General features: G+C 59.8%; 111 protein-coding genes and 4 pseudogenes (1 of these 115 cut by a window edge). 80 read left to right on the top strand and 35 right to left on the bottom strand.

Annotated features, from left to right (window positions below; translation table 11 throughout):
* Positions 1-133 precede the first annotated feature (133 nt).
* Complete coding sequence (locus tag ASD60_RS05910; protein ID WP_056853093.1) at positions 134-1474, top strand: DEAD/DEAH box helicase; 1341 nt, start codon at positions 134-136, stop codon at positions 1472-1474.
* Positions 1475-1639: 165 nt separating this feature from the next.
* Here the strand turns inward: ASD60_RS05910 and ASD60_RS05905 are convergent, their stop codons facing one another.
* Positions 1640-1915 (bottom strand): hypothetical protein, encoded by a 276-nt coding sequence (locus ASD60_RS05905; RefSeq protein WP_056853092.1) that lies wholly within the window; start codon positions 1913-1915, stop codon positions 1640-1642.
* A gap of 69 nt (positions 1916-1984) precedes the next feature.
* Positions 1985-2716: a DUF899 domain-containing protein gene (locus ASD60_RS05900; protein WP_056853091.1), complete on the bottom strand. Its 732-nt coding sequence runs from the start codon at positions 2714-2716 to the stop codon at positions 1985-1987.
* 172 nt (positions 2717-2888) lie between these two features.
* Here ASD60_RS05900 and ASD60_RS05895 point away from each other — a divergent pair, with 172 nt between their 5' ends.
* Entirely contained in the window at positions 2889-3278 is a 390-nt protein-coding gene (locus ASD60_RS05895; protein ID WP_056853090.1) for a hypothetical protein, read from the top strand.
* Between the two features lie 121 nt (positions 3279-3399).
* On the opposite strand, the gene ASD60_RS05890 is transcribed toward ASD60_RS05895, so the two are convergent.
* From ASD60_RS05890 to ASD60_RS05880, 3 genes are all read right to left on the bottom strand, one after another.
* On the bottom strand, positions 3400-4269 hold the full coding sequence (locus tag ASD60_RS05890) for a DUF6279 family lipoprotein (protein WP_056853089.1): 870 nt from the start codon (positions 4267-4269) through the stop codon (positions 3400-3402).
* Between the two features lie 77 nt (positions 4270-4346).
* Positions 4347-5069, bottom strand: a complete 723-nt coding sequence (locus ASD60_RS05885; RefSeq protein WP_056853088.1) for a TorF family putative porin — start codon at positions 5067-5069, stop codon at positions 4347-4349.
* A 207-nt stretch (positions 5070-5276) separates the two neighbouring features.
* The gene (locus tag ASD60_RS05880; protein ID WP_017337097.1) at positions 5277-5465 is read right to left on the bottom strand and encodes a hypothetical protein; all 189 of its coding nucleotides are present in this window, start codon (positions 5463-5465) and stop codon (positions 5277-5279) included.
* 348 nt (positions 5466-5813) lie between these two features.
* Here ASD60_RS05880 and ASD60_RS05875 point away from each other — a divergent pair, with 348 nt between their 5' ends.
* The 4 genes from ASD60_RS05875 (at position 5814) to ASD60_RS29620 (ending at position 8986) form a co-directional block, all read left to right on the top strand.
* Entirely contained in the window at positions 5814-6650 is an 837-nt protein-coding gene (locus tag ASD60_RS05875; RefSeq protein WP_056853087.1) for a CvfB family protein, read from the top strand.
* A 150-nt stretch (positions 6651-6800) separates the two neighbouring features.
* Entirely contained in the window at positions 6801-7733 is a 933-nt protein-coding gene (locus ASD60_RS05870) for a DMT family transporter (RefSeq protein ID WP_056853086.1), read from the top strand.
* A 91-nt stretch (positions 7734-7824) separates the two neighbouring features.
* Positions 7825-8718, top strand: a complete 894-nt coding sequence (gene ptrR / locus ASD60_RS05865; RefSeq protein ID WP_056853085.1) for a putrescine utilization regulator PtrR — start codon at positions 7825-7827, stop codon at positions 8716-8718.
* 139 nt (positions 8719-8857) lie between these two features.
* The gene (locus ASD60_RS29620) at positions 8858-8986 is read left to right on the top strand and encodes a PA1414 family protein (protein WP_007914492.1); all 129 of its coding nucleotides are present in this window, start codon (positions 8858-8860) and stop codon (positions 8984-8986) included.
* Positions 8987-9124: 138 nt separating this feature from the next.
* Here the strand turns inward: ASD60_RS29620 and ASD60_RS05860 are convergent, their stop codons facing one another.
* The 5 genes from ASD60_RS05860 to speB form a co-directional block, all read right to left on the bottom strand.
* The gene (locus tag ASD60_RS05860; protein WP_056853084.1) at positions 9125-9376 is read right to left on the bottom strand and encodes a phosphopantetheine-containing protein; all 252 of its coding nucleotides are present in this window, start codon (positions 9374-9376) and stop codon (positions 9125-9127) included.
* Positions 9377-9570: 194 nt separating this feature from the next.
* Positions 9571-10950, bottom strand: a complete 1380-nt coding sequence (locus ASD60_RS05855) for a sodium:solute symporter (protein WP_056853083.1) — start codon at positions 10948-10950, stop codon at positions 9571-9573.
* A gap of 187 nt (positions 10951-11137) precedes the next feature.
* Positions 11138-12649, bottom strand: coding sequence for a purine-cytosine permease family protein (locus ASD60_RS05850; protein WP_236708412.1), 1512 nt, complete (start codon positions 12647-12649; stop codon positions 11138-11140).
* A gap of 51 nt (positions 12650-12700) precedes the next feature.
* Positions 12701-13123 carry a YybH family protein gene (locus ASD60_RS05845; RefSeq protein WP_056853081.1) on the bottom strand — a complete coding sequence of 141 codons (423 nt, stop codon included), beginning with the start codon at positions 13121-13123 and terminating at the stop codon, positions 12701-12703.
* Between the two features lie 9 nt (positions 13124-13132).
* The gene (gene speB / locus ASD60_RS05840) at positions 13133-14083 is read right to left on the bottom strand and encodes an agmatinase (protein ID WP_056853080.1); all 951 of its coding nucleotides are present in this window, start codon (positions 14081-14083) and stop codon (positions 13133-13135) included.
* Positions 14084-14416: 333 nt separating this feature from the next.
* On the opposite strand from speB, the gene ASD60_RS05835 reads away from it, so the two are divergent.
* Both ASD60_RS05835 and ASD60_RS05830 read left to right on the top strand, forming a co-directional pair.
* Positions 14417-15310 (top strand): LysR family transcriptional regulator, encoded by an 894-nt coding sequence (locus tag ASD60_RS05835; protein WP_056853079.1) that lies wholly within the window; start codon positions 14417-14419, stop codon positions 15308-15310.
* Positions 15311-15315: 5 nt separating this feature from the next.
* The gene (locus ASD60_RS05830) at positions 15316-15909 is read left to right on the top strand and encodes a tRNA-uridine aminocarboxypropyltransferase (RefSeq protein WP_056853078.1); all 594 of its coding nucleotides are present in this window, start codon (positions 15316-15318) and stop codon (positions 15907-15909) included.
* Between the two features lie 141 nt (positions 15910-16050).
* On the opposite strand, the gene ASD60_RS05825 is transcribed toward ASD60_RS05830, so the two are convergent.
* From ASD60_RS05825 to ASD60_RS05815, 3 genes are all read right to left on the bottom strand, one after another.
* A complete protein-coding gene (locus ASD60_RS05825) occupies positions 16051-17415 on the bottom strand; it encodes an HlyD family type I secretion periplasmic adaptor subunit (protein WP_056853077.1) in 1365 nt (454 codons plus the stop codon).
* 181 nt (positions 17416-17596) lie between these two features.
* Entirely contained in the window at positions 17597-19756 is a 2160-nt protein-coding gene (locus ASD60_RS05820; protein WP_056853076.1) for a type I secretion system permease/ATPase, read from the bottom strand.
* 133 nt (positions 19757-19889) lie between these two features.
* Positions 19890-21248, bottom strand: a complete 1359-nt coding sequence (locus ASD60_RS05815; protein WP_056853075.1) for a TolC family outer membrane protein — start codon at positions 21246-21248, stop codon at positions 19890-19892.
* 590 nt (positions 21249-21838) lie between these two features.
* Between ASD60_RS05815 and ASD60_RS29325 the strand changes: the two are divergent.
* From ASD60_RS29325 to ASD60_RS05810, 6 genes and pseudogenes are all read left to right on the top strand, one after another.
* A pseudogene (locus ASD60_RS29325) lies at positions 21839-23183 on the top strand (retention module-containing protein); the annotation flags it as partial.
* A gap of 1 nt (position 23184) precedes the next feature.
* A pseudogene (locus tag ASD60_RS29790) lies at positions 23185-23403 on the top strand (VCBS domain-containing protein); the annotation flags it as partial.
* A 4-nt stretch (positions 23404-23407) separates the two neighbouring features.
* Positions 23408-24154, top strand: coding sequence for a VCBS domain-containing protein (locus tag ASD60_RS29785; protein ID WP_442965980.1), 747 nt, complete (start codon positions 23408-23410; stop codon positions 24152-24154).
* A 9-nt stretch (positions 24155-24163) separates the two neighbouring features.
* Positions 24164-25153 carry an Ig-like domain-containing protein gene (locus ASD60_RS29780; protein ID WP_442965979.1) on the top strand — a complete coding sequence of 330 codons (990 nt, stop codon included), beginning with the start codon at positions 24164-24166 and terminating at the stop codon, positions 25151-25153.
* A pseudogene (locus ASD60_RS29775) lies at positions 25065-25886 on the top strand (VCBS domain-containing protein); the annotation flags it as partial. The gene ASD60_RS29780 and the pseudogene ASD60_RS29775, both read left to right, overlap by 89 nt.
* A gap of 1 nt (position 25887) precedes the next feature.
* Positions 25888-29439: type I secretion C-terminal target domain-containing protein (locus ASD60_RS05810; RefSeq protein ID WP_236708408.1), on the top strand; the 3552-nt coding region annotated here is incomplete at its 5' end.
* Between the two features lie 185 nt (positions 29440-29624).
* Here ASD60_RS05810 and lapD read toward each other — a convergent pair.
* The 4 genes from lapD to ASD60_RS05790 form a co-directional block, all read right to left on the bottom strand.
* Positions 29625-31565, bottom strand: coding sequence for a cyclic di-GMP receptor LapD (lapD, locus tag ASD60_RS05805; RefSeq protein WP_056853074.1), 1941 nt, complete (start codon positions 31563-31565; stop codon positions 29625-29627).
* 22 nt (positions 31566-31587) lie between these two features.
* Entirely contained in the window at positions 31588-32295 is a 708-nt protein-coding gene (gene lapG, locus ASD60_RS05800) for a cysteine protease LapG (protein WP_056853073.1), read from the bottom strand.
* 628 nt (positions 32296-32923) lie between these two features.
* Positions 32924-33319, bottom strand: coding sequence for a YbaN family protein (locus tag ASD60_RS05795; protein WP_056853072.1), 396 nt, complete (start codon positions 33317-33319; stop codon positions 32924-32926).
* 10 nt (positions 33320-33329) lie between these two features.
* Positions 33330-33917, bottom strand: coding sequence for a UPF0149 family protein (locus tag ASD60_RS05790; protein ID WP_056853071.1), 588 nt, complete (start codon positions 33915-33917; stop codon positions 33330-33332).
* A 267-nt stretch (positions 33918-34184) separates the two neighbouring features.
* Here ASD60_RS05790 and recQ point away from each other — a divergent pair, with 267 nt between their 5' ends.
* The 4 genes from recQ to ASD60_RS05770 all read left to right on the top strand — a co-directional run bounded on the left by recQ (position 34185) and on the right by ASD60_RS05770 (position 39017).
* Positions 34185-36311: a DNA helicase RecQ gene (gene recQ / locus ASD60_RS05785; protein ID WP_056853070.1), complete on the top strand. Its 2127-nt coding sequence runs from the start codon at positions 34185-34187 to the stop codon at positions 36309-36311.
* A 118-nt stretch (positions 36312-36429) separates the two neighbouring features.
* A complete protein-coding gene (locus ASD60_RS05780; protein ID WP_056853069.1) occupies positions 36430-36864 on the top strand; it encodes a MarR family transcriptional regulator in 435 nt (144 codons plus the stop codon).
* A 127-nt stretch (positions 36865-36991) separates the two neighbouring features.
* Positions 36992-38665 (top strand): FimV/HubP family polar landmark protein, encoded by a 1674-nt coding sequence (locus ASD60_RS05775; RefSeq protein ID WP_056853068.1) that lies wholly within the window; start codon positions 36992-36994, stop codon positions 38663-38665.
* A gap of 64 nt (positions 38666-38729) precedes the next feature.
* Positions 38730-39017, top strand: a complete 288-nt coding sequence (locus ASD60_RS05770) for a SelT/SelW/SelH family protein (RefSeq protein WP_056853067.1) — start codon at positions 38730-38732, stop codon at positions 39015-39017.
* On the opposite strand, the gene ASD60_RS05765 is transcribed toward ASD60_RS05770, so the two are convergent.
* Together ASD60_RS05765 and ASD60_RS05760 are read right to left on the bottom strand one after the other, a co-directional pair.
* Positions 39011-39904 carry a DMT family transporter gene (locus ASD60_RS05765; RefSeq protein ID WP_056853066.1) on the bottom strand — a complete coding sequence of 298 codons (894 nt, stop codon included), beginning with the start codon at positions 39902-39904 and terminating at the stop codon, positions 39011-39013. The genes ASD60_RS05770 and ASD60_RS05765 overlap by 7 nt on opposite strands.
* A gap of 75 nt (positions 39905-39979) precedes the next feature.
* On the bottom strand, positions 39980-40738 hold the full coding sequence (locus tag ASD60_RS05760; RefSeq protein ID WP_056853065.1) for a helix-turn-helix transcriptional regulator: 759 nt from the start codon (positions 40736-40738) through the stop codon (positions 39980-39982).
* A 135-nt stretch (positions 40739-40873) separates the two neighbouring features.
* Here ASD60_RS05760 and ASD60_RS05755 point away from each other — a divergent pair, with 135 nt between their 5' ends.
* Positions 40874-41689 carry a UDP-2,3-diacylglucosamine diphosphatase gene (locus tag ASD60_RS05755; RefSeq protein WP_056853064.1) on the top strand — a complete coding sequence of 272 codons (816 nt, stop codon included), beginning with the start codon at positions 40874-40876 and terminating at the stop codon, positions 41687-41689.
* 120 nt (positions 41690-41809) lie between these two features.
* Here the strand turns inward: ASD60_RS05755 and ASD60_RS05750 are convergent, their stop codons facing one another.
* Both ASD60_RS05750 and ASD60_RS05745 read right to left on the bottom strand, forming a co-directional pair.
* A complete protein-coding gene (locus tag ASD60_RS05750) occupies positions 41810-42400 on the bottom strand; it encodes an HD domain-containing protein (protein ID WP_056853063.1) in 591 nt (196 codons plus the stop codon).
* Positions 42401-42418: 18 nt separating this feature from the next.
* Positions 42419-42730 carry a DUF962 domain-containing protein gene (locus tag ASD60_RS05745; RefSeq protein WP_056853062.1) on the bottom strand — a complete coding sequence of 104 codons (312 nt, stop codon included), beginning with the start codon at positions 42728-42730 and terminating at the stop codon, positions 42419-42421.
* A 160-nt stretch (positions 42731-42890) separates the two neighbouring features.
* Here ASD60_RS05745 and ASD60_RS05740 point away from each other — a divergent pair, with 160 nt between their 5' ends.
* A complete protein-coding gene (locus tag ASD60_RS05740) occupies positions 42891-43952 on the top strand; it encodes an AraC family transcriptional regulator (RefSeq protein WP_082557536.1) in 1062 nt (353 codons plus the stop codon).
* On the opposite strand, the gene ASD60_RS05735 is transcribed toward ASD60_RS05740, so the two are convergent.
* Positions 43909-45363, bottom strand: coding sequence for a TrkH family potassium uptake protein (locus ASD60_RS05735; protein WP_056853060.1), 1455 nt, complete (start codon positions 45361-45363; stop codon positions 43909-43911). The two genes, ASD60_RS05740 and ASD60_RS05735, sit on opposite strands and share 44 nt — an antisense overlap.
* A gap of 121 nt (positions 45364-45484) precedes the next feature.
* Between ASD60_RS05735 and ASD60_RS05730 the strand changes: the two genes are divergently transcribed.
* On the top strand, positions 45485-46048 hold the full coding sequence (locus ASD60_RS05730) for an NAD(P)H nitroreductase (protein ID WP_056853059.1): 564 nt from the start codon (positions 45485-45487) through the stop codon (positions 46046-46048).
* Between the two features lie 774 nt (positions 46049-46822).
* Here the strand turns inward: ASD60_RS05730 and ASD60_RS05725 are convergent.
* The 6 genes from ASD60_RS05725 to ASD60_RS05700 all read right to left on the bottom strand — a co-directional run bounded on the left by ASD60_RS05725 (position 46823) and on the right by ASD60_RS05700 (position 51121).
* Complete coding sequence (locus ASD60_RS05725) at positions 46823-48160, bottom strand: sensor histidine kinase (RefSeq protein ID WP_056853058.1); 1338 nt, start codon at positions 48158-48160, stop codon at positions 46823-46825.
* Between the two features lie 175 nt (positions 48161-48335).
* Positions 48336-48785, bottom strand: a complete 450-nt coding sequence (locus tag ASD60_RS05720; RefSeq protein WP_056853057.1) for an LTXXQ domain protein — start codon at positions 48783-48785, stop codon at positions 48336-48338.
* 229 nt (positions 48786-49014) lie between these two features.
* Positions 49015-49692, bottom strand: a complete 678-nt coding sequence (locus ASD60_RS05715) for a response regulator transcription factor (protein ID WP_056853056.1) — start codon at positions 49690-49692, stop codon at positions 49015-49017.
* A gap of 7 nt (positions 49693-49699) precedes the next feature.
* The gene (locus ASD60_RS05710; protein ID WP_056853055.1) at positions 49700-50113 is read right to left on the bottom strand and encodes a hypothetical protein; all 414 of its coding nucleotides are present in this window, start codon (positions 50111-50113) and stop codon (positions 49700-49702) included.
* Positions 50114-50223: 110 nt separating this feature from the next.
* Complete coding sequence (locus ASD60_RS05705; RefSeq protein ID WP_056853054.1) at positions 50224-50523, bottom strand: YciI family protein; 300 nt, start codon at positions 50521-50523, stop codon at positions 50224-50226.
* Between the two features lies 1 nt (position 50524).
* Positions 50525-51121: a septation protein A gene (locus tag ASD60_RS05700; RefSeq protein WP_056853053.1), complete on the bottom strand. Its 597-nt coding sequence runs from the start codon at positions 51119-51121 to the stop codon at positions 50525-50527.
* A gap of 87 nt (positions 51122-51208) precedes the next feature.
* Here ASD60_RS05700 and ASD60_RS05695 point away from each other — a divergent pair, with 87 nt between their 5' ends.
* The 8 genes from ASD60_RS05695 to arfB all read left to right on the top strand — a co-directional run bounded on the left by ASD60_RS05695 (position 51209) and on the right by arfB (position 58912).
* Entirely contained in the window at positions 51209-52072 is an 864-nt protein-coding gene (locus ASD60_RS05695; protein WP_056853052.1) for a PHP domain-containing protein, read from the top strand.
* A gap of 13 nt (positions 52073-52085) precedes the next feature.
* Complete coding sequence (locus ASD60_RS05690) at positions 52086-52715, top strand: L-threonylcarbamoyladenylate synthase (RefSeq protein ID WP_130903464.1); 630 nt, start codon at positions 52086-52088, stop codon at positions 52713-52715.
* Positions 52716-52835: 120 nt separating this feature from the next.
* On the top strand, positions 52836-53534 hold the full coding sequence (locus tag ASD60_RS05685) for a segregation and condensation protein A (protein WP_177336555.1): 699 nt from the start codon (positions 52836-52838) through the stop codon (positions 53532-53534).
* A gap of 11 nt (positions 53535-53545) precedes the next feature.
* A complete protein-coding gene (gene scpB, locus ASD60_RS05680) occupies positions 53546-54517 on the top strand; it encodes an SMC-Scp complex subunit ScpB (protein ID WP_056853049.1) in 972 nt (323 codons plus the stop codon).
* A 262-nt stretch (positions 54518-54779) separates the two neighbouring features.
* Positions 54780-56000, top strand: coding sequence for a 23S rRNA pseudouridine(2605) synthase RluB (gene rluB / locus ASD60_RS05675; RefSeq protein WP_056853048.1), 1221 nt, complete (start codon positions 54780-54782; stop codon positions 55998-56000).
* Positions 56001-56032: 32 nt separating this feature from the next.
* Entirely contained in the window at positions 56033-56308 is a 276-nt protein-coding gene (locus tag ASD60_RS28750) for a hypothetical protein (protein WP_156386251.1), read from the top strand.
* A 563-nt stretch (positions 56309-56871) separates the two neighbouring features.
* Positions 56872-58284 carry an amino acid permease gene (locus ASD60_RS05670; RefSeq protein WP_056853047.1) on the top strand — a complete coding sequence of 471 codons (1413 nt, stop codon included), beginning with the start codon at positions 56872-56874 and terminating at the stop codon, positions 58282-58284.
* A gap of 214 nt (positions 58285-58498) precedes the next feature.
* Positions 58499-58912, top strand: a complete 414-nt coding sequence (arfB, locus tag ASD60_RS05665; RefSeq protein ID WP_056853046.1) for an alternative ribosome rescue aminoacyl-tRNA hydrolase ArfB — start codon at positions 58499-58501, stop codon at positions 58910-58912.
* Here arfB and ASD60_RS05660 read toward each other — a convergent pair.
* The 6 genes from ASD60_RS05660 to phhA form a co-directional block, all read right to left on the bottom strand.
* A complete protein-coding gene (locus ASD60_RS05660; RefSeq protein ID WP_056853045.1) occupies positions 58909-60108 on the bottom strand; it encodes an MFS transporter in 1200 nt (399 codons plus the stop codon). The two genes, arfB and ASD60_RS05660, sit on opposite strands and share 4 nt — an antisense overlap.
* Positions 60109-60207: 99 nt before the next feature.
* Positions 60208-60393: a hypothetical protein gene (locus tag ASD60_RS05655; RefSeq protein ID WP_056853044.1), complete on the bottom strand. Its 186-nt coding sequence runs from the start codon at positions 60391-60393 to the stop codon at positions 60208-60210.
* Positions 60394-60465: 72 nt separating this feature from the next.
* Positions 60466-60597 carry a hypothetical protein gene (locus ASD60_RS29615; protein WP_269083288.1) on the bottom strand — a complete coding sequence of 44 codons (132 nt, stop codon included), beginning with the start codon at positions 60595-60597 and terminating at the stop codon, positions 60466-60468.
* Positions 60598-60872: 275 nt separating this feature from the next.
* Positions 60873-62066 carry an amino acid aminotransferase gene (locus tag ASD60_RS05650; protein ID WP_056853043.1) on the bottom strand — a complete coding sequence of 398 codons (1194 nt, stop codon included), beginning with the start codon at positions 62064-62066 and terminating at the stop codon, positions 60873-60875.
* The gene (locus ASD60_RS05645; protein ID WP_056853042.1) at positions 62066-62422 is read right to left on the bottom strand and encodes a 4a-hydroxytetrahydrobiopterin dehydratase; all 357 of its coding nucleotides are present in this window, start codon (positions 62420-62422) and stop codon (positions 62066-62068) included. The genes ASD60_RS05650 and ASD60_RS05645 overlap by 1 nt, the downstream gene beginning before the upstream one ends.
* 104 nt (positions 62423-62526) lie before the next feature.
* The gene (gene phhA / locus ASD60_RS05640) at positions 62527-63318 is read right to left on the bottom strand and encodes a phenylalanine 4-monooxygenase (protein ID WP_056853041.1); all 792 of its coding nucleotides are present in this window, start codon (positions 63316-63318) and stop codon (positions 62527-62529) included.
* 279 nt (positions 63319-63597) lie between these two features.
* Here phhA and ASD60_RS05635 point away from each other — a divergent pair, with 279 nt between their 5' ends.
* The 49 genes from ASD60_RS05635 to ASD60_RS05395 all read left to right on the top strand — a co-directional run bounded on the left by ASD60_RS05635 (position 63598) and on the right by ASD60_RS05395 (position 114176).
* Positions 63598-65160, top strand: a complete 1563-nt coding sequence (locus ASD60_RS05635; RefSeq protein ID WP_056853040.1) for a sigma-54-dependent transcriptional regulator — start codon at positions 63598-63600, stop codon at positions 65158-65160.
* Positions 65161-65592: 432 nt separating this feature from the next.
* Positions 65593-66333 (top strand): flagellar basal body rod protein FlgF, encoded by a 741-nt coding sequence (locus tag ASD60_RS05630; protein WP_056853039.1) that lies wholly within the window; start codon positions 65593-65595, stop codon positions 66331-66333.
* Between the two features lie 45 nt (positions 66334-66378).
* The gene (gene flgG, locus ASD60_RS05625) at positions 66379-67164 is read left to right on the top strand and encodes a flagellar basal-body rod protein FlgG (RefSeq protein ID WP_008055493.1); all 786 of its coding nucleotides are present in this window, start codon (positions 66379-66381) and stop codon (positions 67162-67164) included.
* Positions 67165-67217: 53 nt separating this feature from the next.
* On the top strand, positions 67218-67913 hold the full coding sequence (gene flgH, locus ASD60_RS05620; protein ID WP_056853038.1) for a flagellar basal body L-ring protein FlgH: 696 nt from the start codon (positions 67218-67220) through the stop codon (positions 67911-67913).
* A gap of 42 nt (positions 67914-67955) precedes the next feature.
* Positions 67956-69029: a flagellar basal body P-ring protein FlgI gene (locus ASD60_RS05615; protein WP_162250571.1), complete on the top strand. Its 1074-nt coding sequence runs from the start codon at positions 67956-67958 to the stop codon at positions 69027-69029.
* 12 nt (positions 69030-69041) lie between these two features.
* Positions 69042-70325 carry a flagellar assembly peptidoglycan hydrolase FlgJ gene (flgJ, locus tag ASD60_RS05610; RefSeq protein WP_056853036.1) on the top strand — a complete coding sequence of 428 codons (1284 nt, stop codon included), beginning with the start codon at positions 69042-69044 and terminating at the stop codon, positions 70323-70325.
* A gap of 24 nt (positions 70326-70349) precedes the next feature.
* Positions 70350-72362, top strand: a complete 2013-nt coding sequence (gene flgK / locus ASD60_RS05605) for a flagellar hook-associated protein FlgK (protein ID WP_056853035.1) — start codon at positions 70350-70352, stop codon at positions 72360-72362.
* Between the two features lie 13 nt (positions 72363-72375).
* Positions 72376-73968, top strand: coding sequence for a flagellar hook-associated protein 3 (locus tag ASD60_RS05600; RefSeq protein WP_056853034.1), 1593 nt, complete (start codon positions 72376-72378; stop codon positions 73966-73968).
* Positions 73969-74266: 298 nt separating this feature from the next.
* Entirely contained in the window at positions 74267-75196 is a 930-nt protein-coding gene (locus ASD60_RS05595) for a ketoacyl-ACP synthase III (protein ID WP_056853033.1), read from the top strand.
* Positions 75197-75444: 248 nt separating this feature from the next.
* Complete coding sequence (locus ASD60_RS05590) at positions 75445-76884, top strand: flagellin N-terminal helical domain-containing protein (RefSeq protein WP_056853032.1); 1440 nt, start codon at positions 75445-75447, stop codon at positions 76882-76884.
* Positions 76885-76958: 74 nt separating this feature from the next.
* Entirely contained in the window at positions 76959-77309 is a 351-nt protein-coding gene (locus tag ASD60_RS05585) for a flagellar protein FlaG (RefSeq protein ID WP_056853031.1), read from the top strand.
* Between the two features lie 82 nt (positions 77310-77391).
* Positions 77392-78777, top strand: coding sequence for a flagellar filament capping protein FliD (gene fliD / locus ASD60_RS05580; RefSeq protein WP_056853030.1), 1386 nt, complete (start codon positions 77392-77394; stop codon positions 78775-78777).
* Positions 78778-78933: 156 nt separating this feature from the next.
* Positions 78934-79323 carry a flagellar export chaperone FliS gene (gene fliS, locus ASD60_RS05575; RefSeq protein ID WP_056853029.1) on the top strand — a complete coding sequence of 130 codons (390 nt, stop codon included), beginning with the start codon at positions 78934-78936 and terminating at the stop codon, positions 79321-79323.
* Between the two features lie 24 nt (positions 79324-79347).
* A complete protein-coding gene (gene fliT, locus ASD60_RS05570) occupies positions 79348-79644 on the top strand; it encodes a flagellar protein FliT (RefSeq protein ID WP_056853028.1) in 297 nt (98 codons plus the stop codon).
* A 171-nt stretch (positions 79645-79815) separates the two neighbouring features.
* A complete protein-coding gene (locus ASD60_RS05565; RefSeq protein ID WP_056853027.1) occupies positions 79816-81291 on the top strand; it encodes a sigma-54 dependent transcriptional regulator in 1476 nt (491 codons plus the stop codon).
* Positions 81292-81419: 128 nt separating this feature from the next.
* Complete coding sequence (locus tag ASD60_RS05560) at positions 81420-82625, top strand: sensor histidine kinase (protein ID WP_162250570.1); 1206 nt, start codon at positions 81420-81422, stop codon at positions 82623-82625.
* A 5-nt stretch (positions 82626-82630) separates the two neighbouring features.
* On the top strand, positions 82631-84022 hold the full coding sequence (locus tag ASD60_RS05555) for a sigma-54-dependent transcriptional regulator (RefSeq protein WP_056853025.1): 1392 nt from the start codon (positions 82631-82633) through the stop codon (positions 84020-84022).
* A 107-nt stretch (positions 84023-84129) separates the two neighbouring features.
* Complete coding sequence (gene fliE / locus ASD60_RS05550) at positions 84130-84459, top strand: flagellar hook-basal body complex protein FliE (protein ID WP_056853024.1); 330 nt, start codon at positions 84130-84132, stop codon at positions 84457-84459.
* Between the two features lie 15 nt (positions 84460-84474).
* Entirely contained in the window at positions 84475-86262 is a 1788-nt protein-coding gene (fliF, locus tag ASD60_RS05545; RefSeq protein ID WP_056853023.1) for a flagellar basal-body MS-ring/collar protein FliF, read from the top strand.
* Complete coding sequence (gene fliG, locus ASD60_RS05540) at positions 86255-87274, top strand: flagellar motor switch protein FliG (protein ID WP_056853022.1); 1020 nt, start codon at positions 86255-86257, stop codon at positions 87272-87274. The genes fliF and fliG overlap by 8 nt, the downstream gene beginning before the upstream one ends.
* Positions 87275-87278: 4 nt before the next feature.
* Positions 87279-88076 carry a flagellar assembly protein FliH gene (fliH, locus tag ASD60_RS05535; protein ID WP_056853021.1) on the top strand — a complete coding sequence of 266 codons (798 nt, stop codon included), beginning with the start codon at positions 87279-87281 and terminating at the stop codon, positions 88074-88076.
* Positions 88066-89424, top strand: coding sequence for a flagellar protein export ATPase FliI (gene fliI / locus ASD60_RS05530; RefSeq protein WP_056853020.1), 1359 nt, complete (start codon positions 88066-88068; stop codon positions 89422-89424). Before fliH ends, fliI begins: the two co-directional genes overlap by 11 nt.
* A 6-nt stretch (positions 89425-89430) precedes the next feature.
* The gene (gene fliJ, locus ASD60_RS05525) at positions 89431-89880 is read left to right on the top strand and encodes a flagellar export protein FliJ (protein ID WP_056853019.1); all 450 of its coding nucleotides are present in this window, start codon (positions 89431-89433) and stop codon (positions 89878-89880) included.
* A 206-nt stretch (positions 89881-90086) separates the two neighbouring features.
* A complete protein-coding gene (locus ASD60_RS05520; RefSeq protein WP_056853018.1) occupies positions 90087-90386 on the top strand; it encodes an STAS domain-containing protein in 300 nt (99 codons plus the stop codon).
* A 5-nt stretch (positions 90387-90391) separates the two neighbouring features.
* On the top strand, positions 90392-92098 hold the full coding sequence (locus ASD60_RS05515) for an ATP-binding SpoIIE family protein phosphatase (protein ID WP_130908479.1): 1707 nt from the start codon (positions 90392-90394) through the stop codon (positions 92096-92098).
* 30 nt (positions 92099-92128) lie between these two features.
* Positions 92129-92479: an Hpt domain-containing protein gene (locus ASD60_RS05510; RefSeq protein WP_056853017.1), complete on the top strand. Its 351-nt coding sequence runs from the start codon at positions 92129-92131 to the stop codon at positions 92477-92479.
* 101 nt (positions 92480-92580) lie between these two features.
* Positions 92581-93948, top strand: a complete 1368-nt coding sequence (locus ASD60_RS05505; RefSeq protein WP_056853016.1) for a flagellar hook-length control protein FliK — start codon at positions 92581-92583, stop codon at positions 93946-93948.
* Positions 93949-94182: 234 nt separating this feature from the next.
* Positions 94183-94683 carry a flagellar basal body-associated protein FliL gene (gene fliL / locus ASD60_RS05500; RefSeq protein ID WP_056853015.1) on the top strand — a complete coding sequence of 167 codons (501 nt, stop codon included), beginning with the start codon at positions 94183-94185 and terminating at the stop codon, positions 94681-94683.
* Between the two features lie 9 nt (positions 94684-94692).
* On the top strand, positions 94693-95661 hold the full coding sequence (gene fliM / locus ASD60_RS05495; RefSeq protein ID WP_056853014.1) for a flagellar motor switch protein FliM: 969 nt from the start codon (positions 94693-94695) through the stop codon (positions 95659-95661).
* Between the two features lie 67 nt (positions 95662-95728).
* On the top strand, positions 95729-96187 hold the full coding sequence (gene fliN / locus ASD60_RS05490) for a flagellar motor switch protein FliN (RefSeq protein ID WP_056853168.1): 459 nt from the start codon (positions 95729-95731) through the stop codon (positions 96185-96187).
* Positions 96188-96634 carry a flagellar biosynthetic protein FliO gene (fliO, locus tag ASD60_RS05485; protein ID WP_056853013.1) on the top strand — a complete coding sequence of 149 codons (447 nt, stop codon included), beginning with the start codon at positions 96188-96190 and terminating at the stop codon, positions 96632-96634.
* Entirely contained in the window at positions 96634-97392 is a 759-nt protein-coding gene (gene fliP, locus ASD60_RS05480) for a flagellar type III secretion system pore protein FliP (protein WP_056853012.1), read from the top strand. The genes fliO and fliP overlap by 1 nt, the downstream gene beginning before the upstream one ends.
* Positions 97389-97658, top strand: a complete 270-nt coding sequence (fliQ, locus tag ASD60_RS05475; RefSeq protein WP_020796969.1) for a flagellar biosynthesis protein FliQ — start codon at positions 97389-97391, stop codon at positions 97656-97658. The genes fliP and fliQ overlap by 4 nt, the downstream gene beginning before the upstream one ends.
* Before the next feature lie 3 nt (positions 97659-97661).
* Positions 97662-98447, top strand: coding sequence for a flagellar biosynthetic protein FliR (fliR, locus tag ASD60_RS05470; RefSeq protein ID WP_056853011.1), 786 nt, complete (start codon positions 97662-97664; stop codon positions 98445-98447).
* Positions 98448-98450: 3 nt separating this feature from the next.
* Positions 98451-99590 carry a flagellar biosynthesis protein FlhB gene (flhB, locus tag ASD60_RS05465; protein WP_056853010.1) on the top strand — a complete coding sequence of 380 codons (1140 nt, stop codon included), beginning with the start codon at positions 98451-98453 and terminating at the stop codon, positions 99588-99590.
* 230 nt (positions 99591-99820) lie between these two features.
* A complete protein-coding gene (flhA, locus tag ASD60_RS05460; protein WP_056853009.1) occupies positions 99821-101950 on the top strand; it encodes a flagellar biosynthesis protein FlhA in 2130 nt (709 codons plus the stop codon).
* Positions 101951-101961: 11 nt separating this feature from the next.
* On the top strand, positions 101962-103287 hold the full coding sequence (gene flhF, locus ASD60_RS05455) for a flagellar biosynthesis protein FlhF (RefSeq protein WP_056853008.1): 1326 nt from the start codon (positions 101962-101964) through the stop codon (positions 103285-103287).
* Between the two features lie 116 nt (positions 103288-103403).
* Positions 103404-104234, top strand: a complete 831-nt coding sequence (gene fleN, locus ASD60_RS05450) for a flagellar synthesis regulator FleN (RefSeq protein ID WP_008001746.1) — start codon at positions 103404-103406, stop codon at positions 104232-104234.
* Entirely contained in the window at positions 104231-104971 is a 741-nt protein-coding gene (gene fliA / locus ASD60_RS05445) for an RNA polymerase sigma factor FliA (RefSeq protein ID WP_007894214.1), read from the top strand. The genes fleN and fliA overlap by 4 nt, the downstream gene beginning before the upstream one ends.
* 166 nt (positions 104972-105137) lie before the next feature.
* Positions 105138-105509: a chemotaxis response regulator CheY gene (locus ASD60_RS05440; protein ID WP_003183998.1), complete on the top strand. Its 372-nt coding sequence runs from the start codon at positions 105138-105140 to the stop codon at positions 105507-105509.
* Between the two features lie 19 nt (positions 105510-105528).
* Positions 105529-106317: a protein phosphatase CheZ gene (locus ASD60_RS05435; RefSeq protein ID WP_056853007.1), complete on the top strand. Its 789-nt coding sequence runs from the start codon at positions 105529-105531 to the stop codon at positions 106315-106317.
* 55 nt (positions 106318-106372) lie between these two features.
* Entirely contained in the window at positions 106373-108646 is a 2274-nt protein-coding gene (locus tag ASD60_RS05430; RefSeq protein ID WP_056853006.1) for a chemotaxis protein CheA, read from the top strand.
* A 49-nt stretch (positions 108647-108695) separates the two neighbouring features.
* The gene (locus ASD60_RS05425) at positions 108696-109823 is read left to right on the top strand and encodes a protein-glutamate methylesterase/protein-glutamine glutaminase (protein ID WP_056853005.1); all 1128 of its coding nucleotides are present in this window, start codon (positions 108696-108698) and stop codon (positions 109821-109823) included.
* Entirely contained in the window at positions 109823-110563 is a 741-nt protein-coding gene (locus ASD60_RS05420) for a flagellar motor protein (RefSeq protein ID WP_056853004.1), read from the top strand. The genes ASD60_RS05425 and ASD60_RS05420 overlap by 1 nt, the downstream gene beginning before the upstream one ends.
* A 12-nt stretch (positions 110564-110575) precedes the next feature.
* Positions 110576-111466, top strand: a complete 891-nt coding sequence (gene motD / locus ASD60_RS05415; RefSeq protein ID WP_056853003.1) for a flagellar motor protein MotD — start codon at positions 110576-110578, stop codon at positions 111464-111466.
* Between the two features lie 43 nt (positions 111467-111509).
* Positions 111510-112298 (top strand): ParA family protein, encoded by a 789-nt coding sequence (locus tag ASD60_RS05410; protein ID WP_056853002.1) that lies wholly within the window; start codon positions 111510-111512, stop codon positions 112296-112298.
* Between the two features lies 1 nt (position 112299).
* On the top strand, positions 112300-113256 hold the full coding sequence (locus tag ASD60_RS05405; RefSeq protein WP_056853001.1) for a CheW domain-containing protein: 957 nt from the start codon (positions 112300-112302) through the stop codon (positions 113254-113256).
* A gap of 41 nt (positions 113257-113297) precedes the next feature.
* Positions 113298-113783 carry a chemotaxis protein CheW gene (locus ASD60_RS05400; protein ID WP_007980742.1) on the top strand — a complete coding sequence of 162 codons (486 nt, stop codon included), beginning with the start codon at positions 113298-113300 and terminating at the stop codon, positions 113781-113783.
* Positions 113784-114176, top strand: a complete 393-nt coding sequence (locus ASD60_RS05395; RefSeq protein WP_056853000.1) for a DUF2802 domain-containing protein — start codon at positions 113784-113786, stop codon at positions 114174-114176.
* Between the two features lie 133 nt (positions 114177-114309).
* Here the strand turns inward: ASD60_RS05395 and ASD60_RS05390 are convergent.
* Positions 114310-114522 (bottom strand): annotated as a pseudogene (locus ASD60_RS05390) (EscU/YscU/HrcU family type III secretion system export apparatus switch protein); the annotation flags it as partial.
* A 111-nt stretch (positions 114523-114633) separates the two neighbouring features.
* Between ASD60_RS05390 and ASD60_RS28020 the strand changes: the two are divergent.
* Positions 114634-114909: a PAAR domain-containing protein gene (locus ASD60_RS28020; RefSeq protein WP_330219570.1), complete on the top strand. Its 276-nt coding sequence runs from the start codon at positions 114634-114636 to the stop codon at positions 114907-114909.
* Between the two features lie 9 nt (positions 114910-114918).
* Positions 114919-115343, top strand: the 5' end (the start) of a protein-coding gene (locus ASD60_RS05385) for a hypothetical protein (protein WP_056852999.1). Its footprint extends 655 nt past the window's final position; 425 of the gene's 1080 nt are visible here — the first part of the coding sequence; it begins with the start codon at positions 114919-114921; the stop codon falls past the right edge of the window.

Raw genomic sequence — 115343 nt, 5'->3', positions numbered from 1 at the left:
TATTACCTTCGGAGACAAATCAGGCAACAAAAAAGCCACTGTTTACTGTCGTTTGCATAAAGAAACTCGGCCTCGGCGCTCGAAACCGTTACCCTATGCAGCTGATTTTTTGTATTTCTTCGAGGTAGCACCCGTGTTTTCCCAATTCGCCCTGCACGAACGCCTGCTCAAAGCCGTGGCCGAGCTGAAATTTGTCGAGCCAACGCCTGTGCAAGCAGCGGCCATTCCGCTGGCGCTCCAAGGGCGTGACCTGCGGGTGACAGCGCAAACCGGTAGCGGCAAGACCGCTGCGTTCGTTTTGCCGATCCTCAACCGCCTGATCGGGCCGGCCAAGATCCGCGTCAGCATCAAGACCCTGATCCTGCTGCCAACCCGTGAACTGGCCCAGCAGACCCTGAAAGAAGTTGAACGCTTCTCGCAGTTCACTTTCATCAAATCCGGCCTGATCACCGGCGGTGAAGACTTCAAGGTCCAGGCCGCCATGTTGCGCAAGGTGCCGGACATACTGATCGGTACGCCCGGGCGGATGATCGAGCAATTGAACGCCGGTAACCTCGACTTGAAAGAAGTTGAAGTGCTGGTGCTCGACGAAGCCGATCGCATGCTCGATATGGGCTTCGCCGATGACGTGCAGCGTCTGGTCGATGAGTGCACCAACCGTCAGCAGACCATGCTGTTCTCCGCTACCACGGGTGGCTCCGGTCTGCGCGAGATGATCGCCAAGGTCCTGAACAATCCTGAGCACCTGCAGCTCAACGCGGTCAGCCAGCTGAACGAAACCACCCGTCAGCAAATCATCACCGCTGACCACAACCAGCACAAAGAACAGATCGTCAACTGGTTGCTCGCCAACGAGACCTACCAGAAGGCCATCGTGTTCACCAATACCCGGGCGATGGCCGACCGTATCTATGGTCGTCTGGTGGCTCAGGAATACAAAGCGTTCGTGCTGCACGGCGAGAAAGACCAGAAAGATCGCAAACTGGCGATCGACCGGCTGAAGCAGGGTGGGGTGAAAATCCTCGTGGCGACCGACGTCGCCGCTCGCGGTCTCGACGTGGACGGCCTGGATCTGGTGATCAACTTCGATATGCCGCGCAGCGGCGACGAATATGTACACCGCATCGGTCGTACCGGCCGCGCTGGCAACGATGGCCTGGCCATCTCGCTGATCTGCCACGGCGACTGGAACCTGATGTCGAGCATCGAGCGCTACCTCAAGCAGAGCTTCGAGCGCCGCACCATCAAGGAAGTCAAAGGCACCTACGGCGGACCGAAAAAGGTCAAGGCTTCGGGCAAGGCCGTCGGCGTGAAGAAGAAAAAGACCGACGCCAAGGGCGACAAGAAGAAAACCGCCGCCAAGACCCCGACCAAACGCAAGAGCGTCAATCGCCCGAAAAGCGATTCGCTGGTGAGCAAGGACGGTATGGCCCCGCTGAAACGTCGCAAGCCGGAAGCACCGGCGGCTGAATAAAGCGCCGTAGCGTTCTGGAAATACCCGGACAAAGTCCTGATTCTCTTCACCTAAGGACGAACATTGTACTTGTGGCGAGGGAGTTAGCTCCCTCGCCACAGGTTGCTGACGTTCTCTTACGTGAACAGCATCAAGGGCAAAGCCCGGGTTTTTTTATGTCTGTTTTCAGCTGTCGGCCTTCTTCTCTGCCGTTCCCAGCTCTTTCAAACGCTGATCGATCAACTGGCACTTGTCCGGCAGGTCTTTCGCAGCCGTTCCCAGGTCCATTTTTTGCAGCTCATCGTTGATTTCCTTGGCCTTGGCCGGGTTCTGTTCGGTGAGCCTGGTGACTTCCTTGGCCAGTTGTTCGCGTTTGGCTGTGGCCTCTTCGGGCGTACAGGCCCAGGCAGGCAGTGCGCAAGCGAGGGTGGCGGCGAGGGTGAGCTTGAGCAGGTTTTTCATGTGTCAGGCCTCAGTTCCGGTTAAGGCGGGTTAACCGGTTGAGGCCTCAAGCATGGAAAAAGTTCAGATTCACCCATGGCAGCAAGTTGCCGGCGCATTATCGTCATATTTATCGTGATGCTTCACCCACTCCATGATCTCCTCTTCATTTCGCCCCTTGGGCGTCAAATCCAGGTAGTTGTAGGCACCCACCAGCATGTCCAGGCCTCGGGCATAGGTTGAGTAGGTGTGAAAAATTTCGCCATCCTCGTTGCGATAAAACACGCTGAGGCCCGGAAGTTCTTCCTCGGAGCCGTCAGTTTTTTCGTAGTTGTAGGTGGCCTTGCCGGCGGCGACATCTTCAGCTCTGGCCGAGACGCCAAAGTCGTAGTTGAAGTCGCAGCCCTCTGACGAGACCCAGTCAAACTTCCACCCCATGCGTCGCTTGAATGCCTGGAATTCGGCGAAAGGTGCGTGGGAAACCGCCACCACTGCAACGTCATGGTGGGCCAGGTGCTGATTGGCGCCATCGATGTGGTCGGAAAGAAACGAACAACCGGGGCAACCTTCGTCCCAGCCCTCGGCGAACATGAAATGGTAAATGATCAACTGACTGCGGCCGCCAAACAGGTCGGCGAGCTTCAATTCGCCGTTCGGACCTTGAAAGTGGTAGTCCTTGTCGATTTTCACCCAAGGCAAGGCGCGGCGTTCGGCGCTGAGTTTATCCCGTTCCTTGGTGAAGGCTTTTTCGTGGGCCAGGTGTTGCTTGCGGGCGGCGAGCCATTCTTCCCGCGACACGACGGGATGGTTCTGAACGTTCATTGTTTTTTCTCCTGCGTGGGGCTGGGAGTGACTTACACAGCCTAGTCGTTTGGCATGCCTGGAATTCGACATGCCGCCGGTCGGTCGGGCTGAAAAATCCAGGGTGAACGGCCGCCCGGCCTGCCGGTCACACACTATGAAGCCCCCACTCACGGGCACCGGAGGTTGCAGGATGACGACTTATAACTGGGATTTGATCGAGCGCTTGCTGCACGAGGTGCAGCGCGGCGAAGCCAGCTTTACCCCACGGCCCTATGCCGAGCAATACGCAGCAGAAAAGGCGTCGGAGGGTGAACAGACAGAGAACCTTGACCATCTGAAAGCGGTGGCGGGCGAATATGAAAAGCTCCTGCTGGAGCGGGGCTACATCGAACCTCGGCCTGAGGAACAGGGCGGCACCGGTGCCAACTACATTCTGACGCCCCGGGGCTCGAGTTTATTGAGCCTGATCGACAGCAGCATTCCGGGCAATGAGCATCCTCGGCAAGTGCTCGATGAACAGGAAGATGCGCTGGATGAGCTGACGTTCGATGAGGTGGCGTCCAAGGCGCAGATTGCCTGATCTTCTGCGATAGCGTGTTGGAGTACGCTTGCTCGCGATAGCGGTGGAGAAGTCGATATTCGCGTCGACCGACCCACCGCTATCGCGAGCAGGCTCGCTCCTACAGTAAATAAGTGCTTTGTCAGTTTTGTTTTGCAGCTTTCAGGCACTTCAGATCACTGAAGTCTTTCTTCACGCCTTCAATCTTTGTCAGCAGCCGTTGACGTTGTTCCGGCGTGCTTTCTGCCATCAGGTCGACAAACAGCGAACGCGCTTGCGCTTCGGTTTTGGCAAAGGCCTGCCGATAAGCCGGTGTCCACAGGCGTTCTCGGTCGACCAGAAGCGTCTCGATTCGCTGTGGGAATTCTGGGCTCTGACGTTGGGCTACCGCTGCGCTGAATTGCTTTTGCCAGTGAGCACGGTTGGCAATCCACTCCGTATTCTGGTCGCCCAAGGCATTCGACCACGCCGCTACTCGTTGCCGCTGGGCCTGACTGAGTGGTCCGAGCCAGTCATTCAGGCGCTTTTCCATGCGTTCGCCGCGATCCTTGATCTGCTGATCAAGGGAGGGGTTTAGGTATTTCTCCTGACGTTTGCGCTGGTCTTTGGCGAACGCCTCGTTCATCTCTGCCACCTGTTTGTCATCCAGCCCCCGCAGCAACTGGACCGCTGACGGAGTGATTTCCCGCGCGGTTTCGGCGATCGCCTGCTTGGCTTCGGTGGCGCGGTCCTGCAGTGCGGCATCGGTGACCTGATTGCTGGCGACCATGTTTTGCAAGCGGTCCAGCCAGTCAAGGTAGCCGGGCATTTGCGTGGAGCAGTGCCAACTCAAATGTTCCTTGAGGCGCTCGTTAAACCAGCCTTTCTGCTCGCCGTTCATGTCCAGGTAATCGCTGAGCGTCCAGGGAATGATCACATCGAGGTTGCGATAGGCCAGGCCCATGCGACTGCACGCGCCCAGGGTCAGGCTGCAGATGAGTGCACAGGCGATGTATTTTAACCAGCGAGACATGGGCGAATCCTTGCGAAGGCCTGGCTTCGGAATCTGATTCTCATGTGAACGCAAGAGGAGGCCGGCAGTTCAGCCGATCAATAGAAGCTGCGTTCGGCCTTGAGTGTGACAAGTCCGTCACACTGGTTGTTGTGCCCGGAATAGGCTGAACAAGTGCTGCCGCTGAGGCTGGAATCACTGTAGATCAGGTCAAGGTCGATTCCCATGAAGGGGCGGGACAACTTCACCGACCAATCAGTGAAACTGCCTACGTAACCACCGTCCACAGCCACCGGAGTATTCAACTGGTGGGTGGTGTATTTCATACTGATCCCGATGCCGAAGGGCTCATTGCCGCTGAGATTGGCGAACAGGGTGCTGTTCTGTTTGTCCGGGTCGTTGCTCAACGCAACGCCGAAACGGCTGCCCAGCAAGGTCAAGCCTGCGAACAGTTCCTGACTGTCGAGGGTTTCCACTTCGGGATAGCTGTAATGAATGATGCCCACTTCGTAACCGAGCGTTTGGTCGAAGGGCTGTTTAAAGCCTGCGTAGGAATCGATTTCGAGATTTTTCCCGGGACTGATTCCCATGCTGGGTGACCATTGGCCGAAGTAGAAACCGCTGTCATGGGTCAGGTCCAGGCCACCATGGAATGAACCGACGGCGGAAGGTTTGACCAGACCCTGGGCCATGCTGCGAGCTGGGTTGGTACCGAGTTTCAGGTCGAAATCGCCCAGCTCGCGCTGAAAAACCTGACCTTGGGCAACGGAGCACGCCAGTAGACCGCCGAGTAGTAAGCAAAGGCAGGAGAGTTTTTGCATGCGTCACTCCATGAACAGCGAGTGCAGGCGGTTTGGCCTGCTGAAACGCTTGATCTAGACGCGTGCAAGGATACCGGCGAATGACAGGCATCGAGGGCCGTTCGTCGATTTTTACGAGATTGGTGATGTTGGGGGGAGGCTATTGCAGAGTTCCAGTCCAGACGCTTCGAAGCTCAAAGCGCCCAGGGACCAGGTAAGGCGTGGTTTTTACTTTTTGCCCAGCGTGATCTGCTTGGACGGGCCGAACGTCTGGCCGCTTACGCCTTTGGCAATTTGCTGGATTTCACCGCCGGATTTGAGGAATGCAGCGATCTGGTTATTGATCGATTCGCTGGTTTCGACGGCTGGAGCTGGCTTTGCTTTGCTGTTGGATGCTTTTACGCGCATGGCGGCCATTAACCTGTAGAAAATTAACTTGGCCAGGCATCGTACAGGAAATGCCTGCAATTTGCTTGGCAAATATCCCCTGAAGCATTCGATGTACAGGAAAAATAAACGGCGGTTAATTGTTGGAGTTTTTTCCTAAGTCGCTGTTTTAAATAAAAACAGCTCTCGAAAAAGGCGTTTTATGCGCTGCTTGGGGCGCCATGAAAGTGGACAGATCGATCAGACGAGCGGCCAGTGGTCGTGGCCGAACCCAGAAAAATTGCGGCCTTCAGAGGTTTTTCTCCCACCACCGGACCGCCCACCGAACGCGGCCCGCAAAACCGGGTAGAATGCCGCCACGTAATGAGGGTATTGGACATGGCTTTAGTCGGGCGTTACAACAGTTTGCAAGTGGTTAAACACACTAACTTCGGTTTATATCTGGACGGTGGTGCGGACGGCGAAATTCTTTTGCCGAATCGTTATATTCCAAAAGATGTTCCAAGCGAAGATGAAGACTGGCTAAACGTATTTGTATATTTGGACAGCGATGACAAACTCATCGCAACAACTGAAAAGCCGAAAGTTCAAGTCGGTGAATTCGCCAGTTTGAAAGTTGTTGAAGTCAACAGCATTGGGGTGTTCCTGGATTGGGGCTTGCCCAAGGATCTGTTGCTGCCGTACTCGGAAGAAAAGCGTCAGATGTCAGCGGGTGAATACGCCGTGGTGCACGTCTATCTCGACAAACACACTCGCCGCATCACCGCGACGGCGCGTCTGGACCGCTACCTGGACAAAACTCCGGCCAACTACACGCCCGGCCAGGAAGTTGATCTGCTGGTTGCCGAAGCCACGGACATGGGCTTCAAGGCAATCATCAACAACAAGCACTGGGGCCTGATCCACAAGAACGAAATCTTCAAGTTCATGCGCGCCGGCAAAGAAGAGAAGGGCTTCATCAAGGAAGTTCGTGCCGATGGCAAGATCAGTCTGAGCCTGCAACCGGTTGGCCAGGAAGCGGCGAGCAGCCTGAACTCGAAGATCCTCGCCAAGTTGCGTGAGAACAACGGCACTTTGCCAGTCAGCGACAAAAGCGACCCAACCGTTATCAGCAGCATGTTCGGTGTCAGTAAAGGCAACTTCAAGAAGGCCATTGGTGCGTTGTACAAGAACGGCCAGATCGTCATTCATGCCGATCGTATTGAACTGAGCTGATTGCTGCTTGTAGTCAACACTTCAGGGTGTTGCCTGCGAGGTCACCCTACAGCCTGAAATCCGCCCCGGCACCGCTTGGCCAACAAGCAGGCCGGGGCTTTGCTTTAACTGTCGAGCCACCGCCATGTTTTGTGATGTCGAGGTTTCAAGGTGAGCGCCACCCGGCGCAGCGCCGATGGATTTGCCCTGCAGGTGATGCTGGGGTTGTGCCTGGTCTGGGGTGTTCAGCAGGTGATGATCAAGTGGGCGGCACCCGACATCGCGCCGGTCATGCAGGCGGTAGGGCGGTCGGGCATGTCTGCATTGCTCGTAGGATTGTTGATCTGCTGGAAGGGCGGTTGGGACCAGGTCGGCTCCACGTGGCGCGGCGGGCTGTTGGCCGGTGCCTTGTTTGGCCTGGAGTTTTTCTTCATTTCGGAAGGCCTGCAACTGACCACTGCAGCGCACATGTCGGTGTTTCTTTATACCGCGCCGATCTTCACGGCGTTGGGCGTGCATTGGTTATTGCCCAGTGAGCGTTTACGGCCGGTGCAATGGCTGGGGATTATTCTGGCATTCATCGGGATCGGCATCGCGTTTGCCGGTGGGGTTTCGTGGGATAACCTCGATCGCCGCATGCTGCTCGGTGACGCGCTGGGCGTACTGGCGGGTGCGGCCTGGGGCGCGACGACAGTAGTGGTGAGGGCTTCGCGGCTGTCTGAGGCGCCCGTGACACTGACGTTGTTCTATCAATTGGTAGTCGGGTTTGTCGGCCTGCTGTTGATCGCGCTGCTCAGCGGTCAAATCACCCATGTCAGCCTGACCACCGTGGCGGTCACCAGCGTGCTGTTCCAAGGTGTGGTGGTGTCGTTCTTCAGCTATCTGATCTGGTTCTGGCTGCTGCGCCGTTATCTGGCGGCAAACCTGGCGGTGTTTTCGTTCATGACGCCGCTGTTCGGTGTCACGTTCGGCGTGTTGCTCTTGGGCGAAGAGCTGAGCCTGAACTTCGTGATTGGCGCGGTCCTGGTGTTGTTGGGCATCACCTTCGTCAGCGCTGAGCAGTGGGTTCGCCGCCGATTGCGCAGGGCGCTGGGTCAAAGCTGAGCGAGAAGACAGGCAACCGTCAGGCCGGGATTGATTGACTTTCTTCATGGATGAACAATAGTGGCTGACTTGTTCATTTTTGGAGAAAGGTGTGGAATTCAGTCAGTTGCGGATCTTCCAGGCGGTGGCGGAGGAAGCCTCCATCACCCGTGCCGCCGAACGCCTGCACCGGGTGCCATCCAACCTGTCGACACGGCTCAAGCAACTCGAAGAACAACTCGGCGTTGAATTGTTCGTACGCGAGCGTCAGCGGCTGCAGTTGTCGCCTGCGGGAAAAGTCCTGCTGGACTACACCGCCAGGTTGTTCGCCTTGCACGACGAAGCCCATGCAGCGGTGCAGGGCGGTCAACCGGCCGGCGACTTCGTTCTCGGCACCATGTACAGCACTGCTGCGATTCATCTGCCGGCGTTGCTGGCCCGCTATCACCGGCGCTACCCGGCGGTGAACCTGCAAGTGCAGTCCGGACCCAGCGGTGAGCTGCTGGAAGGTTTGCTCACCGGCCGCCTCGATGCGGCACTTGTGGATGGGCCGCCAGAGTTGGCAGTGATCGACGGCGTGCTGTTGTGTGAGGAACGACTGGTGCTGATCAGCGAAGCCGACCACCCGCCGGTGCGTAGCGCGCGTGACGTGGAAGGGCGTTCGGTATTCACCTTTCGCCAAGGGTGCTCTTATCGGATGCGCCTGGAGTCCTGGTTCTCTCACGATCACGCGGCCATGGGCCGGGCGATGGAAATCGAGTCCTACCCGGGGATGCTCGCGTGCGTGATTGCCGGCTCCGGCGTGGCATTGATGTCGGAGTCGATGCTGGCCAGCCTGCCGGGGCGTGAAAGCGTAGCGGTGCACCCGCTCCCCGAGCCTTTTGCCAGCGCAACCACGTGGCTGATGTGGCGCAAGGGCATGGTGGGGGCCAACCTGAATGCGTGGATCGAGGAACAGCAAGCGGTCTATCCGTCGGCGCAAAGCCAGGCCCGGGCGATTGCATGATTTAATGGCGCTCGATTGTGATCCATTCAGTAACAGATCATTGCCACTTTGGGCGAGCATTGCTCAGGACTTCGGACTATTATCAGTGCGAAGGGGCTACAGAATTTTGGCCGCTCGGCACTACCCTGAAGGGGGCATCATGAAAGAGAAAATCCAAAATTGGCTGCACGACCTGGGTGTCGCACTCGGTCTGATCGAACCGCCTCTGCAACCTGTGCCCATCCGTACGGACGACGAACAGCGTCGACGCCAGCAGCGCCGCCGGTAGTCCTGCAGGAGCGAGCACGCTCGAAGTGGACGTTGACAATGCTGTCGGCTGCCTGAAAGTACGTGGCGCTTGGAGTTTTTTGCGAGCAGTTTCGCTGCTACAGGTGCGCGTACAAGGCATAGGGCGGTGATCAGGCTGTCAATGCCGCCCGATCTCAATTAAAAACCGACTCAGGTCATTTGCCGTTCTGGCGGTCTTGAGCATCGTGTCTTCTTCGGCGGTAAAAGCCGTCAAACCGAATTCATCTTCCAGATGGAAGATCAAATCTTCGATATCCGCTTTATCCAATCCCAACTGCGACAGACTGGCGTTGTCGTCGAAATCATCCCGGCCTTCCAGCAAGCGGCTGATGAATTGATGCACGGCGGCACGCACGGCTGCTTTGTTCATGGGGACACGCCAAATCGATTGTCGTCCCTGCTGGATGGGTTCCTGGTATTGAGTACAGCAGGCTTGCGCCATGCTGGCGTTACCACTCGTCAATCACGTGGCTCTTCATACGACATTTTCTCCAGGTGAAAAAAAACGGGTGAGGCAACCGACGCCACACCCGTCGAAGAAAACATCAATTCGTTGTGTTCAGCTTAGGCGGCGCTGGCCAGTGTCACCGGACGACGGGACAGCAGGCTGACCACGACGAAGCTCACCAGGCCAACAGCCAGGCTGTAGTAGATCGGGGTGTTGGCATCCAGACCGTCCTTGACCATGAACACCAGCGCAGTGACGAAGCCCAGGCCCATGCTGGCGATGGCGCCGGCGGTGGTAGCGCGTTTCCAGAAAATCGCACCGATCAATGGGATCAGCATGCCGCCTACCAACAAGTTGTAGGCCAGGGTCAGGGCGCTGATCACGTCGTTCACCACCAGGGCGATCCCGAGTACCACGATACCGGTGAGCATGGTGACCAGGCGGTTCAGGCCCAGGCTCGATTGCTTACCGCCACGCAGTTTCGGCAGCAGGTCTTCGGTCAGGGTGGTGGCAGCGGCGAGCAGGCCGGCGCTGGCGGTGGACATCATGGCCGCGAGTGCTGCAGCGATTACCAGACCGCGGATACCGTCCGGCAGGGACAGTTTCACGATGGCGGCGAAGGCGTTGTTGACGTTGTCCAGATCCGGAATCAGTACGTGTGCAGCCATTCCGATCAAGGCGCAGGCCAGGCCGTAGAGGATGCAGTAGATACCGGCAGCGGTGCCGGCAACCTGAGCGACTTTGGCGGTCTTGACGGTGAACACCCGCTGCCAGATGTCCTGACCGATCAGGATGCCGAAGAAGTAGATCATGAAGTAGGTGATGATGGTGTCCCAACCAATGGTGGTGAAGCTGAAGCTCGCCGCCGGCAGTTTCAACACCAACTCATCCCAACCACCGACGCGGTACAGGCAGATCGGCAACAGGATGAACATCAGGCCAACGGTCTTGATCACGAACTGGACGATGTCGGTCAGGGTCAGCGACCACATGCCGCCGATGGCCGAGTAGACCACTACCACACCACCACCGAGCACTACCGAAATCCAGAACGGCAACCCGAACAGCACTTGCAGCACGGTGCCGATCGCCAGGATCGAGGTCACGCCGATCATCAGTGCATAGGCCAGCATGATCACCGCGCTCGCCGAGCGGGCCATCGGGTTGTAGCGTTTTTCCAGCACCTGGGTAACGGTGTAGATCTTCAGTTTCAGCAACGGCTTGGCGAGGAACAGGTTCAACGCCACGATCCCGCAACCCAGGGCTGCGCACAGCCAGAAACCGGAGATGCCATGCACGTAGCCCAGACGCACGGTGCCCACGGTGGACGCGCCGCCCAGGACGGTGGCCGCCATGGTGCCCATGTACAGGCTAGGGCCGAGATTGCGACCGGCAACCAAAAAATCTTCGTTGGTCTTGGCCTTGCGCATGCCGTAGTAGCCGAGTATCAGCATCGCGGCGGCGTAGATGAGTACGACGAATAAATCCAAAGCCATGATGGCGTGTCTCCGATTGTCTTTTTTATGTGAGGCTGAAAATCAATTCCTGGGAATGTATTGCTGTAGGAGCGTGGCTTGCCCGCGAATGGGGTGCCGCGGTGAGTCAGCCTGACCGCGTCATCGTTCTTCGCGGGCAAGCCTCGCTCCTACAGGTCATGCGTTGTCCACAGGTTCGTGCGTTTTTTCAGGCGACTTGCCGCATCGCCGGTTTAACGAGCGGGTCCGTGCTCTTGCTGCGTGAATCGTTCGGGCCGAACACCGCGTGCGCTTCCGGGAACATCTTGAGCAACATCAGGTACACCACCGAGGCCAGGCCCAGTGTCACCGGCAGGCTGATGTCGATGCCATCGGCCAGGTTGCCCAGCGGACCGACAAACTGCCCCGGCAGGTTGACGAAGCACAGGCCGACGGCCGCGCTCGGGATCCAGGCGCCCATGCCACGCCAGTTCCAGCCGTGGGTGAACCAGTAGCGGCCACCTTTCTCGCCACGGGTGAACACTTGCAGGTCATCCGGGCAGTAGAAACCGCGACGCGTCACCAGGCCGATGATCATGATCACCATCCATGGCGTGGTGCAGGTGATGATCAGTACGGCGAAAGTCGACACGCTCTGCACCAGGTTCGCCGCGAAGCGACCGATGAAGATGAAGGCAATCGACATCACACCGATCAGCAGCGTGGCCTTGACCCGCGACAACACCCGTGGGAACACGCTGGACATGTCCAGCCCGGTGCCATAAAGCGACGTGGTGCCGGTGGACATGCCGCCGATCACCGCAATCAAACACACCGGCAGGAAGAACCAGGTGGGCGAAACCGCCAACAGCCCGCCGACATAATTGTTGGCCGCAATGTAGTCCGGTGCCTTGATCGCCACGATCGTCGCGGTGGCGAGGCCGAACAGAAACGGAATCAGCGTCGCCAGTTGCGCGGCGATCACCGCGAGCATGATCCGGCCTTTCGGCGTTTCACGCGGGATGTAGCGCGACCAGTCGCCGAGGAACGCACCGAAGGAAATCGGATTGCTCATGGCAACCAGTGCTGCGCCGATGAACGCTGCCCAGAAACCAGCCTGACCCATGGCCACGGTACCTGCGTACTGACTGTCGAACGCCGGGGCGAACGCGAAGATGCCCAGCAGGAACAACAGGCTCGCCGCCCACACCGCGATGCGGTTGACCCACAACATGAAACGGAAACCGTAGATGCACACCGTCAGCACCAGCAGCGCGAACAGACCGTAGGCCAGGCCCAGGGTCAAGTCGGTTTCCGGCAGGTCGACCAGGCGTTTCGCGCCGCCCACCAATGCGTCCCCCGAACTCCAGACAGAGAGCGAGAAGAACGCGATAGCGGTCAACAGGGACAGGAAGGAGCCGACGATCCGCCCGTGCACGCCGAAGTGTGCACCGGAAGACACCGCGTTGTTGGTGCCGTTGATCGGACCGAACAGGCCCATCGGCGCCAGGATCAGCGCACCGAGCACGACGCCCAGCACAATCGCCCAGACGCCCGCCTGGAAAGACAGGCCGAACAGAACCGGGAAACTGCCGAGCACGGCGGTGGCAAAGGTGTTGGCGCCGCCGAAGATCAAGCGAAACAGGTCGCTGGGCCGGGCGGTGCGCTCATTGTCCGGAATCTGTTCGACCCCGTTTGTTTCGATGCTAAGGCTTTTTTCTTTGTTGTTGTTATTCATGATCTGCTCCGATCATAAAGGCGCGCTCATCGTGTGTGAGCGTCACCTGTTTGGCTAAGGGGGTGGCAGCCCTTCCGGCATTGCGGACAAATGTTCGTGACAGGCCAGCCATAGGCCTTGTTGTTCTTGGCCAGACGCTTGTTTCTTGAAAACAATCGTCTCGCGCTCCTGGCTGAAGTGTTGCTCCCCTTGCATGCGCAGCTCGGTGGCAACGTCATGAATGAAAATCGCCACGTCACCCTGTAGGCTGACGAAGGCGTTGCTCGACGTGCACGACAGCACCTCGAAGCCATCCTCGGCACGCCAGCTGTCCCACAACGCCTGGTAGGCATCGCGCGACAGCAGCGGCTGGCCGAGGGTGTAGAAAACAAAGCTGGCATCGGCGCTGAACGCACCGAAGTAGGCTTCTCGATCGTTACGGGCGAAGGCGGCGACCAGATCGGCCGCCGCGTTCAAAACCTGATCACGTTCGTTCATGACCGATCCTCAGCGATGGACCACGCCAGGCAGTACGCAGAGCATTTCGTACAGCAGGTTGGCGGCCAGCAGCGAGGTGTTGCCGGTGGTGTCGTAAGCGGGCGAGACTTCTACCAGATCGCAACCGATCAGGTCGAGGCCTTGGCAGCCGCGAACGATCTCGATCGCCTGAATGGTCGTCAGACCGCCGATTTCCGGGGTACCGGTGCCGGGTGCCCAAGCCGGGTCGATGCCGTCGATGTCGAAGCTCAGGTACACCGGACCACCGCCGACTTTCTCGCGGACTTCGGCCATCAATGGCGCCAGGGATTTGTGCCAGCACTCTTCGGCCTGGACCACACGGAAGCCCTGGTTACGGCTCCAGTTGAAGTCGTCAGCGGTGTAGCCCTGGGCGCGCAGACCGATTTGTACAACGCGGTCCGGGTCAATCAGGCCTTCTTCGACGGCGCGGCGGAAGGTGGTGCCGTGGGCGATTTTCTCGCCGAACATGTGATCGTTGACATCGGCGTGGGCGTCGATGTGCACCAGGCCGACTTTGCCGTGCTTTTTATGGATGGCACGCAGGATCGGCAGGGTGATGGTGTGGTCGCCGCCGAGGGTCAGCGGGATCACGTCGTGTTCAAGGATGTTGTCGTAGGACTCTTCGATGATCCGCACGGCATCCAGCAGGTTGAAGGTGTTGATCGCCACGTCGCCGATATCGGCAACCGACAGCGAATCGAACGGTGCAGCACCGGTGGCCATGTTGTACGGGCGGATCATCACCGATTCGGCGCGGATGTCACGTGGTCCGAAGCGGGTACCGGGGCGCAGCGAAGTACCGATGTCCAGCGGCACGCCAACGAAGGCCGCGTCCAGGCCGGCAGCAGTCGGTACATGGGGGAGTCGGAGCATGGTGGCGATGCCGCCGAAGCGCGGCATTTCGTTGCCGCCCAGTGGTTGGTGAAGAATCTTGTCCACGGGTAGGGCCTCATCGTCGTTGTTTTATTTATTGGGTTGCGCCGTTCACGGAAGGTACGGGCACCGTTGTGGGCCGATTCTGCGAAATGTAGTGGTCGGGAAGAATCGCTACGGGCAAATACTTAGTTCAGATTTTTCTAAACTAATGGCGGGGAGGGAGATAGACTTGAGGCGGTCTACAGAACCCCGTGGCGAGGGAGCTTGCTCCCGCTGGGGGGCGAAGCACCCCCAAACCATTCACCCAAGTCCGGCAGACAAACCACATGAGCAGGTTTACGACTGCTGCGCAGCCGAGCGGGAGCAAGCTCCCTCGCCACAAGAGCAGGAGTGCCCATGGCCAACGCTTTACCCGACCTGAAACTTTTGCGCATCTTCGTCAGCGTCGTGCGTCATCAGGGGTTCGCCAACGCCCAGCAGGAGCTCAATCTATCGACATCGGCTATCAGCACTTACATGAGCCAGCTCGAATCGGCGCTGGGCCTGGTGCTTTGCCATCGCGGCCGTGGCGGGTTCAGCCTGACCAGCAAGGGTGAGTTGTTCCATCAGGAAACCCTGCGCCTGCTGGGCGAGCTGGAAGGTTTCGAGCAATACGCCGCCGCGCTCAAGGGCGAATTGCGAGGTACGCTCAACCTGGGGGTGATCGACTCCACGGTCAGCGACAAGGCCTTGCCGTTCGCTGAAGCCATTGGCGCCTACAGTCAGGAACACCCGGCGGTGCACTTGCACCTTTCGGTCATGAGCCCTTATGAGTTGCAGCTCGGCGTGCAGGACAACCGTCTTGACCTGGCCATCGGCGCATTCTCCACGCGCATGAGCGGTCTGGTGTACATGCCGTTGTACCGCGAACAGCACTGGCTGTATTGCAGTTCGCGGCATCCGCTGTTCAACGAGCGGCGCATTCCCGAGCAGGTCATTACCCAGCAGCGCATGGTCGGTCGTGGCTACTGGAGCCAGGCGGAACTGGCCCGCCACGGTTTCAAGCACAGCGCCGCGACGGTGGAAAGTATGGAGGCGCAGCTGATTCTGGTGTTGTCCGGCGCCTACATCGGTTACCTGCCGGAGCACTACGCCCAGGCCTGGGCCGACAAGGGTGATTTGCGTGTGCTGCTGCCGGCGACCTTCGGTTATCAGGCTCCGTTCTCGATGATCATGCGCCGGGGACGCAGCCGCGAGCCGTTGATCCAGACCTTCCGCGATCTGCTCAAAGCACAACTCAATCAGGCCTGAAGAGCATGTCCAGAATTCAATGTCCGCGTTGTCTGCGCCCGCAAAGTCATTGCTTGTGTCCGCTGATCCCGAGTCTCGACAGCCGCACCCGGGTGCTGTTGTTACAGCATCCGAGTGAAGTGAATCATGCGTTGAACACCGCACGTCTGGCGGCACTCGGGTTGCAGAATGCCGAGTTGATCGTCGGTGAGGTGTTTGCGGATTTACCGGCGCTGTTGCATCAGCCAGGGTATCGGGCGCGGTTGTTGTTTCCCGGTGAGGATGCACAGCCGCTGCAGACGTATGCCGCGTCTGACGAGCCGTTGCTGCTGGTGGTCCCGGATGGTACCTGGCGTAAGGCGCGCAAAATGCTGCATCTCAATCCGTTGCTGGCCGCGTTGCCCAGAGTGACGCTGGCCGAGGGTGGCGTGTCGCGCTATCGACTGCGCAAGGCGCCGGGGCCGGGAGCGTTGTCGACGGTGGAAGCGATTGTGCAGGCGCTGGAAACCCTGGAGGCACCGGCCTCGTTTGCGCCTTTGCTGAAACCGTTCGAGGCGTTGATCGAGGGGCAGATTGCGGCGATGGGGGAGGAGGTTTACCAGCGCAATCATGGCGGATGACCCGTTGTGGCGAGGGAGCTAGCTCCCGCTGGAGTGCGAAGCGCGCCCCAAACCAGCGAATTCGATAGCCCGGACACACCACTTGGGGCTGCTTCGCAGCCCAGCGGGAGCAAGCTCCCTCGCCACAAGAAGGATTCAGGACTATCTTTCCCGCATCGCCTCGGTGCGGGCCTTGAGCACCGGCTTAAGCAGATAATCCAGCACTGTCTTTTCCCCGGTAATGATGTCCACAGTCGCCACCATCCCCGGAATGATCAGCAACGGCTTGGCGTCCCCGCCCAGATGGTTTTTATCGGTACGCACCTGGATCAGATAGAAGCTGTTGCCCTTGTCATCGGTGATGGTGTCGGCGCCGATCAACTCCAGTTTCGCGCTCAGGCCACCGTAGATCGTGTAGTCGTAAGCGGTGAACTTGACCATGGCTTTCTGGCCAGGATGCAGGAACGCAACGTCTTGAGGCCGGACCTTGGCTTCGATCAACAGGTTGTCTTCCAGTGGCACGATTTCCACCATGTCGCTGCCTGGCTGGACCACGCCGCCGATGGTGTTGACCTTCAAAACCTTGATGATGCCTTTGACCGGCGAGGTCACTGTGGTGCGGGTCACGCGGTCGTCGATGGCGATGCTCGATGCGGTGATTTTCGACAGGTCGGTGCGTTTCTCGTTGAGCTCCTTGGCCGCATCCGAACGGAAGGATTGTTCCGACTCGTCGATCTTGCTGCGGATCTCGGCGATCGCGGACTCAGCACGAGGTATCGCCAGCGTCGTGGCGTTCAGCGAGCCACGGATTTCCACGGCGCTGCGCTTGAGCCGCAGAATCTCCACCGGCGATACGGCACCGGTTTTCACCAGTGGCTCGGACATGTTCATCTCTTGATTGACCAGCGCCAGGCTTGAACTGTATTGCCCGGCTTTCGAGCGGAACTCTGCCAGCTCCTGGGTTTTTTGCCGAAGTTGTTCGGTCAGGGTGCGTTGCTCGCTGGCCAGTCGGCGTTGTCGTTGTTCGTACAACGAGCGTTCGTCCTCGGCCACTTGCGGCGCCTTGGCAATCACTTCCTCCGACAGCTTGAAAGGCCGGCCTTCCGCTTCCGCCGACAGCCGCTCGACTTGCGCGGTCAGGGCATAGCGATCGGCCTCGCTTTCGCCCTTGTTCGACAGGTAGCGCGTGTCGTCGAGGCGCAACAAGGTATCGCCCTTGCTGACCATTTGCCCTTCACGCACGAAGATTTCACTGACGATGCCGCCCTCGAGGTTCTGGATGACCTGGACTTTGCTTGACGGAATCGCCTTGCCTTCGCCCATGGTTACTTCCTGCAACACGGCGAACTTGGCCCAGACCAGCGCACTGATCAGCAACGCGGCGGCCAGCCACACGGTCACCCGCGACCAGCGCGGCGAGTCCTGCAACGAAGCGCCGGCGGTTTCCGGCATGAACTCGACTTCGGCGCTTTTGCCGAAGCTGTTGAAGTAGCCTCGGGGCGCTGAATCTGGCGTTTGAGCAGACATGGGCGATACCCGTCAGTTAAGAGAAATAGTGCCGAACACAACCCTGTGGCGAGGGAGCTTGCTCCCGTCCGGCGGCGAAGCCGTCGCAAAAACGGATGGCGCGATCCAGGTGACACAACGAGGGGGCTGCTTCGCAACCCAGCGGGAGCAAGCTCCCTCGCCACAGGTTGTGTATTCGCATCTAGACAGCCGCCGAGCCGACGCGGCCCTTGCGCAATGCATCGATGACCGCTTCTTTCGGTCCGTCGGCAACGATTCGCCCGTTGTCGAGCACCACCAGCCGATCCACCAGGCTGAGCATCGAGGTGCGGTGGGTGACCAGCAGCACGGTTTTGCCCTGCACCCAGCCGTGGAGTTTTTGCCGCAGTACATCCTCGCTGCTGTTGTCCATGGCGCTGGTCGGCTCATCGAGCAACATGATCGGCGGGTCGAGCAGAAGCGCCCGGGCCAGCAACACAGCCTGGCGTTGACCACCGGAGAGCAATTGCCCGCGCTCGCCGACGGGCCGGTCGAAGCCTTGCGGGTGTTGCCGGGCCAGGTCGGTGACGCCGGTGAGCTCGGCGACTTCAAGCATGCGAGCGTCGCTGATGTAGCGTGCGCCGAGTGTCAGGTTGTCGCGCAGGCTGCCGGCCAGCAACGGCAAGTCATGGGCGACATAGCCGATCTGATGGCGCAGGTCGGCGACGTCCAGTTGCCGCAAGTCCAGGCCATCGAGCAGGAGCTGGCCTTCTTCCGGCTCGTAGAATCCCATCACCAGGCGCCCCAGCGTGCTTTTGCCCGAGCCACTGCGGCCAATGATGCCGATGCGTTCACCGGGTTTGACGCTGAAGCTGATGTTGGCCAGCGCCGGGGCGGCCTGGCCGTTGTAGTGGAAGGTCACACCGACCACATCCAGTGCACCTCGCAGTTGCGTGCGTTCAAGCGGCCGCTGCCGGGCATCGCGCTCCTGGGGCAGCGACATCAGGGCGTCGGTACTCTTCATGGTCAACTGTGCTTGCTGGTAGCGGGTGATCAGCCCGGCGATCTGTCCCAGCGGCGCCAGCACGCGACTGCCGAGCATGTACGTCGCCACCAGTGCGCCAACGCTGAGGTTACCGGCGATGATGCTGTAAACCCCGGCAACGATGGTCGCCATGCCGGAAAACTGCTGGATGAACAACGTGCCGTTGGTGGCCAGCGCCGAGAGGTTGCGCGCATGACTGTCCAGGCGAGTGAGGGCGCCGTGGGTGCTTTCCCATTTGTGCTGGCGCTCGCTTTCGGCGCTGCAGGCCTTGAGGGTTTCCAGGCCGCCGAGGGTTTCGATCAGCAGCGCCTGGCGTTCGGCGCCGAGGCTCAAGCTTTTTTGCACGGTGTCGCGCAGGCGAGCCTGAATGATCATGGCGAAGATGATCGTGATCGGAAACGCCAACACCGGAATCACCACCAGCCAGCCGCCGAGCAGGCCGATCACCACCAGCATCAGCAACGCAAAGGGCAGGTCGATCAGGCTGGTCAGGGTCACCGCCGTGAGAAATTCCCGCAAACCCTGGAAGTCATGAATGCTTTGGGCGAATCCGCCAATGGTCGCAGGCCGCGCTTTCATCGCCATGCCGGTGATGCGTTCGAACAGGGTCGCCGAAAGAATCACATCGGTCTTCTTGCCGGCGGTGTCCAGCAAGTGCGCGCGTACCACCCGCAGCACCAGCTCGAAACCGGTGCCGATCAGCAGGCCGATGGACAGGACCCACAAGGTCGAGGTGGCCTGGTTCGGCACTACGCGATCGTAGGTCTGCATCACGAACAGCGGCACCATCAAACCCAACAGGTTGATCAGGAAGCTGGCGAGGATTGCATCGCTGTACAGCCATTTCGACAGTTTAAGCGTGTCTCTGAACCACGCCTGTACGCGGGGAACGAGGGGCGAGCGCAGGTCTTCGAGTTCATGCCGTGGCCGTGCGAACAGGGCCTGGCCGCTGTAGTGTTCGGCCAGCTCTTGCGGGCTGATCCACTGTTCGCCACCGTCGGCTTCACTGGGCAGGATCAGCACCCGACCGTCTTCGCCGTAACGGCGCAGGACAGCGGTGCGTCCATGGCTGAGCAGGAGCATCACGGGAAGGTTGAGTGGAGAAATGTCTTTGAGCTCGCGACGTAGCAGGCGTGCCTGCAATCCGGCCCGGGCCGCTGCGCGAGGCAGCAGGTCCAGGCTCAGGCGTTGGTGTGCCATTGGCAGCCCGGCACTCAGGCTGGCGCGACTGACCGTCGCGCCATGGAGTTTGCAGAGGATCAGCAGACCGTCCAGAAGCGGGTCATCGAAGCTCAGGCGCGGATCAACGCCTGTGTTGCCAGGTTCCATGCTGGTCAATGTGATCGCTCCGGTTGCGCTACATCAATGGGTAACGGTTTCTGCACGTCCCCCTGCAAGCGTTACCGCAGGCTGCGATCTTGAACAGTTCAAATCAAAAGATCGCAGCCTGAGGCAGCTCCTGCAGGGGTGTTTATTTGAGATCAGGCAAACGGGCTTCGCTTTTCACTTCGGTCTGGGCGATGGCATCGGCTGGCAGCACGACCCGCTGTTTGCTCAACAACTGGCCCATGTTCGCCAGTATCCGGTACATCGAATATTCCTCGGTGTAGCGCACTTCGGTGTAGCGGCGGTTGGCGTTGTAGAGCTCGTTTTCACTGTCCAGCAGATCGAGCAGGGTGCGCTGGCCGAGGCCGAACTGGTCCTGGTAGGCCATGCGCACGCGTTTGCTGGTATCGGCATACTCACGGGCGGTCGGGGTTTGCTTCTTGGCGTTGACCATGGCGTTCCAGGCCAGATGAATGTTCTCGTTGAGCTGGCGCAGGGCGTTGTTGCGGATGTCCATCGCCTGATTGATCTTGTGCGCGTCCGATTGCAGGCGCGCCTTGTCGCTGCCGCCGCGGAACAGGTTGTAGTTCATCACCACGCCCACCCGCCATTCGTTGTCATGGCCTTCTTCACCGGCGATGTTGTTGTTGGCGCCCACCGCCGCTTCAGCGTCGAAGCGCGGGTAGAACGGCGACTTGGCGACTTCGTACTGGCTCTCGGCCGATTGCACGTCGGCCTGGGCTGATTTCAGGTACGGGTTGTTTTCTACCATGCTCTGCTGGGCTTCCGTCAGGGATGCAGGCACTTCGCCGCGAATCGAGGGCGGTGCTTCCAGTTCATCGGGCAGGCGCCCAACGACGGCGGCGAAGTTCGATTCGGCGTCGGCCAGGTCGACTTCGGCGGTGTCGAGGTTGTTCTCCGCCAATGCCCGACGGGCACTGGACTGGTCGGCGTCGGCGTTGCTGCCGACTCCGCGCTCGGTGCGCAGGCCGATCTGATCGTTGACGCGCAAGTGTGCCTGCAGGTTGTTCTTGGCCAGCGTCACCAGCTCACGGCGCTTGAGTACTTCGAGGTAGACCTCGGTGGTGCGCAAAGCCAGATCCTGGGCGGTGCCCTGGGCGTAATAGGCGCGGGAGTTGACTACGCCTTTGGTGCGTTCGACTTCGTTGGCAGTGTTGAACCCGTCGAAAAGCATTTGCCGCAACCGCAGTTCCGACTGGGTGTAATTGAGGATTTCCGTGTGGTGTTTGCCGAGCGCCCGGGTGTTGGTGTTATCGCTGTACCCGCGCCCGTATGCGGCATTCAAGTCCACCGACGGATAAAAGCCCCCCTTCGCGACTTTCACGTCTTCGTCAGCCGACAGACGGCTATCCACTCGTGACGCCAATTCCGGGTGAGTGGCAATGGTGCTCTGGATGGCTTCGGTCAGCGACATGGCGTGAGCTTGAGAAGTGCAGGCCATGGCCAATAGAACTGCGCTGCAGAGGGGGGTTAAAAGGCGCATGGTGCTTCTCCCTGAAGTCCTGATGGTGCTTAATCAGTCGCCAATTATTTGACGAAATTTATAGGTAAACCGTTTCACGGGTTTTACAGAAGAGCTAAGAACATTCTGGAGAGAACCTAAGAAGTTTTTCTCATAAGCCCTATGCCGAAAAAAACTTATGCGCTCCGCAAAATCCAGCACATTGTTCATTACCAAAGCCCTTGATTTATGAGCTTTAGGGCGCTCATCGGGGCAAGTGAAAAGTTCCGATCCACTTATCGACATAGGGCGGAGAAGTGCTGGAGGGGAGGGAGGCGTAGCGGAATTGTGTGACGGTTTTTTGTCACTCGGTTGATTCAGCTCCGTTACGCATTGCTCGCAGGGCAGCGTATTTGCGATGTATTCCCGATGCCTTTGATTGCAAAGGGGTTTGTTGCGCAACCAAACGTGACCGTGAGCAACGCCGGCGAGATCGTCGCCAGGGCAGCGGCTTACTCAGGTAAACCCGCTGGCCGGTAGACGATCCGCCAGGCACTCGGTAAACCGTCCATCAAGCATTGCTCCGCGCAATAAAAAAGTGCCGACAGCGGTTGGCAGCGGAGGAAATGCACATGGCTACGCTCATCGGTATCGTCAGTAAGGTCGTCGGGCAGGTGTTCGCGGTGACAAGCGACGGCACGCGTCGCGTCCTGATCGAGGGCGACCGCTTGTTCGCCGGTGATCAACTGTCGACCGGAGCCGAGGGCGCGGTAGCGGTGCATTTGCAAAATGGCCAGGAACTGACCCTTGGACGGGGAAGCAGCCTGCAACTGACGCCGCAGTTATTGACTAATCACATCCCCCGCGTCGACACCGCCGAAGCAGTGACGCCGAGCCAGGCGCAACTGAGCGATGTCGAACAACTGCAAAAAGCCATTGCCGCGGGTGACGACCCGACGCAAACCGCGGAAGCCACCGCGGCGGGACCATCGACTGGCGCGCCGGGTGGTGAGGCGGGAGGCGGGCACAGTTTCGTGATGCTGGAGGAGGTCGGTGGGAGAGTCGATCCGATCATCGGTTTTCCCACTGCCGGATTCAATGGCATTCCCGAGTTTCCGGAAGGTCGCCGCGAAGGCGATACGGATACCGACGATGGCAGTCTGACGCCGGTTGCCCCAGGGATTCCTCCGGTTGTCATCCCGCTGGTACCACCGGTGGCGGACAACCCGGTCAGCCTCGACGGTCTGTCGGTAGAAGGCGGTGAGCTGACCGTCAAGGAAGCCAACCTTTCCAACGGCTCGGCCAGCAGCCCAAGTGCCCTGACGCAGAACGGTACGTTCACCATCAACGCCCCCGACGGCTTGAGCAGCCTGAGCATCGGCGGGATCAACGTGATCAGTGGCGGTGTAGCCAGCGGTTTCCCGCAGTCGATCACCACAGCGTTGGGTAGTACCCTGACCATCACCGGATACAACCCGGCCACTGGCGTTGTGAGCTACAGCTACACCCTCAATGGCAGCGAAACCCACACGAGCGGCGACGGCACCACCCTCAGCGAACACTTCACTGTGGTCGCCGGTGACAGCAATGGCGACACCGCTACCGGGTCGCTGGACGTCAACATCACCGACGATGTGCCCAAAGCCATCGACGACGATAACGGCGTGGCGTCGGAAACCCAGCTGACCCTCAACGGCAATGTGCTGACCAACGATATACAAGGCGCGGATCGCGTGCCGGTCGGTGAAAACAGTGGCCCGATCACCCCCGGTACGTTCGTCGGGACCTACGGCACCCTGGTGCTGAATGCCAATGGCACTTACACCTACACCCTGAACACCAGCGATGCGGATTTCAAAGCGCTGCATGGCGGTGGCAACGGTACCGAAACGTTCACCTACGTCCTCACCGATGCCGACGGCGACAGCAGCACCGCCAACCTGGTGCTGAACATCTTCAGCAGGGCGACCAACAGCANTACACCTACACCCTGAACACCAGCGATGCGGATTTCAAAGCGCTGCATGGCGGTGGCAACGGTACCGAAACGTTCACCTACGTCCTCACCGATGCCGACGGCGACAGCAGCACCGCCAACCTGGTGCTGAACATCCACAACAACGACGACGGGGTGACGATCAACGGCCTCGACGTCGAGGGCGGCGAACTGACCGTCTACGAGAAAAACCTCGGCGACCCTGGTGCTGAACATCCACAACAACGACGACGGGGTGACGATCAACGGCCTCGACGTCGAGGGCGGCGAACTGACCGTCTACGAGAAAAACCTCGGCGACGGCACCAGCCCCAACGCATCGGCGTTGACCCAGAGCGGCACCTTCACCATTACCGCCCTCGACGGTGTGCAAACCCTGACCGTCGGGGGCATCGCCGTCGTCACTGGCGGTGTGGCAGCCGGTTTTCCGCAATCGATCGTCACCCCGTTGGGCAGTACGCTGACCATCACCGGGTTCGACCCGGTTACCGGCGTGGTGAGCTACAGCTACACCCTGGCCGATAACGAAACGCACCCGAATGCCAACGGCACCAACAGCCTTTCCGAGCCGTTCGCCGTGGTGGTAGTCGATGACAACAACACCACCGCCAACGGTGAATTGAACGTCAACATCACCGACGATGTGCCCAAAGCCATCGACGACGATAACGGCGTGGCGTCGGAAACCCAGCTGACCCTCAATGGCAACGTGCTGACCAACGATATACAAGGCGCGGATCGCGTGCCGGTCGGTGAAAACAGCGGCCCGATCACCCCCGGTACGTTCGTCGGGACCTACGGCACTCTGGTGCTGAATGCCAACGGCACGTACACCTACACCCTGAACACCAGCGATGCGGATTTCAAAGCGCTGCATGGCGGTGGCAACGGTACCGAAACGTTCACCTACGTCCTCACCGATGCCGACGCCCGGGACGCTCCGCGTCCCTGAAGCAACCTGGTGCTGAACATCCACAACAACGACGACGGGGTGACGATCAACGGCCTCGACGTCGAGGGCGGCGAACTGACCGTCTACGAGAAAAACCTCGGCGATGGCACCAGCCCCAACGCATCGGCGTTGACCCAGAGCGGCACCTTCACCGTCACCGCTCTCGATGGCCTGCAAACCCTGACCGTGGGCGGCATTACCGTAGTCAGCGGTGGCGTGGCCGCCGGTTTCCCACAAACGATCACCACTCCGTTGGGCAGCACCCTGACCATCACCGGCTACAACCCAACCACCGGCGTGGTCAGCTACAGCTACACCCTGGCCGATAACGAAACCCACCCGACTGCCAACGGCGCCAACAGCATCACCGAGAACCTCAACGTCATCGCAACCGACACCGACGGCAGCACCGCATCGGGGCAGATCAACGTCAACATCGTCGATGACTTGCCGAGCGCCAAACCCGACGCGGACTCCGTGCAGGAGGGCGGCACCGTCAGTGGCAATGTGCTGAGCAATGACATTGGCGGCGCCGACGGCCCGGCCGCCAGCGGTGCAGTGGTCGGCGTGCGCGCCGGTTCGGATACCTCGACCTCGGCTATCGGTGGCCTGAACAGCCAGATCAACGGCACCTACGGCTACCTGACCCTCGACGCCAGCGGCAACGCGGTTTATCACAGCAACCCGAACGCCGTGAGCGGCCCCGGTGCGGTGGATGTGTTCACCTACACCGTGCGCGATGCCGACGGCGATGAAAGCACCACGACCATCACCATCGACGTCTACAACAGCTGCCTGCAAGCGGTGAGCGACGCCGACGCCACCGTCTACGAAAAAGCCCTCGACCTGAACAAGGACGGCCAGGACCTGGCGGCCGGCAGCGTCACCGGCAGCGAACCGGGCCACACCGGTGAAACCGCGTCCCCTCGACCTGAACAAGGACGGCCAGGACCTGGCGGCCGGCAGCGTCACCGGCAGCGAACCGGGCCACACCGGTGAAACCGCGTCCGGCACCTTGGTCGGCTCGGTCAGCGGCGCCGTCGGTGCGATCACCTACGCACTGGTCGGCAGCGCCACCGGGGCCTATGGTCAAATCGTGCTAAATCCCAACGGCACCTACACCTACACCCTGACTTCGCCACCGAGCACCACGCCGAGCGCCAACGATGGGCCGAACGTCACCCACGAAACCTTCACCTATCAGGCCACCGATTCCCTGGGCAATGTGGTCACCAGCACCATCGTGGTCAACATCGTCGACGACGTGCCCACTGCCAAAGCGGACGTGGATTCGGTGGTGGAGGGCGGCACCGTCAGCGGCAACGTACTGGTCAATGACATCGGCGGCGCCGATGGCCTCGGTGCGGTGATCGGCGTGCGCGCCGGTTCGGATACCTCCACTTCGGCTATCGGTGGCCTGAACAGCCAGATCAACGGCACCTACGGCTACCTGACCCTCGACGCCAGTGGCAACGCGGTTTATCACAGCAACCCGAACTCGGTCGCCGCACCAGGCGCTGCCGACACCTTCACTTACACCGTGCGCGATGCCGATGGCGATCAAAGCACCACGACCATCACCATCGATGTCTGCAACAGCAATATCCAAGCCGTCACCGACACCGACGTGACGGTCTACGAAAAAGCCCTCGACCTGAACAAGGACGGCCAGGACCTGGCGGCCGGCAGCGTCACCGGCAGCGAACCGGGCCACACCGGTGAAACCGCGTCCNGTCTACGAAAAAGCCCTCGACCTGAACAAGGACGGCCAGGACCTGGCGGCCGGCAGCGTCACCGGCAGCGAACCGGGCCACACCGGTGAAACCGCGTCCGGCACCTTGGTCGGTTCGGTCAGCGGCGCCGTCGGTGCGATCACCTACGCACTGGTCGGCAGTGCGACCGGGGCTCATGGGCAAATAATGCTCAATCCGAACGGCACCTACACCTACACCCTGACCTCGCCACCGAGCACCACGCCAAGCGCCAACGATGGCCCGAACGTCACCCACGAAACCTTCACCTATCAGGCCACCGATTCCCTGGGCAACGTGGTCACCAGCACCATCGTGGTCAACATCGTCGACGACGTGCCCACTGCCAGAGCGGACATGGATTCGGTGGTAGAAGGCGGCACCGTCAGCGGCAACGTACTGGTCAATGACATCGGCGGCGCCGATGGCCTCGGTGCAGTGATCGGCGTGCGCGCCGGTTCGGATACCTCGACCTCGGCCATCGGTGGCCTGAACAGCCAGATCAACGGCACTTACGGCTACCTGACCCTCGACGCCAGTGGCAACGCGGTTTATCACAGCAACCCGAACTCGGTCGCCGAGGCAGGCGCCACCGACACCTTCACCTACACCGTGCGCGATGCCGACGGCGATGAAAGCACCACCACCATCACCATCGACGTCTACAACAGCTGCCTGCAAGCGGTCAGCGACGCTGACGTCACCGTCTACGAAAAAGCCCTCGACCTGAACAAGGACGGCCAGGACCTGGCGGGCGGCACCGTTACCGGCAGCGATCCAGCCAACGCCGGTGAAACCGCGTCCGGCACGCTGGTCGGCTCGGTCAGCGGCGCGACTGGCGCGATCAGCTACACCCTGGTCGGCAGCGCCAACGGCAACTTTGGGCAAATCCTGCTCAACCCCAACGGCACGTATACCTACACCTTGACCTCGGCACCGAAAACAACACCGGGCGCCAACGATGGCCCCAACTCCCTGAGCGACACCTTTACCTACAAGGCCACCGATGCGCTGGGCAACACCACCACCAGCACTATCGTGGTCAACATCGTCGACGACGTGCCCAAGGCTGTGGCTTCGGAGCGTTCGGTGGCAGCAGTCGAGATTGACTCCAACCTGCTGCTGGTGATCGATGTCTCCGGCAGCATGGTCGACCCCTCCGGCGTAACGGGGCTGTCGAGGCTGGATCTGGCCAAGCAGGCGATCAGTGCCTTGCTCGACAAATACGACGACCTCGGCGACGTCAAAGTGCAGATTGTCACGTTCAGCAGCAATGCCATCGACAAGTCGTCGGTGTGGGTTGACGTGGCGACCGCCAAGGCAATCGTCGCTGGTCTGACGGCGGGCGGCGGCACCAACTACGACGCGGCGGTGGCCGTGGCACAAACTGCATTTGAGACCAACGGCAAGCTGACGGGCGCACAGAATGTCGGCTACTTCTTCTCTGACGGCAAACCCAATGAAGGTTCGATCGAGACGCAGGACGAGGCGCTCTGGAAGGCATTTCTTACCGAGAATCAAATCAAGAACTACGCGATCGGCCTGGGCGCAAACGTCGACAATGATGCCCTCGATCCGCTGGCATATGACGGCACTGGCACGGGCACCAATAACAACGCCGTGATCGTCACCGACCTTGGCCAACTCAACTCGGTGCTTTCGGGCACGGTGATGGGCGCACCGGTCACCGGTTCACTGCTGGGCGAGGGTGGGGCGTTTGGTGCAGATGGCGGCTTCATAAAAACCATCACCGTCGATGGCACCACGTACACCTACGATCCGAAAGGCAACAGCAACCAGGGCTCGCTGAATTTCAGCGGCGGCGCCAATCACGGTACGTTCAATACGACCAACAACACCCTGAGTATCGCCACCAACAACAAGGGCACGCTGGTGGTGAATCTCGATACTGGTGAGTACAACTACGTATCGCAGAAAACCACATCGGTGGTGCTTACTGAAAACATCGGCTTCACCCTCAGCGACAACGACGGCGATCTCGCCAGCTCGACACTGGTGGTCAAAGTCATTCCGAATGCAGCACCGGTGGCCACCGATGATCACATCATCACCAATGTGCTTTCAGGCAGCGTGACGGTGCCGGGTGAATTACTGCTGGCCAACGACACCGACGCCGATGGCGACCCGCTCAAGGCCTCGCCAACCACGTTCAATACGGGCTGGGTCGCCAAAGGTGCCGACTTCACCGGCAGCGGCGCCATCGATTTCTCCGGCAGCGGCGTCAAGCCGAGCAACCAGAGCCTGAGCAACGTGCGCGGCGCGTTCGCAGCCAATACCGCCTCGATGACGGCCCTGTTGGTGATCAGTGGTTATCTGGGGCCGGTCACTGCGGCCAACGTTAACGATGAAGATCGCATCACCGTCAACCTCAAGCAGGGCGAGACCCTCAACCTTGACCACAATCTGGCTGCCGGCCATATCACTATGGAGTACTCGATCAACGGCGGTGCCTGGATTGCCCTCGGCGATGGCCAGACTATCACGGCGACGTCGGACGGCGTCTATCAGATCCATGTGACCAACATCACCAACACCGGTGGCGGCAGCGGTGCAGGCAACTCGGAAAGCTATCAGCTGACCATGAAGCTCGATTATTCCGGTGCCCACGACACTGCCCCGGACTATCACGGCACCTACACTGCCAGCGATAACCATGGTGGCAGCGACAGCGCCAACCTGACCATCAGCTATCAGGACGGTCATACCCTCACCGGGACCACGGGCAACGACACCCTGGTGGCAGGCAACGGCGACAACATCATCAATGCCGGTGACGGCAATGACATCCTCACCGCAGGCACCGGCAACAACACGCTGCATGGCGATGCGGGCAATGACTTGTTGTTCAGTGGCACGGGCAACGACCTGCTCGATGGCGGCATCGGTAACGACACCGCGAGCTACGCCCATGCCACCACTGGCGTTACGGTCAACCTGGGCCAGAGTGGGCCGCAAAACACCTTGGGCGCCGGCACCGACACCCTGACCGCCATCGAAAACCTCGTCGGCTCCGATTTCAACGACAACCTTACCGGCGACAACAACAGCAACATCATTACCGGCGGCCTGGGCAATGACGTGCTCAAGGGCGAGGGTGGCGATGACTTCCTGATCGGCGGACTGGGCAACAATACGCTGACCGGCGGCAGCGGCGCCGACACCTTCCAATGGCTCAAAGGCAACAGTGGCCACGATGTGATCACCGACTTTACGCCGGGCACCGACAAACTCGACCTGTCGCAGCTGCTGCAAGGGGAGAATGGCAGCGCCGCGTCGCTCGATGACTACCTGCACTTCACTGTCAGCGGCAGCGGCGCGTCACTGGTCACCAGCATCGACGTCAGCGGCATGGCCGGCGCGGCGCCGAACCAGACCATCGACCTGGCGGGCGTCAACCTGGCCAGCCATTACGGTGTTACGCCGGGGGCGGGTGGGGTGATAGCGGGGGCGGATACGGCGACGATCATCAACGGGATGCTCAATGATCATTCGTTGAAGGTGGATACGGTGTGACCTGAAATGTGGGAGTAAGTCTGCTCGCGATTGCGGTTGATCAGTCGACATCATGGTTGAATGAACCATCGCATTCGCGGGCGAGCCCCCAAGGTTATTCAGTGTTCAAAACACGTGTGCAACGCGAATCCTTGTGGGAGCGTGGCTTGCCCGCGATGAACGATTGCTCGGTCTACGGGTAACACTCACATCGGTTCCGGCGGCCCGATCAGCCTGCCCATCACCCCGAACACCCCCAACTCCCTGATCGCATCCAGCTCTCCCTGGGTCTCGACCATCTCCGCAATCAATGGCAGGTCAATGCTGTTGGTCGCCCGGTAGATCGCTTCGATAAACAGCCGTTTATCGCGCTGCTCATCAATGTGTCGGATATAGGCGCCGTCGATTTTCAGGTAGGCCAGGCCCAGTTGGGTCAAGTTGCCAATCTGGCTGAAGCTGCCACCGAAATGTTGCAGGCCAATGCGGTAGCCCGTATCGAGCAGGCTATGACTCAGTCGTTGAAGTTCATCGGGAGGCGGTAGTTGGCGTTCGTCGATTTCCAGGGTCAGCAGCGGAGCCAGTTCCGGGAGGGATTCGAGCATGTCGAAGATCAGATCCAGTTGAGTCTGATCGCGCAAAGTGGCGCCGGACAAACTCAACGCGAGCGGCCAGCGATTGATGGCAAGGTAGTCGAAGGTCGCTTCGAGCATCGCCAGGTCGAACCTTGCCGACCAGCCGAAACGCTCGATCCATGGCAAAAACTGTCCGGCAGCGATCGCCTGGCCGTGCGGGTCGAGCAGGCGGGCGAGGACTTTGTGATGCAGCACCTCACTGGTGTCCGCGCATTGCACCACCGGTTGAAAGTACAGCTGCAATTTACCCTGGTTCAGGGCGTCATCGATCCAGTTGCGCCAGTCGGGAGGGGATTGTTTCAGGGTGATTTCGCTGCGATTGGCAAGCGCCCAGGGTCGCTCGGGATGTTGGCGTGCCTCAGTCAGCGCCTGATCGAGACGTAACAGCACATCGGTGGCGGCTTCGCCGGGGCGGTAAGCTACGATGCCCAAATGGGCGACAGGCATGCAATCGCTGGCACCGGTCAGGCGCAGGTTTTCCAGGGTGGCACTGATCTCGGCGGCCAGGCGCGTGGCATCCTCGGTTCCCAGGCCCGGCGACAGCAGGCTGAACTCGCCGCCGCGATTGCGTGCAGCCAGCCAGGTGCGTCGCTGCGGCAGGCGGGTCAGGCGTTTGAGCAGTTCTCCGACCGCGCCGATCAAGGCATCGGTGCGCTGACCACCCAGGCGTTGGTTGAGGCCATTGAGATCGTTGAGCCGCAACATCAACAAATGCCCCTCACAGCTTTGTTCGCAGACTAACAAATGGTCAGCCAATTGCTCGTCCAGCAAACGCCGATTGGCCAGCCCGGTCTGGCTGTCCTGATAAGACTCGCGGCGCAGCTTTTCACTGCGCGCGGCCTCTTCGCCGAATAACGCCTTGAGCTTCTCGACCATCTGGTTCATCGCCAGCACCACGCGTTTGAGTTCCGGCGTGCGTGGCAGCTTCGGCAGGCTCAAGAACTCGCGTTTACTGATGGCTTCGGCCTGCCGGACCATGTTGTCGAGGGGACGAAGTTGCCGGCGCAACAGCCAGCCACCGAGTACGGCACTGAGCAGTCCGCACACCAGCAACCAGATCAGGCTGCCCAGGGCGCTGTCCCAGAGTTTGGCCAGGGCGAACTGCGGGTTGCTCAGCACTTCGACCCGCGCCACTTGCTGCCAGCCGCGCATGATCAGCGCATCGCCGCCTTCATGACGCAGATTGACCAGGCTGACGAACCAGCCAGGCACACCCTTGACCTGCGCCTCAGCGCTGCGCTCTATCAACACTTGCTGGTTATCGATGCTGACGATGCGGATGCTGCTGAAATAGCCACTGTCGAAAATCGAACTGACCATCAACTCCATCATCGCCGGGTCATCGACTTGAGCGGTCAGTGACAACCCCAAGGCTGTGGCGGCATCCTGGGCGTGGGCGCGCAATTGGCCGAGGGTCTGTTCGCGGGAGCTTTCCAGGCCGACAAAAAAACTGCCGCTGAACGCCACCAGCAAGAACAGGCAGATAGCGAGGAACAGTTGATTGCGCAGTTTCATGAAACGCTCCTTGCTGTGGCGGCTAGCCTTCGCCCACGGTGAACCCTTCGGCTTGCATCTTTTGCAGAACGTCTTGCCAGCGCGACAGTTTTTTCGAATCGCTGCTGCGTTGGCCGCCGTTTTTGCCCGGCAGATAAAGGCCCTCGGCATTGAATGCATATACCGGAAGCAGGTCTTTGCGTTGCGAGGCGGGGCGTATGTCGCCGATCAAGTTGTCCAGCACAAGTGGGTCCGCGGCGGGGCTGCTGTAGAACGTCAGCACCATGTGTGCCTGGTTCTGGGTCAAAGCCTTGACGTAAGTGATGCGCAGTTTTTCGCTGGGAATACCGAGCTGGCGCAGGCTGAAATACTTCGCCAGCGCGTAGTCTTCGCAATCGGCGGCGCCCTTGATCAGGGCTTCGACGGGAGTGGCCCAGTAATCGGTCTGCCGCCAGATGCGTGTGTCGTCCTGAAAATTCAGTTGTTGATTGAAAAAGCGATTGACCGCGTTCAACTGCTCGCGCTCTGGTGCGTCGCGTTCGCCCTGCAGCATTTGACTCCAGGCCTCGATTCGCCCACGGGCCGGGCCGAGGGCGCCGTAGCGTTTTTCGGCATTCTGCAGGACCTGTGCAAAATCCCAGTCAGCCTGGACGCTGCTCAGCCCGGCCAGCAGCAAAGCACCCAGCAACAGCCATCCGCCGAACCGAAGTCGGGGCGTTGGCCATCCTGGACTACGCGGACCGCGGGGCATGTCGGGCTGCTCGGATGCAGATTGATGAAGTCTAGGTGGTGTTTATTGAAAGGTGGGGTTGGTCGTCGGGGGATGGTTTCGTTGGGGAGCCAGCCTGCTGGCGAGGGCGGCTTGCCAGCCGACCAATTTCTAATAGATGTACTCGATCCCTGTGGGAGCTGGCTTGCCAGCGATGGCGGCCCGCCAGCCAACCGATCTTCTCTGGATGTACCTCAGCCCCTGGTGGGAGCCAGCCTTGCTGGCGAAAAATGCCCAGACGCCGCGTTCATCCAGACAGTGCACTTTATCGTTAACGACCATCGCCAGCAGGCTGGCTCCCACAGGAAAGGCACGCTCCCAACCCGTCTGGCCGGCCGGTAGGCCGCCTCGCTCTTGATTTGGCTTTTGATTTTCTTGCCCCCTCGAGAGGCCGAGTGGAGGTTCTGCGCAGTGGGCAACCCGGCAGGGATGCCGGGTTAGCCGCCCCCGGCCATGGATGGCCGATGGCGGCGGGCCCACGGAGCAGGACCGGAGCGAGGGCATGCCGAGCCTAGGCGAGGCACCAAGTGACCCGCTGTAAAAGCGGAACCATTGGTGGTCGTTACCGCAGCAATGGATATGTACACCACCACCACACCACCCCAAAAACTCAAAACTTGCGCAAAGTCTTCTGCCGAACAATATAAATCGTCACCAGCACCGCACTGGTCAGCATGAACCCCCGCGCCCAAGGCATCGGCACCAGATAGCAGGAAAACAGAATGCTCACCCACATCAACCCAATGGCGTAGACCTTACCCTTGAGCGGAATGCCATTGCCTTCGAGGTAATCACGAATCCACGGTCCAAGCCGCGGATGATCGACCAGCCATTGATAGAAGCGCGGCGAGCTGCGGGCGAAACAGGCTGCCGCCAGCAGCAGGAAAGGGGTGGTGGGCAACACCGGCAGGAAAATCCCGATCACCCCCAACGCTACGCTCAGCCAGCCGATAGCCAGCAGCACGTAGCGCAACATCAGGGAGCGGTTGCCTATGGGGTTGTCCATAGGCAGAACCTTAGTGGTGACGTGGCTTGAGGATCGCCGGTTTTTCGTCTGGTGCGTTGCACAGCAGGTACAGCGCAGTCAGGGCCTCCGGGATTTGCACGATCATGTCGTCCATCAGGTTGGCATCGGCGGCAATGTCGGAGAACTCCGGTTGCTCGTCGAACAGGCCCGAACCGACCATGATCGGCAGCAGCATTTCGCTGACTTCGTCTTCGGCGGTTTCAAACCAGGCTTCTTCGCGAAGGAACACGCCTTCCATGAAACCGATGCACCAGCCGCGCAGTTCGGAATCGTCAGGGTCTTCGCCCAGGTCCAGGTCGCACGGCAACTCGAATTCTTCGTCGGAGGCCAATTGGCGAGCGATGTGGGCCTTGAGGCCGATCAGGGTGGCTTCGATCTCTTCGCGTTGAGCTTCGCTGCTGTAATGCGGCTCTTCGGCAAAAAGTGCATCGATCCATTCACGATCGGGAACGACTTCGGAACAGATCGACAGCGCGGTGAGGTAGCCGTGGGCGGCCACGTAGTCCAGCGCCTCGTCATGCAGTTCATCGGCGTCGAGGAAGACTTGCAGGCGGGTTAGTTGCTCAGCGAAGGACATTAAAGGACTACCTTGGGGAATGTTCGATGCGGGAATTCTAGGCCTTCTTGCGCGCTTGAGCCAGCCGCGCAGCATATTTGCACCACCTTCCCCAGCGGTGCCCTTTGCCGGACGGTGCTCGGGTATACTCGCGCGTTTTGTAATGCCCTGCTGGCTTCACGGCTGAAATGTGAAGCGTCATGCAACGCACACTTACGATTTGTCTGTGCAGCGTCGCGGGTTCTGAACCAGCCTTGCAGGGATGTTTCGGTGATTTTTGGAGTTTCTATGCTCGATCAGGCTCAACGCGTCCTCAAGGACATCTTCGGTTACGACAGTTTCCGTGGCCGTCAGGGTGCAATCATTGAGCGCGTAGCCAGTGGCGGTGATGCCCTGGTGCTGATGCCTACCGGTGGCGGTAAATCCTTGTGCTTTCAGGTTCCGGCGCTGCTGCGCGAAGGCCTGGCGGTGGTGGTGTCGCCGCTGATTGCGTTGATGGACGATCAAGTGGCGACCCTCGAAGAGCTCGGTGTGGCCGCCGCAGCGCTCAACTCCACCCTCAGCGCCGAACAACAGCGCGACCTGGCGGCACGGATCAAGCGCGGTGAAGTGAAAATGCTTTACCTCGCCCCGGAGCGGCTGGTTCAACCGCGCATGCTGAACTTCCTGCAGGGGCTGAACATCGCCCTGTTCGCCATTGACGAAGCGCATTGCGTGTCGCAATGGGGGCATGATTTCCGTCCGGAATACCTGCAACTGGGGCAGTTGGCGGAAATGTTCCCCGACGTGCCGCGCATCGCCCTGACTGCCACCGCCGACAAGCGCACCCGGGAAGAAATCGTCACCCGCCTGCACTTGCAAAATGCCGAACGCTTTCTGTCGAGTTTCGACCGCCCGAACATTTTTTATCGCATCGTGCCCAAGGAACAGCCGCGCAAGCAGTTGCTGGCGTTCCTCGCCGAGCGACGCAGCGATGCAGGCATCGTTTACTGCCTGTCACGGAAAAAAGTCGAAGAAGTGGCCGCGTTCCTCAGCGAACAGGGTTTTCCTGCGCTGCCTTACCACGCCGGCCTGCCCAACGATCTGCGTGCCTACCACCAAAAACGCTTTCTCAACGAGGAAGGCCTGATCATGGTCGCCACCGTGGCGTTCGGCATGGGTATCGACAAGCCGAACGTGCGGTTCGTCGCGCACCTGGACTTGCCGAAATCCCTTGAAGCCTACTATCAGGAAACCGGCCGCGGCGGCCGTGACGGCTTGCCGGCCGATGCCTGGATGGCCTACGGCCTGCAAGACGTAGTGATGCTCAAGCAGATGTTGCAGAACTCCGAGGGCGACGAACGCCACAAGCGTCTGGAGCAGCACAAGCTCGATGCCATGCTGTCGCTGTGCGAAGAAACCCGGTGCCGCCGCCAGACCTTGTTGGCCTACTTCGATGAAGACATGCCCGAGCCATGCGGCCATTGCGACAACTGCGTCGACGGCGTGCAGACCTGGGATGCCACCGAGCCGGCGCGTCAGGCACTCTCGGCGATCTACCGAACCGGCCAGCGGTATGGCGTCGGGCATCTGGTGGATGTCCTGCTCGGCAAGGACAACGAAAAGGTTCGCAGCTTCGGCCACCAGCACCTGTCGGTGTTCGGTGTCGGCAAGGCGCGGGCCGAAGGCGAGTGGCGCTCGCTGTTCCGTCAGTTGGTGGCTCGAGGTCTGGCCGATGTCGACCACGAAGGCTACGGCGGACTGCGCCTGAGCGACACCTGCCGGCCGTTGCTCAAAGGTGAAGTGACCCTGGAACTGCGCCGCGACCTGAAGGCGCAGACCACCGTCAAAAGCAGCAAGAGCCAGGCGAGCCAATTGGTGCGCGGCGAAGAGCGCGAGCAGTGGGAAGCCTTGCGTGCCCTGCGGCGTAAACTCGCCGAGGAACATGGCGTGCCGCCGTACGTTATCTTCCCCGACTCGACCTTGCTGGAAATGCTGCGCAGCCAGCCAACCTCGCTGGCGCAGATGGCCACGGTCAGCGGCGTCGGTGCGCGCAAGCTGGAGCGATATGGCGAGGCCTTCCTCGAAGTGCTCGGCGGCCAGGCCGAGGCGCCGAAGGTGGTGGCCGATGTACGCCATGAGCTGATCACGTTGGCCCGCGCGGGCATGACCCCCGTGCAGATCGCGGGGCAACTGCAGTGCTCGGAAAAGAACGTCTACACCATGCTCGCCGAGGCGATTGGCAAACAGCAGTTGTCGCTGGAACAGGCGCTGGATCTTCCCGAAGACTTGATGGGCGAAGTTCAGGACGCTTTCCTCGACGGTGAAGGTGAGTTGCCACCCGTGTCGCAGATTTCTGAATTGTTCGCAGGCCGAGTACCCGAAGGAGTGTTGTATTGCGTTCGTGCCGCGTTGCAGTCGGAATTTGAGATTTGAGACATTGGTTTACTGATGTAACGATTCAGTACAGAACAAGCCTTGCCTCCAGCCAAGGCTCATGCTTAGCTGACTAATAATTAGTTTTTCTCTATTTCAGTCTAATCATGAGTGTTTTATGTCGTTAACCGATCAACACCGCTTTGGCATGCAACTGGCCCAGATGTCTCGCGGCTGGCGTGCCGAACTGGACCGCCGTCTGGCCGGTCTGGGCTTGTCTCAGGCGCGCTGGCTGGTGCTTTTGCACCTGGCTCGCTTCGAACAGGCTCCGACCCAGCGTGAACTGGCACAGAGTGTGGGCGTAGAAGGACCTACCCTGGCACGCTTGCTCGATAGCCTGGAGAGCCAAGGGCTGGTTCAGCGTCAATCGGTGCTGGAAGACCGTCGGGCGAAAAAAATCGTCCTTTGCGCCCCGGCGCGTCCTCTGATCGATCAAATCGAAACCATTGCCACTCAACTGCGTCATGAGCTGTTCGAAGGCGTCGATGAGGCGGATTTAGGGGTTTGCATGCGGGTTCACGGGCACATCCTGGCCAACCTTGAAAAGTCTTGAGGCATAACCATTCGCCAGGTTTTTGAGATAGCGCGTTGAGCCGACTATAAGAACTACTGTGCAATATCGTGTTCGTACCGGATGTGCGAACGCGTGCAGATTGGTTTTAGTCAGTTAAGGGATGCTCATGCTTGAGAGTCGGCGAGTCGTTGTACGGTATTGCGCCAGGTGGTTGCTGGGCGGTGCTGCTGTCACTTGGTCGGCATTGGCGCCGGCGCTGGGCCTGGGCGATATCACCTTGCATTCGGCACTGAATCAGCCGTTACGCGCCGATATCGCCTTGGTTGATGCTGCGGGGCTGGAAGAGGACGATCTGTCCGTCAGCCTGGCAACGGCCGACGAGTACAGCCGCGCTGGCGTCGATCGGGTGTTCTTCCTCAACGATTTGAAGTTCACGCCGATCCTGCGCGGCAAGCGCAATGTAATCCGGGTGACCTCCAGCAAACCGGTCAATGAACCCTTCCTGAATTTTCTTGTGCAGCTCAATCAGCCCAATGGTCGTTTGCTGCGCGAGTACACCGTGCTGATCGATCCTCCGGGCGCGCCGGGAATCGTCCCGGTCGATGATGAACCGCAGACCGATCGCGGCTCTTCCGCGTTTCCGAGTGTCCAGCCCGCTACCCCGGCCGTACCCGCACGCCAGGAGCCGAAGCCCAAACCGGCCACCGTCCCGGTCACCGACCCACTTGCCGAGCAACTGGCCGCCAGCGTACTGCAAGTCCAGCAGTTGCAAGCCACCATCGAAGAACTCAATGCAAAGCTGCAAGCACAGGTGGAGCAGATTGCCGGCGAGAAGAAACAGGTAATCGAGCTTCAGACCCGATTGGCGGAGGCTCAAAGCGTAACTGCGGAGCCAGTGACGCCCGCTGTGGTAGCGCCAGCGCCGATCGTCGCTGAACAACCGACAACCAATTGGCTGTTGATTGGCGGTTTGCTCACGCTGGCAGGGTTACTGTTGTTGGGTTGGTTTGTGCGACGAAGACAGCAGTCGATGTCTGCCCAACCCGCTACTTCACCACCGCAGCAGGCGGTACCGGGTCGGCTCGAAGAACCGCTGATCACGACATCTGCGGTTGCACCGGTCTCAGCAAACAGTGATGAACTGCCTGTCAGCGATGTATTCGAAGAGGTTGCGGTTTATCTGGCCTATGGTCGATTTACCGAGGCTGTCGGGTTGTTGCGAGAAGCCATGGACAAGGAGCCGGAGCGTACAGATCTTGCCGTGCAATTGCTGGAAGTGCTCGGCAAACAGGGCGATGCGTCTGCCTACGATGCGCTGGACGCCAAACTGCGAAACGCCGGGTTCGACGAACAGAAACTCATGGATATCCGTGCTCGCCATCCGAAATTGAACCCCATTGCAGCGGTTCCGGTAATGACGGCTGTTGTTACGCCCTTGGCGACGGCGCCCGGTGATGAGTCTCAGTTGAAAGCGGATGACCTGGTGATAGATACGAATTGGGACTTGCTCGAGCTCGTGGACACGGATACGCCGGACGCGCTTTCGGCAAGCGAACTGGATTTGCCGGAACCCGAAATCGAATGGGAAATCGAATCCGCCTCCCGGTCCCTTGACGACAGCTTTCTCGACGAGTTCCGCGAGCCAAGCCCTTCGCTGGAGCTTGAGCCGATCAACCTCGAACCGGTCGAACCCAGCAATGCCGGAAAACTGGAGCAGGCCCAGACCTGTATCGATGACGGCGATCTGGACAGTGCCATCGCATTGCTCAACGAATTACTCAGAGACGCCGAGGAGCCGCTGAAACGGACGGCCCGCACTCTATTGGCCGGTATTCGTTGATCTTTCAGCAAGCAGTGAAGGTGCTTATGATGACGACGCCCTCTGGTTGAGAGATCTGCCTGTCATGACCGTTAGCAAACCCGAAATCATCATCACCTACTGCACTCAATGCCAGTGGTTGTTGCGAGCAGCCTGGCTGGCACAGGAACTGCTCAGTACTTTTGGCGATGACCTGGGCAAAGTGTCCCTGGTGCCTGGAACGGGCGGGGTGTTTCATGTCTTTTGCGACGATGTACAGATCTGGGAGCGCAAGACTGACGGTGGTTTCCCCGAGGCCAAGGTTCTCAAGCAGCGGGTCCGCGACCGGATTGATCCGGGCCGCGACCTGGGGCATAACGACCGCACTCAGTGAGACGCGGCTTCTGCCGCGACGGCTTTGCTGCTTGAACCGCCGGAGAGCCTGCTGGACACCACGATGGCGACAATGATCAGCGCACCGCCGAGCAGCATGCGCAGGGTCGGGTTTTCATTGAACAACAGCCAGGCCATGGTGATGCCGTAAACCGGCTCCAGGGCAAAGACCACCGCAGCGGTCCGCGCCTTGATCACCGCCAGGCTGGCGACAAACAGGCTGTGGGCGACACCGGTGCAGAACACCCCGAGCAGGCCGATCCACAACCAATCGATGGCGCGCACTTCGCTTAAATGCGGTGCTGCCACTGGCAGCAGGCACAAGCCGACCACCACGTTCTGACACAACGCTGCCTGCACCGGCGGGATGCGTGCCGAGCTGGCGCGATTGGTCAGCGACAAGAGGGAGAACAGTAATCCGGAAAGCACCGACCACAACAGGCCCGTGGTGGCACCGCTGGCCAGATCGAATTCAGGCGTGACCAGCACCAGCCCGACGCTGACCAACGCCACCAGCACAATTTCATTGGTGCGGATCCGCTCGCGGAAAATCAGCCCTTCGAGGATCACGGTGAAGGCCGGGAAACTGGCAAAGCCCAGGGTCGCGATGGCCACGCCAGCGACTTTCACCGAAATGAAGAAACTCACCCAGTGCCCGGTCAGTAACAGGCCGCTGAGCAACAGTCGGCGCAAGTCCATGGCCTCGAGTCGTTGCCAACGGGTATTGCTGGCAAATCGGGCGAAGAATGCCAGCGCCAATACCGCGAACGCAGCGCGGCCGAAGACGATGACGGCCGGTGACGCGGCGGCGAGTTTGCCGAACACGCCGGTCAGGCCGAACATCAGAGCGCCAATGTGCAGGGCGCCAAGGGCGGTACGGGGAGTCATGACAATCCTTGGTAAACGTAGGGACCGGGTCATTTAACCGCGTCCGCTGCTGCGGTGTCTGTCGCCAGACTCGCGTTATTTGTCGCCAGCCTCGCGCCGCAGCTTGCCTGGCGAGGAGCCGAACTCGCGTAACACCGCAGCAGCAAAGGCACTCTGGGAGCTGTAGCCGACGCGACTGGCAATCTCACCGATGGGCAGGGCCGAGCTGCGCAGCAACGCGACGGCCTTGTGCAGGCGTCGGCTGCGAATGTAGTCCATCGGTGTCTGACCGCATTCGGCGACGAACCGCGCATGCAAGCGGGCGCTGGACAGGCCGGCCACGCGCGCCAGGTCGGCGACTTGCAGCGGGTAGGCGGCGTACTGGTCAATGTGGGCATTCAGCGCAGCGTACGGCAGGCGTCGACCGCCGACAGTGTCCGGCCTGGCGTTGTTGAGACTGGCCAACAGCAACACCGCGCCTTGTTGCGCGATCAGCGGATCATTCACCTGACTGTTGGCCAACCAACTGACCAATTGGCTTTGCCCGGCATCCAGCGATAAGCGGCCGGCGTTGTCGAGCAAGCGACGACTGGCGTCGGCATGCTCGCCCAGGGACTGGCCAATCCACTGATCGTCGGGCACGTCCAGTACCAGGCAACGGCTGCCATTGGGACTACCGCAGGCGTGATGAAACCCGGACGGGATGACCACGAAGCTTTGCTGGACCACCTGGCTACCGCGCCCGTCGACTTCGAAATCCAGTGCGCCCGACAACCCGAACACCAGTTGCGCGTGTTCGTGGCTGTGGACGATCAGGTCTTCGGTGTATTGGCGCAGGGTGAGGATCGGTCTCATCGCGGGTCTCCCGGTACTGGGCGTCAGTCTACACCGGCGTGGCTCTGGCGCGCTGTCACAAGACTGACTTGCGGTTGTCATGGACCATTAACCCGAACGGCGCAAGCTTGCCAAAACTTGTCCTGAGGGTTGCCCATGACCAGCGCCGAGCTCGCCAAACCCAGCCGTAAGCAACGTGTGCGGACCTTGTGGATTTCCGACGTGCATCTGGGCACGCGCGATTGCCAGGCCGAGCACTTGTCGCAGTTTCTCAAGGGCTATCACGCGGACAGGATTTACCTGGTGGGCGACATCATCGACGGCTGGAAACTGCGTGGCGGCATGTATTGGCCCCAGGCGCACACCAACGTGATTCGGCGCCTGCTGACCATGAGCAAGCGCGGCACTGAGGTGATCTACGTCACCGGCAACCACGATGAATTCCTGCGTCGCTACTCGAAGTTGATCCTGGGCAACATTCAATTAGTGGACGAAGCGGTGCATGTGACGGCGGATGGCCGGCATCTGCTGGTGATCCACGGCGACCAGTTCGACGTGATTACCCGCTACCATCGCTGGCTGGCGTTTCTCGGCGACTCGGCCTACGAACTCACACTGACCCTCAACCGCTGGCTCAACCACTGGCGCGCGCGTTATGGCTACGGCTATTGGTCACTGTCGGCGTATCTCAAGCACAAAGTGAAAACCGCCGTCAGCTTCATCAGCGACTTCGAGGAAGCCATCGCCCATGAATGCGTCAAGCGTGAGCTGCATGGCGTGGTGTGCGGGCACATTCACCATGCCGAGATCCGCAAGGTCGGCGAGGTGGATTACCTCAATTGCGGCGATTGGGTGGAATCGTGCACGGCGTTGATCGAGCATTGGGACGGCACGATCGAGTTGTATCGCCTGGCCGATGCCCAGGCGCGGGAGGCGCAGTTGAAGGCTGCGAAGGTGGCGGAGCTGGCATGAGGTTGCCATCGCCAGCAAGCTCGCAGTGATTGATGTTGAATACAGAGTTTGTGGTCGATACAGAACCCTGTGGGAGCGGGCTTGCCCGCGATGGGCCGCAAAGCTGCCCCGCTGGATCGATCAGGCTGGCGAATGCTCTTGCATCGCCGCCTTGTAGATCGAGTTCTTCGGCTGCGCAAACAGCCGCTCCATCATCGGCTCGAAAAAGCTCAACGGCAAAGTGTCGTAAGCCGGATCGAACGCCGCCGCATCGTACTTGGCACAAAACTCGATGGTCGCCTGATATTGCGGATGCTCTTTGTATTGCTCACGCAAATGCCGGTCCATGCCCAGGTGATGGAAGAAGTAATAGCCCTGGAAAATCCCGTGCTTCTCCACCATCCACAGATTCTCGGCGCTGACAAATGGCTTGAGGATCGCCGCCGCTATATCCGGGTGGTTGTAGGAACCCAGGGTGTCACCGATGTCGTGGAGCAGGGCGCAGACCACATATTCTTCATCGCGGCCATCACGCCAGGCGCGGGTAGCGGTTTGCAGGGAGTGGGTCAGGCGATCTACCGGAAAACCGCCAAAATCACCTTCGAGCAACTTCAGGTGCGCCGCGATACGGGACGGCAATTGGCGGGCGTAGGCGCTGAAGTCCGCGGCGATGATCGCCCAGTCTTCCTGCGTACCGTCTTTCATGTGGGTGAAGCGAGCGTTGACGTTCATTGGCAATCCTCGGGTGACCTAGAACGGTACGCGTCCCAGAATCATGTCGCGATACATGACGAAATCACCGAGCAGGCTGTAGAAGGGGTGCTGAAAGGTTGCAGGACGATTCTTCTCGAAGAAGAAATGCCCAACCCATGCAAAGGAGTATCCCGCCAGCGGCAAGGCCCACAACAACATCCAGGCGCCTCGGCCGATGGTCAGCGCCAGAATGAAAATGACCAGTGTCGTACCGATAAAGTGCAATCGTCGACAGGTACTGTTGCTGTGCTCGCTGAGGTAATACGGATAGAACTCAGCAAAGCTGTTGAAACGCTTGATGTTTTCCACGACTGCAATCTCTGTGGTTATTGTTCTGGCTGCAAGTTGTTCTGCGGGTAGCTTATTTGAGTCTAGAGTGATCATTGGCATCAGCCAGTGACAATGGGCGCCACTTTAGTATCCTTCGGAAATTGGCCGTAGCATGCGGCTCATCATGTAAGACACGGACATGAGCGAAAGAACGACTTCTGCAAGCTGGGCGATGGGGATTGTCAAAGCACTGGAAATGGACGGCCTGGATTGCCGGGTATTGTTCAAACAGCTGGGGCTCGACTATGCGGCTCTGGATGATCCGGATGCACGCTTCCCGCAAGACTCCATGACACGACTCTGGCAACGCGCGGTTGAGCTGTCCGGCAACCCGGCGATTGGCCTGAACATGGGCAAAGTGGTGCGACCGGCGCAGTTCCATGTGACCGGTTACGCCTTGATGTCCAGCCAGACCCTGGCCGATGGTTTCCGGCGACTGGTGCGTTACCAGCGGATCATCGCCGAAAGCGCTGACTTGAGTTTCCGGCTGCTGGAGGAGGGATATGCGCTGATTTTGACAGTGCACGGCGATCATCTGCCGCCGACCCGCCAGAGTGCCGAAGCCTCGCTGGCGTGTGCCCTGGCACTGTGCGGCTGGCTGACCGGGCGCACGTTGCAACCGCGCAAGGTGTTGCTGCAGGGCGATCTCCCCGTCGATGTTGAACCCTACAAACAAGTCTTCCATGCACCATTGGTGTTCAACGCACAATACGATGCGCTGATTTTCGAACGTGCAGACATGGAAGCGCCCCTACCGACGGCCAACGAAGCCATGGCGCTGCTGCATGACCGGTTTGCCGGTGAATACCTGGCGCGGTTTTCCGAGAGTCGTGTCACTCACAAGGCACGGCAGGTGCTGTGCCGTTTGCTGCCCCAGGGTGAGCCCAAGCGTGATGCCGTGGCACAGACGCTGCATCTGTCGCAACGCACCTTGCAGCGACGCTTGCAGGAAGAGGGCACGAGTTTCCAGACGTTGCTCGACGACACCCGGCGCGAACTGGCGGAGCAATACCTGGCGCAACCCACCATGACCTTGCTGGAGATCGCTTACTTGCTGGGGTTCGCCGACCCGAGCAACTTCTTCCGCGCTTTCCGCCGCTGGTTCGACACCACGCCCGGCGAGTACCGGACGCGGCTGCTGAACGCGCCACCCGTGGTCAATGGCGCCAGAACGCCGGAATACACAACACAAACACCGTAATGATCTCCAGCCGGCCAAGGAGCATGCCGAACGAGAGAATCCACTTGGCGGCGTCCGGCAGGGTGGCGAAGTTGCCCGCCGGGCCAATGGTCTCGCCCAGTCCCGGACCAACGCCGGACACCGTGGCGGCCGCGCCGGTGAGGGCGGTCATCCAGTCGACGCCGAGCAGCGACAACAGCAGCGCGATCACGCAGATGGTAATGGCGAAGAAGAACGAAAAGGTCAGGATCGAACGCACGATCTCTTCGTCGAGCCGGTGACCGTTGTACTTCTGCTTGATCACCGCACGCGGGTGGATCAGCTGATTAAGGTTGGCCTTGAGCAGGATGTAGGCCACCTGGAAGCGGAAGATCTTGATCCCACCCGCGGTCGAGCCGGAGCAGCCGCCGACGAACCCCAGATAGAAGAACAGCATCAGCGAGAAATTGCCCCACAGGCTGTAATCCCCTAATGCGAAACCGGTGGTGGTCACCACCGATGTGACGTTCAGCGCCACATGCCGTAATGCCTCCAGCCAATGCAACTGGGTGGTCCACCAGTACCAGGTGCCGAGCACCAGCCAGGTCACCAGCAACATGCCGAGCAAGCCTCGAACCTGCTCATCCTTGATCAGTGCTTTGCGGTTACCGCGCAAGGTCGCTACATACAGGGTGAACGGCAGGGCACCAAGAATCATGATGACGATCGCCACCCAATGCACTGCTGGCTCCGGCCACTTGGCCAAAGACTGGTCGGAGGTCGAGAAACCACCGGTGGAAATCGCTGACATCGCGTGGTTGATCGCATCGAACGGGCTCATTCCGGCCCACCAGAATGCCAGGCTGCCGAGTATGGTGATGCCGACATAAGCGGCAACGATCAGCCGTGCCACCATGTGCGAACGGGGCATGACTTTTTCGGAGCGGTCCGACGACTCGGTCTGGAACAGCCGCATGCCACCGATACGCAACAACGGCAGAATCGCGACCGCCATGCCGATGAACCCGATGCCGCCGATCCAGTGCAGCAATGAACGCCACATCAGGATGCCGGGGGACATGTTGTCCAGACCCGTGAGCACCGTTGCGCCGGTGGCGGTGATGCCGGACATGCTTTCAAAGAACGAATCGGTGTAGCTGATGTGCTGGGTCAGTAAAAACGGCAGCGCGGCGAAGATACATACCACCAGCCAGCTGCTGACGGTCAGCAGGTACATGTCCCGTGGCCGCAGATGTACATGTTCCGGGCGGCCGGGGATGACCAGGGCGAGCCCCCCGACGAAGGTGATCATGCTGGCCCAGAGAAACGACGGCAGGTCGCCTGTGCGCTCGAAGATCACCAGCGTGGCCATAGGCACGACCATGGCGATGGCCAGGGTGATCAGGAAGATGCCGATGATGAAACCAATGAGACGTAAGGTCGGCAACGCCATGAAGTCCGCTCGGGCTGAAATAGGGAAGGGCGCCATTCTACCTGCGGGACAGGGCATGTAAACCGCACCGCCAGAGTAGTTACCGCTAGAATAGCCGCACAATTTTTTCTGGAGGTGGCCGATGCAGGCTCTCGACGCTTTGCTCAACCGTGTTTCCGTTCCACGATTGCTAGATCCGGCACCGACTGCCGAGCAGCGCGAAGTGCTGTTCGCCGCGGCCATGCGCGCCCCGGATCACGGCCACTTGCAGCCTTGGCGGTTTCTGACGGTAGAAGGCGCGGCGCGCGAGCAAATGGGCGAGTTGCTGGCTGAAGCCGCCAGGCTGCAGGACGGCGAAGTGACCCAAGCCGCCATCGACAAGGCTCGTAACGGCCCGTTGCGTGCACCTTTGGTGGTTGTGGTGATCGCCCGCGTGCAGGATCACGTCAAGTATCCGAAGTCTGAGCAATTGCTGGCAGCAGGGTGCGCCGCCCACGGGATCTTGCTGGCGGCCTATGCGCAAGGCATCGGCGCGGTGTGGCGTACCGGTGACCTGGCCTACTCGCCTCATGTGGCCAAAGGTTTGGGGTTGACGGAAGGCGAAGAGGTGATCGCCTTCCTGTACCTGGGCACGCCGCAGAAAGAACCGCGGGTGGCGGAGAAGGTCGATCTGGCCGAATTCGTTAGCGCCTGGCCAGCCGGGTAAAGATCGTTCCCACGCTCTGCGTGGGAATACAGCCCGGGACGCTCTGCGTCCCATTGGAACGCGGAGCGTGACTTGAGGCATTCCCAGGTCGATCTGGCCGAATTCGTCAGCGCCTGGCCAGCCGGGTAAAGATCGTTCCCACGCTCTGCGTGGGAATACAGCCCGGGACGCTCTGCGTCCCATTGGAACGCGGAGCGTCCGTTGAGGCATTCCCACGCAGAGCGTAGGAACGATTATCAAGGTGGATTTGGCCTGGTTCGTTAGCGCTTGGCCAGCCGGGTAAAGATCGTTCCCACGCTCTGCGTGGGAATRCAGCCCGGGACGCTCTGCGTCCCATTGGAACGCGGAGCGTGACTTGAGGCATTCCCACGCAGAGCGTRGGAACGATCATCAAGGTCGATCTGGCCATTGGAACGCGGAGCGTGACTTGAGGCATTCCCACGCAGAGCGTRGGAACGATCATCAAGGTCGATCTGGCCGAATTCGTCAGCGCCTGGCCAGCCGGTTAAAGATCGTTCCCATGCTCTGCGTGGCAATGCAGCCCGGGACGCTCTGCGTCCCATTGGAACGCGGAGCGTGACTTGAGGCATTCCCACGCAGAGCGTGGGAACGATCATCAAGGTCGATCTGGCCGAATTCGTCAGCGCCTGGCCAGCCGGGTAAAGATCGTTCCCACGCTCTGCGTGGGAATACAGCCCGGGACGCTCTGCGTCCCATTGGAACGCGGAGCGTGACTTGAGGCATTCCCACGCAGAGCGTAGGAACGATCATCACTTAGGCGACGGCCCCTGGCACCAGCGGAAATTCCAGGCTGGCAATGAATCCCCCCTCAGGATGATTGGCCAGCACCAGGCTCCCGCCATGCCGCTCCGCCGCACGCCGGGCGATGGCCAGACCCAGGCCATGCCCGGGCGCTGTCTGCCCGGGTGCCCGATAGAACGGCTCACCGAGCTGATTCAAGTGTTCGGTGTTTACCCCCGGCCCATGATCGCGCACGGTCACGACAATTTTCTCGCCATGACGTAGCGCCTGCATTTCAATCGGCAGCCCCCCTGGGGGATTGAAACGCTGGGCGTTGCGCAACAGGTTGTCCACGGCGCGCTCGATCATGGTCGGCCAGCCGGTGAGATTCAATTGTGGTTCGGCTTCCAGATGCACGAGTTGGTCAGGTGAGCCCAGTTGAGCATCTTTTTGCAAGGCATTGAGCAGCGCATTGAGATCCACCTCTTCGGCGCTGGCGTTATCGGCATCGACTCGCGCCAATACCAGAATCTCGCTGATCAGTGCTTCGAGCCGGTCGCACTCACGGGTCAGGCGCGGCCAGAGCTTTTCCCGTTCTTCAGGCGTGGCCCGTTCGGCCAATGCCAGCGCTATGCGCAGGCGGGCGAGGGGGGAGCGCAATTCGTGGGACACGTCACGCAGCAATTGCCGCTGACTGCTGATCAGGCTTTGCAGGCGTGCGCCCATGCGGTTGAAGTCGTTGGCCAGCACCCCGAACTCATCGCGGCGATTGGCCAGTTTGACCAGGCTGTTCTGCTGATAGGTGGTTTGCCCCAGATCATGTACGGCACCGCGCAAACGGCTGAGCGGGCGGGTGATGGAGAGGGTCACGAACAGGCTGAACAGGGTCAGCACCACCAGCGCGATCCCTAGCGCACTCAATGGCCAGAGCAGGCTTTCGCGGTGCCAGGCATCGAGTTCCGGATGGGGAATGCGGTAGATCAGCAGGTAGGTATCGCCGGTTTTTTCGCTGGTGTATTCGTCGGTCAGACGACGCCAGGGCAGGCGGCGGTCATCGTTGTTCTGCCGTGCTTCGAAGGCTGCCGCGCGGCGCGGGAAGGTGCCGCGAACCACAGGGTCGCCACTTTCGTTGAGCACCTGAACGTCGATGTGATAATGGCGCTTGCGTTCCTGCAGGAGGTCTTGTGCTGCGTCCTCACCTTGAGATTCGTATATTTGCGTCCACTCTTGCGCCAGGGTGTTGAGACCCGGGTGGCGGCTGAGGATCCAGGCGTCCTGGTTGAGCATGTGCCCGAGCAGAATGGAAAGCCCTGCAACCAGAGCAATGGCCAGCCAGAAGCTGGCCAGGATCCGCCAGAACAATGAACGCACAGAAAGCCCTCAACCAGACACGAATCATTGTAGGAGTGAGCCTGCTCGCGATAACGGTGTGTGAGTCAATAGTTGTATCAACTGACACTCCGTTATCGCGAGCAGGTTCACTCCTACATGGAAATCAATAACATCAGACCCAACGGTGTTCAGCCGTTGGGTCCGGGTTAACGCATTATTGCGCTTTTTGCGGTTGTTGCGCTTTCCAGGCCTTGAATTCAGCCCATTCGGCGCGACGCTCAGCTTGCTTTTTCTGGATTTCGTCGAATTTCTTCTGCTGATCCGGTTTCAGCAAGGCGCGGACATCGGTCTCGGCTTTTTTGTGGTTGGCGGCCATTTCGTCCTTCATGGCTTTCTGGTCGGCTGGCGACAGTTTCTCCAGGTATTTGTCGACCAGTTGCTTACGCTCATGCATCTGCTCGCCCATGATCTTGCGGATCTGCTCACGCTGTTCGCGGCTCAGGTCCAGTTGGCTGTAGGGGCCTTTACCGTGCATCCCGTGCATCTGGCCGCCGTGGCGCGGGCTATCCATCGGCCCATCCATCGTGCCGTGACCTTCAGGCATGGCCATGGCGACGGTGGGCAGGGCGGCAGCGAACATCAGGGCGATTAGGGTCTTGCGCATGGTGAATCTCCTTGTCTCATTCCCGGTACGTTCCGGATGAGTACAGATTACGCAGATCAAGGTCAGCGGCAGTCAGCGGAGTGTAAGGCTTGGGTAAAGATGGTTTTCTACCTTCCTGACAAAACAAAACCCTGTGGGAACCGGTTGCCAGCGATGGCGTCATTGTTTTCGACGCATGGCTCAAGGCCCATAGCAGGCAAGCCAGCTCCCACAGTCAATCGGGTTGGGTTCAGAGACTGTAGTAATAGCCGCGGCTACGCAGGGCCACGATGCGCGGACGCCCATCGGGGTGCGGGCCGATTTTCTTGCGCAGGTTGCTGACGTGCATGTCCAGGCTGCGGTCATACAGGGTCAGCTTGCGGCCGAGGGCGATTTGCGCCAGTTCCTGTTTGTCCAGTGGCTCGCCGGGCTGCTTGAGCAGGGCTTCGAGCAGACGGCTTTCGGAAACCGTCAGGGTCAGTTCCTTTTCATCGATGCTGACCACACCGCGTACCGGGCTGAAACACAAGTCGCCCAGTTCCAATTGGCTGGACACCGCGGCCGGATGGCTGCGACGCAACACGGCGCGCAGCCGGGCGGTCAGCTCACGCGGGTCGCACGGTTTGGCCAGGTAATCATCGGCACCCAGTTCCAGACCCAGGATGCGATCCAGGGGTTCGCCGCGGGCCGAGAGCATCAGCACCGGCAGATCCGGGTGATCGCTGCGTAACTGCTTGAGCAGCTCCAGGCCGCTGCCGTCCGGCAGCATCACATCCAGAACCACGGCCGCCGGAGAGGTTTCAGCCAGCGCACGACGGGCGCTCTGGCCATCGTGGCAGGCGCGAACCTGAAAGCCTTCCTGACTCAGCCAACTGCTCAGAAGCTCACACAGCTCCTGATCATCATCAATTAATAACAGTTCGCTCATGACTCACTCAATTTAGCCATTGTCGACGTTTTCGCCGTGCACCACTGGCGAAGATACCGCAGAGCAGGGCCAATAGCGCTACCCCGGCGCCAATGACGAACCACTGTTGCTGATCGGTCAGCAAACGCGGCAACGCACTGCCGGCCTGGGCCTCCTTGAGTTGCAGCTTCAGGCGCTGGTTCTCCTGGCGCAACCGGGTCAGCTGGGCGCTTTCGCGTTCGCCATCGGCATTCTGCAATTGTTTGCTCAGCTCTTCCCGTTGCCGTTCGCTTTCTTTCAAGCGTTGCTGCAACTCGTTGATCTGGCTGCCGGCGCTGAGGGACAAAGGCGTCGAATTGCCACCCTCGGAGCTTTCCTCACCGTGGGCGGGGGCCATGATCGACAACGTGACCAACAACAGACACAACGGACCTTTGCGCATCGCGACTCCTGATTCCAATACGAGTATTGGGAAGTTGTCGGCCGGCAAACGGGAATAATGAGCGCTTGAGAACGCGATGAACCGATAAGGTTCACCGCGTGAGGGAGGCGTTACGGCAGGACTTGCTTGAACGGTTTGACCAGAACGCTGGCGTAGACGCCTGCGGCGATGTACGGATCGGCATCGGCCCAGGCTTGTGCGGCGCTCAGCGAATCGAATTCGGCGACGATCAGGCTGCCGGTGAAACCCGCTGCGCCCGGATCATTGCTGTCGACAGCCGGATGTGGACCGGCCAGAACGATGCGACCTTCACCCTTGAGCACTTGCAGACGCTCAAGGTGCGCAGGCCGTGCGGCCAGGCGGGCTTCCAGGGAGTTGGCGACGTCTGTGGCAATGATTGCGTAAAGCATGTCAGTCCTCGGTTTTTGGCGATGGGGTATCGGCGTCGTGCAGATGACGGGACAGGTAGATGCCCTGGCCAATCAGGAACAGCAAGGTCATGCCCAGGCTGCCGAAGACCTTGAAGTCGACCCAGTAGCTCTGGAAGGTGAACGCGACGAACAGGTTGGCGGCACCGCAAAACAGGAAAAACACGATCCAGGCGATGTTCAGGCGCGTCCAGACAGGCTCCGGCAACGTCAGCGCGTGGCCCATGATGCGTTTGATCAGCAGGCGGTCACCGATGAAGTGGCTGCCGATGAAGCCCAGGGCGAACAGCCAGTTGACCACCGGCGCCTTCCATTTGAGGAAGGTTTCGCTGTGGAAGGCCAGGGTCAGGCTGCCGAAGACCAGACAGGCGACGAGGGTCAGCCACTGGCTCTTCTCCAGCTTGCGCTGTTTGATGAACAGCGCGCCGTAGACCACCAGCGAACTGATGATCAGCATCGCGGTAGCGCTGTAAATACCGCCTACAGTTACCTCATGGCCGGCGATGTCGACGACCCGTGGATCGATTTTGAAGACGATGAAAAACAGCAGGAGCGGGATGAAATCGATGAATTGTTTCACAGTGGCAGCCAGAAGCAGGATGTGGCGGCATAATAACAAACATATGGGCGCGCGATAGCGCCAGCTGATTTGAGGTTACAAAGCCCTGTGAATGTTGATTTGCACTGCCATAGCACGGCCTCCGATGGCGCCCTGGCGCCTGCGGTACTGGTTGCGCGTGCATTCGAGAAAGGCGTGCGAGTCCTGGCCTTGACCGATCACGATACCCTTGAAGGCATCGCCGAGGCCCGCGAAGCGGCGGATGCGCTGGGAATGCAACTGGTCAATGGCATCGAATTGTCCTGCACCTGGGGCGGGGCGACCATTCATGTGCTGGGCTACGGTTTCGATGTCCATGCCGCGCCATTGGTCGAGGCGATTGCCAAATTGCACGATGGCCGCTGGCTACGGTCCGAAGAAATAAGTCGCAAACTGGCGTTGAAAGGCATGCCGGGGGCGCTGGAAGGCGCCCGGCAGATCCAGCAGGAGCTGGGCGACAGTGGCAACGCTCCGGCCCGGCCGCATTTTGCCGACTGGATGGTCCGCGAAGGTTTTGTAAAGGATCGCGCCGAAGCGTTCCGCAAATGGCTGGGTGCCGGCAAGCTGGGCGACGTCAAGCAACACTGGCCGACCCTTGAAGACACCGTCGAAACCCTGCGCGCGGCCAAGGCCTGGGTCAGTCTGGCCCATCCTTGGCATTACGAGTTCACTCGCAGCAAGCGTCGTCGCCTGATTGCCGACTATATTCAAGCAGGCGGCCACGCGATCGAAGTGGTCAATGGCTATCAGCCCGCCGAGCAAGTGGGCAGTCTGGCCATCCTGGCTCGCGAGTTCGGTCTGCTGGTCAGCGCCGGCAGTGATTTCCATGGCCCGGGCGGGTGGTCGGAAATCGGTGAGTACCGCCCGCTCCCGGAGGATCTGCCACCCCTGTGGTGCCGATTCAAACATGACCCAGTTATTGCCGCCGTCTGAACAGGTAGAGAATGTGAGTCAATTTTTCCAGATTCATCCGGAAAACCCGCAAGCGCGCCTGATCAAACAGGCTGTCGAGATCATCCGTAGCGGCGGGGTGGTGATTTATCCCACGGACTCCTCCTACGCCATCGGTTGCCAGATCGGCGACAAGGTCGCCGTGGAGCGTGTGCGCCGTTTGCGTGGCCTGGACGACAAGCACAACTTCGCATTGATCTGCAGCGACCTGTCGCAACTGGGCCTGTTCGCCAAGATCGATACCGGCACTTTCCGCATTCTCAAGGCTCATCTGCCGGGGCCGTACACCTTCATTCTCAACGCCACCCGTGAAGTCCCGCGGCTGTTGCTGCACCCGAAAAAACGCACCATCGGCCTGCGGGTGCCGAGCCATCCGATCGCCTTGGCGTTGCTGGACCAACTCGGCGAGCCGCTGATGAGCGTGAGCCTGATCATGCCCGGTGAAACCGATCCGATGTTCGATCCTTATGAAATGCGCCAATTGCTCGAGCATCAGGTCGACCTGATCATCGACGGCGGTTTCGGCGGAATCAAGGCCTCCACGGTGATCAACCTCGCCGATGGCGAACCGGAAGTGATCCGCGTCGGTTGCGGCGATCCAACGCCGTTCATGGCCGAGGCGTAGATGTCTGCAGTAGAACCCGTCGACAGTCAGGCCGGAGCCCAGCAAGAGCTGCCCTTCGCCATGGTCTATGGCCAGGCGGTCATGGAAATGCCGCTGGATCTGTACATCCCGCCGGATGCGCTGGAAGTCTTTCTCGAAGCCTTCGAAGGCCCGCTCGACCTGTTGCTGTACCTGATCCGCAAACAGAACATCAACATCCTCGACATCCCGGTGGCGGAAATCACCCGCCAGTACATGGGTTATGTCGAACTGATGCAGTCGGTGCGCCTGGAACTGGCCGCCGAATATCTGGTGATGGCCGCGATGCTGGCCGAGATCAAGTCGCGAATGCTGCTGCCGCGGGCCGAAACCGTCGAGGAAGAGGAAGAGGATCCGCGTGCCGAACTGATCCGCCGCTTGCAGGAGTACGAGCGTTTCAAGGCTGCGGCCGAAGGCATCGACGGCCTGAGTCGTGTGGGTCGCGATGTGCTGGTGCCCAAGCTCGACGCCCCGGAGGCACGGGCGCGCAAGTTGTTGCCGGATGTGCGCTTGTCAGAGTTGTTGATGTCGATGGCGGAAGTGTTACGCCGCGGCGACATGTTCGAAAGCCATCAGGTCAGCCGCGAGGCACTGTCGACCCGCGAACGCATGAGCGATGTACTGGAACGGCTCAAAGGCGGCGGTTTCGTGCCGTTCGTCGAGCTGTTCACCGCTGAAGAAGGGCGCCTGGGGGTTGTCGTGACGTTCATGGCCGTCCTCGAACTGGTCAAGGAATCCTTGGTCGAGTTGGTGCAGAATGAGCCGTTCGCCGCGATCCATGTCCGAGCCCGAGCCGAATAACGAGTTTAATCATGAACCTGAGTGAACCCCGCGAGCTGGCGCCATTGCTTGAAGCCTTTCTGTTGGCCTCGGGAAAGCCGCAATCCCTGGACCGTCTGTTCGAACTTTTCGAAGAGGGCGAACGGCCGGAGCCGGCGGTTTTCAAGAAAGCCCTGACCCTTCTCGGCAAGTCTTGCGATGGCCGGGCGTACGAGTTGAAAGAAGTCGCTTCCGGCTATCGTCTGCAAATCCGCGAGAAGTTTTCGCCGTGGGTCGGTCGCTTGTGGGAGGAACGACCGCAGCGCTATTCGCGGGCCATGCTCGAAACCATTGCCCTGATCGCCTATCGACAGCCGATCACCCGGGGCGAAATTGAAGATGTGCGGGGCGTGGCGGTCAACAGCCAGATCGTCAAGACGCTGATGGAGCGCGAGTGGATTCGTATTGTCGGTTACCGCGATGTGCCGGGCAAACCGGCGATGTTCGCCACCACCAAGGCGTTTCTCGATCACTTCAACCTGAAAAACCTCGACGATCTGCCGCCGCTGGCGGAGTTGCGCGAACTGGAGCCCGACCCTGTGCTCGATTTCGACGACGCGCCTGTTCCGGTGGCGTTGCAGGAATTGGCAGACGCCAGCGCCGAGCCGGAAGAGCCGAAGGAGGAAACCAGTTTCCACACGCTGTTGCTGGAACTGGACAGCATGGAAGAGGGGATCAAGACCGATTTCGACGATTTGTTGCGAGATGGCGTGGCGCCTGAGTTGGATTCGGAGCAGCCGGACATCGAGCCCGAAACTGAAGTTTTGCAGATCGAACCTGAGCCGGAAATTGAACCCGAGCAGGAAGACGACATCCTCGGCGTGGCCGAGGCCCGGGAAAAACTCCTGGCTGCCGTTGCCGCACTGGAACAGCCGAAACCCGAGCCTGAACTGAGCGACGAAGAAGCCGAAGCCCTGGCCCTGGCCGAAGCCATCGAAGCCGAACGCCGCCAATTCGAAGACTGACACAACCCTGTAGGAGCCGGCTTGCTGGCGATCGCATCACCGCTATTCCTCCGATGCACCGTGGTGATGCCATCGCCAGCAAGCCGGCTCCTACAGAAGGTTTGCAACCATCGAGGTCACCGGTCGGCGGAAAATTAAGTAAGTCACCATCGATCGGCTAGTCTCTGATGCGCAAACGCCCGCATGCGCGTATGATTCGCGACCCTTCGGCGATCCCTTCGCCCGAGTACCCAGTTTTCAGAACACACCGGGAGGTGCCCAGATGAGTATCAAAGACCAGAAAGACGACCAGGAAATCGGCCCAGCAGGCGAAAAACTGCAGAAAGTCCTCGCCCGTATCGGCGTCGGCTCGCGCCGTGACGTGGAAGCCTGGATCAGCCACGGCCGCATCAAGGTCAACGGCAAAGACGCCACCCTTGGCCAGCGTGTCGACATGCACGACGCCATCACCATCGATGGCAAGGTGATCAAGCGCGAAGAGGCTGCCGAGTCGGTCCGCCGCGTGATCATGTACAACAAGCCCGATGGCGAGATCTGCACCCGTGTCGACCCGGAAGGCCGCCCAACCGTGTTCGACAAGATGCCGCGCCCTAAAGAGGGTCGCTGGATCAACATCGGTCGTCTGGACATCAACACCACCGGTCTGCTGATGTTTACCACCGACGGTGAGCTGGCCAACCGCCTGATGCACCCTTCCTACGAAATGGACCGTGAATACGCGGTACGTGTGCGTGGCGAAGTCGACGACGAGATGATCGAGCGCCTGAAGGCTGGCGTTGTCCTTGAGGACGGCCCGGCCAAGTTCACCGATATCAAGCAGGCACCCGGTGGTGAAGGTTTCAACCACTGGTATCACTGCGTGGTAATGGAAGGTCGTAACCGTGAAGTTCGTCGTCTGTGGGAATCCCAGGGCCTGGTGGTCAGCCGTCTGAAGCGCGTGCGTTTCGGCCCGGTGTTCCTCAACTCCGACCTGCCGATGGGTCGCTGGCGCGAAATGAGCCAGTACGAAGTCGACATTTTGAGTGCCGAGGTTGGCCTGACGCCGGTCGCAATGCCGCAGATGAACGCCAAGAGCAAAGACAAGCTTGACCGGATGCAGCGTAAATCGTCGCGGCCGATGGCCAAGACCGAGCGCGTGCGGACTTTGCGTCCAGCCACTGGCGCGGCCGCTGCACCTGCCGCACCACGTGCAAGCCGTGAGCCGCAGATCGAAGGCGAGCGCCCAGGTCGCAAGCCTGCTGCCCGTCAGGACGGTGAGCGCGGCCCGCGTACGCCGCGCCCGGCCAATGGCCGTACCGAGCGTGGCGAAGGTCGTGGTACGCCGGTAGCGGATCGCCCGGCCGACACCAAGCGCCCGGCCAAGCCTGCGCCGAAGCGTCCGGGGATCAAGCTGGTCGACGGTGATACGCCATCGGGCAAGCGCCGTGGTGCACCAGCGGGTTCGGGTCAGCGCCCGGGCTTCGGTCGTCGCAAGCCGGAGTGAAGCAGCGGTAAGCTTCAGGCGACAAGCTGCATGTGAAAACGCCAACCTTCGGGTTGGCGTTTTTTTTCGTCCGGCTTTATGTCTGTGCTGTTTTTAAAGGCCTCATCGCGGGCAAGCCCACTCCCACAGCGTTCTATGCCGGGCACAAAACAGTGAATAAAACACAGATCCCTGTGGGCTTGCCCGCGATGGCGCCATATGCAGCACAGAGTTGCCCAAGGTGGAAAGCCAAAATTACAGCCTGTAAAGATTTCATGACGAAATCAACGGGTAAACCCCATGAAATCGCCTTCCCCTTGGTTTCGTAAGAAAATTCTTACGCGCCATTGCCTCGCATCCATCTTTCACCGCTCTAGCCCGCTTGTTTCAATACGCCATGCAGGGTCAGATGCGCGCCATGCCTGTCGTGCAGGTGCATAACAAAAAGGAGGCGCAATGAACGCCGCAATCCGTTTTCATTTCTCCGCAAGGGGCGTTTGGTTATTCGTCCCTGTCGCTGATCCGCAAGGGTCTGATCCTTTATTTGCAGCCGTCCGATTCGATCGGGACGGACACGGGCAATCCCGGCCATAGACACGCTTGTCCAGCGGGTCTGGCAGCAGGGGGTTAGCGGTGTACAATGCGCGCGTTTTACCTGTGACCTCCTGCGCATCTGCGCAAACCTCAAGGCTATCCGCCTTGTTCACTCCGCCGCGTCACGAGCGTGTCGGGTTCGATTTCGTCACAGATAAAAACAAACAGGTGACGCATGACCGTTGTAAATACGCTGAACTCCTGGTGCCTGCGCTGGGGTTTGATCGGTGCCGCTTAACGCCTTTGCTGAGCAGCAACGTCTTCTGAACATCATCAAACCTTGCGTGAGACCCTTTTCATGAGTGGACAAAACTCGCATTCAGGCGAGCTGAAACGCGGCCTGAAAAATCGCCACATTCAACTGATTGCCCTCGGTGGCGCGATCGGTACCGGTTTGTTCCTCGGTTCGGCCGGGGTGCTGAAATCCGCCGGGCCGTCGATGATTCTCGGCTACGCCATTTGCGGCTTCATTGCCTTCATGATCATGCGCCAACTGGGCGAAATGATCGTCGAAGAGCCGGTGGCCGGTTCCTTCAGCCACTTCGCACACAAATACTGGGGCGGTTTTGCCGGTTTCCTCTCGGGCTGGAACTGCTGGATCCTGTACATCCTGGTGGGCATGTCCGAGCTGACGGCCGTCGGCAAATACATTCACTACTGGGCGCCGGACATCCCGACCTGGGCCACCGCGGCAGCGTTCTTCGTGCTGATCAATTTGATCAACCTGGCCAACGTCAAAGTGTTTGGCGAGGCCGAGTTCTGGTTCGCGATCATCAAGGTCGTGGCGATTGTCGGCATGATCGGCCTGGGCAGCTATCTGCTGGTCAGCGGTAACGGCGGCCCACAGGCTGCGGTGAGCAATCTGTGGTCCCACGGTGGCTTCTTCCCGAACGGTGTCAGCGGTCTGGTGATGGCCATGGCAATCATCATGTTCTCTTTCGGCGGCCTGGAAATGCTCGGTTTTACCGCCGCCGAAGCCGACAAACCGAAAACCGTGATCCCGAAAGCGATCAACCAGGTGATCTACCGGATCCTGATTTTCTACATCGGCGCACTGGTGATCCTGCTGTCGCTGACTCCATGGGACAGCCTGCTGACTACCCTGAACGCTTCCGGTGATTCCTACAGCGGCAGCCCGTTCGTGCAAGTGTTCTCGATGCTGGGCAGCAACACCGCCGCGCACATCCTCAACTTCGTGGTCCTGACGGCGGCGTTGTCGGTGTACAACAGCGGCACCTACTGCAACAGCCGCATGCTGTTGGGCATGGCCGAACAGGGCGATGCGCCGAAAGCTCTGGCGAAGATCGACAAGCGTGGCGTGCCGGTTCGTTCGATCCTGGCGTCGGCTGCGGTGACGTTGATTGCGGTCCTGCTGAACTACCTGATTCCACAGAACGCACTGGAACTGCTGATGTCGCTGGTAGTAGCGACCCTGGTGATCAACTGGGCGATGATCAGCTTCTCGCACTTCAAGTTCCGCCAGCACATGAACAAAACCAGACAGACGCCGTTGTTCAAGGCCTTGTGGTACCCGTACGGGAACTACGTCTGCCTGGCGTTCGTGGTGTTCATCCTTGGCGTGATGCTGATGATCCCGGGGATCCAGATCTCGGTGTACGCGATTCCGGTGTGGGTCGTGTTCATGTGGGTTTGCTACGGCATCAAGAACAAGCGCAGTGCCCAACGTGCCATGCAGGCAGCGGTGGAGTAACTCCGCGCAAAAACAACAAACCCGGCCAAGTGCCGGGTTTTTTGTTTTCAGGCTTCACACAAAACCCTGTGGGAGCGGGCTTGCCCGCGATGGCGGAGTGTCAGGCGCTATCAATATTGAATGTGCCGGCCTATTCGCGGGCAAGCCCGCTCCCACAGGTTTATCAGCGCATCATTCGCGGTATCCTGCACGCTCTGACTACGGACGTTTTTCCATGCTGGTGATTTCCAACAATGTGCATCTGCCGGATGCCGAGATCGAGTTGACCGCCATTCGTGCCCAGGGCGCGGGTGGGCAGAACGTCAACAAGGTGTCGAGCGCGGTGCACCTGCGCTTCGACATTCCGGCGTCTTCCTTGCCTGAGTTCTACAAGGAGCGGCTGCTGGCGTTGCGCGACAGTCGGATCACCAGTGACGGCGTGCTGATCATCAAGGCCCAGCAATATCGCACGCAAGAACAGAACCGCGCCGATGCCCTGGAGCGTTTGGTCGAGCTGATCCAGAGCGCCACCAAGGTCGAAAAGAAACGCCGCCCGACCAAACCGACCCTTGGCTCGAAAACCCGTCGGCTCGAATCCAAGAGCAAGCGCGGCAACATCAAGGCCGGGCGTGGCAAGGTCGATTTCTAGCGCGCATCCCGGGTTTCACGCAGCTTCGGAGCCTGACGATACAAGTAGACGCTGAGCGCCAGGCCACTGAGTGCCGCCAGCGCGGCGAACAAAAAGATTGACGCAAAACCGAAACCGGCCGCAATGGCACCGGCCAGCGGTCCGGTGATCCCCAGCGACAAATCGATGAACAGTGAATAAGCCCCCACTGCCGCGCCACGGCTGGAGGCGGGCACCAGATTGACCGCTTCCACACCGAGCGCCGGAAACACCAGCGAGAAACCGAAACCCGTCAAAGCCGCGCCTGCCAGCGCCCAGTACGCGTCGGGTGCCAGCCACAGCAACAACAGGCCCAGGGTTTCTACCGACAAACAGGCAATCGCCACGCGAAAGCCGCCGAGGCGGTTGATCAGGTTGCCGAACAAAAGGCGCGCGCCAATGAAGCTGGCACCGAACAGGCTCAGGCATAACACCGCGTTGTCCCAGTGCTGCGTGGCGTAATACAACGTAATGAACGTGGCGATGGTGCCGAAACCGATGGAGCCCAAGGCCAGGCCGCAGCCGTGCGGCAATACTCGGCCGAGCACATGCATGAATGGCAAGCGCTCACCGACAACAATGGGCGCGGCGGTTTTCGGCCAGGCCAGCAGCAGGCCAAGCGCAGCCAGCAGCACGATGCTGACGCCCATGCTCCACAAGCCCATTTTGCTGACCAGCAATACGCCCAGCGGCGCGCCGACCGCCAGCGCGCCATAGCTGGCAATACCGTTCCACGAAATGACCTTGGCGGTGTTCGCCGCGCCGACCCGGCCGATGCCCCAGCCAATTGAACCCGAGCCCACCAGACTTTCCGCGCTGCCCAGGACCAGGCGGCCGATCAACAGGCTGATCAGGCTGAGCATCGGCAAGCTTTGCGTCCAGGCTGAAATCAGCATGAACACACCGCTCAAGCCACAACCGGCGAGGCCATACATGACCGCCAGTTTGCTGCCTTTGTTGTCGATGATTTTCCCGGCATACGGGCGGCTGAGCAGGGTGGCCAGGTATTGCACGCTGATTACCAGGCCCGCAATCACTGCGCCGAAGCCCAGGTCGCTATGGACATAACCGGGCAATACGGCCAAGGGGATGCCGATGTTCAGGTAGCCGATGAAGGTAAAAAGGACGATGGATACAACTTGCAGCGTGACCGCCAAGGGGCGCTGGTGTTCAGGCATGGGTAAAGGTCCACGGTAAAGCAGGATAGATAGGCTGCTTATGATAGCGGGGCTGGCTGTCGTGGGTTGCGAAAAAGTAAAACTATTTGCCGGGCGGTGTCACTCGGGCTTGGCAGGGGCAACCAGTTGCGTGGTGACCAGTGCAGCCAAGGCATTTTCTTCGGTGCCGAAGCGGGCAAGCAAAGCGGCTTGTTTCTCGGGGGAGAGGCGATTCCAGATCTCGATCATTTTCTCGGCGGTGCCGATCAGGACGCTGGCCTGGGCTTCGCTAAATTCATCGGTCATGGTTCAAGGCTCGTTCAGGCAGTGTGGAAAGCGCATGTTAGCGCTTTCCACACGGTCTGTACGGCGGGTGTTTCAGTCTTCTCTGTCGGCCTGGCGGCTGTCAGGTGCTTCTTTTGGCTCGGGCTGTTGGGCACCGGCTTGTTGCGTGGTCGTCTGCTCAGGTACGTGCAGGCTTGGGAAGGGGAGATTAGGAATCTCGTGCATGGTTGCGCTCCTCGCTAAGTCTGTTGATAGATCTGGTAGATCCGCGCTTTTAAAAAAGCCTGGGCAGGATACAGCACTAAAAATGACAATCGGACTTTTATATCCATTTGTTTCGACGGATGGAGTTGTCTATACAAATCGGTAGATTCGCGCACATACAACTGTGGGAGCGAGCCTGCTCGCGATGCGGTGTGTCATTCAACGGTGTTGTTGACTGATTGACCGCTATCGCGAGCAGGCTCGCTCCCACAGAGGGACTCGCAGTATTTGCGATTTTACTTGCAGACGCTGGCAATCGCCTCGGCCAGCAAATCCAGACGCGTGGCATCAATCCCCGCCACGTTGGCCCGGCCTGAGCTGACCATGTACACGCTGTGGTGATCGCGCAGGTTCTTCACTTGCTCCGGCGACAGGCCGGTATAGGAGAACATCCCGCGCTGCACGCCAATGTGCGCAAATCGCTCGCGCAAACCGTGGGGCTCGAGTGCTTCCACCAGACCGCTGCGCAGCTGGGCGATACGCAGGCGCATCGCTTCCACTTCGTCGGCCCACAGGCGTTTGAGCTCCGGATCGCCGAGGATGGTTGCGACCACGGCAGCACCGTGGTCCGGCGGTGTCGACCACAGGTTGCGGGCGATGTTGGCCAATTGACTGCGGATATCGGTGAGTTTGTCGGCGGTTTTCGCGCAGACAATCAGCGCACCGGTACGGTCGCGGTACAGCCCGAAGTTCTTCGAGCAAGAGCTGGTGATCAGCACCTCCGGCAGCTCGGCGGCGAACAGGCGGGTGGACCAGGCATCCTGTTCCAGACCATCGCCAAAACCCTGATAAGCGAAGTCGATCAGCGGCAGCAGATCGCGTCTGCGAACAACTTCAAGCACCCGGCGCCAATCCTCGTGGGACAGATCGAACCCGGTCGGGTTGTGGCAGCAGGCATGCAGCAACACCACGTCGCCCTTTGGGGCCTCGTTAAGCGCTGCGAGCATCCCGTCGACGTCAAGTCGGTTGTCACTGCCCACGTACGGGTAATGACTGACCTTGACCTTGGCTGCCGCGAAAATCGTTTCGTGGATCGGCCAGGTCGGGTTGCTCAGCCATACCCCGCGCCCCGGCAGGCATTGGGCGATGAAGTCAGCGCTCAGGCGCAACGCTCCGGTGCCGCCGGGCGTTTGGGTGGCGCCAGCGCGCTGTGACTCGATCAGCTTGGAATCGGCGCCAAGCACCAATTCATTGATCGCTTTGCCAAATGCAGGTTCGCCGTGACCACCAATGTAGGTCTTGGTGGTCTGACGTTCCACCAGACGCGCCTCGGCCAGCTTCACCGATTGCGGAATCGGCGTCAGGCCCTGGGCGTCCTTATAGACGCCCACGCCAAGGTCGAACTTGCGCGGGTTGGGGTCCTGCGCATAAGCCTCCATCAGGCCCAGGATCGGGTCGCCGGGCACGCGGCCGATGGCGTCGAAGTGCATTACTTGCGGCCCTCGGCGTCCTTGGCAACGATGTCAGTGCGCGCGGCCATGATGAAGTCATTGCGGTGCAAGCCTTTGATCGAGTGGCTCCACCAGGTCACGGTGACTTTGCCCCATTCGGTCAGCAGGCCCGGGTGGTGACCTTCGGCCTCGGAGATTTCACCGACAGCGTTGGTGAACGCCAGGGCGTGTTTGAAGTTCTTGAACAGGAAAATCTTTTCCAGCTGCATGATGCCGTCGCGGACTTCGATGTTCCAATCCGGGATCTGCTTGATCAGGATCGGCAGTTCTTCGTCGCTGACCTGTGGAGCATCGGCGCGGCAGGCTTCGCAATGGGCTTGGGTAAGTGCGGTCATGATGTGTTCCTGAAATCGAATGTTGAAAATCGGCCGTCAGTAGCGCCCACGCTAATGCAAAGCGTCGGTTTCTGACAGGCTCACTTGATTCTAAAAGCGACGGATCACGCGGCTTTTGGTTTGGGCGGAAATTTCGGTGCGTGCAACCCCATCTGCATGGCTTGCTTGACCATGCCCATGATGTCTTCGTGGGCAAGGTCGAACAGGCGCTTGAGGTTCGGCAGCGCGAAATACAGTGGCTGCAAAATGTCGATGCGGTACGGCGTGCGCATGCATTCCAGCGGATCGAACGCCTGGTGTTCGGGTTCGTCCGACAGGCAATAAACGGTTTCTTTAGGCGAGGACAGAATGCCGCCGCCGTAGATGCGCTGGCCTTGTGGAGTGTCGACCAGGCCGAACTCGATGGTCATCCAGTACAGGCGCGCCAGATACACGCGCTCTTCCTTGGTCGCTTGCAGACCAAGCTTGCCGTAGGTGTGGGTGAATTCGGCGAACCAAGGGTTGGTCAGCAACGGACAGTGGCCGAAGATCTCGTGGAAAATATCCGGCTCTTGCAGGTAATCCAGCTCTTCGCGGGTACGAATAAAGGTGGCCACCGGAAACTGCTTGCTGGCGAGCAATTCGAAAAAGGTCTGGAAGGGGATCAGCGCCGGTACACGGGCGACCTGCCAACCGGTGGTTTCACCGAGGACCTTGTTGATCTCGCCCAATTGCGGAATGCGGTCGTGGGGCAGACCGAGTTTTTCGATACCGTCCAGGTACTCCTGGCACGCACGCCCTTCGATCACTTTCAGTTGGCGAGTGATCAGCGTGTTCCACACCGCATGTTCTTCGGCGGGGTAGTCGATAAAACCTTGCGCATCGGGCTCGCGAGCCACGTATTGCGTCTGCTTCATGCTGCTCTCCTGCTAAGGGATTTCATTCTTGTTATGTGCTGCTATGGACCCAGAAATAACCCATGAATTGCGCGATGGCAGCAGGTGATCCCCGTTGTACGTAGGAAAATCCTCCAAATATCGTAAAGTTTTCGTTACGTTTTATAGGTTGTCGCGCAGGTGTTGAGATTGGTGGGTGGGAAAAGCGCTCCACCTGTCACATAATCTTGACGACTAACTGAGCGCTCCAGCAGAAATATTCTTGCCGTGGGCCTCATTCACCACTGTTCGGGCCTTTATATGCGTATCAAAGTCCACTGCCAGAACCGCATCGGCATCCTGCGTGACATTCTCAACCTGCTGGTGGAGTACGGCATCAACGTCGCTCGCGGTGAAGTGGGTGGTGAGCATGGCAACGCGATCTACTTGCACTGTCCGAACCTGATCAACATTCAGTTCCAGGCTTTGCGTCCGAAATTCGAAGCGATTGGCGGGGTGTTTGGCGTCAAGCGTGTAGGCCTGATGCCTAGCGAACGTCGGCACATGGAGCTCAATGCGCTGCTTGGTGCGCTGGAGTTTCCAGTGCTGTCGATCGACATGGGCGGCTCCATCGTCGCGGCCAATCGTGCGGCGGCGCAGTTGCTTGGTGTTCGAGTCGATGAAGTGCCGGGGATTCCGCTGTCTCGATATGCCGAGGACTTCGATCTGCCGGAACTGGTGCGCGCCAACAAGTCGCGAATCAATGGGCTGCGGGTCAAGGTCAAGGGCGACGTGTTCCTGGCCGACATCGCGCCGCTGCAATCAGAGCATGACGACAGCGAAGCCATGGCCGGTGCCGTATTGACGCTGCACCGCGCCGACCGGGTGGGCGAACGCATCTATAACGTGCGCAAGCAGGAGCTGCGTGGTTTCGACAGCATCTTTCAAAGCTCGAAAGTCATGGCCGCGGTGGTGCGCGAAGCGCGGCGCATGGCTCCCCTTGATGCGCCGCTATTGATCGAAGGCGAAACCGGAACCGGCAAGGAGCTGTTGGCGCGCGCTTGTCATTTGGCTAGCCCGCGCGGGCAATCGCCGTTGATGGCGCTCAATTGCGCCGGTCTGCCGGAGTCCATGGCCGAGACGGAATTGTTCGGCTACGGCCCAGGTGCCTTCGAAGGTGCGCGTGCCGAGGGCAAGCTCGGGCTGTTGGAACTGACGGCGGGCGGTACGCTGTTTCTCGATGGCGTCGGGGAAATGAGCCCGCGCCTGCAGGTGAAATTGCTGCGCTTTCTGCAGGATGGCTGCTTCCGTCGCGTAGGCAGTGATGAAGAGGTTTATCTGGATGTACGGGTGATCTGCGCCACCCAGGTCGATCTCTCCGAACTGTGCGCGCGGGGCGAGTTTCGCCAGGACCTCTATCACCGCCTGAACGTGCTGTCGCTGCACATTCCGCCCCTGCGCGAATGCCTCGACGGTCTGACGCCGCTGGTGGAGCACTTCCTCGATCAGGCGAGTCGGCAGATCGGTTGCCCGCTGCCGAAGCTGGCGCCAGCGGCCATGGACAGGCTCAGTCATTACCACTGGCCGGGCAACGTCCGGCAACTTGAAAACGTATTGTTCCAGGCGGTTTCCCTGTGCGACGGCGGTACGGTCAAAGCCGAGCACATTCGGTTGCCGGACTACGGCGTGCGTCAGCCGCTTGGCGATTTTTCGCTCGAAGGCGGGCTGGACGAAATTGTCGGACGCTTCGAGAAAGCGGTGCTGGAGCGGTTGTACTCCGAACATCCGAGCAGTCGGCAATTGGGCAAGCGGCTGGGGGTTTCGCACACCACCATCGCCAACAAGTTACGCGATTATGAGGTGGGCAAGGAGCCTGGCACCTGAGTCAGCCCCATGAGCCAGGCCTCTAAATCAGGCCCATAAATCAGACCCTAAGTCAGGCACCTGTGGCGAGGGAGCTTGCTCCCGTTCGGGCGCGAAGCGGCCGCAGTACTGTCATTGATTGATCGTTCCCACGCTCTGCGTGGGAATGCAGCCCGGGACGCTCCGCGTCCCAAGAGCAGACGCAGAGCGTCCATTGAGGCGTTCCCACGCAGAGCGTGGGAACGAGCAGGTGGCGGAAGCTGAAGGTTGCCGTGAAGCGGCATGACACCGCCGGTTTTTCGTCTCTGTACAAATCCCCCATCTCCCTCCGAATCCCCTCAAGTCCTTTGTTTACCGGGCCTCGCGCCGCCAAAAACAAGTTGGTCTGCAAATTGCTTATGCCACGTCAGTACAGCAGTGGGCGGCAAACGTCCGGCAGGCAGAGGAAAGATTGTGGACAAGTACCTTTATGTGGCAATGACCGGCGCCAGCCAGAATGCACTGGCGCAGAAGGCTCATGCCAACAACCTCGCGAACATCTCCACCAACGGCTTCCAGAAAGACCTGGAGCAGGCGCGTTCGATGCCGGTGTTCGGCGACAGCTTTCCGGCGCGTGCGTTTGCCATGTCCGAACGACCGGCCACCGACTTTTCTCCCGGCTCGCTGGTAGAAACCGGCCGCGACCTCGATGTCGCCGTGCAGGGCAACGGCTGGCTGGCGGTGCAGAATCCCGATGGCGGCGAAAGCTACGTGCGCACCGGTAGCCTGGTGGTCGATGCACTTGGCGTATTGCGCGCCGGCAACGGCATGCCGGTGATCGGCAACGGCGGACCGATTGCCGTGCCGCCCGAACAACAGATCGAAGTGGGCGAAGACGGCACCATCAGTATTCGTGCGATGGGTGAAGGTCCTCGCGTGATGGCCGAAGTCGATCGCATCAAGCTGGTCAATCCGGACATCAAGAACATGACCAAGGGCCTGGACGGTTCGATCCACACCAGGGACGGTCAGCCGGCGCAAGCCGATGCCAACGTCAAGCTGGTGTCCGGTTTCCTTGAGTCGAGCAACGTCAACGCCGTGGACGAGATGACCTCGGTGCTGGCCTTGTCGAAGCAGTTCGAACTGCACATCAAGATGATGAACACCGCCAAAGAAGACGACCAGGCCATGGCTCGGGTCTTGCAGATCAGCTAATTACCAGAACGTCGCGCCGTAAAACAGGCGCACGAGGAGAATCGAATGCTTCCGGCTCTATGGGTTGCCAAAACCGGTCTGTCCGCCCAGGACACCAACCTGACCACCATTTCCAACAACCTGGCGAACGTGTCGACCACGGGCTTCAAACGTGACCGCGCCGAGTTCCAGGACTTGCTCTACCAGATCAAGCGTCAACCAGGCGCCCAGTCGACCCAGGACAGCGAACTGCCGTCTGGCCTGCAACTGGGTACCGGTGTGCGCATTGTCGGCACCCAGAAAAACTTCAACGCCGGCAGCCTGCAAACCACCGAGCAGCCACTGGACATGGCCATCGACGGCCGCGGTTTCTTCCAGATCCTGCAACCGGACGGCACCACGTCCTACACCCGCGACGGTACTTTCCACCTGGACTCCAACGGCCAGATCGTCAACGCCAGTGGCTTCGCCCTGGAACCGGCGATTGTCATCCCGAACGATGCCCAGACCTTCACCGTCGGCAAGGACGGCACCGTGTCCATCACCGTGGCCGGCAACCCGGCTTCCCAGGTGATCGGCAACCTGCAAACCGCCGACTTCATCAACCCGGCCGGCCTGCAAGCGGTGGGTAACAACCTGTTCCTGGAAACCGCCGCCAGTGGTGCACCGCAAGTCGGTACCCCGGGCCTGGCAGGTTTCGGTACCACGCTGCAGAACACCCTGGAAACGTCCAACGTCAGCACCGTTGAAGAGATGGTCAACATGATCACCACTCAGCGTGCCTACGAGATGAACTCCAAGGTGATCTCCACCGCCGATCAGATGCTCTCGTTCGTAACGCAGAATCTGTAATCAAGTCTATGAGGCGGTCATGCGGCCGCCTGCAACACCGTGAGGTAAGGGTCATGAATCGCTTCGTTTCTGTTCTGGCATTGAGTGGGATCACCGTGCTCGCCGGCTGTGTCGGTCCGACACCCAAGCCCAATGATCCTTACTACGCTCCGGTGCTGCCGCGCACGCCGCTGCCGGCTGCCGCGAACAACGGTTCGATCTACCAGGCCGGTTTCGAGCAGAACCTCTATAGCGACCGCAAGGCGTTCCGGGTTGGTGACATCATCACCATCACCCTGAACGAGAAGACCCAGGCCAGTAAAAACGCCAACTCGCAAATCGGCAAGAACAGCAAGGCCAGCATCGGCCTGAGCTCGCTGTTCGGTTCCACCCCCAACACCAACAACCCGTTCGGCAGTGGCGACTTGAGCCTGGACGCCAGCTATGAAGGCGACCGCGCGACCAAGGGTGACAGCAAGGCGGCGCAGGGCAACACCCTGACCGGTTCGATCACCGTGACCGTGGCCGACGTGCTGCCCAACGGCATCATTGCCGTGCGCGGCGAGAAGTGGATGACGCTGAACACCGGCGATGAGCTGGTACGGATTGCCGGATTGGTTCGTGCCGACGATATCTCCACCGATAACACCGTATCGTCGACCCGTGTCGCCGATGCGCGCATCACTTATTCGGGCACCGGTTCGTTTGCCGATGCGAGTCAGCCAGGCTGGTTCGACCGTTTCTTCCTCAGCCCGCTGTTCCCTTTCTAGGTGGCTACGTTGAATTTCAGAAGTCTCATCGTTGCCGCACTGATGCTATCCGCGGCCTTCAACGCTCAAGCCGAGCGGCTGAAGGACATCGCCAGTATTTCCGGCGTGCGTTCCAACCAATTGATCGGTTACGGCCTGGTGGTCGGGCTTAACGGTACCGGCGACCAGACGACGCAAACCCCGTTCACCCTGCAGACCTTCAACAACATGCTGTCGCAGTTCGGCATCAAGGTGCCGCCTGGCTCGGGCAACGTGCAATTGAAAAACGTCGCGGCAGTGTCGATCAGCGCCGATTTGCCTCCGTTCGCCAAACCGGGGCAGCAGGTCGACATTACCGTATCGTCCATCGGTAACTCCAAGAGCCTGCGCGGCGGTACATTGCTGCTGACGCCGCTCAAGGGTATCGATGGCAACGTCTACGCGGTGGCCCAGGGCAACCTGGTGGTGGGCGGTTTCGATGCCGAAGGTCGCGACGGTTCGAAGATCACTGTCAACGTTCCCTCGGCCGGTCGCATCCCTGGCGGTGCTTCGGTTGAACGAGCGGTGCCGAGCGGTTTCAACCAGGGCAATAGCTTGACCCTGAACCTCAATCGTTCCGACTTCACCACGGCCAAGCGCATCGTCGACAAGATCAATGACATGCTCGGCCCTGGCGTGGCCCAGGCCATCGACGGCGGATCGATTCGCGTGACTGCGCCGCTCGATCCAAGCCAGCGGGTCGACTATCTGTCGATCCTCGAAAACCTCGAAATCGATCCGGGCCAGGCGGTGGCGAAAGTCATCATCAACTCCCGTACCGGCACCATCGTGATCGGTCAGAACGTCAAGGTTTCTCCGGCCGCCGTCACCCACGGCAGCCTGACGGTAACCATCACCGAAGACCCGATCGTCAGCCAGCCCGGCCCGCTGTCCAATGGCCAGACCGCCGTCGTGCCGCGCTCGCGGGTCAACGCCGAGCAGGAAGCCAAGCCGATGTTCAAATTCGGCCCGGGCACCACCCTCGACGAAATCGTCCGTGCGGTGAACCAGGTCGGCGCGGCACCGGGCGACCTGATGGCCATCCTCGAAGCACTGAAGCAGGCCGGCGCGTTGCAAGCCGACCTGATCGTGATTTAAGGACGGCAATCTATGGACATGTTCAAGAGTGGGCGGGTCAGCAGCAGCGATTCGGGTGCATTCTCCGACCTGAACCGCCTGAACCAGCTCAAGGTCGGCGACAAGAACAGCGACGCCAACATGCGCAAGGTTGCGCAGGAGTTCGAATCGCTGTTCCTCGGCGAGATGCTCAAGTCCATGCGCTCGGCCACCGAAGCGCTGGGCAAGGACAACCCGCTCAACACCGCCGAGGCCAAGCAGTATCAGGAAATGTACGACCAGCAACTGGCCGTCTCCATGTCCCGCGAGGGCGGTGGCATCGGGCTGGCGGACGTGCTGATGCGGCAGATGTCGAAAAACAAACCGCTGGCTCCGGGTGAGGCGGCGACGTTGTCCGCCGCCAAGCAGGAGGCGGCGAAAGCTGCCGCGCAAACGCCGATCGCGGCGGGCACGGTGGCGATCAACGGGCCGTTGTCGCGGGTCAATGGTCAGCGTCCTTTGTGGGCTTCGCGTTCGGTCAGCGCACCGACAGGCGAGGGCGCGCACAGCAATGACATGGCGCTGATCAATCAGCGGCGCCTGGCATTGCCGCCGAAACTGGCTGACCGCTTGCTCGCCGGCCTGGTGCCTTCGGCAACGACTACGGCGACAGCGACGGTCAACAAAACGCCATTGCCGGAGCGCACCACCCTCACCGGTGCCGGGCCTCTGTATAACGGCGACTGGTTGGCCAATGCGCAGGCAGCATCGGGCGCAGGCTTGCAGATCCATGGTCGCGCCATCGCCCAGATTCCACTGGCGCCGGCGAAGAAAGCCTTCAGTTCCGCCGACCAATTCGTCAACACCATGCTGCCGATGGCCAAGGAAGCCGCCGAACGCATTGGTGTCGATCCGCGTTACCTGGTGGCGCAGGCTGCCCTGGAAACCGGTTGGGGTAAATCGGTCATGCGCGCACAGGACGGCAGCAGCAGCCACAACCTGTTCGGCATCAAGGCCAGCAGCAATTGGAAGGGCGATTCAGCGCGCGCGATCACCAGCGAATTCAGAAATGGCGAGATGGTCAAGGAGACGGCCGAGTTCCGTTCCTATGCCTCTTACAAGGACAGTTTCCATGATCTTGTGACGTTGTTGCAGACGAATAATCGCTATCAAGATGTCGTGAAGTCGGCCGATAACCCAGAACAGTTTGTACGCGAGTTGCAAAAGGCCGGTTATGCAACCGACCCGGACTACGCAAGCAAGATTTCGCAGATAGCCAAGCAGATGACGAGTTACCAGAACTACGCTGCGGCGGGCGTTTCCACCACGCCTTTATAGGCATAAGGTCATAAGGTCTGAACCATGAGTTTGCTCAACATCGGAATGTCGGGTTTGTCCGCTAGCCACGCCTCGCTGGTGACTACCGGTAATAACATTTCCAACGTCGATACCGTCGGGTACTCGCGCCAACAAACTGTGCAGAACAGCAAAAATTCTATTCAGTATGGCAATGTGTTCATTGGCACCGGGACCACGCTGGCCGATGTGCGTCGGGTGTACAACAGCTATCTCGATGCCCAGTTGCAAACCACCACTTCGCTCAACAGCGATGCGCAGGCTTATCTGGGACAGGCTACCCAGGTCGACAAGCTGCTGTCCGACAGCGGTACCGGTGTGACCAAGACCCTGCAATCGTTCTTCGCTTCCTTGCAGACGTTGGCCGGCAACTCCAATGACAACGCTGCTCGCCAGGCATTGCTGACCAATGCCCAGGGTTTGAGCAGCCGCTTCAATGCCATCTCGCAGCAGCTGTCGCAGCAAAATACTTACATCAACGACCAGTTGGGTTCGATGGCCGATCAGGTCAATAAGCTGGCGTCGAATGTTGCGGCCTATAACAAGAAAATCGCCGAAGTCAGCGGTTCCGGTGGCACGCCCAACGAACTGCTGGACCAGCGTAACGAAACCATTCGCCAACTTAACGAGCTGGTCGGTACTCAGGTGACTGAAACCGAAGGCCGCCTCGATATCTATCTGGGCAGCGGCCAGCCACTGGTGGTCGGCGATACCGTCAACAAATTACGCGTGGCGCCGGATCCTGCCGATCCAACTCGCTCCGCGATCATCATGGATCGCAACGGCTCGTCGGTGGATATCACGTCGGTGATGAGCGGCGGTGAGATGGGCGGGCTGGTGCGTTATCGCAATGAGGTGTTGACGCCAGCGGTCAATGGCCTGGGGCGCATCGCCATGGTCGTGGCTGATCAGGTTAACAAGCAGTTGGGCCAAGGTCTGGACCAGAACGGCAACTTCGGCGCGAATCTGTTCAACAACATCAACAGTGCCGCAGCGATCAGCCAGCGCAGCATTGCCCACGGCAACAACAACCCGGCTTCCGGCAACCTGAACGTCACCATCAATGACACCAGCAAGGTGCAGGCCAGTGACTATCAGGTGACCATCACCGCCACCGGTTACAACGTGCGTCGCCTGTCGGACAACACCGACATGGGCAACTTCGCCTTCGCCACGCCGCCCGCTGCACAACCAGTCATCGACGGCTTCAGCCTGAGCATCAACGCCGGCACCCTCGCCGCTGGCGACAGTTTCAAGATCACCCCGACCCGCGGCTCAGCGGCGGACATGACCACCGTCATGACCGACACAAAGACCCTGGCCACCTCCGCGCCGCTGACCTCGACCAAGGCCTCCGGCAATGACGGCACTGGCGCTGTCAGCCAGCCGAGCCTGAAAACCCAGCTGGATATTTACGATCCGGTGCAGCGTTTGGAAGTGCAGACGTCGGTCAAGGCATCGATGCCGGTCCGGATGTTGATGACCAGTGCCACCGCCTATGAAGTGTTCGACTCCAAGGGCAACAGCATCGGCACCGGCAGCATCGTCCCGGGTCAGAATAACGACCTGAACATCGCCGTGCCGTACACCGATGCCGGCGGCAACCCCAAGACCTTCAACGTTGCGATGACGGTCAGCGGCAGTCCCGCCTCGGGTGACAGTTTCAATATTTCCATGACGGCTGCCGACAGCACCGACAACCGCAATGCCCAGTCGCTGCTTGCCCTGCAAACCAAGGCTACCGTCGGCGCCAGCGCCACCAGCCCGGGCGTGAGTTTTACTGAGGCCTATGGTGGCCTGGTGACGACTGTTGGCTCCCTGACCAAGCAAGGTCAACTGGATGCCACGGCTACCGACACCATCATGACCGGTGCGCGCAATGCCCGTGACTCGTTGTCGGGCGTCGACCTCGATGAAGAGGCGGGCAACCTGACCAAATACCAGCAGTACTACACGGCCTCTTCGCAGATCATCAAGACTGCGCAGGAAATTTTCAGCACCCTGATCAATGCCCTTTAAGGAGCCGTAGAACATGCGTATTTCTACAGCACAGTATTACGCCACGACGGCTGCCAACTATTCGCGCAACCTCAACAACGTGATGAAGACTGCCGAGCAGGCCAGCAGCGGCGTCAAGCTTGAAACGGCGGCGGATGATCCTGTCGGTGCGGCTCGCCTGCTGCAGCTCGAGCAACAAAAAGCCATGCTGGGTCAGTACACCACCAATATCAGCGCGTTGAACACCGCTCAGGCGCAGGAAGAGAGCGTGCTGGACAGCATCAACAACGTGTTGCAGAAAGTCAGTGAGTTGGCGATTCGTGCCGGCGGTGGTTCGTTGAACGACGATGACCGCAAATCCATTGCCGCCGAACTGAAACAGTCCGAAGAGCAATTGCTGAGCCTGATGAACAGCAAGGACGCCAACGGCAAGTACATCTTCTCTGGCGCCAGCAACAACACTCAGCCTTTCGTGCGCAACAGCGATGGCACCTACAGCTACCAGGGTGATCAGACTCAGTTGGAATTGAAGATCGGCGATTCCATGTCGCTGGGCCTGAACGATACCGGATGGGAAGTTTTCCAGCAGGCGATCAACGCTGCGCGCAGCAGCACCACCATGACCGCACCTGCTGTTAATGACGGTCGCGTGGACCTGTCCCCGGGGCTGGTGAGTTCCGGTCCGGCGTTCGATGCGAATTTCCGCAACGGCCAGCCTTACACCATGTCATTCACCAGCAGTACCCAATTCGTGATTACCGATGCGTTGGGCAATGACGTCACCGCCGAAGCGACGGGGGGTGGCAAGTTTGACCCGAATGCCAAGGGCGGTTCCGACGTCAACTTCCGTGGTGTCACCTTCAAGCTCGATATCACCTTCCAGCCGGGTGATACGCCCGCCGACTCCGCCAGCGCTGATGCGGTGATCGCCGGGCACAGTTTCCAGTTGGCGGCAAAGCCGGACAGCTTCGTCGCCAACCGCGCTCCAAACAATCCGTCGACAGCCATCATCACCCAGACTGCGGTGACCAACGCTGCCGATTACAAGAGTTTCTTTCCCGAAGGCGGGGCGGTGCTTAAGTTCACCGGCCCTGGGACCTTTGAGCTGTACGCGCGCCCATTGACCAACACCAGCACGCCGGTAACCACCGGAACAGTGGTGGCTGGCGTGGCGACAGCAGCGGGTGTCAGCTTCACGCTCGGTGGCACACCGGCGACGCCAGCTGCCGGTGATCAGTTCGACATCGCGGTCAACACCCACCAGACCCAGAATGTCCTCGATACCATCAGCCAGCTGCGTTCGGCGCTCGATGCGCCGACTCAAGGCAACCCTGTTGCCCAGCGTTTTCTGGAGGACACCATCGCTTCGGCCATTGCCAACCTGAACAACTCCAAGAACCAGGTCGACCTGGCGCGGGGTGCGATCGGTGCACGGGGCAATGTGATGGACATGCAGGCAGAGCAGAACACCAGCACTGGTCTGATCAACGAATCGACCGGCAACTCGATCAAGAACGCCGACCCGGCTGAAGTCCTGACGCGCCTGACCTTGCAGCAAACCATGCTGCAGGCTGCGCAACTGGCGTTCGCCAAGGTTTCCCAGCTGAGTCTGTTCAACAAGCTTTGAGTCGGTCCTGACCGCTCGCGGCCAGTCCCTGTCACCGGGGGCTGGCTTTTTTTTGCTCTTTTTTTGTAGGAAGCGAGGCGCAAAGGGCGGAACCAGGGCCATAAAATCAAATAAAGCAGCGATCTCTGAGTGACCCGTCAGTCAAAACGCGCATCTTCACTGTATCCTGTCTGCGGGCGGTGAAAGGTGGCGGATGTTCAAGGTGTTTGCTTGAGCGCCGACGATGCCAGGCCCTGACTGTAGACGCCCTCGATTCAGCGAGCGGCGATGTTCAGCTGTTTATTATTGGGAAGCCATAATGATTGGCATAAAAAATATTGCGAGTTACGTGCCGGTAGCCGGGGTTGATAACTACGCCCAGGGTGCAAAGTTCGACAAGGATGAAACCTTCATCCTTGGCAAGATCGGTTCGGCGTTTTTGCCGCGCATGGATGCCGATCAGGAAACCTCCGACCTGTGTGTCGAAGCTGCCAATGCGCTGTTCGCCGCCAGTCCCGAACTCAAGCGTGAAGCCATCGACTGTCTGATCGTCGTCACCCAGAACGGTGATGAAGAAGGGCTGCCGCACACCGCTGCGATCGTTCAGGACAAGTTGGGCCTGCCGACCCATGTCGCCGCTTTCGATATTTCCCTGGGCTGTTCCGGTTACGTCTACGGCATTTATGCGATCAAAGGCTTCATGGAAGCGGCGGGGCTGAAAAACGGCCTGCTCATTACCGCCGACCCGTATTCGAAGATTGTCGACCCGGAAGACCGTAACACCACCATGCTGTTCGGCGATGCCGCCACCGCAACCTGGATGGGCGAAAACGCTGTCTGGCAGTTGGGCAAGTCGAAGTTCGGCACCGACGGTTCCGGTGCACCGCACTTGAAGGTTACCGATGGTGTGTTCTTCATGAATGGCCGTCAGGTATTCAACTTTGCACTGTTGAAAGTCCCGGCGCATTTGCATGAGCTGCTGGACGAGTCGAACCTCCAAGCCGGCGACATCGATGCCTTCTGCATTCACCAGGGCAGCGCGGCCATCGTCGATGCCGTGGCGCGTCGCTTTGAAGAAGGTGAGCCGGAGAAGTTCGTCAAGGACATGCTCGAAACCGGTAACACGGTTTCATCGAGTATTCCGTTGCTGTTGCAGAACCACGTGTTCGATTCGAAATGGACGCGCGTGGCGATCAGCGGCTTTGGCGTAGGCCTTTCGTGGGGCTCGGCGATTCTTTATCGCGGCTGATTAATCCGAACGCAGGCAAAAAAAACGCCCGGCAACTCAGGTTACCGGGCGTTTTGCGTTTTTCTGGCGCCGATTTTTTGTCTGTAAAGCCTTGAAAATAAAGGGCTGGCACGCTGCCACTAAAAAATTAGAAAAAACCCCTCAAGCAAAGCCACCTCACGACGATAACTATTACGTAGGTTCTCTAGGCCACACCCGGCGGATGCCAGGGCCGGAAGCCGCAGTATCCATCCAACGAGGATTTCGTCATGGCTTTAACCGTAAACACCAACCTTGCTTCCTTGACCGTTCAGAACAACCTGAACAAAGCTTCCGGTAACCTGCAGACCTCCATGCAGCGCCTGTCCTCCGGCCTGCGAATCAACAGCGCTAAAGATGACGCTGCTGGCCTGCAAATTTCCAACCGTCTGACCAGCCAGATCAACGGCCTGCAGACTGCTATCAAGAACGCCGGTGACGGTATCTCCATCGCGCAAACTGCTGAAGGCGCGATGCAGGAATCCACCAACATCCTGCAGAAAATGCGTACCCTGGCTCTGGCTTCGGCGAACGGCTCGCCAAGCGCTGAAGACCGTAAGTCGAACAACGCTGAATACGCTGCTCTGACTTCCGAGCTGACCCGTATCGCTACCACCACTACTTTCGGTGGTCGTAACCTGCTGGACGGTTCTTTCGGTACTACCGCTTTCCAAGTCGGCGCCAACGCCAACCAGACCATCAACATGACTCTGGGCAACGTAGCTGCTAACAACGTTGGTTCGCAGCAACTGAAAAGTGTAACTAACGCACCTAGCGCTACTGGCGGTCTGACTGGCGGCAACATCGTTGTTACCGGTGGCGGCCAAACCAGTTCCACTATCGCTGTAGCTGTTGGTGATTCGGCCAAGCAAATTGCTGCCAAGCTGAACGGCGCCGTAGGTGGTCTGACCGCTACTGCCAGTACTGAAGTTGCGTTCTCTGTAACTGCTACTGCTGCCCTTCCAGCTGCCTTCGACCTGACCGTCGGTGGTGCAACCGTTAGCTTCACCGGTCTGACCAGCACCTCCGATCTGGCCGATCAGTTAAAGTCCAACGCCGCTAAACTGGGCATCAGCGTCAACTACGATTCCTCGACTCAAGCCCTGTCGGTTAAATCCGACACCGGTGAGAACCTGAGCTTCACCAACGGTAACGCTAACGCCGCCCTCATCGGTGTTGCATCGAAAAACGGTGCCGGTGTACTCAGCGCCTCGACTCCGCTCGTTGTAGGTGCAGGTCCGATCATCGCTACCGGTTCCATCTCGCTGAACTCCACCAACAGCTACTCGATGTCCGGTGCTGGTGTTGGCGGCTTGTTCGGTGGTGCTGCTGCCACTTCGGCCAGCTCTGCCAAAACCGTTGTCAGCAACACTGACGTGACCACTGCCGCCAACGCGCAAAACGCTGTTGACGTGATCACCCAGGCCATTGCCAACATCGACTCCCAGCGTGCTGACCTCGGTGCCGTACAAAACCGTTTCGACAGCACCGTGTCGAACCTGCGCAGCATCTCGGACAACTCCACTGCTGCTCGTGGCGTGATCCAGGACGTTGACTTCGCAGCCGAAACTGCTCAGCTGACCAAGCAACAAACCCTGCAACAGGCTTCCACCGCGATCCTGTCCCAGGCTAACCAGCTGCCATCGGCTGTGCTGAAGCTGCTGGGTTAATTCCAGAGTTTGGTGAGTGACGGAAGGGCGCGTTTACGTGCCCTTTTGTCTTTTGAGCAGCGAGGAGATTTAGCATGGACATGAGCGTCAAGTTGAACCTGTCTTATCCCGCCGTTGCCCCACAAAGCGCAACGCCAGCTGTTACTGATAAAAAAGATCAGCCCAAGACGGAAGTTGCAGCAACAGCGGGTGTCGAGCCCAAGCGTGACGAGCTGGAAAAAGCTGTCACCGATATTCAGGAGTTCGTCCAGGCTGCCCAGCGCAATCTGGATTTTTCCATTGATGACTCTACTGGCCGTGTCGTGGTCAAAGTCATCGCAACCGAAACGGGGTTGGTGATTCGCCAGATCCCTTCGGAAGCAGCACTAAAACTGGCACAGAGCCTGTCGGACGCCAGTAGTTTGTTGTTTGACGACAAAGTCTGAACTGGCATGAATTTTGTTGCTGTCTGCAACTCAAGGCGCACTTCGTCAAGAAAGCAGCAGCCACTGAACTAGGAGATAGATGATGGCGGGTACATCGGTCAGCGGTATTGGTTCGAACATCGATACCCAAGCGATTGTGAAGTCTTTGGTGGATTCCGAAAGGGCTCCGAAACAGACACAAATCAACAATCAAACGCTGAAGGCAACCACCTCGCTGTCGTCTATCGGCAAAATCCAGGCGGCGCTGGATGCCTTCCGTGGCGCGTTGGAAACCATGAGAACCAGCGCCAGCTTCAGCGGGCTGAGCGGTACATCGTCCGATGACAAAGTTGCCACTGTAACGACCGGCAACGGCGCGGCAGCGGGCAGCTTCTCGTTGCTGGTCACCAAGCTGGCGACTGCGTCGAAAATCTCGTCCAAGGTTTTCGCAGGCGGAGCGTCTTCAATCGTAAACGCCGGGACTACACCGACCACGTTGACCATCAAGCAGGGTTCAAAGACCTTCGATGTCAGTGTTCCTGGTGGTGCGACACTGCAACAAGTGCGTGATTCGATCAACTCCCAATATGCGAACCAGGGTTTGAGTGCCAACATTCTGACCGATGCCAACGGTTCTCGCATGGTGTTGACCTCTACCACCACCGGTATTGGTTCCGACCTGATCCTCAGTGGCAGTTCTGGTCTCGATGTTGGCACCTCGGTCCTTGCTACGCCTCAGAATGCTCAGTACGTTCTCGACGGCGTTGCGATGGACTCCAAGAGCAATACAATTGTTGATGCCGTGAGCGGCATCACTCTCAAACTGACGGGTGTTTCTCCAGCGCCTTCCGGTGGCGGTGCGGCGACGCCGGCCACGATCACCGTTGCGGCTAACAACGCAACGCTGAAGTCGTCGGTCAAAGGCTTCGTCGATACCTACAATGCCCTGATCAAGGCTGCTAACGCGGAGACTCAGGTCACCACCGGTGCCGACGGTACTGTGACGTCCGGTGCATTGACTGGCGATGCTTCACTGCGCTCGATGATTTCTGCGGTGCGCACCGAGCTGAACGCGATGGGTGGAACCGGTCAGATGAAGTCGCTTGCTCAGTTCGGCGTCAAGACCGACCAGAAGACCGGGTTACTGTCGATCGACGACAAGTTGTTCGACGCCGCAGCGCAGACCAATGCCGCTGACATCAATGGCATTTTCAGCGGTGATACCGGTTTGCTGGCGCGCATGAAAAAAGCCACTGACAGCTTTGCCCTGAGCAAGACCGGCGTCTTCGCCGCGCGCTCGGCAAGCCTGACCGACAGCCTTAACGATCTGAAAAAGCAGCAGGACTCCCTTGATGCACGCATGGCCAGCCTGCAGTTGAGTCTGACCGCCAAGTACACCGCAATGGACTCCCTGGTGGCCAAACTGCGGGCGCAGAGCGACAGCATCATGACCACGCTCAATGCGCTGAACAATCCGAAGGACGATTGATCGGCATCAAGCATTAAAAAACCCAGGCAGTCTGTAATGACAGCGCCTGGGTTTTTTCATGGGTGGACGGTCTGCGTTAAAGTTATCTGTCGCTCAGTCGACATAAAGATCAGAGCCTTCCCAATTTCAAGCTGTTGTCTGTCACGAGGTAGAAACATGAACCCCATGAGAGCCCTTCGCCAATACCAGAAGGTCAATTCCCATGCTCAGATCTCTGAAGCCAATCCCCATCGTCTGGTGCAACTGCTGATGGAAGGCGGGCTGGATCGCATGGCCCAGGCCAAGGGCGCTATGGAGCGTGGCGACATCGCACTCAAGGGGTTGATGATGGGCAAGGCCGTGGACATCATCATCGGCCTGCGCGATGGCTTGAATCCGGAAAAAACCGACGATCCAGCGTCGCTCCAACAGCTCGACAATTTGTACGCCTACATGATGACGCGCCTGATGGAAGCCAATCGCGATAACAATGCGGCGATCATCGACGAAGTCTCAGGCTTGCTCGAAACCCTGAAAAGCGGTTGGGATGCCATTGCCAATCAATAGGCCCAAGGGTCTGAGGATCACGTCATGAGTCAAGCACTGCGGCGCATAGAAGAAACCCGTGAAGCCCTGATCGATGCCCTGGCGGCGCGAAACTGGGATGCCATAGGCGAGCTGGATTCGGCCTGCCGCGAGTGCGTGGACGAAGTGCTCAGTGAGGCACCCATCGACGAAGAAGCTGTGCGAAGCAATCTTGAGGGGTTGTTGGCCGTGTATAAAGACTTGCTGACGGCGACGATGGGTGAGCGTCAGGCGATAGTCGACGAGATGTCGCAGATCACCCAAGCACAAAAGGCATCAAAGGTTTACCATCTGTTTGGTTAATTGACGCCAGTTAATCCAAACAAAGTGCGCCATAAATTTGACTGTGCACGGATTTTTGACTTAACTAGTGGCTGTTCCAGATTTCAGTCGTCTTCAGGCATATCAGGCCTGCAAGCGTTTAGCTTGCCCCAGCATTTTGGGCATTGAGTTGACTAGGGAAGTTGCTATTGCATGTGGCGTGAAACCAAAATTCTGCTGATTGATGACGATAGCGTCCGCCGCCGCGACCTGGCGGTGATTTTAAATTTTCTCGGTGAAGAAAATTTACCCTGCGGAAGCCATGACTGGCAGCAGGCTGTCGGCTCTTTGTCGTCTAGTCGAGAAGTAATCTGTGTCCTCATCGGGACGGTCAATGCTCCTGGTGCACTTTTGGGCTTGCTAAAGACACTCTCGACCTGGGATGAGTTCCTTCCGGTTTTGTTAATGGGCGATAATTCTTCCATTGACTTGCCTGAAGACCAGCGTCGCCGGGTGCTTTCGACTCTCGAAATGCCACCGAGCTACAGCAAATTGCTCGATTCGTTGCACCGTGCCCAGGTCTATCGCGAGATGTACGACCAGGCCCGGGAGCGCGGTCGTCATCGCGAACCCAATCTTTTCCGTAGTCTTGTCGGCACCAGCCGGGCGATTCAGCACGTCCGCCAGATGATGCAGCAAGTCGCCGACACCGATGCCAGCGTGCTGATCCTCGGTGAGTCCGGTACCGGCAAGGAAGTGGTCGCGCGCAACCTGCATTACCATTCCAAGCGCCGCGAAGCGCCGTTCGTGCCAGTCAACTGCGGGGCTATTCCTGCCGAGCTGCTCGAGAGCGAATTGTTCGGCCACGAGAAGGGCGCCTTCACCGGCGCGATCACCAGCCGCGCCGGGCGTTTTGAACTGGCCAACGGCGGTACCCTGTTCCTCGATGAAATCGGCGACATGCCGCTGCCGATGCAGGTCAAATTGCTGCGCGTGTTGCAGGAGCGCACCTTCGAGCGCGTGGGCAGCAACAAGACCCAGAGCGTCGACGTGCGCATCATTGCGGCGACCCACAAGAATCTCGAAAGCATGATCGAGATCGGCACTTTCCGCGAAGATTTGTACTATCGCCTGAATGTGTTCCCGATCGAGATGGCGCCCTTGCGCGAGCGCGTCGAAGATATTCCGCTGTTGATGAACGAGCTGATCTCGCGCATGGAGCACGAGAAGCGTGGTTCGATTCGCTTCAACTCCGCCGCCATCATGTCCCTGTGCCGTCATGGCTGGCCGGGCAACGTCCGTGAGTTGGCGAACCTGGTGGAGCGCATGGCGATCATGCACCCGTACGGGGTAATCGGCGTGGTCGAGTTGCCGAAGAAATTCCGCTACGTCGACGACGAAGACGAGCAGATGGTCGACACCCTGCGCAGTGATCTCGAAGAGCGCGTGGCGATCAACGGCCATACCCCGGACTTCACCGCCGGTGCCATGCTGCCGCCGGAAGGCCTGGACCTTAAGGACTACCTGGGTGGCCTGGAGCAGGGCTTGATTCAACAGGCGCTCGACGATGCCAACGGCATTGTGGCGCGTGCTGCCGAACGCCTGCGTATCCGACGCACCACGCTCGTGGAGAAGATGCGCAAGTACGGCATGAGCCGTCGTGACGGAGATGAACAGGCGGATGATTGACGCCTGTTTTTCAAGTCATTCATTTATAGGCGGTTTTTTTTAGGCACGGGTATTGCTACATCCCTCGCAACGTTCCGTTTCACTGACGGTCAGCACAGCGAGAGAGCACGATGCCCCAAGCCGCCCAGATGTCTCATGGCCCTGATGCCCTGGGGCAATCATCGTCCGTAGAACAGGCCAGCCGGCTTGGCCTCGAGCAGGCTTTCGCACTGTTCAACCAGATGTCGAGTCAATTGACCGACTCCTACAGCATGCTTGAAGCGCGGGTCACCGAGCTCAAGGGCGAACTGGCGGTCGTCAGTGCCCAGCGCATGCAGGAGCTGGCGGAAAAAGAACGCCTGGCCAACCGTCTGCAAAACCTTCTCGATCTGTTGCCCGGTGGTGTCATCGTCATCGACGCTCAGGGTGTGGTGCGTGAGGCCAACCCGACGGCCTGCGAGCTGCTCGGCCTGCCGCTCGAGGGTGAGTTGTGGCGTCATGTCATTGCGCGCTGCTTTGCGCCGCGTAAAGACGATGGTCACGAAGTCTCTTTGAAGGATGGTCGACGCCTGTCGATTGCCACGCGTTCGCTGGACGCTGAGCCCGGTCAATTGGTGTTGCTCAACGACCTGACTGAAACCCGTCATCTGCAAGATCAACTGGCTCGACACGAGCGGCTGTCCTCCCTGGGGCGCATGGTTGCCTCGCTGGCCCATCAGATTCGTACGCCTTTGTCCGCTGCATTGCTCTACGCCAGTCATTTGACCGAGCAAGCGTTGCCCGTCGAGACTCAGCAGCGATTTGCCGGGCGGCTCAAGGAGCGTTTGCACGAGTTGGAGCATCAGGTGCGCGACATGCTGGTGTTCGCGCGCGGCGAATTGCCGTTGACCGACCGCGTCACGCCGAAGCAATTGATGCAATCGTTACAAGCGGCGGCGCTGCCCCACGTGCAGGATCTGCCGATCCGCTGGCAGTGCGACAGTCATGCCGGCGACCTGTTGTGCAATCGCGACACCCTGGTCGGTGCGCTTCTCAACCTTATCGAAAACGCCATTCAAGCCAGCGCCGGTGACGTGCGCTTGAAGGTGCATCTGTATGCCCGGGACAACCATTTGCGTGTGTGTGTCAGCGACAGCGGCAGTGGCATCGAAGGCACCGTGCTGGCGCGTCTGGGTGAGCCATTTTTCACGACCAAAGCCACCGGTACCGGTCTCGGCCTGACCGTGGTCAAGGCGGTTGCCCGTGCTCATCAGGGAGAATTGCAGCTGCGTTCGCGAATCGGTCGCGGCACGTGTGCGCAGGTAGTCCTGCCGCTTTTTGTCAGCGATAAAAGCAGCGCTCAGGGAGCGGAGTGAAGGTCATGGGTATCAAGGTTCTGCTGGTCGAAGATGACCGCGCGCTGCGTGAAGCGTTGGCCGATACGCTCTTGCTCGCCGGGCATGATTACAAAGCCGTCGGTTCGGCGGAAGAAGCCCTGGCGGCGGTCGAAACCGAGGCGTTCAACCTGGTCGTCAGCGACGTCAACATGCCGGGTATGGACGGGCATCAACTGCTTGGCCTGCTGCGCGCGCGACAACCGCAACTGCCGGTGTTGCTGATGACGGCGCACGGTGCCGTGGAGCGGGCGGTCGATGCAATGCGCCAGGGTGCGGCTGATTATCTGGTCAAGCCATTCGAAGCCAAGGCATTGCTCGATCTGGTATCGCGCCATGCGTTGGGCAATCTTGGCGCCAGCGACAACGAAGGGCCGGTGGCTTTCGAGCCGGCCAGTGCGCAACTCCTGGAATTGGCCGCACGTGTAGCACGCAGCGATTCCACAGTGTTGATCTCGGGTGAGTCCGGCACCGGCAAGGAGGTGTTGGCGCGCTACATTCACCAGCACTCGCACCGCGCCAGTCAGCCATTCATTGCGATCAACTGCGCGGCGATTCCCGACAACATGCTCGAAGCCACGCTGTTTGGTCACGAGAAGGGCTCGTTCACTGGCGCCATCGCGGCCCAGGCCGGCAAGTTCGAGCAGGCCGACGGCGGGACCATCCTGCTCGACGAAATCTCCGAAATGCCCTTGGGGCTGCAAGCCAAGTTGTTGCGTGTGCTGCAAGAGCGCGAAGTCGAGCGGGTCGGTGCGCGCAAGCCGATCACGCTGGATATTCGCGTGGTCGCCACCACCAACCGGGATCTGGCCGGGGAAGTGGCGGCGGGGCGCTTCCGTGAGGACCTCTATTATCGCCTGTCGGTGTTCCCGCTGGCATGGCGGCCGCTGCGGGAGCGTACCGCCGATATTCTGCCGCTGGCCGAGCGGCTGCTGGCCAAGCACGTCAACAAAATGAAGCATGCCGCGGCGAGGTTGTCGCCCGAGGCGCAGGCGTGCCTGATCGCCTACCCGTGGCCGGGCAATGTGCGCGAACTGGATAACGCGATTCAGCGCGCATTGATCCTTCAACAGGGCGGCATGATTCAGCCTCAGGATTTCTGTCTGGCAGGGCCGGTGGCTTGCGCGCCGTTGCCGGCATTGGTGCCGCTGTCGACCCCGCTGCGCACGGTGGAAGTTGACGCCGAGTCTGCCGGGGCGTTGGGCGATGACCTGCGACGTCGCGAGTTCCAGATGATCATCGACACCTTGCGCACCGAGCGCGGCCGCCGCAAGGAAGCTGCCGAGCGTCTGGGCATCAGCCCGCGCACCTTGCGCTACAAGCTGGCGCAGATGCGGGATGCCGGAATGGACGTCGAGGCGTATCTGTTCGCCACCTGACCCGCTCTTGCAGAGGGGCTGGCTGGAAAGCTGGCACCCTTGTTGCTAACACCTCATTACCCGCCGAGTGAGTGTCAAAAAATTGCGGGCCGCCAAAGAGAGAAATCATGAGCCAAGGTATTGAATTCAATCGGTTGATGCTGGATATGCGCGCCATGCAAATGGATGCCATGTCTGCGCCTAAATCGACTGCCGCCGTCCCTGAACTGAATGGCAGCAGCTTTTCCGACATGCTCGGTCAGGCCGTCAATAAAGTGAACGACACCCAACAGGCTTCCTCTCAGTTGGCCAGCGCCTTCGAGATCGGCAAGAGCGGCGTCGATCTGACGGACGTGATGATTTCCTCGCAGAAGGCCAGCGTGTCTTTCCAGGCATTGACCCAAGTACGTAACAAGCTGGTTCAGGCTTACCAAGACATCATGCAGATGCCGGTTTAAGGACGAGATTGAGTCATGGCAGAAGCAGTCGCCGATAATGTTCCGGCCAAGGCCACTCCAGTAGACGGCAAACCGCCGCTGTTCGGGTTGTCCTTCCTGGAAAACCTCTCCGAGATGACCATGCTGCGTCAGGTGGGCCTGTTGGTCGGCCTGGCTGCGAGCGTGGCGATTGGTTTTGCCGTGGTGTTGTGGTCCCAGCAGCCGGACTACCGTCCGTTGTACGGCAGCCTGGCCGGTATGGACGCCAAGCAAGTCATGGACACCCTGGCCGCCGCCGACATTGCCTACACCGTCGAACCGAATTCCGGCGCCTTGCTGGTCAAGGCTGAAGACCTGTCCCGCGCGCGGCTCAAGCTCGCCGGCGCTGGTGTCACTCCCAGCGATGGCAACATCGGTTTTGAAATTCTCGATAAAGAGCAGGGCCTGGGCACCAGCCAGTTCATGGAAGCGACCCGTTATCGTCGTGGCCTCGAAGGTGAACTGGCCCGGACCATTTCCAGCCTGAACAACGTCAAGGGTGCTCGCGTGCACCTGGCGATTCCGAAAAGCTCGGTGTTTGTGCGCGATGAACGCAAGCCGAGTGCGTCGGTACTGGTTGAACTGTATTCTGGCCGCTCGTTGGAGCCGGGCCAGGTGGTGGCCATCGTCAATCTGGTGGCGACCAGCGTTCCCGAGCTGAGCAAGTCGCAGATCACTGTTGTTGACCAAAAGGGCAACCTGCTCTCCGATCAGGCGGAAAACTCCGAACTGACCATGGCCGGCAAGCAATTCGATTACAGCCGCCGCATGGAAAGCATGCTCACCCAGCGTGTGCACAACATACTGCAACCGGTGCTGGGCAACGATCGCTATAAAGCCGAAGTCTCCGCCGATGTGGACTTTAGTGCCGTCGAGTCGACTTCCGAGCAGTTCAACCCCGATCAACCGGCGTTGCGCAGCGAGCAGTCGGTCAACGAACAACGTACCGCCAGCAATGGTCCGCAAGGTGTCCCCGGTGCATTGAGCAACCAGCCACCCGCGCCGGCCTCCGCCCCGCAAACCACCGCTGGCGCCGCGCCTGCTGCCGGGATGGTCCAGCCAGGCCAGCCGCTGATCGATGCCAACGGCCAGCAAATCATGGACCCGGCCACCGGCCAGCCGATGCTGGCGCCATACCCGGCTGACAAGCGTCAACAATCCACCAAGAACTTCGAACTCGACCGTTCCATCAGCCATACCAAGCAGCAACAGGGGCGTCTGAATCGCCTGTCGGTGTCGGTGGTGGTGGATGACCAGGTCAAGGTCAACCCGGCCAACGGTGAAACCACCCGCGCACCGTGGACCGCCGACGAATTGGCGCGCTTCACCCGTTTGGTCCAGGACGCGGTCGGTTTCGATGCCAGCCGTGGTGACAGCGTCAGTGTGATCAACATGCCGTTCTCTGCCGATCGCGGCGAAGTGATCGCCGACATTCCGTTCTATTCCCAGCCTTGGTTCTGGGACATCGTCAAGCAAGTGCTGGGTGTCCTGTTCATTCTGGTGCTGGTGTTCGGCGTACTGCGCCCGGTGCTCAACAACATCACCGGTGGTGGCAAGGGCAAGCAGCTGGCCGGTATCGGCAGCGATGTCGAGTTGGGTGGCATGGGTGGTCTGGACGGCGAACTGGCCAACGACCGTGTCAGCCTTGGCGGCCCGCAAAGCATCTTGCTGCCTAGCCCGAGCGAAGGCTATGACGCACAGTTGAACGCAATCAAGAGTCTGGTGGCAGAAGACCCGGGTCGTGTGGCCCAGGTCGTGAAAGAGTGGATTAACGCAGATGAGTGATAACCGAGCCGTTGCCGCCAAGCTGACCAAGGTCGACAAAGCCGCGATTCTGCTGCTGTCCCTTGGCTCTACCGATGCCGCCCAGGTGTTGCGCCACATGGGGCCTAAAGAGGTCCAGCGTGTGGGCGTGGCCATGGCGCAGATGGGGAACGTTCACCGTGAGCAGGTCGAGCAGGTGATGAGCGAGTTCGTCGACATCGTCGGCGACCAGACCAGCCTGGGCGTCGGCTCCGACGACTACGTGCGCAAAATGCTCACCCAGGCCTTGGGCGAAGACAAGGCCAACGGCCTGATCGACCGCATTCTGTTGGGTGGCAACACCAGTGGCCTCGACAGCCTGAAGTGGATGGAACCCCGCGCCGTCGCCGACGTTATTCGTTACGAGCACCCGCAGATCCAGGCGATCGTGGTGGCGTATCTCGACCCGGACCAGGCCGGTGAAGTGCTCGGCAACTTCGACCACAAGGTGCGTCTGGACATCATTCTGCGGGTTTCCTCGCTGAACACCGTGCAGCCAGCGGCCCTGAAAGAACTCAACCAGATTCTCGAGAAGCAGTTCTCCGGCAACTCCAACGCTTCGCGTACTACCCTGGGCGGCATCAAGCGTGCGGCGGACATCATGAACTTCCTCGACAGTTCGATCGAAGGCCAGCTCATGGACTCGATCCGCGAAGTCGACGAAGACCTGTCCGGTCAGATCGAAGACCTCATGTTCGTGTTCAACAATTTGGCCGATGTCGACGACCGCGGTATCCAGGCATTGCTGCGCGAAGTGTCTTCCGATGTGCTGGTGCTGGCGCTCAAGGGCTCGGACGAAGGCGTCAAAGAGAAAATCTTCAAGAACATGTCCAAGCGTGCCGCCGAACTGTTGCGCGACGACCTCGAAGCCAAAGGCCCGGTGCGCGTCAGCGATGTGGAAACCGCGCAGAAAGAAATCCTCACCATCGCCCGCCGAATGGCCGAAGCCGGAGAAATCGTTCTCGGTGGCAAGGGCGGCGAGGAAATGATTTAAGCCCATGGCCAAGCATGATGATTTGCCCACTGACCTGATCCGGGCCGGGGATGTCAGTGGTTTCGATACCTGGGCGCTGCCCAGCTTCGACCCGCCAGCCCCCGAGCCTGAACCGGAGCCGGAACCCGAGCCGCCGGAAATGGAAGAAGTGCCACTGGAGGAAGTCCAGCCACTGACCCTCGAAGAGCTCGAAAGCATTCGCCAGGAAGCCTATAACGAAGGCTTCGCGGTGGGTGAAAAAGAAGGTTTCCATAGCACCACCCTCAAGGTCCGCCAGGAAGCCGAACAGGCATTGGCGCCAAAGATCGCCGGGCTGGAGCAACTGATGGCGCATCTGTTCGAGCCGATCGCCGAACAGGACACCCAGATTGAAAAGTCCTTGGTCGATCTCGTGCAGCACATCACCAAACAAGTGATTCAGCGCGAACTGGCCATTGACTCGACGCAGATCGAACACGTCATGCGCGAGGCGCTCAAGTTGTTGCCGCTGGGCGTGGGCAACGTGCGGCTGTACATCAATCCGCAGGATTTCGAACAGGTCAAAGCCCTGCGCGAACGCCATGAAGAAACCTGGCGCATTGTCGAAGACGAGTCGCTGTTGCCGGGCGGCTGTCGGGTCGAGACCGAGCACAGTCGTATTGACGCCACGGTGGAAACCCGCGTCAAACAGGTCATGGACAAATTGTTCGATCAGCTCCACGAGCAGGCACTGCACCCAGCTGCGCCGGACGTGAGTCTGGAATTGCCGGTCGAAAGCAAACCCGCAGTCGCAGCCGATGCGGATCTCCCCGATGCGCCTTGAACGGACCAGTTTCGCCAAGCGCCTGAGCAGCTATGCAGAGGCCACGGAACTGGCTGGCGCACCGATTCTTGAAGGCCGCTTGCTGCGTATGGTCGGCCTCACCCTTGAGGCCGAAGGCTTGCGCGCGGCGATGGGCAGTCGTTGCATGGTCATCAATGACGACAGCTACCATCCGGTGCAGGTCGAAGCCGAAGTCATGGGCTTTTCCGGCAGCAAGGTCTTCCTGATGCCGGTCGGCAGCGTCGCCGGTATTGCACCCGGTGCCCGCGTCGTTCCTTTGTCCGACACGGGTCGCTTGCCGATGGGCATGAGCATGCTTGGCCGTGTACTCGATGGCGCCGGTCGTGCACTGGATGGCAAGGGCGGGATGAAGGCCGAAGACTGGGTGCCGATGGACGGCCCGACTATCAACCCGCTCAAACGCGAACCGATCAGCGAGCCGCTGGATGTAGGCATTCGTTGCATCAACGGCATGCTGACGGTCGGTCGCGGCCAGCGCCTCGGTCTGTTCGCCGGTACCGGCGTCGGTAAATCCGTGCTGTTGGGCATGATGACCCGCTTCACCGAGGCCGACATCATCGTCGTCGGGCTGATCGGCGAGCGGGGTCGTGAAGTTAAAGAGTTCATCGAGCACATCCTCGGTGAAGAAGGGCTCAAGCGTTCGGTGGTGGTGGCGTCCCCGGCGGACGATGCACCGCTGATGCGTCTGCGCGCCGCCATGTACTGCACACGAATCGCCGAATATTTTCGTGACAAGGGCAAGAACGTCCTGTTGCTGATGGATTCGCTGACCCGTTTCGCCCAGGCCCAGCGGGAAATCGCCCTGGCCATCGGCGAGCCACCTGCGACCAAGGGTTATCCGCCTTCAGTGTTCGCCAAGTTGCCGAAACTGGTGGAACGAGCGGGTAATGCCGAGAAGGGCGGCGGTTCGATCACAGCGTTCTACACCGTGCTGTCCGAAGGCGATGACCAGCAGGACCCGATTGCCGACTCGGCGAGGGGCGTGCTCGACGGGCACATCGTGCTGTCCCGGCGCTTGGCCGAGGAGGGGCATTACCCGGCTATCGATATCGAGGCGTCCATCAGCCGGGTGATGCCAGCGGTGGTGTCACCGGAACACATGACCCGTGCGCAGTATTTCAAGCAATTGTGGTCGCGTTATCAGCAAAGTCGCGACTTGATCAGCGTCGGCGCATACGTCGCCGGTGGTGACCGCGAGACCGACCTGGCGATCTCCCTGCAACCGCAACTGGTCAAGTACTTGCGCCAGGGTCTCAACGACAGCATCAGCCTGGGCGAAAGCGAAGCGTATCTCGCCTCGATCTTCGCGCCCGCGGCGGGCGGCTAACCGGCCATGGCCCAGACTCGGGCAGGGCGCCTGGCCCCCGTGGTGGAAATGGCCGAGAAGGCCGAAAAAACCGCGGTCCAGCGCTTGGGGCACTTTCAAGGGCAAGTGCGGCTGGCCGAAAGTAAACTCGCCGACCTTGAAGCCTTTCGTCTCGACTATCAGGAACAGTGGATCGTGCGCGGCAGCAGTGGCGTATCGGGTCAATGGCTGCTCGGGTATCAGGGGTTTCTGGCGCAATTGGGCACGGCCATCGATCAGCAGCGGCAAAGCCTGGCCTGGCACCAGAACAACCTGAACAAGGCACGGGACACCTGGCAACAGGCGTTTGCCCGTGTCGAAGGTTTGCGCAAACTGGTGCAGCGGTATGCCGATGAAGCGCGGGCCATTGAGGACAAGCGCGAACAGAAACTGCTGGATGAATTATCGCAGCGCTTGCCACGGCAGGATCAGTATTGAATCAGGCTGACCGCGTTATCGTTCATCGCGGGCAAGCCATGCTCCTACGGGATTGTTGCGATCTTGTGAGCTTCATGAAACCTGTAGGAGCATGGCTTGCCCGCGATAGCGATCCGACGGCCGTCACAACGCCTTGCCTTGCCCCAACCTCTACCAAATGCTAAACCTTGTACAAGCAGGTTCACCAATGACAAGGAAGCCATGACATGTCAGTTGTTACAGAAGTATCCCCCGACGGCCAGAAGCTGACGATATCGGTCAAGGGACGGTTCGATTTCGCCAAGCATCAAGAGTTTCGTGAGTCCTACGAACACAAAGATCTTGGAGCGGTTGTAGTCGACCTGAAAGAAGCGACCTATCTCGACAGCTCTGCGCTGGGCATGTTGCTGCTGTTGCGTGATCACGCTGGCGGTGAAAACTCCGATATCCGCGTGGTCAACAGCAGTTCGGATGTGAGGAAAATCCTCGCCATCTCCAACTTCGACAAACTGTTCGACATCAGTTGACGGCCGTGCACGCTGCACTCGAGTCATTGACGATCCTCATCGCCGAAGACAGCGCGGCCGATCGCATGCTGCTATCGAGTATTGTCCGCCGTCAGGGCCACGAAGTACTGACGGCAGCCAACGGTGCCGAAGCGGTCGAGGCGTTTCGCCAGAATCGTCCGCAACTGGTGTTGATGGACGCAATGATGCCGGTGATGGACGGCTTCGAGGCAGCACAGCAGATCAAGGCACTGGCCGGGGAAACTCTGGTGCCGATCATCTTCCTGACCTCGCTTTCCGAAAGTGAAGCGCTCGCCCGCTGCCTGGAGGCCGGGGGCGACGATTTTTTGGCAAAACCCTACAACCAGGTGATCCTCGCCGCCAAAATCAAGGCGATGGATCGCTTGCGGCGGCTGCAAGCGACCGTGTTGCAACAGCGTGACCAGATTGCCCGGCACCACGATTATCTGCTCAACGAGCAGCGGGTGGCCAAGGCCGTGTTCGACAAGGTGGCCCATTCCGGTTGCTTGAACGCTGCCAATATCCGCTACCTGCAATCGCCTTACGCACTGTTCAATGGTGACTTGTTGTTGGCTGCGTACACACCGGCGGGCGACATGCATGTGCTGCTCGGTGACTTCACCGGCCATGGTTTGCCCGCCGCGGTAGGGGCCATGCCGCTGGCGGAAGTTTTCTACGGGATGACGGCCAAGGGTTACGGCTTGTCGGAAACCCTGCGCGAGATGAACGCCAAGCTCAAACGCATCTTGCCGGTGGACATGTTCTGTTGCGCAACGATGCTGTGTCTGAGTTTTCAGAGCCGTTCGGTGGAAGTATGGAACGGCGGCATGCCCGACGGTTATCTGCACAGCATCGCCACGGGTGAACGCACGCCGTTGTCGGCTCGGCACTTGCCGTTGGGCGTGCTGAGCGCGCAGACATTCGATGACAGCACGCAAGTGTTTCCGATGGCGGAGGGTGACCGGGTTTTCCTCTTGTCCGACGGGGTGATCGATACCTGCGATGCCAACGATCAGTTGTTCGGGGTGGAGCGCCTGCAACGGGTTTTTTCGGACAATCGTGAACCGGATGCGCTGTTCGAGGAAATCGGCCAGGCGCTGCGCGACTTTGGCGGTGAGACCCGCGACGATGTCAGTATGGTTGAAATCAGCTTGCTTGAGACTTCGCCGCTGATTGCGCCGACCCCGGTGTATTCCGACAGCGGTCAGTCGTGCCCGCTGGACTGGTCAGTGAGTTTCGAATTTCGCGCCGCAACCCTCAAGCGCTTCAATCCACTGCCGTTCCTCCTGCAATTACTGCTTGAGGTCCATGGTCTACGGACGCAGAGCGGGGCGCTCTACAGTGTGTTGGCCGAGTTGTATTCCAATGCGCTCGAGCATGGTGTCCTGGGTCTGGACTCAAGCCTCAAGCGCGATGTTTCGGGGTTCACCCGTTATTATCAACAGCGCAACACACGCCTGGACGAGCTGCAGGACGGCTACGTACGGGTGCATCTGCAGGTCACGCCGCAGGGTGAAGGTGGTTGTCTGGTGATCCGCGTCGAGGACAGCGGCAAAGGGTTTGACGTCGCGCGGGTGCTGGATCGCCCGGTTGATCCTGTCCGTCTGTCGGGACGTGGTGTGAGTCTGATCCGTCAGTTGGGGCGTAACGCCAGTTGGTCCGACGATGGTCGAAGTGCCCGCGTGGAGTTTTTCTGGGAGGCTCTGGCATAATCCACGCATTCTTGATCAAGGAGTGAGCAAGTGGCTGACACACATCTTGACCCGGACGCGCTGAGCGCGTTGCGGGAAGTCATGGAGGATGGGTTTTCGACGTTGGTCGATACCTTCCTCGCTGACTGCGAAGTACGCCTGCAATTGTTGCGACAGGCAGATACGGCCACGCAAGTGATCGAGGCTGCCCACAGCTTCAAAGGCAGCAGCAGCAACATGGGCGCGGTGCGGCTCGCCGAGTTGTGTGGTCAGCTTGAGCGGATGGCCAGTGCGTTCCCGACTGCCGAAATTGGCCAATTGATCACCGACATCGATGGCGAGTTCGCCATCGTTCGTCCTCTCTATGAATTTGAACGACAGCGTTCCCCGGCGGCGAGCTGAGTCGTTTGGCGCCTTTCGTCGTCTGCTGGCGAAACTGGCGCGACCCTTGCAGTTAACTCTTCCAACTGTACCTACGATCCCAGTGCAGCGGAGACCGTTAAATGCCCGTTACACCCAATAATCTTCTTCAGGCCGTCGCGCCGGCCAAGGCTCAAGCGGCGTCCGCCAATTCCACGGCATTGACCGCTGAGCCCGGGGACAAGGCTGCAAGCTTCGCTCAGGTGTATGCCAAGCAAGCCCAGAACAAACCTGCCGCAACAGCTGATAGCCCGGTCAAACCGGTGCGTGAAAAGGCTGTGGACAGCGCTGGCAAGAAAGACGTCGTTGACGACAAACCTGCCGCCGCGCAACCGGAGGTTGCCGATAGCGGCAAAACCTTGCCCGCCGATAATCCGGCGCAGACCGAAGGCCAGGCTGCCAGCGACGATGCTACCGATACCGCGCAAACGCCGGTCGCCGAAACCGCACCTGTTGATCCGACGCTTGATCCTGCCTTGCTGCTGGTGGTTCAACCCGCCGTGGTCGCGCCTGCACCGGTGACGACGCCGGTCGTGGATACCGCTCAATTGCCGGTTGAGGCTGCGCTTGGCGCGCCAGTTGCTGCTCCTGTGACAGCCGCGTCGGCGGCTGTTGTCACGGATGCCGAATTCGATCCCGAGGCTGATCCTCTCGATGCATTGCCGGCCTTGCGCATGGCGATGGAGCAAAGCGGCCACGTTTCCGCGTCGAGTCAGGCGCAGCCGAAAGCGGCTTCGACTACCGCCCAGGCCCAGGCCGATGGCGAACAGACCGCTGCGCAAAATTTTGCTGCCGGGATGGCCGGTATGCTCGAGGTGCAGGCCGACAAGGACAGCACCAGCCAAGGTGGCGATAAGGCCTTCAGTGGCTTGATCGATGACGGTCTCAAGGACTTGAAATCGGCCAGCAGCGATACCCGAGTCGACGATTTCGCCAACCGTCTGGCGGCGTTGACCCAGGCTGCCACGCCGAAAACCGCCAACGCCTTGCCGGTCAATCAACCGATTGCCATGCATCAGAACGGCTGGACCGAAGAGGTGGTGAACCGGGTCATGTACCTGTCCAGCGCCAATCTCAAGGCAGCGGACATTCAGTTGCAACCGGCAGAATTGGGGCGTCTCGACATTCGGGTCAACATGGTTCCGGATCAGCAGACCCAGGTTACCTTCTTGAGCGCGCACCCGAGTGTTCGCGAAGCGCTCGACGGGCAGATGCATCGCCTGCGTGACATGTTTGCCCAGCAGGGCATGGGCCAGGTTGACGTCAACGTCTCCGACCAGAACCGAGGCTCCCAGGATCAGGGGCAGAATCAGCAGGCGCAGAGTGGCAGGACCAATACCACTGGTGGTCGTCTTGATTCGATGGATGACGACGTGGCGCCAGCCGTTGCTGAAGTCGCTGCTCCGGTGACCAGTGTTATCGGCTCCAGCGCAGTCGACTATTACGCCTGATCCCGGCAGACCTATGACCCTGTGGGAGCGGGCTTGCCCGCGAAGGCGTCGGCACCGTCAGCATCAATGTTGAATGTTCCGGCCTCTTCGCGGGCAAGCCCGCTCCCACAGGGGGCGCAGTGTTCTTCAAAACGCGCACATCCCCACCCATCCCTCTCCCGACACTTCTGGCATAACACTTGCTCTTGCCTTGCCGTGCGACTGTGAAAACCCGAATAGTGACGGATTATTGGCATGGCGAAGAGCGACGCAGCAGTAAAAGACCCCGCAACCAAAGGCAAACTCAAGCTGATTATTGTGATCGTGCTGGCCCTGCTGCTGGCGGTCGGTTTGTCCGTGGGGGCGACCTGGTACTTCATGCACAGCGCCCAGAGCAAGCCTGCCGCCGTGGTCGAAACCGCGCCGCTGGGCAAGCAGCCGGCGATATTCGAGCCGATGGCGCCAGCGTTTGTGGCCAATTACAACCAGAACGGCCGTCAGCGCTACATGCAGGTGAGCATCACCATGCTTGGCCGCAACCAGGCCGATCTGGAAGCGCTCAAAGTGCACATGCCGGTGATCCGCAACAACCTGGTCATGCTGTTTTCCGGGCAGGATTTCGCCACGCTCGCGTCGCCGGTCGGTCAGGAAATGCTGCGCCAGAAAGCCACGGCCAGCGTCCAGGAAGTGGCGCAGAAAGAGCTCGGCAAAGTGGTTGTCGAACAGTTGCTTTTCACTAATTTCGTACTGCAGTAGGAACACGACATGGCCGTGCAGGACCTGCTGTCCCAGGATGAGATCGACGCGCTGTTGCATGGCGTGGACGATGGTCTGGTACAGACCGATAACGCCGCCGAACCCGGCACCGTCAAAAGCTACGACCTGACCAGCCAGGATCGCATCGTCCGTGGACGCATGCCGACCCTGGAAATGATCAACGAACGATTCGCCCGCTACACGCGCATCAGCATGTTCAACATGCTGCGCCGTTCGGCAGACGTGGCGGTCGGTGGCGTGCAGGTGATGAAGTTCGGCGAATACGTGCACTCGCTGTACGTGCCGACCAGTCTCAACCTGGTCAAGATCAAGCCGTTGCGCGGCACCGCGCTGTTCATCCTCGACGCCAAACTGGTGTTCAAGCTGGTGGACAACTTCTTTGGCGGCGACGGTCGTCACGCCAAGATCGAAGGGCGTGAATTCACCCCGACCGAACTGCGCGTGGTGCGCATGGTGCTGGAGCAGGCCTTCATCGATTTGAAGGAAGCCTGGCAGGCGATCATGGAAGTCAACTTCGAGTACATCAACTCGGAAGTGAACCCGGCCATGGCCAACATCGTCGGCCCGAGCGAAGCGATTGTCGTGTCGACCTTCCACATCGAACTCGATGGCGGTGGCGGCGACCTGCACGTGACCATGCCGTATTCGATGATCGAGCCGGTGCGCGAAATGCTCGACGCCGGCTTCCAGTCGGATCTCGACGATCAGGACGAACGCTGGGTCAATGCCCTGCGTCAGGACGTGCTGGATGTCGACGTACCGATCGGCGCCACGGTTGCTCGCCGCCAGTTGAAGCTGCGCGACATCCTGCACATGCAGCCGGGGGACATCATTCCGGTGGAGATGCCGGAAGACATGATCATGCGCGCCAACGGCGTGCCGGCCTTCAAGGTCAAGATGGGCTCGCACAAAGGCAACCTTGCGTTGCAAGTGATCGAGCCGATCGAGCGTCGTTGATCGACGCCTGACACATTCGCTTTTAACTGACGGCCTCCCCTCAAAGGTGGCCCGCCGAGGACAAATGATGGCTGATGATATGAATACTCAGGACGACCAGGCACTGGCTGATGAATGGGCTGCGGCCCTGGAAGAAACCGGTGATGCCGGGCAGGCGGATATCGACGCGCTGCTGGCGGCCGATGCATCCGGATCCTCCAACAATCGCCTGCCCATGGAAGAGTTCGGCAGTGTGCCGAGAAACAACGATCCGGTGAGCCTGGAAGGGCCGAACCTGGACGTGATCCTTGATATCCCGGTGTCGATTTCCATGGAAGTGGGCAGCACCGACATCAACATTCGCAACCTGCTGCAACTTAACCAGGGTTCGGTGATCGAGCTCGATCGCCTGGCCGGTGAGCCGCTTGACGTACTGGTCAACGGCACGCTGATCGCTCATGGCGAAGTGGTCGTGGTCAACGAGAAGTTCGGCATCCGCCTGACCGACGTGATCAGCCCAAGCGAACGCATCAAGAAGCTGCGCTGAGTGAAAAGGCTTCTCGGGGTTCTTCTGGCGTTGCCGTTGAGCGTGCTGGCGGCAGAGCCTGTTGCGACCGCCACCGCTGCAGCGGCGCCTGTAGCGAGCAGCGGTGTGGCCGGGCAATTGACGCAACTGGTGTTCGGCCTGCTGCTGGTGCTGGGGTTGATCTTCTTCCTCGCCTGGCTGTTGCGTCGGGTTCAGCAAGCGGGGCCTGCCGGCAAGGGCCAGGTGATCGAGCTGATCGGTTCCCGCGCCCTTGGCCCACGTGACCGGCTGATGCTGGTGCAGGTCGGCAACGAGCAGATTCTGCTCGGCCTGAGCCCCGGCAGCATTACCGCATTGCACGTGCTCAAGGAACCGGTGCAGGTGCCGAGCACGACTGAGAAAACGACGCCGGAATTTGCCCAGCGCCTGCTGGATATCCTGGGCAAAGATCAGAAGGATAAGAAGTAATGGGTGCGCTGCGCATCGTCTTGACGCTGGCCCTGATGCTGGCCGCACCTTTGGCGTTCGCCGCCGATCCGCTGTCGATCCCGGCGATCACCTTGGGCACCAACGCCGAAGGCGCTCAGGAGTACTCGGTCAGCCTGCAGATCCTGCTGATCATGACTGCGCTGAGTTTCATCCCGGCGTTCGTCATGCTGATGACCAGTTTCACCCGGATCATCATCGTCTTCTCGATCCTGCGCCAGGCCCTTGGCTTGCAGCAGACACCGTCGAACCAGATTCTCACTGGCATGGCGCTGTTCCTGACGCTGTTCATCATGGCACCGGTGTTCGACCGGGTGAACCAGGACGCCTTGCAGCCGTATCTCGCGGAAAAGATGAGCGCTCAGGATGCGGTGGCCAAGGCCCAGGTGCCGATCAAGGACTTCATGTTGGCCCAGACCCGAACCAGTGACCTGGAGCTGTTCATGCGTTTGTCCAAGCGCACGGACATAGCCTCGCCGGATCAGGCGCCGCTGACCATTCTGGTACCGGCCTTCGTGACGTCGGAGCTTAAAACCGCGTTCCAGATCGGCTTCATGATTTTCATCCCGTTCCTGATCATCGACCTCGTCGTGGCCAGTGTGTTGATGGCCATGGGTATGATGATGCTGTCGCCGCTGATCATTTCCTTGCCGTTCAAGATCATGCTGTTCGTTCTGGTCGATGGCTGGGCGCTGATCATCGGCACCTTGGCCAGCAGCTTCGGCGGTGTTTCGCCATGACGCCCGAAGTTGCGGTCGACATCTTCCGTGAGGCGTTGTGGCTGACCACGTTGATGGTCGCGGTGCTGGTGATCCCGAGTCTGCTGGTGGGCCTTGTCGTGGCAATGTTCCAGGCGGCTACCCAGATCAACGAACAAACCTTGAGCTTCCTGCCGCGCCTGCTGGTGATGCTGGTGACGCTGATCGTCGCCGGCCCATGGCTGGTGCAGACGTTCATGGAGTACATCCTGCAGTTGTACGGCAGCATTCCGCAGGTCATTGGCTAAGCCATGTCGTCGCTACTGCAACTGACGGACACCCAGATCAGCACCTGGGTGGCGACGTTCATGTTGCCGTTGTTTCGTGTCGGCGCCTTGCTGATGGTCATGCCGGTATTCGGTACGTCTCTGGTTCCCAAACGCATCCGCCTGTATTTCGCCCTCGCCATCACCGTGGTCATTGCCCCCAACCTGCCGCCGATGCCACCGGTCAATGCGCTGGACTTGAGCGGGTTGCTGCTGATTGCCGAACAGATCCTCATAGGCGCGGTACTGGGATTTTCGCTGCAGTTGTTTTTCCAGGCGTTTGTGATTGCCGGGCAAATCGTCTCCATTCAAATGGGCATGGGTTTCGCTTCGATGGTCGACCCCACCAACGGTGTCTCAGTCGCCGTCATCGGGCAGTTCTTCACCATGCTGGTGACCCTTATTTTCCTGTCGATGAATGGCCATCTGGTGGTGTTCGAAGTCCTCACCGAGAGCTTCACCACGTTGCCGGTGGGCAGTGGCCTGACGGTCAATCATTACTGGGAGCTGGCTGGCAAGCTCGGCTGGGTGCTGGGTGCGGCGCTGTTGCTGGTGCTGCCGGCGATCACTGCGCTGCTGGTGGTCAACATTGCCTTCGGCGTGATGACCCGAGCGGCACCGCAACTGAACATTTTCTCCATCGGCTTCCCGCTGACCCTGGTGCTCGGGCTGTTTATCGTCTGGGTCGGGTTGGCGGACATCATCAATCAGTATCAACCGCTGGCCACCGAGGCCCTGCAGTTTTTACGCGAACTGGCACAGGCGCGCTGAGTCATGGCTGAGAGCGAAAGCGGTCAGGACAAAACAGAAGACCCCACGGAGAAAAAGAAAAAGGACGCCCGGGAGAAGGGCGAGATTGCCCGTTCCAAGGAACTTAACACCCTGGCGATCATGCTTGCCGGTGCGGGCGCATTGCTGATATTCGGTGGTGCGTTGGCCGAGGAAATGATGGATCTGATGCGCCTGAACTTTTCCCTGTCGCGGGAGGTGGTGCTGGATCAGCGCTCGATGGGCACCTACCTGCTGCACTCGGGGCAGATCGCCTTGCTGGCGATTCAGCCAGTGATGATCACTTTGCTGCTGGCTGCTTTGATCGGCCCGATTTCCCTGGGCGGCTGGCTGTTTTCCGCGGGCACCATGGCGCCCAAGTTCAGCCGCATGAACCCTGGCGCGGGCCTCAAGCGCATGTTCTCGGCCAAGGCCATTGCCGAATTGCTCAAAGCCCTGGCGAAGTTTTTCATCGTGCTGTTCGTGGCGCTGGTGGTGTTGTCGGCGGACATCGACGACTTGTTGCGCATCGCTCATGAACCGTTGGACCGGGCGATCATCCACAGCTTGCAAGTGGTCGGCTGGAGTACGTTGTGGATGGCGTGCGGCTTGATCATCATCGCCGCCGTGGACGTGCCGATCCAGCTCTGGGAAAGCATCAAGAAGCTGAAAATGACCAAGCAGGAAGTGCGCGACGAGCACAAGGACCAGGAAGGTCGGCCCGAGGTGAAACAGCGCATTCGCCAGCTCCAGCGCGAAATGTCTCAGCGGCGAATGATGGCGGCGATCCCTGACGCCGATGTGGTCATCACCAACCCGACCCACTACGCCGTCGCCCTCAAGTACGACCCGGACAAGAGCGGCGCGCCGATGCTGATCGCCAAGGGCAGCGACTTCCTGGCCCTGAAAATTAGAGAGATCGCGGCGGCCAACGAGATTCTGTTGCTGGAATCGCCGGCGCTGGCGCGATCGATTTATTACTCCACCGAACTGGAGCAGGAAATTCCTGGCGGCCTCTACCTCGCCGTCGCCCAGGTTCTGGCCTACGTCTATCAGATCCGCCAGTACCGCGCAGGCAAGGGCAAGCGCCCGGATCCGCTCAAGGATGATTTGCCGATTCCACCGGATTTGCGCCGCGATTCCTGATGTGTGCCGGCAGTTCCGGCCTCTTCGCGGGCAAGCCTCGCTCCTACAAAATATCGATCCACCCGTAGGAGCGAGGCTTGCCCGCGAAAGCGCCCGTTCATGCGATACAAATCCCCCCCGGTAAAACCCTGTATTTCAACCCCCCGCTAAAGTTGGAAGGCTTCTTGCAATAGCCGCCCCGAGCCTGCTTCAGGCGTCAAAAGTTTGCTTCAAAGGAACGGGGAATACCGGTGGATCGCTCTCAGTTAATCAACAGTGCCCGCACGAACATGGCAGACCTCAGTCGAGGCAATCTGGGCGTGCCGCTGTTGCTGCTGGTCATGTTGGCAATGATGATGTTGCCGATTCCGCCGTTTCTGCTGGACGTGTTCTTCACCTTCAACATTGCCTTGTCCATCGTCGTGCTGCTGGTTTGCGTCTACGCCCTGCGGCCGTTGGATTTTGCCGTGTTCCCGACCATTCTGCTGGTGGCGACGCTGTTGCGGCTGGCGTTGAACGTGGCGTCGACGCGGGTGGTGATGCTCCACGGTCAGGACGGCCACGCTGCCGCCGGTAAGGTGATCCAGGCCTTCGGTGAGGTGGTGATCGGCGGTAACTACGTGGTCGGTATCGTGGTTTTCGCGATCTTGATGATCATCAACTTCGTCGTGGTAACCAAGGGTGCCGGGCGGATTTCCGAGGTGAGTGCGCGATTCACCCTCGATGCCATGCCCGGTAAACAGATGGCCATCGACGCCGACCTCAACGCCGGCCTGATCGATCAGAACCAGGCCAAGGCCCGCCGTTCGGAAGTGGCACAGGAAGCCGAGTTCTATGGCTCCATGGACGGTGCCAGCAAATTCGTGCGCGGTGACGCCATTGCCGGTTTGCTGATTCTGTTCATCAACCTGATCGGTGGCATGGCGGTCGGTATCTTCCAGCACAACATGACCTTCGCCGATGCCGGCAAGGTTTACGCACTGCTGACCATCGGTGACGGTTTGGTGGCGCAATTGCCATCACTGTTGTTGTCCACCGCTGCCGCGATCATGGTGACCCGTGCTTCCGGTTCGGAAGACATGGGTAAACAGATCAATCGTCAGATGTTCGCATCGCCCAAGGCGCTGGCCGTATCGGCAGGCTTGATGGCGGTGATGGGGCTGGTGCCCGGCATGCCGCACTTTTCCTTCCTGACCATGGCTGCCCTGGCGGCGGGTGGTGCCTACCTGTTCTGGCGCAAGCAGAACCAGGTCAAGGTCCAGGCGTTGCAGGAGGTCAAGCGACAGCAGGAATTGCTGCCATCGCCGGCCCGCGCCCAAGAGACCAAGGAGCTTGGCTGGGATGACGTGACGCCGATCGACATGATCGGCCTGGAAGTCGGCTACCGCCTGATTCCATTGGTGGACCGCAATCAGGGTGGTCAATTGCTGGCGCGGATCAAGGGCGTGCGCAAGAAGCTGTCCCAGGACCTGGGCTTCCTGATGCCGACCGTGCACATCCGCGACAACCTCGACCTGGCACCAAGTGCCTACCGCCTGACCTTGATGGGGGTGATCCTGGCCGAGGCCGAGATTTACCCGGATCGCGAACTGGCGATCAACCCGGGGCAGGTATACGGCACGCTCAACGGCATTACCGCCAAAGATCCGGCTTTCGGTCTGGAAGCGGTCTGGATCGAAATCAGTCAGCGTGCCCAGGCACAATCCCTTGGCTATACAGTGGTCGATGCCAGTACAGTAGTGGCCACTCACTTGAACCAGATTCTGTACAAGCATTCCAGTGAGCTGATCGGGCACGAGGAAGTGCAGCAACTGATGCAGTTGCTGGCGAAAAACTCGCCGAAACTGGCCGAAGAATTGGTGCCGGGTGTGTTGTCGCTGTCGCAACTGCTCAAGGTTCTGCAAGCGCTGCTGGCAGAGCAGGTGCCGGTGCGTGACATTCGAAGCATTGCCGAAGCCATCGCCAACAATGCTTCCAAGAGTCAAGATACCGCCGCCCTGGTGGCTGCGGTGCGTGTCGGCGTTAGCCGCGCAATCGTGCAAAGCATTGTAGGCACTGACTCCGAGCTGCCAGTGATCACGCTGGAGCCAAGGTTGGAACAAATATTGCTCAATAGTCTGCAGAAGGCAGGACAAGGCTCGGAAGAGGGCGTTCTGCTGGAGCCAAGCATGGCTGAAAAGCTGCAACGCTCGCTGATCGATGCGGCGCAGCGCCAGGAGATGCAAGGTCAACCGGTGATTCTGCTGGTGGCCGGTCCGGTTCGCGCGATGCTCTCGCGATTTGGCCGGCTGGCAGTCCCGGGTTTGCACGTGTTGGCTTATCAGGAAATCCCTGACAACAAGCAAGTGACCATCGTTGCGACAGTAGGGCCCAACGGCTGAGGTAGTGGTTTATGCAAGTTAAGCGTTTTTTCGCCGCCGATATGCGTCAGGCCATGAAACTGGTTCGTGATGAGCTGGGCGCTGAAGCGGCCATCATTGGCAACCGCCGCATCGCCGGTGGTGTCGAGCTCACGGCTGCCCTGGATTACAAACTGTCGGCACTGGCGCCACGCGTGCCGAACATGGAACTCGAAGACGAGCTGCGCAAGACACAGTCGCGCATCGTCACCGCCCAGGCCGAGCTGAGCCTGCGCAGCGACGGCGAAAGCGACAATGCCACCAATCGCCAGCTGTTCGCCGGGTTGCCGCTCACCGCTGCCGAGCCGCTGATCGAGCCGACTTACTCCGAGCCTCGGCGTCCTGCGCCAGCGCCTGCTGCGGCGCCCGCGGTGGACTCCCGGGTATTTGACTCGATGCGTTTTGAGCTCAACAGCCTGCGCGAACTGATGGAAGTGCAGCTGGGCTCCCTGGCATGGAATCAGCTGCAAGGCAGCAGCCCGGGCCAGGCCAACCTCTGGCGCCGTCTGCAACGTATCGGTTTGTCCGGGCCGTTGTCCCGCGACTTGCTGGCACTGATCACCGATATTCAAGAACCCCGCCAAGCCTGGCGCATGTTGCTGGCGCATCTGGCGCGGATGATTGCCACGCCGGAAATCGAGCCGCTGGAAGAGGGCGGTGTGATTGCCATGGTCGGCCCTGCCGGCATGGGCAAGACCACCACCCTGGCCAAGCTGGCTGCCCGTTATGTGCTCAAGTACGGCGCGCAGAACATCGCGCTGGTGAGCATGGACAGCTACCGTATCGGTGCCCAGGAACAGCTCAAGACCCTCGGCCGGATTCTCAATGTGTCGGTGACCCACGTCGATCCGGGGCAATCGCTGGTGCAGGCGCTGGAACCTTTGCTGCGCAAGCGTGTGGTGCTGATCGATACCGCCGGCCTTCAAGCCAGCGATCCTGCATTGCGCATGCAGCTCGAAAGCCTGGCCGGTCGTGGCATCAAATCGAAAAATTATCTGGTTCTGGCAACCACCAGCCAGAAACAGGTTCTAACCGCCGCTTATCACAGTTACAAGCGTTGCGGGCTCGCTGGCTGCATCCTGACTAAACTGGATGAAACGGCCAGTCTGGGCGAGGTGTTGAGCCTGGCCATCAGCCATGAGTTGCCGGTAGCCTACCTGACTGATGGCCCGCGGATTCCGGATGATTTGCATCTGCCGCGCCGTCATCAACTGGTCAGCCGTGCCGTGAGCGTGCAAATGCAGGAAGAACCCAGCGAAGAAGCCATGGCTGACATGTTCGCTGATATCTACCACAGCCCCACCAAGCAGGTAGGCTGAGGTAACAATGAATAGTTTTTGTACCTACATCGATGGTCTGCCATGCATTGTTCCGATTGTGAACGCGCAGCCAGTAATGTGGCCTCCGTCTATGCAAGACAAGGTAAAGAAATAACATGGGCAGCATGCATCCCGTACAGGTGATCGCGGTGACCGGCGGCAAAGGTGGCGTCGGGAAAACTAACGTGTCAGTGAACTTGTCCCTGGCTTTGGCTGAACTTGGCCGGCGCGTCATGTTGCTGGACGCCGACCTGGGGCTGGCGAACGTCGACGTTCTGCTGGGGCTGACACCCAAACGGACCCTGGCCGACGTGATCGAAGGTCGCTGCGAGCTGCGCGATGTCCTGTTGCAGGGCCCTGGCGGCATCCGCATCGTTCCCGCCGCGTCCGGCACCCAGAGCATGGTTCACTTGAGCCCGGCACAGCACGCCGGCCTGATCCAGGCCTTCAGCGATATCGGCGACAACCTCGACGTACTGGTGATCGACACCGCTGCGGGGATTGGTGACTCGGTAGTCAGTTTTGTCCGTGCCGCCCAGGAAGTGTTGCTGGTGGTCTGCGACGAGCCGACCTCCATTACCGACGCCTACGCCCTGATCAAACTGCTCAACCGTGACTACGGCATGAACCGTTTCCGCGTGCTGGCCAACATGGCCCAGAGCCCGCAGGAAGGGCGCAATCTGTTCGCCAAGTTGACCAAGGTCACGGATCGTTTCCTCGACGTCGCCCTGCAATACGTCGGCGCCGTGCCTTATGACGAAAGCGTGCGCAAGGCCGTGCAAAAACAGCGTGCCGTCTACGAAGCATTCCCGCGCTCCAAGTGCTCGCTGGCGTTCAAGGCAATCGCGCAGAAGGTCGACACCTGGCCGTTGCCCGCCAACCCGCGTGGGCATCTGGAGTTCTTCGTCGAACGCCTCGTGCAACAAACGGCAGGACCCGTGCTATGACAGCCAGCGGCTACAACCTCTACAAGAAATCGGCACGCGATGCGCAGTACGAGCTGATCGAGCGTTACGCGCCGCTGGTCAAACGCATTGCCTATCACTTGCTGGCGCGTCTGCCGGCCAGTGTCCAGGTCGAAGACTTGATTCAGGCCGGGATGATCGGCCTGCTGGAAGTCTCGACCAAATACGACGCCAGCAAAGGCGCGAGTTTCGAGACGTACGCGGGCATCCGCATCCGCGGCGCCATGCTCGATGAAGTGCGCAAGGGTGACTGGGCGCCACGCTCGGTCCACCGCAATACCCGCATGGTCAGCGACGCCATCCGCTCGATTGAAGCGAAAACCGGCCGTGACGCTAAAGATCACGAAGTTGCGGCCGAACTCCAATTGAGTCTCGACGATTATTACGGGATTTTGAACGACACCTTGGGCAGCCGGTTATTCAGTTTCGACGATCTGTTGCAGGACGGCGAACACGAAGGGCTGCACGAGGATGGCGCGAGTGCTCATCTCGAGCCGTCACGCGATCTGGAGGATGAACGCTTCCAGGCAGCGCTGGCGGACGCGATTGCCAATTTGCCGGAGCGCGAGCGACTGGTGTTGGCGCTGTACTACGACGAAGAGTTGAATCTCAAGGAAATCGGTGAGGTCCTGGGGGTCAGCGAATCTCGGGTCAGCCAGTTACATAGCCAGTGCGCGGCCCGTTTAAGGGGGCGTTTGGGAGAGTGGCGAGCGCGCTGAAGGCAGTGTGGGGGCACTGCGACGTGGCTGGTGGGGTGATGAACCGCGCCGGTCTCGCTTCGTTGTACTCCAGACAGTCATCGAGTGCTTTGCCAGATTGATTGAAATGGCGCGTCCAGGTGCTGGGCGCGTTTTAGTCTGCTTGGAGGTCGAATTGGACAAGAACATGAAAATCCTCATCGTTGATGACTTCTCAACGATGCGGCGGATCATAAAAAACCTGTTGCGTGACCTTGGGTTCACCAACACGGTCGAGGCCGACGATGGCACTACCGCCATTCCGGTCCTCAACAGCGGGAGCATCGACTTTCTGGTGACCGACTGGAACATGCCTGGCATGACCGGTATCGATCTGCTGCGCCACGTGCGTGCCGATGAAAAGCTCAAGCACCTGCCGGTGTTGATGGTGACCGCTGAAGCCAAGCGCGAGCAGATCATCGAAGCGGCCCAGGCCGGTGTAAACGGCTATGTGGTCAAACCCTTCACGGCCCAGGCGTTGAAAGAAAAAATCGAGAAGATTTTCGAACGCATCGGTTGAACTGCGCCACGGGGGAGCTATGGGGCATAACGAATCTTCGCTGGGCGATTTTGAATCGACCCTGAAAAAACACGCCGTCGAACTGGTCGCGAGCCTTGAAAAGGGCAGGTTTGGCGATGCTGTGCAATTGATCCATGAGCTCAACCAGACCCGTGACCGCGGCCTGTATCAGGAAGTGGGCAAGCTCACGCGGGAGCTGCATAGCGCGATCGTCAATTTTCAGATTGACCCGCACATGCCGCAAGCCGAAGAGGTGTCACAGATCACCGACGCCACCGAGCGTCTGGGTTATGTGGTCAAGCTGACCGAGGCCGCAGCCAACCGCACCATGGACCTGGTGGAAAACGCCACGCCGCTGGTCAACAGCCTGGCTGACGAAGCCCAGGCCTTGAGCACGGATTGGGGGCGGTTCATGCGTCGCGAAGTCGGGGCTGAAGAGTTCCGCGAACTGGCCCGGCGAGTCGACGGGTTCCTGACGCGCAGCAGCACAGACAATCGTGCCGTGTCGGGCAACCTCAACGATATTCTGCTGGCCCAGGATTATCAGGACCTCACAGGTCAAGTCATCAAGCGTGTGACCCAACTGGTCACCGAAGTCGAGAGCAACCTGCTCAAGCTCGTGCTCATGGCCAGTCAGGTTGACCGTTTTGCGGGCATCGAGCATGACCGTGAAGCAATGCTTGCAGAAAAAGATCCACAAAAACATCTCTCTCAGGGTGAAGGTCCGCAGATTCATGCCGATAAAAGAGAAGACGTTGTGTCCGGTCAGGACGATGTGGACGATTTGTTATCCAGCCTTGGATTCTAGAGTTTCAGGAATTTCAGGTTTTTTGGGTTTTTAGACCTGTAGGAGCACACCATTAATGAGCTTCGGCGCCGATGAAGAGATCCTTCAGGATTTCCTGGTTGAGGCCGGCGAGATTCTAGAGCAACTGTCCGAACAGCTGGTCGAGCTGGAAAGCCGACCGGATGATGCGGATCTGCTCAATGCAATTTTTCGCGGTTTTCACACTGTAAAAGGGGGCGCCGGCTTCCTCCAGCTCAACGAGCTGGTGGAGTGCTGCCACATCGCCGAGAACGTGTTCGACATCCTGCGCAAGGGCGAACGTCGCGTTGACTCGGAATTGATGGACGTGGTTCTCGAAGCACTGGACGCGGTGAACAGCATGTTCAGCGAAGTCCGCGAGCGTGGCCCGATCACGGCTGCCACGCCAGAATTACTCGCGGCACTGGCCCGTCTGGCCGAGCCGCAATCGGCTGACGAGGCAGCGCCAGCACCCGTCGCCGAAGTGGTTGAAGAACCTGCCGCTCAAAGCGAGTCAGGCGACATCACCGACAATGAATTCGAACAACTGCTGGACTCGCTGAACGCCGTCAAGGCCCAGGCCGAGGCGCCGGCGGCTGCTCCAGCGCCCGCCGCCGATACCGCGGCCAGCGACGAAATCACCGACGCCGAGTTCGAGTCGTTGCTCGACCAGTTGCACGGTAAAGGCCAGTTTGCCGTTGATGCGGTGGCACCGGCGGCCCCTGCCGCGCCGCAGGCTCCGAAAGCCGCGGGCGACAGTTCTGACATCACCGACGACGAATTCGAAGCACTGCTCGACCAACTGCACGGCAAGGGCAACTTTGCCGTGGATGCGCTGGAATCGGCCATCGCTTCGGTGCCGACGCCTGCTGCGCCAACCGCTGCGGCGGCCGGCAGTGACTTGATTACCGATCACGAATTCGAATCGCTGCTCGACGAATTGCACGGCAAGGGCAAGTTCACTGAAGTGGGCGCCACGGCTGGCACGGCAACCGACGCGAGCGCCTCGGTTGCGGCGCCTGTCGCCAAGGCTGCGGCACCGAAGCCGGTGGCCAAGGCTCCTGAACCGAAGGCCGAAGCCGCGAAGCCGGCACCTGCCGCCGCTGCACCGGCTCCGGCCCGTGCCGCGGCCGCGCCGCCCGCGGAAAAGCCTGCCAGCGAAGCCGAGACCACCGTGCGGGTCGACACCGCGCGTCTCGACGAAATCATGAACATGGTTGGCGAGCTGGTGCTGGTGCGTAACCGCCTGGTCCGCCTGGGTGCCAACAGCGCCGACGAAGCCATGTCCAAAGCCGTGTCCAACCTCGACGTGGTCACGGCCGATCTGCAAACCGCGGTCATGAAGACCCGGATGCAACCGATCAAGAAAGTCTTCGGGCGCTTCCCGCGCCTGGTTCGCGACCTGGCGCGCCAGCTCAAGAAAGAGATCAACCTGGAGCTGGTCGGCGAAGAGACCGACCTCGACAAGAACCTCGTCGAGGCCTTGGCCGATCCGTTGGTCCACTTGGTGCGCAACGCGGTCGACCACGGCATCGAGTCGCCGGAAGAACGCGAAGCCTCGGGCAAGGCCCGTGGCGGCAAGGTCATTCTCGCCGCGGAACAGGAAGGCGATCACATCCTGTTGTCGATCTCCGATGACGGCAAGGGCATGGACCCGAACGTGTTGCGTTCGATCGCGGTAAAACGCGGTGTGATGGACAAGGACGCGGCCGATCGACTGAGCGATACCGAGTGCTACAACCTGATTTTCGCCCCGGGTTTCTCGACCAAGACCGAGATCTCCGACGTGTCGGGTCGTGGCGTGGGCATGGACGTGGTGAAAACCAAGATTTCCCAGCTCAACGGTTCGATCAATATTTTCTCGGCCAAGGGCCAGGGTTCGAAGATCGTCATCAAGGTGCCGTTGACCCTGGCGATCATGCCGACGCTGATGGTCATGCTCGGCAACCAGGCGTTCGCCTTTCCGCTGGTGAACGTCAACGAGATCTTCCACCTCGACCTGTCGACCACCAACGTGGTGGACGGCCAGGAAGTGGTGATCGTGCGGGACAAGGCGCTGCCGTTGTTCTACCTCAAGCGCTGGCTGGTCAGCTCCGCCGCTCACGAAGAGCAGCGCGAAGGCCATGTGGTGATCCTTTCGGTGGGCACCCAGCGGATCGGCTTCGTCGTCGATCAACTGGTGGGCCAGGAAGAAGTGGTCATCAAGCCATTGGGCAAAATGCTCCAGGGAACTCCGGGCATGTCGGGCGCCACCATCACCGGTGACGGTCGCATTGCGCTGATCCTCGATGTCCCGAGCATGCTCAAGCGTTACGCCGCACGGCGTATTTGATTCTGGTGGAGCGGGGCGACTGAGCCTCTCTCCGCCTAACGGAGTGTTTATGGCAGTCAAAGTCCTGGTGGTGGATGATTCGGGGTTTTTCCGCCGCCGCGTCTCGGAAATTCTTTCAGCGGATTCGAATATCCAGGTCGTCGGTACCGCGACCAACGGAAAAGAGGCGATCGATCAGGCGCTGGCTCTCAAGCCGGACGTGATCACCATGGACTACGAGATGCCAATGATGGACGGCATCACGGCGGTGCGGCACATCATGCAGCGCTGCCCGACCCCGGTCTTGATGTTTTCCTCGCTGACCCACGAAGGCGCCCGGGTTACCCTCGATGCGCTGGACGCCGGCGCGGTGGATTTCCTGCCGAAGAATTTCGAAGACATCTCGCGCAACCCCGAGAAGGTCAAGCAACTGCTGTGCGAAAAGATTCTGAGCATTTCGCGCAGCAACCGTCGTGTCAGCGCCTACAGTGCACCGGCTCCGGTGGCCGCACCTGCTCCGACGTCTACGCCTTCCACAAGCAGTTACGGCAGCAGCGCAGCTGTGCGTCCGGCACCGGCTCCGATTCCGGTGCGTACCCATGCGCCCACGCAGTCATCACCGGCGCCAAAACGCAAAGCCTACAAACTGGTGGCCATCGGTACGTCTACCGGCGGCCCGGTTGCCTTGCAGCGGGTGCTGACCCAATTGCCGGCCAACTTCCCGGCGCCGATCGTGCTGATCCAGCACATGCCCGCTGCGTTCACCAAGGCGTTCGCCGAGCGTCTGGACAAACTCTGCCGCATCAGCGTCAAGGAAGCCGAGGACGGCGATATCCTGCGTCCTGGCCTGGCCCTGCTCGCACCGGGCGGCAAGCAAATGATGATCGACGGCCGTGGGGCGGTGAAAATCCTCCCGGGCGACGAGCGGTTGAATTACAAACCGTGCGTCGATATCACCTTCGGTTCGGCGGCCAAGTCCTACGGTGACAAAGTTCTGGCGGTGGTGTTGACCGGCATGGGCGCCGATGGTCGCGAGGGCGCGCGCCTGCTCAAACAGGGCGGCAGTTCGATCTGGGCGCAGGATGAAGCCAGCTGCGTGATCTACGGCATGCCGATGGCCATCGTCAAAGCCGAACTCGCTGACGCGGTGTACAGCCTGGACGACATTGGCCGGCACATCGTCGAGGCGTGTATCTGATGGATGTTCTCAGCCTTATCGGCATCATCATGGCGTTCGTCGCCATCATCGGCGGCAACTACCTCGAAGGCGGCCATCTCGGTGCGCTGGCCAACGGGCCCGCAGCCTTGATCGTACTCGGCGGGACCATTGGTGCGGCATTGCTGCAATCGCCAATGAGCGCCTTCAAGCGTGCGATGCAGATTCTCGCGTGGATTCTGTTTCCGCCGCGTGTCGACCTGGCAGGCGGCGTAGATCGTGTCGTCAACTGGAGCCTGACCGCACGCAAGGAAGGCTTGCTCGGTCTGGAAGGGGTGGCCGACGCCGAACCCGACAACTACTCGCGCAAAGGCCTGCAATTGCTGGTGGATGGCGCCGAACCGGAAGCGATCCGCAGCATTCTGGAAGTGGATTTCTACACTCAGGAAAGCCGCGACATCGAAGCGGCCAAAGTCTTCGAAAGCATGGGCGGTTATGCGCCGACCATCGGCATCATCGGTGCAGTAATGGGCCTGATCCATGTGATGGGCAACCTTGCTGACCCGTCGCAATTGGGCAGCGGCATCGCCGTAGCGTTCGTGGCCACCATTTATGGCGTAGCCAGCGCCAACCTGGTGCTGTTGCCGATTGCCGCCAAACTCAAATCCATCGCGTTGCGCCAATCGCGTTATCGCGAAATGTTGTTGGAAGGGATTCTGTCGATCGCCGAAGGTGAAAACCCACGCTCCATTGAGTTGAAGCTGCAAGGCTTCATGGATTAAGGGACTAACCTAATGGCTCGTCGTCGGCATCAGGAAGAACACGTTAACCACGAGCGCTGGCTCGTGTCCTACGCGGATTTCATCACGCTGCTGTTCGCTTTTTTCGTGGTGATGTATTCGATCTCGTCGATCAACGAAGGCAAGTACAAGATCATCTCCGAGGCGCTGATCGGTGTTTTCACCGACAGCGACCGCGCGCTCAAGCCGATTCCGATCGGTGAGGAGCGACCAAAGACCGTGACCCCGGCCAAGCCGTTGGTCAAAGACAGCGAGCAAGTCGACGCCGGCGTCGCCGGTAGCAGCGATCCGCTGAAGAGCATCGCCGACGACATCAGTGCGGCGTTCGGTGATCTGATCCAGTCCAACCAGATGACCGTGCGTGGCAACGAGTTGTGGGTCGAAATCGAACTGAACTCCAGCCTGTTGTTCGGCAGTGGCGACGCCATGCCCAGTGACATTGCCTTCAACATCATCGATAAGGTCGCGGCGATCCTGAAACCCTTCGACAACCCGATTCATGTCGAAGGCTTCACCGACGATCAGCCGATTCGTACCGCGCAGTACCCGACCAACTGGGAACTGTCGTCGGCCCGCTCGGCCAGCATTGTGCGCATGCTGGCGATGCAGGGTGTGAATCCCGGTCGACTGGCATCGGTGGGCTATGGCGAATTCCAGCCGGTCGCCAACAACGCCACGGCAGAAGGCCGGGCACGTAATCGGCGGGTGGTGTTGGTGGTGTCGCGCAACCTCGATGTGCGCCGCAGCCTGACTGGCACTGGAACTGCCAATGCGCAACCGGATGCCGCGTTGAAGCGTGCTGGCACACAAACTGCACCGACCCCGGTCAAGTCGCCGGTACGAGAGAGCGCCGTCAATTCTCCGTCACCCGCATTAACACGTTGAGCTATTTCTCGGTCGATTCATTGGGCCGGGAGGAACAATCCGAATGAGAGTCTGGGCAGTCGCCAATCAAAAGGGTGGTGTCGGTAAAACCACTTCATCCATCGCTTTAGCCGGTTTGCTGGCCGAGGCGGGCAAGCGCGTGGTTGTGGTCGATCTCGACCCCCACGGCTCGATGACCAGCTATTTCGGTTACGACCCCGACAGCCTGGAACATAGCAACTACGACCTGTTCCTGCACAAGGGCAACGTGCCCCAGGGCTTGCCGGGGCAGCTGCTGCTGTCGACCAGCGACCCGCGCATTTCCCTGCTGCCTTCGAGCACCGCGCTGGCGACCCTCGAGCGTCAGTCGCCGGGGCAGAGTGGCCTGGGGTTGGTGATCGCCAAGAGCCTGGCGCAGTTGTGGCAAGACTTCGATTACGCAGTGATCGACAGCCCGCCGCTGCTCGGTGTGCTGATGGTCAATGCCTTGGCGGCGAGCCAGCAGCTGGTGATCCCGGTGCAGACCGAGCACCTGGCGGTCAAGGGCCTGGAGCGCATGGTCAACACGTTGGCGATGATCAACCGATCCCGTAAACAGGCGTTGCCGTTCACCATCGTGCCGACACTGTTCGACCGCCGCACCCAGGCCTCCCTGGGCACGCTGCGGGTCCTGCGCGATAAATTTCCAGAGGAAATCTGGCAAGGCTACATCCCGGTGGACACCCGCCTGCGCGATGCCAGCCGGGCGGGGCTGACGCCTTCGCAATTCGACGGCAAGAGTCGCGGCGTCCTGGCTTACCGCGCCTTGCTCAAGCATCTGCTGGCGGCACAACTTGTTCCGCAGGTGGCGTGAGATGAGTCTTGACCGGCCATTGAAACTCACGTCGCGTCCGCAATTGGCGCTGCAGTCGTATCTGGACAACCTTCTGCAAGAGGTGACCGAGGAACTGTTGGCTCCGCTTGACCCGCTGCCTGAGGTGGTCGAAGACGAAGCGGCACTCGATGAGTTCCAGGCCGCGGTGCTTGAAGAGCAGGCTCGTGACGCCCGGCAGGCTGGTTTTACTGCCGAGCCGGTCGCCAAAGCGGCCGTGCCGATGGAAGTGCCTGCACGTCCGGCAATTGCTGTGATCGAAGCACCCACGTCGATGCTGCCGTCGGTATCGACCATCGCGCCATTGCTGCAAACACTGGCGGCGCCCGTCGCCGAAGTACAGCAAGTGCCGGAACCGAAGGTTGCCGAGGTGCAGCCAACGCTGGTGGCGCCGGTGGTCGAAGTTCATCTGCCGCCCGCCAACACGCCGCCACCGCTGGAAACCGACGATCGTCCTTCCTGGGCTGCCGAGCCGTTCGAATGCCTGTTGTTCGATGTCGCCGGCTTGACCCTGGCGGTGCCGCTGGTGTGCCTGGGTTCGATTTATTCCCTGGCCGGTCATGAACTGACGCCGTTGTTCGGGCAGCCGGAGTGGTTCCTCGGGATCCTGCCGAGCCAGGCCGGCAATCTGAAAGTGTTGGATACCGCTCGCTGGGTCATGCCCGACCGTTATCGCGACGATTTCAAGCAGGGCCTGCAATACGTCATTTCGGTTCAGGGTTACGAATGGGGGCTGGCGGTGCATCAAGTCAGTCGTTCGTTGCGCCTGGACCCGAACGAAATCAAGTGGCGCAGTCACCGTGGCCAGCGGCCATGGCTGGCCGGCACGGTGATTGAACACATGTGTGCGTTGCTCGACGTTTCCGCGCTGGCCGAGTTGATCGCCAGCGGCGGCGCAAAGCATATGGGCGGCAGTAAACCGCCGCATAAAACTACATAACAGAACAACACCGCCAGGGCGGTTTCTTGAGGGGTCAGGGTATGAATGACAAGGCAACGGCGGCAAAAGGTTCCGAAGATCCGATCCTGCAATGGGTCACCTTCAAGCTGGATAACGAGACCTACGGCATCAACGTGATGCGCGTTCAGGAAGTCCTGCGCTACACCGAAATCGCCCCGGTCCCGGGTGCGCCGAGCTACGTGCTGGGCATCATCAACCTGCGCGGTAATGTGGTCACCGTGATCGACACCCGCCAGCGCTTCGGCCTGATGAATGCCGAGATCAGCGACAACACCCGTATCGTCATCATCGAAGCCGACAAACAGGTTGTCGGGATCATGGTCGACAGCGTGGCCGAAGTGGTTTACCTGCGTCAGTCGGAAATCGAAACCGCGCCGAACGTCGGTAACGAAGAATCCGCCAAGTTCATTCAAGGCGTGTGCAACAAGAACAACGAGCTGCTGATCCTGGTCGAACTGGACAAGATGATGAGCGAAGAAGAATGGTCGGAACTGGAGAGTATCTGATTGATTCTTGAGGTTGCGGTCATTGTCCTGTTCCTGTTCTGGGCAGGCACGCTGGCGATGTTCCTGGCGTACATTCGCGCTCAGAAGCAGATCGCCGCACAACAGGCCCAGAGTGATGCGCAGCGGGATCAGCGCATCAAGGACCTGGGCAAGCGCGTTGACGACTATCAGAATGGCAACGTGCGCATGGGTGAAGACCTGCATGAGCTACGTGCGATCGTCGCGCCATTGCCGGACAAACTCGTTCAGCTGGAACAGCGCGACCCCACCAGCCTGTCGTTCGCCCAGGCGGCGCGACTGGTCGGGATGGGCGCGAGCGTCGACGAACTGACCCAGTCCTGCGGCTTGACCCAGGCTGAGGCGGAGTTGATGAGCAAGTTGCATAGGAACTGATCAGGTCGTTAGGGCCTGAAATCGCCATCGCGGGCAAGCCCGCTCCCACAGGGTTTGAGTGGTGGTCACAAACTTTGTGTGCACCATCAATCATTGTGGGAGCGGGCTTGCCCGCGATGGCGTCCTTGAATCCTCAGTAATCATCCCCGCGTTCGGTGATGTCCTTCTCGACCATGACCGCACCCGGATCCTGCCCCGCCGGAAACTTGTCTTTCAAATTCCACGCAAAGGCGATGATCTCGGCAATCTTGCGATACAACTCATCCGGAATGCTGTCGCCCAATTCCATTCGCGCCAGCAACCTCACCAGCTCGGCGTTTTTGCAGATCGGCACTTTGTAATCTCGTTGCTGGGCGGTCCTAGGACAAGGACCACGCCGTCCTACGACCCCAGGCTACAAGTTTTACGGAATGCGCCGACTTGTGACAATTGTTTGCCGTCAGTACCGTGCAGCACAGTGCAAACACGGACGATTCCTGTGCGACCAATCATCGTTATCGACGACCCGACTTCTAGCGGAGGGAGGGTGCTTGAAGGATCACCCTCGACTTTTATCAATGGTCTCGCGGTTGCGAGACTGGGCGATCGGGTGTCCTGCCCTCACGGGGAGTGTTCCATCGTCAGTGGTGACGAAACGCTGCTGGTCGATGACAGAGCGGTGGCCCGCGACGGTGATCTGGTTTCCTGTGGTGCGCGGTTGGTTGCTACACAAAAGGACACCGGCGTTCTCTAAGGATTAGGGATGGCAATCCGTACGAGTATCTACGATCGAATCTCCGAGCGGCGTTTGGCCGCGCAGGAGCAGCAACGTCTGGCAGGCATGGTATTTCCCGAGGGCAAATTCGCCTCCGCCAGCGTCGACATTATCCGGGCCTGGGTCTGGCTTCCTTGTGGCTCATATGACGCGCCGTTGCCAGCGAGTGAGCTGGCGGGGCTGCATGCCGACGTCATTCAAGACCCACGCCTGCTTGATACGCGGGGACTTAGTCGGCCTGTCCGCCGTTTAGCCACCCCGGCCACAGGATGGCCGGAAGCCGAGGCGCTCGGTCGCTCCAGCGAAATCCTCAAGGCAGCTCTGAACACATGGGCGCCGGCATTTCGGCATTCAATCGACTGGCGCAACACCCAGGTTGTGTTGTTCGTTCCGGGTGCAGTCCGCGCCATGGA

This window comes from Pseudomonas sp. Root562 (assembly GCF_001427125.1).
Classification (GTDB): domain Bacteria; phylum Pseudomonadota; class Gammaproteobacteria; order Pseudomonadales; family Pseudomonadaceae; genus Aquipseudomonas.
This window is presented reverse-complemented; position numbering and strand designations above follow the sequence as displayed.

Excerpts from the sequence above, each read along its gene's own strand:
- ASD60_RS05905 (WP_056853092.1), bottom strand. The coding sequence starts at position 1,915 with ATGAAAAACCTGCTCAAGCTCACCCTCGCCGCCACCCTCGCTTGCGCA.
- ASD60_RS05900 (WP_056853091.1), bottom strand. The coding sequence starts at position 2,716 with ATGAACGTTCAGAACCATCCCGTCGTGTCGCGGGAAGAATGGCTCGCC.
- ASD60_RS05895 (WP_056853090.1), top strand. The coding sequence starts at position 2,889 with ATGACGACTTATAACTGGGATTTGATCGAGCGCTTGCTGCACGAGGTG.
- ASD60_RS05890 (WP_056853089.1), bottom strand. The coding sequence starts at position 4,269 with ATGTCTCGCTGGTTAAAATACATCGCCTGTGCACTCATCTGCAGCCTG.
- ASD60_RS05885 (WP_056853088.1), bottom strand. The coding sequence starts at position 5,069 with ATGCAAAAACTCTCCTGCCTTTGCTTACTACTCGGCGGTCTACTGGCG.
- ASD60_RS05880 (WP_017337097.1), bottom strand. The coding sequence starts at position 5,465 with ATGGCCGCCATGCGCGTAAAAGCATCCAACAGCAAAGCAAAGCCAGCT.
- ASD60_RS05875 (WP_056853087.1), top strand. The coding sequence starts at position 5,814 with ATGGCTTTAGTCGGGCGTTACAACAGTTTGCAAGTGGTTAAACACACT.
- ASD60_RS29620 (WP_007914492.1), top strand. The coding sequence starts at position 8,858 with ATGAAAGAGAAAATCCAAAATTGGCTGCACGACCTGGGTGTCGCACTC.
- ASD60_RS05860 (WP_056853084.1), bottom strand. The coding sequence starts at position 9,376 with ATGAACAAAGCAGCCGTGCGTGCCGCCGTGCATCAATTCATCAGCCGC.
- ASD60_RS05855 (WP_056853083.1), bottom strand. The coding sequence starts at position 10,950 with ATGGCTTTGGATTTATTCGTCGTACTCATCTACGCCGCCGCGATGCTG.
- ASD60_RS05845 (WP_056853081.1), bottom strand. The coding sequence starts at position 13,123 with ATGAACGAACGTGATCAGGTTTTGAACGCGGCGGCCGATCTGGTCGCC.
- ASD60_RS05835 (WP_056853079.1), top strand. The coding sequence starts at position 14,417 with ATGGCCAACGCTTTACCCGACCTGAAACTTTTGCGCATCTTCGTCAGC.
- ASD60_RS05830 (WP_056853078.1), top strand. The coding sequence starts at position 15,316 with ATGTCCAGAATTCAATGTCCGCGTTGTCTGCGCCCGCAAAGTCATTGC.
- ASD60_RS05825 (WP_056853077.1), bottom strand. The coding sequence starts at position 17,415 with ATGTCTGCTCAAACGCCAGATTCAGCGCCCCGAGGCTACTTCAACAGC.
- ASD60_RS05815 (WP_056853075.1), bottom strand. The coding sequence starts at position 21,248 with ATGCGCCTTTTAACCCCCCTCTGCAGCGCAGTTCTATTGGCCATGGCC.
- lapD (WP_056853074.1), bottom strand. The coding sequence starts at position 31,565 with ATGAAACTGCGCAATCAACTGTTCCTCGCTATCTGCCTGTTCTTGCTG.
- lapG (WP_056853073.1), bottom strand. The coding sequence starts at position 32,295 with ATGCCCCGCGGTCCGCGTAGTCCAGGATGGCCAACGCCCCGACTTCGG.
- ASD60_RS05795 (WP_056853072.1), bottom strand. The coding sequence starts at position 33,319 with ATGGACAACCCCATAGGCAACCGCTCCCTGATGTTGCGCTACGTGCTG.
- ASD60_RS05790 (WP_056853071.1), bottom strand. The coding sequence starts at position 33,917 with ATGTCCTTCGCTGAGCAACTAACCCGCCTGCAAGTCTTCCTCGACGCC.
- recQ (WP_056853070.1), top strand. The coding sequence starts at position 34,185 with ATGCTCGATCAGGCTCAACGCGTCCTCAAGGACATCTTCGGTTACGAC.
- ASD60_RS05780 (WP_056853069.1), top strand. The coding sequence starts at position 36,430 with ATGTCGTTAACCGATCAACACCGCTTTGGCATGCAACTGGCCCAGATG.
- ASD60_RS05775 (WP_056853068.1), top strand. The coding sequence starts at position 36,992 with ATGCTTGAGAGTCGGCGAGTCGTTGTACGGTATTGCGCCAGGTGGTTG.
- ASD60_RS05770 (WP_056853067.1), top strand. The coding sequence starts at position 38,730 with ATGACCGTTAGCAAACCCGAAATCATCATCACCTACTGCACTCAATGC.
- ASD60_RS05765 (WP_056853066.1), bottom strand. The coding sequence starts at position 39,904 with ATGACTCCCCGTACCGCCCTTGGCGCCCTGCACATTGGCGCTCTGATG.
- ASD60_RS05760 (WP_056853065.1), bottom strand. The coding sequence starts at position 40,738 with ATGAGACCGATCCTCACCCTGCGCCAATACACCGAAGACCTGATCGTC.
- ASD60_RS05755 (WP_056853064.1), top strand. The coding sequence starts at position 40,874 with ATGACCAGCGCCGAGCTCGCCAAACCCAGCCGTAAGCAACGTGTGCGG.
- ASD60_RS05750 (WP_056853063.1), bottom strand. The coding sequence starts at position 42,400 with ATGAACGTCAACGCTCGCTTCACCCACATGAAAGACGGTACGCAGGAA.
- ASD60_RS05740 (WP_082557536.1), top strand. The coding sequence starts at position 42,891 with ATGAGCGAAAGAACGACTTCTGCAAGCTGGGCGATGGGGATTGTCAAA.
- ASD60_RS05735 (WP_056853060.1), bottom strand. The coding sequence starts at position 45,363 with ATGGCGTTGCCGACCTTACGTCTCATTGGTTTCATCATCGGCATCTTC.
- ASD60_RS05730 (WP_056853059.1), top strand. The coding sequence starts at position 45,485 with ATGCAGGCTCTCGACGCTTTGCTCAACCGTGTTTCCGTTCCACGATTG.
- ASD60_RS05720 (WP_056853057.1), bottom strand. The coding sequence starts at position 48,785 with ATGCGCAAGACCCTAATCGCCCTGATGTTCGCTGCCGCCCTGCCCACC.
- ASD60_RS05715 (WP_056853056.1), bottom strand. The coding sequence starts at position 49,692 with ATGAGCGAACTGTTATTAATTGATGATGATCAGGAGCTGTGTGAGCTT.
- ASD60_RS05710 (WP_056853055.1), bottom strand. The coding sequence starts at position 50,113 with ATGCGCAAAGGTCCGTTGTGTCTGTTGTTGGTCACGTTGTCGATCATG.
- ASD60_RS05705 (WP_056853054.1), bottom strand. The coding sequence starts at position 50,523 with ATGCTTTACGCAATCATTGCCACAGACGTCGCCAACTCCCTGGAAGCC.
- scpB (WP_056853049.1), top strand. The coding sequence starts at position 53,546 with ATGAACCTGAGTGAACCCCGCGAGCTGGCGCCATTGCTTGAAGCCTTT.
- rluB (WP_056853048.1), top strand. The coding sequence starts at position 54,780 with ATGAGTATCAAAGACCAGAAAGACGACCAGGAAATCGGCCCAGCAGGC.
- ASD60_RS05670 (WP_056853047.1), top strand. The coding sequence starts at position 56,872 with ATGAGTGGACAAAACTCGCATTCAGGCGAGCTGAAACGCGGCCTGAAA.
- arfB (WP_056853046.1), top strand. The coding sequence starts at position 58,499 with ATGCTGGTGATTTCCAACAATGTGCATCTGCCGGATGCCGAGATCGAG.
- ASD60_RS05660 (WP_056853045.1), bottom strand. The coding sequence starts at position 60,108 with ATGCCTGAACACCAGCGCCCCTTGGCGGTCACGCTGCAAGTTGTATCC.
- ASD60_RS05655 (WP_056853044.1), bottom strand. The coding sequence starts at position 60,393 with ATGACCGATGAATTTAGCGAAGCCCAGGCCAGCGTCCTGATCGGCACC.
- ASD60_RS29615 (WP_269083288.1), bottom strand. The coding sequence starts at position 60,597 with ATGCACGAGATTCCTAATCTCCCCTTCCCAAGCCTGCACGTACCTGAG.
- ASD60_RS05650 (WP_056853043.1), bottom strand. The coding sequence starts at position 62,066 with ATGCACTTCGACGCCATCGGCCGCGTGCCCGGCGACCCGATCCTGGGC.
- ASD60_RS05645 (WP_056853042.1), bottom strand. The coding sequence starts at position 62,422 with ATGACCGCACTTACCCAAGCCCATTGCGAAGCCTGCCGCGCCGATGCT.
- phhA (WP_056853041.1), bottom strand. The coding sequence starts at position 63,318 with ATGAAGCAGACGCAATACGTGGCTCGCGAGCCCGATGCGCAAGGTTTT.
- ASD60_RS05635 (WP_056853040.1), top strand. The coding sequence starts at position 63,598 with ATGCGTATCAAAGTCCACTGCCAGAACCGCATCGGCATCCTGCGTGAC.
- flgG (WP_008055493.1), top strand. The coding sequence starts at position 66,379 with ATGCTTCCGGCTCTATGGGTTGCCAAAACCGGTCTGTCCGCCCAGGAC.
- flgH (WP_056853038.1), top strand. The coding sequence starts at position 67,218 with ATGAATCGCTTCGTTTCTGTTCTGGCATTGAGTGGGATCACCGTGCTC.
- ASD60_RS05615 (WP_162250571.1), top strand. The coding sequence starts at position 67,956 with ATGCTATCCGCGGCCTTCAACGCTCAAGCCGAGCGGCTGAAGGACATC.
- flgJ (WP_056853036.1), top strand. The coding sequence starts at position 69,042 with ATGGACATGTTCAAGAGTGGGCGGGTCAGCAGCAGCGATTCGGGTGCA.
- flgK (WP_056853035.1), top strand. The coding sequence starts at position 70,350 with ATGAGTTTGCTCAACATCGGAATGTCGGGTTTGTCCGCTAGCCACGCC.
- ASD60_RS05600 (WP_056853034.1), top strand. The coding sequence starts at position 72,376 with ATGCGTATTTCTACAGCACAGTATTACGCCACGACGGCTGCCAACTAT.
- ASD60_RS05595 (WP_056853033.1), top strand. The coding sequence starts at position 74,267 with ATGATTGGCATAAAAAATATTGCGAGTTACGTGCCGGTAGCCGGGGTT.
- ASD60_RS05590 (WP_056853032.1), top strand. The coding sequence starts at position 75,445 with ATGGCTTTAACCGTAAACACCAACCTTGCTTCCTTGACCGTTCAGAAC.
- ASD60_RS05585 (WP_056853031.1), top strand. The coding sequence starts at position 76,959 with ATGGACATGAGCGTCAAGTTGAACCTGTCTTATCCCGCCGTTGCCCCA.
- fliD (WP_056853030.1), top strand. The coding sequence starts at position 77,392 with ATGGCGGGTACATCGGTCAGCGGTATTGGTTCGAACATCGATACCCAA.
- fliS (WP_056853029.1), top strand. The coding sequence starts at position 78,934 with ATGAACCCCATGAGAGCCCTTCGCCAATACCAGAAGGTCAATTCCCAT.
- fliT (WP_056853028.1), top strand. The coding sequence starts at position 79,348 with ATGAGTCAAGCACTGCGGCGCATAGAAGAAACCCGTGAAGCCCTGATC.
- ASD60_RS05565 (WP_056853027.1), top strand. The coding sequence starts at position 79,816 with ATGTGGCGTGAAACCAAAATTCTGCTGATTGATGACGATAGCGTCCGC.
- ASD60_RS05560 (WP_162250570.1), top strand. The coding sequence starts at position 81,420 with ATGTCTCATGGCCCTGATGCCCTGGGGCAATCATCGTCCGTAGAACAG.
- ASD60_RS05555 (WP_056853025.1), top strand. The coding sequence starts at position 82,631 with ATGGGTATCAAGGTTCTGCTGGTCGAAGATGACCGCGCGCTGCGTGAA.
- fliE (WP_056853024.1), top strand. The coding sequence starts at position 84,130 with ATGAGCCAAGGTATTGAATTCAATCGGTTGATGCTGGATATGCGCGCC.
- fliF (WP_056853023.1), top strand. The coding sequence starts at position 84,475 with ATGGCAGAAGCAGTCGCCGATAATGTTCCGGCCAAGGCCACTCCAGTA.
- fliG (WP_056853022.1), top strand. The coding sequence starts at position 86,255 with ATGAGTGATAACCGAGCCGTTGCCGCCAAGCTGACCAAGGTCGACAAA.
- fliH (WP_056853021.1), top strand. The coding sequence starts at position 87,279 with ATGGCCAAGCATGATGATTTGCCCACTGACCTGATCCGGGCCGGGGAT.
- fliI (WP_056853020.1), top strand. The coding sequence starts at position 88,066 with ATGCGCCTTGAACGGACCAGTTTCGCCAAGCGCCTGAGCAGCTATGCA.
- fliJ (WP_056853019.1), top strand. The coding sequence starts at position 89,431 with ATGGCCCAGACTCGGGCAGGGCGCCTGGCCCCCGTGGTGGAAATGGCC.
- ASD60_RS05520 (WP_056853018.1), top strand. The coding sequence starts at position 90,087 with ATGTCAGTTGTTACAGAAGTATCCCCCGACGGCCAGAAGCTGACGATA.
- ASD60_RS05505 (WP_056853016.1), top strand. The coding sequence starts at position 92,581 with ATGCCCGTTACACCCAATAATCTTCTTCAGGCCGTCGCGCCGGCCAAG.
- fliL (WP_056853015.1), top strand. The coding sequence starts at position 94,183 with ATGGCGAAGAGCGACGCAGCAGTAAAAGACCCCGCAACCAAAGGCAAA.
- fliM (WP_056853014.1), top strand. The coding sequence starts at position 94,693 with ATGGCCGTGCAGGACCTGCTGTCCCAGGATGAGATCGACGCGCTGTTG.
- fliN (WP_056853168.1), top strand. The coding sequence starts at position 95,729 with ATGGCTGATGATATGAATACTCAGGACGACCAGGCACTGGCTGATGAA.
- fliP (WP_056853012.1), top strand. The coding sequence starts at position 96,634 with ATGGGTGCGCTGCGCATCGTCTTGACGCTGGCCCTGATGCTGGCCGCA.
- fliQ (WP_020796969.1), top strand. The coding sequence starts at position 97,389 with ATGACGCCCGAAGTTGCGGTCGACATCTTCCGTGAGGCGTTGTGGCTG.
- fliR (WP_056853011.1), top strand. The coding sequence starts at position 97,662 with ATGTCGTCGCTACTGCAACTGACGGACACCCAGATCAGCACCTGGGTG.
- flhB (WP_056853010.1), top strand. The coding sequence starts at position 98,451 with ATGGCTGAGAGCGAAAGCGGTCAGGACAAAACAGAAGACCCCACGGAG.
- flhF (WP_056853008.1), top strand. The coding sequence starts at position 101,962 with ATGCAAGTTAAGCGTTTTTTCGCCGCCGATATGCGTCAGGCCATGAAA.
- fleN (WP_008001746.1), top strand. The coding sequence starts at position 103,404 with ATGGGCAGCATGCATCCCGTACAGGTGATCGCGGTGACCGGCGGCAAA.
- fliA (WP_007894214.1), top strand. The coding sequence starts at position 104,231 with ATGACAGCCAGCGGCTACAACCTCTACAAGAAATCGGCACGCGATGCG.
- ASD60_RS05440 (WP_003183998.1), top strand. The coding sequence starts at position 105,138 with ATGAAAATCCTCATCGTTGATGACTTCTCAACGATGCGGCGGATCATA.
- ASD60_RS05435 (WP_056853007.1), top strand. The coding sequence starts at position 105,529 with ATGGGGCATAACGAATCTTCGCTGGGCGATTTTGAATCGACCCTGAAA.
- ASD60_RS05430 (WP_056853006.1), top strand. The coding sequence starts at position 106,373 with ATGAGCTTCGGCGCCGATGAAGAGATCCTTCAGGATTTCCTGGTTGAG.
- ASD60_RS05425 (WP_056853005.1), top strand. The coding sequence starts at position 108,696 with ATGGCAGTCAAAGTCCTGGTGGTGGATGATTCGGGGTTTTTCCGCCGC.
- ASD60_RS05420 (WP_056853004.1), top strand. The coding sequence starts at position 109,823 with ATGGATGTTCTCAGCCTTATCGGCATCATCATGGCGTTCGTCGCCATC.
- motD (WP_056853003.1), top strand. The coding sequence starts at position 110,576 with ATGGCTCGTCGTCGGCATCAGGAAGAACACGTTAACCACGAGCGCTGG.
- ASD60_RS05410 (WP_056853002.1), top strand. The coding sequence starts at position 111,510 with ATGAGAGTCTGGGCAGTCGCCAATCAAAAGGGTGGTGTCGGTAAAACC.
- ASD60_RS05405 (WP_056853001.1), top strand. The coding sequence starts at position 112,300 with ATGAGTCTTGACCGGCCATTGAAACTCACGTCGCGTCCGCAATTGGCG.
- ASD60_RS05400 (WP_007980742.1), top strand. The coding sequence starts at position 113,298 with ATGAATGACAAGGCAACGGCGGCAAAAGGTTCCGAAGATCCGATCCTG.